Consider the following 113855-nt stretch of genomic DNA (forward strand, 5'->3'; position numbering starts at 1 on the left):
GAGACTCCGGCCAGCTCGGCGAGCTGGGCGATGGTGAGAGGGGACGACTCCGTGGTCATGGCGGCAGTCTAGTCACGGGGTGCGGGAAGGCGGGCGGTACCGCCTTCCCACGATCAAGGCTGCCGCGCTGCCGAGGTCCGGCGCGGCGGCGCCGCGGGTGAGGAGGCTCTGCGTCAGCCCCGTCCGAGGACGCAGAACTCGTTGCCCTCCGGGTCGGCCAGCACCTTCCACGAGACGTCGCCCTGGCCCACGTCGGCGGGTTTCGCGCCGAGGGCCCGCAGCCGGGCCACCTCCGCCCCCTGGTCCTCGATGGGGTCCGGCAGCAGGTCGAGATGGATGCGGTTCCACCAGGTCCGCGTGGCGGGCGCGCGAAGGAACTCCAGATACGGGCCGACGCCCTTGGCCGAACGCAGCAGCGCATGATCGTCGGTGACCTCGTGCAGGGTCCAGTCCAGCGCCTCGTCCCAGAACCGGGCCATGGCCCGCGGATCGGCGCAGTCGACCACCACCACGGCGATCGGCCCGGTGTCCCGGAAGCTCGCCCGGGGCTCCAGCACGCAGAACACGTTGCCCTCCGGATCGGCCAGGACCGTCCACGGGACGTCGCCCTGGCCCACGTCGGCGGGCGTCGCACCGAGCTCCTTCAGGCGCGCGACCAACTCCGCCTGATGGGCGGCAGAGGTGGTGGCCAGGTCGAGGTGCACGCGGTACTTCACCGTCTCCGGGTCAGGGACGGTGACGAGATCGACGTAGAAGGCGTCGGGGTCGGGCCAGGCGAAGCCTTCGGGCTCGAGGTTGGTCACGCCGGGCCCCTCGCTCGACATGCCCCAGCCGAGCGCCTCCGCCCAGAACCGGCCGAGCGCCGAGTCGTCCCGAGCCTTGAAATTCACCTGAACCGGTCGCAGCGCCATCCGCCGATGATATGCCCGGGTAGATCGGAGTCATGAATCAGCCAGCGGGCCGTACGCCACTCCCGTCGTTGCGCTGGTGTGATCAGCCGGCGTGTGCGCCACCGGCGCGTTCCGGCCCGGCCTGGCCCTGCCGGGTGGTGCTCAGCGTGAGCCGGCATCGCCCGGCGCGGCAGTCATGCAAGCTCTCCACGGCGGCCTGCCGGGCTCTGGCCAGTTCGGCGATCCTGGCGTCGAGCCGGTCCACCACCGCCTCCAGCCGCCACCGCTCGCCCTCGCAGGTGGCGCCGCCCTCGTCGTGCGCGGCCAGGGCGTCGATGACCTCGTCAAGGGTGAAGCCCAGCTCCTGCAGGGCCTTGGCCATCCGGATGCGTTCCACCGACGCGGGGCTGAAGATGCGATACCCGGAGGGTCTGCGCTCGGCGACGGGCAGGACGCCGCGCCGCTCGTAGAAGCGGACGGTGTCCACACTGACCCCGGCCTCCTGCGCCACCTGGCCGATCTTCATGTGGCTTCACCTCTTGACTCTGGACTCAAGTCAAGACTTTACGGTGTGGGTGACGGCGCCACAAGAACGCCGGCAGGCCAGCGACAAGGAGACCCGCCATGGACGTCCCGCCCGCCTCGACCCCCGTCGTCTGCGACATGACCACCGCCCACGGCACCGCCCAGCAGCGCCTGGACGAATACCGCCGCCTGTTCGCCCGGCACCTCGTCGGCCGCGAGAGGACCGGCCAGGGCATCCGCTTCCGGCTGCGCGCCGAGCCCGGCGTGGAGCCCTGGGTGCGGGACCTCGCCGCACGGGAGAAGGCGTGCTGCGCGTTCTTCGCCTTCGACATCACGCTCGGCGGCGGCCAGGTGCTGTGGGACTGCGCGGTGAGCGACGACGACACCGCCCGCGCCATCCTGGAGGAGTACTACCTGCTGCCCGACACCGCCCCGCAGGGCCCGGACGAGCTCACCGGCCGCCTGGCGGGCAAGGGCCTGCGCTTCGTCGCCGGCCCGGCCGTCGAGGGATGACCGTGGCCGCGCTGCTGATCGCCGCCGCCACGGGCATCGCCCGGGATGCGCTGTACTACCTGTCATGACGATCGCCCGTTCCCTGCTGTTGTTCGCCCTGGCCGCGCTCGCCGAGATCGGCGGGGCGTGGCTGGTCTGGCAAGGGGTGCGCGAGCAGCGCGGGCTGCTGTGGGTCGGCGCCGGGGTCGTCGCCCTGGGTCTGTACGGGTTCGTCGCCACCCTGCAGCCGGACGCGAACTTCGGCCGCATCCTGGCCGCCTACGGCGGCGTCTTCGTCGCCGGTTCCCTGGCCTGGGGCATGGTCGTGGACGGCTTCCGGCCCGATCGCTGGGATGTGATCGGCGCGCTGGTCTGCCTGCTCGGCGTACTGGTGATCATGTACGCGCCACGCGGCTGAGTGGAGATGACCGCCTCCCGGGAGCTTCCACCTTCCCCTTTCATCGACTATCGTCGATTGACGATGAACGAGGAGAGAGAACTTCTGCCGCGTGCGGAGGCCGAGGAGTACGCGAGCTGGTTCAAGGCGCTGGCCGACGCCACGCGCATTCAGATCGTGTCCTTGCTGGCACGGCGCCGGGCGCCGATGAGCGTGGGCGAGATCGTGGCCGCGTCCGGGGTGGGCCAGTCCACCGTCTCGCACCACCTGAAGATCCTGGCCGAGGTGCGGTTCGTGCTGGTCGAGAAGCAGGGCACCTCCAGCCTGTACCGGATCAACGAGAACTGCGTGAGCTGCTTCCCCACCGCCGCCGACGTGGTCATGGGCAACCCCGCGCCCGCGGCGCCCACCTGCGGATGAAGGAGTTGAGCCATGGCGCACGATGAGATCATCGACCACTACTCCGCCCTGGCGCGCGCCGCGGGCGCCGGTCGGGCCGTCACCGGCTGCGGGCGGCACGCGTTCGAGCAGGGCGGCTTCGGTGCCGCCGGTCACGGCGAGCTCGGCGCGCTGCCCGGGGGAGCGGTCCGGGCCGCCCTGGGCTGCGGCGACCCGGTGGACGTCGCAGCGCTGCGCCGCGGCGAGGTCGTGCTCGACCTCGGCTCGGGCGGCGGCATCGACGTGCTGCTGTCGGCACGCCGCGTCGGCCCGGAGGGCAAGGTCTACGGGCTGGACGCCGGCGCGGGCACGCTGATGCCGGCCCGGCGCGACGCCGAGCAGGCGGGTGCGCGCAACGTGGAGTTCCTGCACGGCACGATCGAGCGCGTGCCGCTGCCGGACCGGTCGGTGGACGTGGTCGTCTCCAACTGCTTGATCAACCTGTCCGGCGACAAGGCCGCGGTGCCGGCCGAGGCGTTCCGGGTGCTGCGGCCGGGAGGCCGGTTCGGCGTCAGCGACGTGGTGGTGGACGGCGAGCCGGACGCGGCGCGGCGGGCCGCGGCCGAGCGGCGCATCGGCTGCGCGGCCGGGGCGCTCCCGGTGGGCGAGTACCGTGAGCTGCTGGCCGCGGCGGGCTTCACCGGCGTGCGCATCACGCTGACCGCCGACCACGGCGACGGCGTGCACTCGGCGATCCTCCGGGCCGCCAAGCCCGAGGCGCCGCCGGAGGTGGAGATCCGGCCAATGCGCGACAGCGACGCCGATCAGGTGCTGGCCATCTACCAGGCCGGGCTGGACACCGGCCACGCCAGTTTCGAGACCATCGCCCCGAGCTGGGAGGGGTTCACCGCCGCCAGGCTGCCCCGGCTGCGCTACGTGGCCTGCGACACCGGCACCGGCCAGGTGCTCGGCTGGGTGGCCGCCTCGGCGGTGTCGTCCCGGTGCGTGTACGCGGGGGTGGTCGAGCACAGCGTCTACGTCCACCCGGGCTGCCAGGCCCAGGGGATCGGCCGGGCGCTGCTGGCGGTGCTGATCGCCGCGAGCGAGGACGCCGGCGTCTGGACGATCCAGTCCGGCGTCTTCGGTGAGAACACCGCCAGCCTGGCCCTGCACCAGGCGCTCGGGTTCCGGGTGGTCGGCACCCGGGAACGCATCGGGTGCCACCGTGGCGTCTGGCGGGACGTGCTGCTGATCGAGCGCCGCAGCTCGCGGTCACCGTCGAAGGGCAGGCTGCCGTAGCGGGCGCCTCGCCGGCATCAGCGCCGACTACTATCTGCGGCTGGAACAGGGGCGCGACCGGCATCCGTCACCGCAGGTCCTGGACGCCCTGGCCGGCGCGCTGGCGCGGGCGCTGTCGCCCGCGTACGCGCCGGGGCACCAACGTGGTGCGCGCCATGTTCCCGGAGCCCGGACTGGCGCGGATGCACGGCGTCGCCGACCACGAGCCGGCGTGACTGGTCGCCCGCCTGCGCCGCCAGGTGGGCCCTGACGTGGACGACCCCCGGCTGATGGAGCTCGTCGGCGAGCTGTCGGTCCGCAGCGAGCCGTTCCGGCGGCTGTGGGCCCGCCAGGACGTCCGCCACCCCGCCCGCGGCCCGCTGCGCGTGCGCCATCCCCAGGTGGGGCCGCTGGAACTGCACTACGAGAAGCTGCTCGTACCCGACGCCAGGGGCCAGCACCTCGTCATGCTCAGCGCCGACCCCGGCAGCTCGAGCGCCGAAGCGCTCACCCTCCTGGCCTCCTTGCAGCCGGGGGCGGCGGGGCCGGTCCAAGACGCTGCGGCTCTGTGAACCCCCGATCGGCGACGGGGCCGGCAAGCGAGAGGAGGCCGTTGGTCGTGAGCGATGCCGGGCGCATCGATGGTGAGGTGATCGCGTGCTTGCTGTCCCAACGCGTGACAGGGTACGAGCTGCTGGCCGGGTTCGCGGCCAACACGGTCGCCGCGGTGACCCTGGCGTCCGGGGCGCGCGTTGTCTTCAAGGCCGCCGCCGCGCGTGAGGTCGAGGTGGAGTTGTGGGCCCTGCGGTCCATGGCCGAGAGAGGCGTTCCGGTGCCCGAGGTCGTCGCAGGGGCGCCGGACGCGGAGATCCCGTACCTGGTGACGCGACTCCTCGCAGGCGAGCCGGGAGTCGCGACGCGCAAGGCGGCGTCCGACGTGGGACGGCTGCTGCGTGCCGTGCACTCTCTCCCCGTGCGGGGAGCGGCCTTTTTCAAGGAGGCGCCCGGCCCGCCACCATGCGCCGGTGCGGGAACCTGGGCTGATCAGGTCGCCGGGCTGGCGGACCGGCTCCGCCCTGTCGCCGATGCCGGCATCCTTCCCCCGGCGCTCCACGCGCGATGCCGGGAACTGCTCCTGGACGGTGCCCGGTGGGATCAGCCCTGCGTGTACGTGCACGGTGATCTCCACCCTCGGCACGTCCTGTCGGCCGGGTCTCGGATCCAGGGGATCATCGACTGGGCGGACTGCGGTGCGGCCGGTCCCTGGCTGGACCTGGCCAGGATGGACTTCCCCGAGCCCGGCTTGCGGCGTGCGATGCTCGGCGCGTACTTCCCTGCGGGCATCCCGGCCGACGCGCCACTGCACCTGGCGAACCACCGGCTGCTCTACCTGCTGCTGGCCCTCATGTGGGAGCACGAGTGCGGCGGGGACTGGCTGCACGAGCGCGTACCCGGCATCGAAGCGGCACTCGCCGCGACCCGGACGCGCTGAATGACGGTCGGCCGGGACCGCGTGAGACAGACGATGGCGGGGATCGGGAAGAGCATGAGGTAGAGGTTCGGCAGCCACCACACCAGCGAGAAGTCGCCCCGCAGCGTCCAGAACGCGATCGCCATCAAGCCGGACGCCATGGTCAGCACGAGCGAGACCAGCATCAGCCCCGGCCCCGACGGCGAGCCTCGGCGCAGGAGGTAGAGGCTGACCAGCCCGGTGGCGCTGGCCGGCAGGTCGATCCAGAGGAACGACCAGTTCCAGTCGGCCATCACCGGGTCGGAGTAGCCGTTGAACGCCCATTCGGGCGGGATCAGCCCCAGCCCCGTGACGGTGAAGTAGACGACGAACGCCACATCCGTGACCAGCATCAACGCCTTAGTGACGGGTAGCACGGTCGATCTCCTCCATCAGGTAGCGCCTGGTCCGCTCGTGCAGTGCCGGGTCCGGTTCGCCGAGCCCGAGGAGCCTGGCCGCCCACCAGCCGTCGATGGCCAGCCGTACCGCCGTCGCCACGGCCGGGTCGATGCCGTCGTCGGTCAGCCTGGCCTGCCAGGCGGCGAACCTTTCTCTCAGCGGCGCCAGCCCCGCCGGGTCCACGAGCACCGCGGCCAGCAGGGCGGCGGTCGCCCGGTCGGCCGGAGTCCTGGCCGTGGTGTGGTGTTCGGGGATCGTCGCGTTCAGGTAGGCGCGCAGGAAGCCGCCCGGCTCGCTGCCCGTCTCGGCCAGTGCCTGGTCGAAGGCTCCGGTCAGCCGCTCGACCATGGCGGCGACCAGGGCTTGTTTGGTGGGGAAGTGGTAGAACAAGCCGCCTTTCGATACGCCCGCCCGCCGGGCCACCGCTTCCAGGGTCAGGGCTTCGGCCCCCTCGGACAGCAGGACCTCGGCCGCGGCGTCGAGCAGTCGTTCTTTCGAGCTGGGTCGTGGCATGGGGAAACTATACCGGCTGACCGGTACAGTTTGCCCCATGTGCCTGCGGGTCACTGTGCTGTCAAGGGCACCCAGGTGCCTGTCAGAGCTTGACCAGCATCTTCCCGACGTTGCCGCCCCGCATCATGTCCAGGAACGCGGCGGGCGCCCGCTCGATCCCCTCGGCCACGGTCAGCTCGGTGTGCAGGGAGCCGTCCGCCAGCCAGCCGGCCGCCTTGGCGATCCATTCAGGGAAGAGGTGGAAGTAGGAGTTGATCAGCATGCCGCGCAGGGTGGCGTCCTTGGCGGCCAGGGCGAACAGGTTGCTCGGGCCGGGCACCGGCTCGGTGGCGTTGTAGGAGCTGATCGCGCCGACCATCGCGATCCTGCCGCCGTGACGCAGCGCGTCGATGGCCGCCACCAGGTGGTCGCCGCCGACGTGGTCGACGTAGACGTCGATGCCGTCAGGGGCGACCTCGGCCAGCTGCCCGGCGACCGAACCGGCACGGTAGTCGATCGCGGCGTCGTAGCCGAAGTCCCGCACGAGCCTCTTGGCCTTCAGCGTCCCGCCCGCGGAGCCGATCACGCGGGAGGCGCCGAGCTTGCGGGCGAGCTGCCCGGCGATGGTGCCGACCGCCCCGGCAGCCGCCGAGACGAGGACCACGTCGCCCTCCCGTACGGGCGCCACGTGCGTCAGAGCCGCGTAGGCGGTCAGCCCCGTGGTGCCCAGCACGCCCAGCCACGCCTGCGCGGGAGCCAGCGTGAGATCGGCGAGGGTGGCGGCCGCGGCGTCCACCACGGCGTACTCGCGCCAGCCCAGGAAGTGCACGACGGTCGCGCCCACCGGGATCCCGGCCGCCCGGGAGGCCACGACCTCGCCGATCGCCGAGCCGTCCAGGGGCCGGCCGAGCTGGAACGGCGGCAGGTAGGACTCGGCGTCGTGCATCCGCTCGCGCATGTAGGGGTCGACCGACATCCAGGTGTTGCGCACCAGGACCTGGCCCTCGGCCAGGTCGGGCAGCGCGGTGGTGACCAGCGTGAAGTTCTCCGCGCCGGGCTCGCCGACGGGGCGGGCGGCCAGGTGGATCTCACGGTTCACGGTCATGGTGGTGCTCCTTGCTCGTGGTGCTCTCTGCTTGGGCTCCACTGTGGACCGGGGCGCGCACGATCCGCTGGGGGTCCGCTGCGGGTACGGTGACCTGGTGCGATTCGGTGTACTTGGCCCCCTTTCCGTGTGGACCGGCGACGGGCGGCTCGTGCGGGTCCCCGAGGTGAAGGTCCGGGCGCTGCTCGCCGACCTGCTGGCCCACGAGGGGCGTCCGGTGTCGGCCGACCGCCTGGCCGAGGACCTGTGGGGGGACGACCCGCCGGGCAACCCCGTCAACACGCTGCAGACCAAGGTGTCCCAGCTGCGCCGCGCCCTGGAGCAGGCCGAGCCGGGAGGCCGCGAGCTGGTGACCTACCAGGCGGCGGGCTACGTGCTGCGCGCCGCCGACGTGGACGCCGCCCGTTTCGCCGCCCTGCTCGACCAGGCCCGCGCCGCCACCGATCCGCGGGCCAGGGCCGGGCTGCTGTCGGACGCCCTGGCACTGTGGCGCGGCCCGGCCTACGCCGACTTCGCCGACGAGGAGTTCGCCCGCATCGCGGCCACCCGTCTGGAGGAGCAGCGCCTGACCGCGCTGGAGGAACAGGCGGAGGTGCGGCTGGAACTGGGCGAGCACAGCCTGATGGCCGACGAGCTGGGCGAGCTGGTGGCCGCGCACCCGCTGCGCGAACGCCTGCGCGCCGCCCACCTGCGCGCGCTCTACCGGTCCGGACGGCAGGCGGAGGCGCTGGCCGGGTACGACGACCTGCGGCGCCGGCTGGCCGGCGAGCTGGGCCTCGACCCCGGGCCCGAGCTGGCCGCCCTCCACCAGGCGATGCTGCGCCAGGACCCCTCGCTCGCACCCCCGCGCCCGCGCACGAACCTGCCCGCCCCCCTCACCGAACTGATCGGCCGCGAGCAGGCCGTGGCCGAGGTCGGCGCCCTGCTCGGCGCGGCCCGGCTGGTCACGCTGACCGGTCCGGGCGGCGTCGGCAAGACCAGGCTCGCCCTGGCGGTCGCCGGCCTGGCCGCCGACGCCTTTCCCGATGGGGTGTGGCTGGTCGAGCTGGCGGGAGCCTCGGGTGGGACGGCGACCGTGGCCGAGGTGGTGGCCGCCGGGCTGGACGTGCGTGACGACACGGCGACCGGTTCGCGTCCCGGCGTGCGCCCGGCCGGCCTGGCCCACCGGCTCGCCGACGCCCTGCGCGACCGGCGGCTGCTGCTCGTGCTGGACAACTGCGAGCACGTCGTCGAACCGGTGGCCGAGCTGGTGGACCTGCTCCTGCGGGCCGCCCCGGACCTGCGCGTGCTGGCCACCAGCCAGGAGTCGCTGGCGATCCCCGGGGAGACGCTGTACGCAGTGCCGCCGCTCGCGCTTCCGATACCCGGGACGGACCCGGCGCGGGCCGCCTCCGTGCAGCTCTTCGTGGCCCGTGCCGCGGCCACCGCGCCCGGTTTCGCGCTGGACGAGGCCAGCGCGCCCTCGGTGGCGGCGATCTGCCGGAGGCTGGACGGGCTGCCGCTGGCGCTGGAGCTGGCCGCCGCCCGGGTACGCACGCTGGGCGTCCGCGGCGTGGCCGACCGGCTGGACGACCGCTTCCACCTGCTCACCGTCTCGGGCCGGGGACGGCCCGCCCGCCAGCAGACCCTGCGCGCGGTGATCGACTGGAGCTGGGAGCAGCTCACCGAGCAGCAGCGGCTGATCCTGCTCCGGCTGGCCGTCCACCCGGGAGGCTGCACGCTGGAGGCGGCCGAGGCGGTGTGCGCGGGCCCGGGACTGGACCCCGGAGCGGACGTCGCCGGCCTGCTGGACCAGCTGGTGGCCAGGTCGATGGTGGAGTCATCCGGCGGGGTCCGCTACCGGCTGCTGGAGTCGATCGCCGCGTACTGTCTCGACCGGCTCGCCGGCGACGACCCGGTCTTCCAGCGCCGCGACCTCTACTACACCGAGCTGGCCGAACGGGCCGGACCCCACCTCCACGGCCCCGCCCAGCGCCAGTGGCTGGACCGCCTGGACACCGAGGCGCCCAACCTGCGGGCCACACTGGAGCACACCACCGACCCCGTGCTGGCCCTGCGCCTGGTCGACGCCCTGGCGTGGTACTGGTACCTGCGGGGCAGGCACCGCGAGGGCCGCGCTTCCCTCGCCGCGGCCCTGGCGCTGCCCGGCGCGCAGTGCTCCAGGACGGCGGCGTGGGAGACCGGGTTCGCCATGCTGACCGGCGACGGCACCGACCTGCTGCGGCGCAGCCGTACCGCGGCGCGGGCGCTGGACACCCGCGACGCACGATCACGCTGGTTCCTCGCGCTCGCTCACCTGAGCTTCGGGGACGCCGCCACCGCCGAGGGCCTGCTGACGGAGGCGCTGGCCGGGTTCCGCGCCGCCGGCGACCGCTGGGGCGAGGCGGCGGCGCTGGCGAGCCGCGCCAAGCAGGCGATGTTCCAGGGCGACCACGCCCTCGCCGAGCGGTCCGGCAGCCGGAGCCTGGCGAGCTTCGCAGAGCTGGGCGACGGCTGGGGACGGCTGCAGGCCTCCGACATGCTCGGCTACCTCGCCGAGATCACCGGCGACTACGAGCGGGCCGCCCGCCTGCACCGCGAGGGCCTGCGCATCGCCGAGGACCTGAGGTTGTGGACCGACGCGTCCTACCGGCTGTCCAGCCTCGGCCGGCTCGCCCTGCTGACCGGGGATCTGGACGGCTCCCGGGAACTGCACGAGCGGGGCAGGCGCCTGGCGGCCGAGCAGTCCAACAGCTTCGCCGAGGAGTTCGCCCGCGTCGGCCTCGGCCTCGTGGCCCGCCGCGCCGGCGACCTCGACACGGCTGAGCAGCTCTTTCAGCAGTCGCTGGCCTGGAACCGCCGCCTGGAGGCCGACTACGGCCTGCCCTTCTACGGGGTGACGCTGCTGCTGGCCGAGCTCGGCTTCATCGCCGAACAGCGCGGCGACCTCGCCACGGCCAGGTCACTGCACGAGGAGGGGCTGGCCGCGGCCCGCGAGGTCGGTGATCCGCGCGCCGTCGCGCTGGCCAGGGAGGGCCTGGCCGGGGTCGCGGCGGCCGAGGGGGCCTACGAGGAGGCGGCGGCGCTGCTGGGCGAGGCCGCCGCGCTCAGGGAGTCGGTCGGCGCGCCCCTGCCGCCCGCCGAACGCGGCGACGTCGACCGGATCGCCGCCGCCGTCCGTGCGGCGCTGGGCGAGGAGGCGCCCCTGCGCTGACGCCCAGCGGAACGCGGCGACGTCGACCGGATCGCCGCCGCCGTCCGCGCGGTGCCGGGCGAGGTGGGGGCCCTGCGCCGACCCCCAGCCGATCGTGCGTGCGTTGCGTCAGGGTCGTCCCCGTCACCCACCGACGGAGGAGCAACGATGCGAGCCCTGACCTTCAACCCGGACCTCTCCTTCGAGGTCGTGCCCGACCCGGTGCCCACGCCCTCCCAGGCGCTGGTACGGGTCGCGGCCTTCTCGCTCAACTTCGGGGAGATCGCCTTCAGGAGCCCGGACGCCCGGCCAGGCCACGTCCCCGGATGGGACGCCGCCGGGGTGGTCGTCCGGCCCGCCGCTGACGGCTCCGGCCCCGCCGCCGGCGCCCGCGTGGTCACCTTCGGCTGGTCGGGAGCCTGGGCGGAGCTGCGCGCCGTGGACACCGCCGAGCTGGCCGTCGTGCCCGGGACCGTCGACCTGGGGCAGGCCGGCGCACTGCCGGTCGCCGGGGTCACGGCGCTGCAGGCGGTCCGCCGGCTCGGCCCGGTGGCGGGCCGCCGCGTCCTGGTCACCGGCGCGTCCGGGGGCGTGGGCCGGTTCGCCGTACAGCTCGCCGCCCGCGCGGGAGCGCGGGTCGTCGCCTCCGCCGGCAGCCCCGCCCGCGCGGCCGGACTGCGCGAGCTGGGCGCCGCCGAGATCGTCATCGGCCCGGAGGACTTGGCGGGCCGGGTGTACGGCGTGCTGGACAACGTGGGCGGGCGGCAGCTCGCGCAGGCGTTCTACCGGCTGGAGGACGACGGCGTGGTGCTGGCCATCGGACGGGCGGCCCGCGAGTCCACGGTCATCGACTTCGAGCTGGCGGGCACCCGATCGGCGCGGGGCCGGATCGAGAACTTCAACGTGACCGCGCCGTTCGGCGACGACCTCGCTCACCTCGTCGGGCTGCTGGCGGCCGGCGAGCTGGACGTGCGGGTCGGCTGGCGCGGGCCGTGGGACAGGGCGATGGAGGCCGCCGAGGCCCTGCTCGCCCGCCGCGTCGCCGGAAAGGCGGTCCTGGACGTACGCGGGGGTGATGCGGGCGAGGACGCCTGAGCGACTGCCGCGAGCGCCCGGCAACAGGGCGCCGTGCCGTCGTCGTGACGGGGCCGGCCGGCACCGGATGGAGACGCCTTCGGGCAGGCCGGACACCGCCTGGCCGCATCCCGGGTCACGCCCGCGCCACCCTCCGGGAGCGGGTCGGGCATGCCGAGTTCATGGCCTGCCGTCCATGGGTAGGGCTCAGGGTGCTTGTGACCCTCGGGGGAGGTCACGATGGAGGTCACAGATCGCGGGGGCAGCAACCTCTCGTTCGAGGTGCTGGACCCGGCGCCGGTGGGGATGGCGGTGACGCGGGGGCCGGATCACCGGCTGGTCTACAGCAATGCCATGTACCGGTCGCAGGTCAGTGATCCCCGGGGCGGGATGCCCGTCGAGGAGGCGTTCGCCGCCTTCGTGCTGCCGCACTACCGATCCTGGTTCGACCAGGTGTACGCCACGGGCGAGCCGGTCATCAGGACCGCCGAGGAGGCGGTGCCGATCCCCGGCGCCCGGGAGCCGGGGGAGCGGTTCTTCACCTTCAGCCTGTCGCGGGTCGCCTTCGGCCCCGGCGAGCACGGCGTGCTCGTGATGTTGATGGACGTGACCGAGCAGGCCACCGCCGCGCACCAGGTGACGGCCGTCGCCGAGGAACGCCGCCGCATCCTGCGGCGCTACGAGAGCCTGATGCGCCTCAGCGCGGACATCTTCTGGGTGACCAGCGGGGACGGGTACGTGTCCGAGCCGAGCCCGAGCTGGGAACGGGTGACCGGGCAGCAGTGGGCGGACTACCGCGGGCAGCGCTGGCTGCGGACCGTCCACCCCGACGACCGCCCCGCCACGATCACCTCCTGGTCGCACGCGGTCGGCGGCGCCACCGCGATGTGGGAGCACATCTACCGGCTGCGCACCCGCGACGGCTACCGGCACTTCCAGCTCCGCGCGGTGCCGATCTGCGAGAACGGCCAGGTCGTGGAGTGGGTGGGCAGCTCCGTCGACATCGAGCAGCAGTGGCAGGAGCAGCGGCGCCAGCGCCTGCTCGACCGCGCCGCCATCGCCACGGCGCAGCTGCGGAGCCTGGAGGAGATGCTCGGCGCGCTGGCCGACGTGATCGTGCCGGAGCTGGCCGACGGCTGCGGCGTCTATCTCGTCACCGACCTGACCGGCGACCGGCACGGCGGCGCCCCCTTCATCATCGAGCGGCTGGCCACCGCCGCACGCCCGGGCTCGAGGCGGCTGCCGCCCTACAGCGAGGAGCAGCTCCCCGCAAGCAACGCCTTCGTACAGGCCGTGCGAGGCAGGCGGCCCCTGCTGATGACGTTCCCCGTCGGCTCGCCCCCGCCGCAGGCCGTCCCCAGGGGCACACTGCCGTGGCTGAAGGCGAACGACGCCAACGGCGTCCTGATCCTCCCGGTCGTGGTCGACGGCGCGGTTCCCGCGGTGGTCTGCGCGGTGACGTGCGGCGACCGCCCGGCGATCAGCCGGGACACGATCACCCTGCTGAACCGCATGTTCGATCACGCCCACGACGCCCTGAGCAGGGCCATCCGCTTCCAGCGCGCGCAACAGATCGCGCTCGCCCTGCAGTACAGCCTGCTCGCCGACCCGCCGAGCCTGCCCGATCTGCGGATCGTCGCCCGCTACCGGGCCAGCCCGTCCGCGGCGGACGTGGGCGGCGACTGGTACGACTCCTTCGTCCTGCCCGACGGTGTCCCTGCGCTGGTGATCGGGGACGTGTCCGGCCACGATCTGAGCGCCGCCGTCGCGATGAGCCAGCTGCGCAACATGTTGCGCGCGCTGGCGATGGATCGCCGCGAACCGCCGGGCGAGATCCTCACCAGGCTGAACGTCGCGATGGAGTCGCTGTCGGGCGACGTCACCGCCACGTGCGTGTACGCCCGCGTGGAGAAGTTCGACGGCGCTTACCGGCTGTGGTACGCCTCGGCCGGGCATCCGCCGCCGCTGCTGGTCTCCCCCGACGGCCGGGGCCGGTTCCTCGAGGGCGGCCTCAGCCCGTTGCTCGGCTTCCCCCATACCGAGCCGCGCGTCTCGGAGGTGGAGCCGCTGCCGCCGGGCAGCACGCTCCTGCTGTACACCGACGGTCTCGTCGAGCGGCCGGGCGAACATCTCGACGACGGCCTGGAGCGGCTGCGCCGCCTGGTCGAGTCGGTCGCCGACGATCCGGTGGACAGGTTCTGCGACTCGGTGCTGGCCGGGCTTCCGGCCAGCGGGCTGGACGACATCGCCGTGATGGCGCTCCGCCTGCCCGCGTGAGCTTCGCCGACGACCTTGTGCCGCCTTGGCCGAACACATAACGTGTCTTCGTCCACACTGTACGTAGTTGAGAATCGCGGTGGAGAGATGCGGCACCATGGCGGCGGAACGCGGGCGGCGGACGGACCGGAGCGGCGAGCGCTGCTCGCGGGAGCGGTGTCCCTGGCAGCGGCCTGCCTGGCCGGCTGCTCATCGGCCGATACGAACCAGTCACGCCAGGCGGGGCCCGCACCCGCCGCGGCACCGCAGCCCCGCACGCCGGAGGCCGCCTACGAACGGCTGATGGCGGGCAACGGGCGCTGGGTGACCAACGCGCTGCGGCACCCGGATCGCGACCCCACCCGCCGGCAACTGCTGGCCGCCAGTCAGCAACCCTACGGGGCGGTGCTGTCCTGCATCGATTCCCGCGTGCCGCCCGAGCTCGTGTTCGACACCGGCCTGGGCGACCTGTTCGTCATGCGCAGCGGCGGGGCGGCGCTCGGGCCCGTGATCACCGGGTCCGTCGAGTACGGGCCGATGACCAGCGGGACCCCGTTGATCGTGGTCCTCGGCCACCAGCGGTGCGGCGCGGTCTCCGCCGCCTACCAGGCCCTGCGGGACGGCAGGCCGCTGCCGGGCAACCTTCAGGCGATCACGGAGGCTCTGCGCCCGGCGTACGAGCAGGTGTCGGAGGAGCGCCATGCCGACCCCGCCGACTCGATGGCCAGAGCGCAGGTGAAGCTGACGGCGAACGCGCTGCGCGACAACCAGGACCTCGCGCCGCTGGTGGCCAAGGGGGCCCTGGCCGTGGTCGGCGCGTACTACTCCCTGGACACGGGCGAGGTCGAGACCCTGAACGGCGCACCGGCCCGAACCGGCCCGCAATGAGGCGGTCTCATCCGTAGAGCCCGGCGATCTCGCCGAGCAGCTGGTCACGCGCCACCTGGGGGGCGGCGACGCCGGTGAGGACGTAGGCGGCCAGTCCCTCGGCCAGGGCCACCAGGGCCAGGGCGGTGCCGTCCGGCCGCACGTCGCCGCGGATGCGGCCGGCCTCCTGATCCTTGCGGATGAGCTGCGCCATCTGGCGGTGGAAGCCGGCGTACAGGACGCGCAGCCGGGCCGCGATGCTCTCCTCGGCGAAGCCGAGCGCGTGAAAGGACTGGCGTACGCGCATGTGGGCTTCGGTGGCGGCGTCGTACGGGATGAGTTCGGCCAGCACGGTGGTGAGCACCAGCCGGGGGTCGGCGGCGTCGAGGTCGGCGCCGGTCTTCTGCCTGATGCGCCCGCTGGACAGCTCGTTGCCGCGCTCGAAGGCGGCCTCGATGAGCTGGTGCTTGGCGGGGAAGTAGTGCTGCACCCGGCCCGGTGAGATGCCAGCCTGCTCGGCGACGGTGGTCAGCGACACGGCGGCCAGGCCGCGTTCGGCGACGATGGCGAGCACGGCGTCGGCGATCTCGTTGCGCCGCTGCTCATGGTGCACCCCTGGCCCGCGAGTACGCCTGCCTGCCACGTAGCCGCCTTCCCGATGCGCTCACACTGGATTGGTTCGTCCAGTGTAGCGACGTCGGCCGGGGGAGTGTCCGCGTCTGTTCTTGCCCAGCGGCTGGCGTGTCCCCGGCCGGGCAGGCGCCGGACGCGGCGATCATGCTGTGGTGTTGAGCAGGAGGTCATTCCTGGCGGCGGGGCTCTCCTCGGGCCTGCCGTCCCTGGTGCCGGCGGCGCCGTTCGGTGAGCCGTTCACCCTGGGCGTCGCCAGCGGCGACCCGGACCCGGGCGGGTTCGTGTTGTGGACCCGCCTGGCGCCGGCGCCGCTGGCGGAAGACGGGCTCGGCGGCATGCCGGAGGCTCCCGTGCCGGTGCACTGGCAGGTTTCCACCGATCCCGAGGGCAGGAAGGTCGTCCGCCGCGGCACGCAGGAAGCGGTACGGGAGTGGGCGCACACCGTTCACGTCGAGGTCACGGGGCTGCGGCCGGGCAGGCCGTACTGGTACCGCTTCAAGGCGGGTGCGCACCTGTCGCCGACCGGGCGCGCGCTGACCGCGCCCGCGCCGGGCACGACGGCGCGCCCGTTGCGCCTGGCCGTCTGCTCCTGCGCCAACTACCAGCACGGCTACTTCACCGCCTACGCCGCGATCGCGTCCGAGCAGCCCGATCTCGTCCTCAACCTGGGTGACTACATCTACGAGCAGGGCAGCGACCAGCAGCTCGAACCGGGCGGCAACGTCCGCGACCACCAGGGGGCGGAAGCGGTGACCCTGGCGGACTACCGGCGCAGGCACGCCCTGTACAAGACCGACCCCGACCTGCGGGCCGCCCACGCCGCCGCACCGTGGGTGGCCGTCCTGGACGACCACGAGGTGCTCAACAACTGGACGAGCCTCATCCCCGCCGAGCGCCGCCGCGTCGCCTTCCGCGCCTACTACGAGCACATGCCGCTGCGGCAGGGCGCCCGCCCCGGCGGCACGGCCGTCCAGCTCTACCGGCGCCTGCGCTGGGGCGACCTCGCCGCCCTGCACGTGCTCGACACCCGGCAGTACCGCGACCCGCACCTGTGCGGCGCCGGCTACAGCAACTGCCCGCTGCCGGCGGGGCCGAGCCGCACGATGCTCGGCCTGGACCAGGAACAGTGGCTCCTGGACGGCCTGCGCCGGTCCCGGGCGCGCTGGGACCTCATCGGCCAGCAGGTCTTCTTCGGGCAGCGCGACCGCGACCCGGGCCCCGACCGGCTGGTCCGGCAGGACGCCTGGGACGGCTACACCGCCGCCCGCCTGCGCGTCACCGAGGGCTGGATCCAGGCCGGAGCCCGCAACGTCGCCGTCCTCACCGGCGACGTGCACGCCCACTGGGCGGGGAACCTCGTCCTCGACTACGACGATCCGGCCTCCCGCCCGATCGGCGCCGAGTTCGCCGTCACCTCCATCACCAGCGGCGGCGACGGCCACGACATCGACCAGGCCGCGGACCCGCTCCTGGCGGCCAACCCGCACCTGAAGCTGCACCTTCGCCATCGCGGCTACCTCATGCTCCGGGTCACCCCGAGCGACCTGACCGCCGACTTCAAGATCCTCCGTTACGTCAGCAGGCCGGGCGCGCCGGCGGAGAAGGCGGCCACGCTCACCCTGCGCGATCGCGGCCAGGGCCTGTCCGGCCCCGCCTGACAGGCCCGAGGCGCCGGGGACCGCCCAGGTGCTGTCAGCGATCAGCAGGTGTTCATGGTCGCATCACATGTTCGTTGCAGTGTGCAAGGTTTTCTTGGCATGCCGGGCGTATCTGGATGAAATGGGACGCCGACGCGGGACGTGGGGGAAGCAGGTGGCGTCCCGGGCGGGGGACGTGGTGGGCTGCGAGCGATCGGGGGAGTGCGGCATGGGACTTTCGCGTGAGGAGCGCCGGGCGCTGGCGGAGCTGGAAAGCCGCCTCGTCCGGGAGGAGCCCGAACTCGACGCCATGCTCTCCGGCGCGCTGGACCCCGGGACGGAGCCGCTCCCGGCCACGGCAGGGAGCCGCTCGCTGCTGCACGTCTGGTGCATGCTCGTGATGCTGACCTGCGCGGTGCTCATGATCGGCATCGTGCTGCTCATCGCGGGGGAGCGGAGCTGCACGGGTTTACAGTCCAGTACGTGCCAGCGGCCTGCCGGCACGCACGAAGGGTAGAGCGCGCCAGGCCGGGTGACCCGGCCCCGACGCTCGCCGGCAGCCGAGCGCGTTGCCGCACGCTGGTGTAACCCCTGAACTTCGGGACGGTGAGCGCGTCGCCGCCGGGCACCGGGGGGCGCCGCGCCGGGCGCCGGGACTTGGCCGCACCGCCACACCTTGCTTACCCCGGCAACCCGGAGGAGGAACGGCGCCGGGCGAAGGGTAGCGCGGGAATGTTGTCGGATATCGCCGCCCGCGCCGGCAGACGTGGGCAGGGCGGCGCGAGCTTGGGGATGGCCGGCGCCATGACGGACCTCTTCATCGACGTCCAGCTCCTGCCGGACTGTCATGTGGTGCATCTGGACGGAGAGCTCGACCGCACGACCCAGCAGCCGCTGGCCCAGACGTTCGACCAGTTGCTGCAGGCGGACACCCCGAAGATCGTGGTGGACGTGTCGGGCCTGGCGTTCTGCGATTCCGGCGGCTTGTGGACGCTCATCAGCAGCCAGCGCCAGGCCGAGGAACGCGGCGGGGGACTGCGGCTGATCGGCGTGCACGGGGCCCTGGCGCGGCTGCTGACCATCACCCAGCTGGTACATCTGTTCCCGCCCTACCGCAGCCTGGCCGAGGCCACGAGCTGGGCCGGCTCGGGTGGTGGCCCCAGGTGAGCACGAGGTCAGCGGGGTGGAGCCGGAGCCGGATCGGGCCCCTGCGGATCGGCCGCGCCCCCCTGCGGACGCAGCCGCTGCTCCGGGTCGAGCTGCCAGCTGAGCAGGGTCAGCAGCTCGCGAACGGTGGCCGGCGCGTTCACCAGGGCCAGCGCGCGTGGCGGCGGCAGACCGGCAGCCGTTCGGACGATGAGCTGCAGGCCGGCGGCGTCGATGAAGGTAAGCTCGGACAGATCAAGGTGGATGTCGGCCTTGCTGATGCGCACAGCCCAGGCCAGCGAGCGGGCCAGCACAGGCCGGCTGGCACGGTCGATGTCGCCGCGCACGCGCAGGCCGAAGGGGTGCACCATGGGCAGCACGTCAGCAGCGCCGTCGGTTCGGTCGGTCATCGCACTCCACGCCACGAGGGGCTGTCTCAGGGCAGAGCCGAGCCACGCCCCACGCCCCGGCACGGCAGGGCACGGGCGCACGCAACGTACGAAGGCGCCGCGAGAAGATCGCCGAAAGCAGGAGCGCCCGGCGCGCCGCGCGAGCGCTCAGCGGCGGCACATCGGGCAGGGAGGAGAGCAGATGTCGGGCGATCAACCTTTCTCGCCAGGCGCCGGTCAGCACACCGCGTCGGTCGCGGCTGATCTGCCCGGGGGCACCATGGGTGTGCCCGGCTCGGTTCGCTTACTCGGTCACCTCACCCTCTGCCCTCACTCGTACGCTTTACGCCATCCCCCTTCCGCTCCAGGGGTGAGGTAGCCCATGCACGCACCCATCCGCCTGCACTGCCCCATCACCTACGACCTGGCGCTCATCCGGGACCTCATCCGGGTCTACGCCCGCCATGCGAAACTGCCCGGCCCCCGGGTGGACCATCTGGTGCTCGCGGTCAACGAGGCCGTCACCAACGTCCTCGACCACGGCGGGGGCGGCGGCACCGTGACCGCCTACACCAGCCCCACCAGCATCACCGTGGAGATCTGCGACAGCGCCGGCCGGCTGCGCCCCGAGCACCTCGCCACCGTCGAGCGCCTGCCCTCGCCCCCCGCCGACGCCGAGCAGCTGAGCCTGTGGCTGATCCACCGCCTGTGCGACGAGGTCAGCCTCGACCACCCGCACGGCCACAGCCGGCTACGGCTGCGCCTGGACCTGCCCCTGAGCACCTACCTGCGGCCATGGCGGGGCGACGGCTCCTCCGCGGCGGCCAGCTGACCCGCGAGGCCCCACCACCCGACCGCGAGAGGCCGCCGATCCGGAAAGAGATCGCGGCGGCCCTGGCCGTCGTGCTCCCGTCATACCTACACTTGCCTTGCTCTGTAGTAGCACAGATGGGGCCACAGTGGTGAGAAGCAGGCTTCTGATCGTTTGCGCGCTGGTCGTGACGGTGTTACTGGCCGGGTGCGGGAGCGCCCCCTCCTCCGGCGGGCCTGCGGCGAACCCGCCGGAGGACAAGTCACTGATCCTGGCCACCACGACCAGCACCCAGGACAGCGGCCTGCTCGACGAGCTGTTACCGGCCTTCACCCGCGACAGCGGCTGGCAGGTCAAGACCCTGGCGGTCGGCAGCGGGCAGGCCATCGAGCTGGGCCGGCGCGGGGAGGCAGACGTGCTGCTCGTGCATTCCCCCGCGGCGGAGGAGAAGTTCGTGGCCGAGGGCGGTGCCGGCCGGCGGCGGCTGGTGATGCACAACGACTTCGTGCTGCTCGGTCCGCGGGCCGATCCGGCCGGGATCCGGGGCGCGAAGAGCGCGGAGGCGATGAAGAAGATCGAGGCGGCGCGGGCGATGTTCATCTCCCGGGGAGACGAGTCGGGGACCCACGCCAGGGAGAAGGACCTGTGGTCCAAGGCCGCGGTGGATCCGGGCGGATCGTGGTACCAGTCCACGGGGCAGGGCATGGGGGAGACGTTGCGGGTCGCCAGCGAGAAGGCCGCCTACACGTTGTCGGATCGGGCCACCTTTCTCACCCAGCGCGGCAGCCTGGAGCTGGACGTGCTGAGCGAGGGCGATCCCGGGCTGCTCAACGTCTACCACGTCATCGAGATGACCAGGAAGGCAGGCGATCGGGTACGGCCCGACGGGGCGAAGGCGTTCGCCGACTGGATCGTCGCCCCGCCCGCGCAGCGGCTCATCGGCGAGTTCGGGCGAGCGAAGTACGGCCGGCCGCTGTTCACCCCGGACGCGGGCGCGGACGAGGCGACACTGGGCCAGTGAGCCCGGCCCGGGGAGTGACGTAGATGGACGTGCTGTTCGACGGGCTGGCGGAAGCGATCGGCCTGCTGCTTTCCGGGGACCAGGACAGCTGGTCGATCATGATGCTGACGTTACGGGTGTCGTTGACCGCGACCGCGATCGCGCTGCTGGTCGGCTTGCCGCTGGGTGCGGCCCTGGCGCTGGCGCGCTTTCCCGGCCGGCGGATCGTCCTGGCGGCGGCCAACACCGGGATGGGCATGCCGCCGGTCGTGGTCGGCCTGTTCGTCACCGTGCTGTTGTGGCGCAGCGGGCCGCTGGGCGGGCTCGGGCTGCTCTACACGCCGGCCGCGATGGTCGTCGCCCAGGCCGCGATCGCCACCCCGATCGTGGTCGCCCTGGTCACGGCCGCGCTGCAACAGGTCGATCCCGACTTCCGGGTGCAGATGCAGGCGCTGGGGGCGACGGCGATCCGCGCCTTCGCGGCGCTGCTGAACGAGGCCAGGCTGCCGCTGCTGGCCGCGGCGATGGCGGCGTTCGGCGCGGTGGTGAGCGAGGTCGGGGCCGCGCAGATGGTGGGCGGCAACCTGGCCGGGCAGACCCGGGTGCTGACCACCGCCGCGGTCCTGGCCACCAGCCGGGGCCAGTTCTCGCTCGCCATCGCGTTCGGCCTGATCCTGCTGCTGATCGCGTTCGCCGTGAACCTGTCGCTGACGCTGATGCAACAGCGACGGGCGGTGCCGCGGTGACCGGCCCCGGCACCGGGATCGGGACGGACCGGGCCGTGGTGACCGGCCCCGGGATCGGCTGCCGCGACCTGCGCGTGCACGCCGGCGGCCGGGAACTGCTCAGCGTGCCGGAGCTGCACGTCGCCTCGGGGCGCACGCTGGCCGTGCTCGGCCCCAACGGCGCCGGCAAGTCCACCCTGCTGCGCGCGCTGGGCCTGCTCAGCAGCCATCGGGTCAGCGGGCAGATCGTGCTCGACGGCCGCCCCGCGACGCCGTCGCTGATGCGCGAGGCGATCGCGGCCGTGCTGCAACGGCCGATCCTGCGCCGCGGCACGGTGGCCGCCAACGTGATCAGCGGACTGCGCTTCCGCGGCGTGAGCCGCCGCGAGGCCCGGGTCAGGGCCTGGCCGTGGATCGAGGCGCTCGGCCTGGCGCCCCTCGCCGGCCGGGACGCCCGCAGCCTGTCCATCGGCGAGGCCCAGCGGGTCAGCATCACCCGCGCGCTCGCCGCCGGACCCTGCGTGCTGCTGCTCGACGAGCCGTTCAGCGGGCTGGACAGCACGACCCGCGCCGACCTGCTCGCCGACCTGCGTGCCGCGCTGAGCGGGCAGCCCACCGCGACGATCCTGGTCACCCACGACCGGCAGGAGGCCCTCGCCCTGGCCGAGGACACCGCGCTGCTGATCGGCGGCCGGATCCGCCAGCACGGCCGGACCGCCGAGGTGCTGGACCACCCGAGCGACGCCGACACGGCCCGGCTGCTCGGCTACACCAACCTCCTGCCGCCGGCTCTCACCGGCCGGCCGCACACCCTCGCCGCCCGGCCCGAGCACACCGAACTCGTCCTCGACCCGTCCGGCGGCCCCGCCGGCCGGACGGGCGACGTCCCGGTGGTGACCGGAACGTTGCGCCGGACCGTCGCGCTCGGCATCGCCACCCGCGTCGACGTCGACACCTCCACCGGCCGGTTGACCTGCCTGCACCCCGGCGACGTGCTCGCCACCGAGCTGCCCCCGACCGGCAGCGACGTCCGCGTCAGGATCCGGCACGCACGATCGCTGACCGCCGCTGGCTGAGGCGGAGCGGTCCCGCAGGGACGGCACCTGCGGGCCACCGCCGAGCACCGGATCGCGCTGATCGAGACCGGCACCGGCCCGGCCAGGCTCCGGCCCCGGACGAAGATCGCCGCCGCCGGCGTCGCCCGTGCCACGGCAGCGCACCGACCAGCCGGCGCTCAAGGCTCCGCGGGGGCGCGAGGTGACGAACCCGGTGCCGCGCACGTCTCCAGCCGCTCGCGGAAGAACCGCAGCGTGGACCGGTGCAGCCGGGTGCGGTGGGGCACGGTGGACCAGGCGTGGCCGGCGCCCTCGATGACTTCCAGCTCCGCGTTGCCGGTGTAGTGGTCGAGGTAGCGGCGGGCGTAGGAGAGCGGCGCGATGTCGTCGCGGTCGCCGTGGATGATGCGCACGGGCCCGGTGTACGGGCGGGATCGGCCGTAGACGTCGAGGCCGGCGATGTCGTCGACCAGGGCCGGGCTCATCCGGTGGCTGTCGGCGTCGAAATAGCCCTTCTCCTTGAGTTCGGCGCCGATGTCGCGGCCCTTGAGGAAGCCCGCGCCGACCTCGAAGGGGGCGACGGCGGCCGGCGACCACAGGCACGCGGCCCGGATGCCCGGCTCCTCGGCGGCCACGATGCCGGCGACGACGCCCCCCATGCTCATCCCGATCAGGCCGATCCGCTCGGGGCCGGCGAAGCCGAGGTCCCGTACGGGTTGCCGCCGTCGACGGCGACGGCTTGGTAGTACTCGGTGGGGATGGACATGATGCCGGCGATGTAGATGACGGTGGCCAGGCCGACGCCTTTCCAGACGTCTACCAGGGCTACTGACAGCAGGGCGGTGGTGGCGTCGCCGAGCCAGTCGCGGCCGTCGATGCCGATCAGTGCGAGGGTCTGGTTGATCAGGCCGGTTTGTGGTTTGAGGAGCATGGCGAAGGTGATGCCGACGGCGACGGTGGAGACGAGGGTGGGGAAGAAGACGACGGAGCGTAGGAAGCCGGACAGTCGTAGTCTGCTGGTGAGCAGGACGCCGAGGAGCAGGCCGAGGATGACTTTGAGGCCGCTGGTGAGGACGGCGTAGATGATGGTGTTCTGGAAGCCGATGCGCAGGTTTTGTTCGGCGAGGAAGTCGCGGAAGTTGTCGAGGCCGACGTAGGTGCTGTCGAAGAGTGTCCAGCGGGTGAGGGCGAAGTAGAACGCCATCGCCGTGGGTATCAGGAAGATGACGACGAACACCGCGGCGGCGGGCAGGTACAGCCAGTACGGGTAGGCCGACTTGCGGCGGGCCGCGGGGCGGGCGTGCTGTTGCCCCGGAGTCGGGCCGGGCCCGGTGTGGGGTCCGGTGTGCTGCTTGGTCACCACCCTGCGAGGCCCAGCTGCTTGGCCTGCTTCTCGACGTCCTTGTCGTATTGGGCGGCGCCCTCGGCGGGTGGGGTCAGCCCGGAGCCGACCGCGACGGTGATCTGCTCCAGCGACGGCCCCTTGATGGGCGACAGGAACTCCAACGCGGGCGTGGTGGCGCCCTTGTCGAGGTAGCCCTGCAGGTCCTTGGCCACCTGGATGGCGTTGTCGGGCAGCTCGGCGCCCTTGATGCGGTACGGCCCGGCCGGCTGCACGGCGGCGGTGACCGCCTCGGTGCCGGCGGGCGAGGCGACGAAGGCGAGGAACTTCTTGGCCGCGTCGAGCTGCTCGGTGGTCCTGGCGATGTAGATGGCCGGCGGCTCCCAGACGGTGGCGCCGCTCTTGGCCGCATCGTCACCCGGGATGCCGAACAGGCCGACGTCGGTGGCGGTCTGCGGGTAGGTCGCCAGCAGCGGCGGCAGCAGCCCGCTGAGCATCGGGTAGTGCGCGCCCTTGCCCTCGACCAGCAGTTTCATGCCCTGGTCGTTGGTGGCCGAGCCGAAGCCCTCCTGCATGTAGCCCTTGGCGTGCACGTCGGCCAGGTGCTGGAAGCCCGCCTGGGCGGCCGGCGTGGTGGCGAACTTGGCCTGGTTGGCCGTGTAGTCCTGCGCGAAGCTCGGCACCGCGGCCTGCACGTTGTGGAAGTCGGCCAGCACGAACAGCTGCGAGGTCCAGGTGTCCTTGAACGTGCCGATCACCGGCGTGATCCCGGCCGCCTTGATCTTGTCGTTGTTGGCCATGAAGTCGGCCCAGGTCTTCGGCACCTCCAGCTTGAGCTGCTCGTAGACCTTGCGGTTGTAGAGGATGCCGCCGCCGGTGAGGGTGGTGGCGGGGACGCCGTACACCTTGTTCTCCTGCGTCACGACGGGCAGGTACTCGGGCTGCACGTTGGCCAGCACGGGGTCGCCGGTGAGGTCTACCAGGGTCTGGGCCGGGTTGAGCGCCTGGAGCAGAGAGCCGGAGTTGTACCAGAACACGTCCGTCATCTCGCCGGTGGACAGCCGGGTCTTGACGACGTTGTCGCCCTCGCTGCCGCCCGGCTGGTGCTCCATCTCGATCTTGATCGTGGGGTTGGCCTTCATGAAGGCGTTCGCCAGTGCCTTGGAGGTGTCCACCGTGGACTGGTCGCTGCCGGTCATGAAGGTCAGGGTCACGGTGCCGTCGGCGCTGGTCTCAGAGCCGGATCCGCATGAGGTAAGGGCCGCCGTCGCGAGCAGGGCCAGGGCCGTGGCAAGCGCGCGGTGGGAGGTCTTCACAACGCTCCTCCAGGGTTATCGAATCGTTTTAAGCGACTCCCCGATGCGGTTAACGTAGGCGTCACTTTGCAAGGGTGTCAAGAGGCCATTTGTGTAACGGTTCCCGATATTTACGCAGATAGAGTCGCCAGTACTGCGGTTCCATGCGTAACGGTTCTCGCTCCGGCCGACGTCGGTGAAGGGCGCGTGTTCCCTGGTCACACGGCCGATGAGACCGTCGACGGACGACGGACTGCCCACCGTGCCTTTCGCGACGGCCTCATCGACGGCGGCGGCTCCCGCTGACCGCCTAGGAAGCCGGCGGCGCGGCGGTGGAGGCGCGGACGACGAGGCTCGGCGTGACGGTGAAGCGCACGGGTGTCATGCGGCCTTCGATGCGTTCGAGCAGGAGTTTGCCGGCCGCGCGGCCCATCTCGTGGCCGTCCTGGTCGATGCTGGTCAGGGCGATGTTCGGGAGCGCGGCCAGGTGGGTGTTGTCGTAGCCGGCGACGGAGATGTCGGCGGGGACGGTCAGGCCGGCTTGGTGGATGGCGGCCAGCGCGCCGAGTGCGGCTTGGTCGGCTCCGGCGAAGATGGCGGTGGGGCGGGGGGTGCGGGCGAGGAGCTCGCGGGTGCCGTCGTAGCCGCCCTGCTCGTTGTAGTAGCTGGTGGCGATGGCGATCTCGTCGGCCAGGCCGTGTTCGCGCATGACGCGCTCGTAGGTCGTGGATCGGATGGTGTGCAGCAGGTCCGCGGGGCGGGCGAGGCTGTCGTCCTGGTGGGTGATGTGGGCGATGCGGCGGTGGCCGAGCTGGATGAGGTGGGTGACCACGAGCTCGGCGCCGGCTTCGTCGTCGTCGTAGACGGAGTCGTAGTGGGGTGAGCGCTCGTGGCGGGCGAGCACGACGAGTGGTTTGTCCTGGGCGACGTCTTCCAGCCGGGCCTTCGAGGCCAGCGGGGCGACCATGATGATGCCGTCCACCTGGCGGGAGAGCAGGGCGTCGACCGCTCGTTGCTCGACCTTGCGGGTGGCGCCGCCCTGGATCATGAACGCCTGGTAGTCGGTGGTGTGCAGGTGTGCGGTCAGGCCGTCCAGGATGTCGGCGAAGAACGGGTTCCTGATGTGCGGCAGCACCAGGCCGATGGTGAAGGTGCGGCCGCGCATGCCCCTGGCCACCGCCTGCGGCCGGTAGCCGAGCTCCTGGATGGCCGTTTTGACCTTGTCCTTCATGGCCGGGCTGACGCCGTAGGCGTTGTTGATCACCTTGGACACCGCCGTGACGGAGACCTGCGCGTGGCTCGCCACGTCGGCGATCGTCACTCGTCGTCGTCGGCCGGACGTGACCATGGAACTCCATTTCCGAGGCGTCGTCCGATTGTATGAGCTGGGCGCGCGGGCTCGATCTGCACGGCGACGGCCCCGCCCGGCGCCGGTGCTCGTGCGCGTCCTATCCGCAGCATCCGGCCGACCATCCGCCCCGCCCTGGACTTTCCGCGATCCGGCTGGGTAGGCGTGCAAGCCCAGAGCAGGAAGGAAAGGAGCGTTGTCGTGCATCCCTCCCACGAGCCGGTCATCAGCCAGGTGCACGCCGGCATGAAGGTCGTCGACCGTGACGGCAAGGAGCTCGGGACGGTGGAGTTCGTCAGGATGGGTGACCCGCAGGCCGCGACCACCGAGGGGCAGGACTCCGGGGACCGCCCCGGCCTGGTGCCGGCCCTGGCAGCGGTGTTCCACGACGCCGAGCCCGACCTGCCGCCCGCGCTGGCGGCGCGGCTGGTGCGTACCGGCTTCGTCAAGGTGGACGCCAAGGGGCTGTTCTCCCGCGACCTGTACGTGGCCGCTGATCAGGTGGCGGGGATCGAGGGGGACGTGGCGCGGCTGAGCGTCGACGCCGGCTCGCTGGCCAAGGAGAGCTGAGGCGCCGACGCCGGTTCGCCGGCCGAGGAGGGCTGCGCCGATGGCGGGTCGCGGGCCCGGGAGGCTGAGCCGGAGGCCGTGCGCCCGGCGGGCTCAGACGTAGCCCCAGGCGGTGGCGTACTTGGCGAGCCTGGGTGGCAGGCCGGCGATGCCGTCGAAGGTGCGGGCGGCCTGCACCTGGCCGGACTTGATGTTGTCGCTGCGGTCACCCAGGTTCGGCACGAACCGGCCCTGGTAGTGCCTGCCGTGGTCGAGCATCCCCGGCTCCCGCCCCACGCCCGGGAACGCGCAGACCTCGGGAGTGGGCTTCTCCCGCCGCGCAGCAGTTCCAGGTGCGGGATGCGGTCCCACACGACGTGCTCCAGCTCCACCCGGTCCAGCCCGAGCTCCTCCATGGACGTCCCGGAGTAGCCAGGACTGAGTTCCACCCCGATGGAGCGCAGGTGCAGCTCGTGCGGTGCGGAGGTAGACGCATCACCGCTTCATGTCCGGGGTCCGCGTCCGCGTGCAGATCGCCGGAGGCGCGTTGACACCCTGGGCGGGCGATGTTTCACTCGGCCGGGTGCGGTCCTATTGGGGAAACCCGCGCGACCGCCCGCATCTGGTGGCCCGGCGCAACGCCGAGCTCGCGGCAGCGCTCGCCCGGGCCTGACCGGAGGCGCGCCCTCACCGCCGGAGGCGTGCCTGCCTGATCACTTGCGCCCCTTGCCGCCCTTGACGGGTGAGCGGAGCTTGTGCACGTGTTTGGCGTTGCCGTTCTGTCCGGTGACCTTCTTCGCCTGGCCCGGCGGCAGGGAGTCCGCCGTGGTGGCGGGGGCGGGCCGTCCGCCCCGGTGCCGGGTGGACGGAGCGCTGCGCTTGATGGTCACGGGCTGCGCCTGCAGGATCGCGGTAGGCGGCACCGAGGCCGGCGTGACCGGCGTGGCAGGCGTGTCGGCGGGAGGCGGTTCGGCGGCGGGCCCGCCTGCCCAGGACGTGGCCGTCAGCACGCCGGCGATCAGAACGCTCACCGCGGCGGCGGGCCGCGCGAACGAGCTCCAGGACCGGCTGCCGGCCGCCCCGGCCCCGCCGCCGGGCTCGGCTCCGTCGGAGGGCTCGGACGATCGATCCGGCGTGTGGCCTTCCGGGAGACAGGGGCCGGAGGGCGGGGACAGTGACGGCGCCAGAGTCGTCACGGATGCGGGCAGGAGCACGGCGCCGGTGGATGGCGGCCGCCCGGCGGGTGGGAGCTCGGCGCTGGTGGCTGGTGATTGCTCGGCGGGCGGGAGCACGGAGCCGGTAGCCGGCGGTTGCCCGGTGAGCGGGAGCACGGGGCCTGTGGTCGGCGGTTGCCCGGTGGCCGGAGGCGCGGCGCCGGGCGATGGCGGCTGCCCGGCGGGCAGGACGGTGATGCGGCGCAGGTGCCGGCGGGCGTCGTCGATGCCGGTGCGGTGGGCGGGATCCTTGGCCAGCAGACCGGTGAGGAGGGGCGCCAGCGGGCCGGCGTGCTCGAAGGGGGCCGGGTCGGCGGTGAGGACGGCGCTGATGGTGGCCAGCGCGCCGCCCTGCTCGAACGGGCATCGGCCCTCGACCGCCGTGTACAGCGTGACGCCCAGCGACCACAGATCGCTCTCCGGGCTCGCCGACGCGCCACGGGCACGTTCCGGGGCGATGTAGGCGGGCGTGCCGACCACGATGCCCGTCTGCGTGAGACCCACCTGGACCGGCCGCTCCAGGTCGGTGGCCAGGCCGAAGTCGGTCAGCACGGCGTGCCGGCCGCCGGTGTCCATGAGGATGTTGGCGGGCTTGACGTCGCGGTGCACGATGCCGGCGGAGTGCGCCGCCTGCAGCGCGTCCAGCACCTGAAGGCCGATCCTGGCGACGTCGGCGGCCGGCAGGGGTCCTCGTTCGGCCAGTACGTCGGCCAGGGTCGGGGCGCGTACGAGCTGCAGCACGATCCAGGGGCGCCCGTCGGCGACCACCACGTCGTAGACGGCGGCGATGTGCGGATGGGACAGCCGGGCGGCCAGGCGGGCCTCGCTCATCGTGCGGCCCAGCAAGGTCTCACGTTCGGGCTGCGGCCGCTCGTCCAGGGTCACCTCCTTGATGGCGACCGGACGGTCGAGCAGCTCGTCGTGGCCGCGCCAGACCCTGCCCATGCCGCCCCGGCCGAGCTCGGACTGCAACCGGTAGCGGCCGGCCAGCACCCAGCCCTGAAATCCCTCCGAAACGGACATGCGCGCGGCCTACCCGATCTACGCCCTTCCATGCGTCCCGTCCTGGGCCGCGTCGCGCCGTCTTCGGAAACGGGACGGCGAGGCAGCCCTCGATGTCGGCGCCCGCCAGGAGACTGCCGGCGGTGGGCGAGAGGACGCGGAGCCGGCCGGGGGAGTTCCTGGGCGCCGCCTGCGACGAGTCATCACCCCGTGCGGGGGGAGGCGAGCGGACGTCCATGGGTCCCCGGCGGAGAGTGTGGCTCGTCACCATGTCCCGAGCGGTTTCCGGCATCTAACGTGCGCTGGAACACCCCCAGCAGAGTCGTGCCAGAAGCAAGGAGCTGCCATGGCAACCACTCTCCTCAGCCGCACCCTCACCATCCTCCTGCTGGCCGTCCTGACCTGGACGGCGGTGCCGGCCGCGCAGCCGGCGCGGGCGGCATCGCTGTCCCCGGTCGCCTCGTTCGGCGCGAACCCCGGCAATCTCACCATGTACGCCTACCGGCCTGACGGGCTGGGGAGCGGCCGTCCGCTGGTCGTCCTCCTGCACGGCTGCACCCAGAACGCCGACGGCTACTTCGCCGCCTCCGGCTGGCGCAAGTACGCCGACCAGTGGGGCTTCGCCCTGGTCCTGGCGCAGACCGGCAGCGCGAACAACTCCGCCAGCTGCTTCAACTGGTTCCAGACCGGCGACACCACGCGCGGCCAGGGCGAGGCGGCCTCGATCCGCAACATGGTCGCCCACGCCGTGTCCGCCTACGGCTCCGACCCCGCGCGGGTCTACGTCAGCGGGCTCTCGGCGGGCGGGGCCATGGCGGCGGTCATGCTGGCCACGTACCCGGACGTGTTCGCTGCCGGGTCGATCGGCGCGGGCCTGGCCTACCGATGCGCCACCAGCCTCGTACAGGCGTCGAGCTGCCAGTACGGCCCCACCAGCCGAACCCCGCAGCAGTGGGGCGACCTGGTGCGCGGCGCCCACCCCGGGCACGCGGGCCCGTACCCGCGGGTGGCGATCTGGCAGGGCCAGTCCGACTACACCGTCGTTCCCGCGAACGGCAAGCAGCTGCGCGACCAGTGGACCAACGTGCGCGGCGTGTCCCAGACCCCGTCGGCCACGCGCTCCCTCACCGGCGGCACCACTCTGACGGTGTACGGCGACGACGACGTGCGGCTGTACGAGATCGCCGGCATGGGCCACGGCCTGCCGGTGGACCCGGGCAGCGGGGCCGACCAGTGCGGCGCCACGGCGGCCTACTTCCTGGACACGATCTGCTCGGCCTACCACGACGCCCGCTTCTTCGCCCTGGACGGCGACGCCCCGCCCACCCCGACCCCGACGGTGCCGGGAACCTGCGTGCGGGCCAGCAACTACGCCCACACCACGGCCGGCCGCGCCTACCAGTCGAGCGGCTACACCTACGCCAACGGCTCCAACGAGCCGATGGGGCTGTGGAACACCCACATCGTCCACAGCCTGCGGCAGACCGGCCCGGATCACTGGGTGCTCGCGGACGGCGAGTGCTGAGCCCGGCACCGGCCCGCGCGTACGTGGCGTGACGGGCCACCGGCTCCTCCGGTGAAGAGCCACGCCGAGCGGGCCGCCACGTCCCCGCGTGCCGCCTGCCGGTTGCACGCGCTCGAACAGCGGCCCGCCCGCTACGCCGGTGGATGACACCGTGCGCCGGGCCGAGGCGGGCGCGCACGGCCTGTTCGGGGTGGGCGCGCCATGACGTGATGTCCGGTCAAGGCCACCAGGGAATGGCGGCCGGTGCGGTACGAGGCCCGGTCAGGATTGGTGGCTCACGCCGGCGGCCCCAGGTCGATGCCCGCCAGCTCGGCCCGCGAGGAGATGCCGAGCTTGGGATAGGCCTTGTACAGGTGGAACCCCACGGTCCGGGGGCTGAGGAAGAGCTGGGCGCCGATCTGCCGGTTCGTGGCCCCCGTGGAGGCCAGCCGGACCACCTGGAGCTCCTGGGAGGTCAGCGTGCTGAGCGCCGCACTCGCAGCGGGCGGGCCGGGCTCGGCGGCGTGGATCCCGGTCGCGGCCAGTTCGGAACGGGCACGTTCCGCCCAGGGCTCGGCGCCCAGCTCGACGAAGCCGTGCAACGCGGCGCGCAGCTGCGTCCCCGCGTCGGCGCGACGGCGGGCTCGCCGCAGCCATTCGCCGTAGAGGAGGCGGGTGCGCGCCTGCTCGAAGGGGCGGCCGGCCGAGGGGGCCGGCGCGAGGGCGGCCTCGTAGTGCTGCTCGGCCTGCTGGCGTGGGGCGAGCAGCGCCCGGCAGCGGTGGGCGACCGCCGCCGCCCAGGGGCGGCCGCTGGCCTGGGCCCACGCGTCGTACCTGGCGAACGCGGCGGCGGCTCGGGCAGGCTGGTCGAGGCGGGCGCAGGCCTCGACGTAGTCGGCGATGGCGAAGGTGACGATCACCGTGTGGCCGAGGGGGCCGTCGAGGATGCCCGCCATCCGGTCGGCCGCGGCGTCGTAGCGGGCTCGTACCAGGTCGAGGAGGGTCAGCGCGCAGCCGCCCCAGCCGGATCCGTTGCGTTCGCGGGCTGAGCCCTCGGCCTGGTGGGCGAGACGCCGGCATTCGTCGTCCTCACCGCGGATGGCGGCCAGGCGGGCGAGGATGCCGTGCAGGTGGCGCAGCCGTCCCTCCTGGCCGGTGTCGCGGGCGATCTGCCAGGCCTCCGCCCCCGACGCGGCCGCCTCGGCGTGCAGGCCGCGCAGGATCTGCGCCTGGGTGAGCAGTTGCAGGGCGTGCGGTAGCGCGCCGACGAGACCGTGGCTGCGGCAGGCGGCCACCCGGGCGGCGGCCAGCTCGCAGGCGGCGTCGTCGTCGCCGGTCATGAGCGCGCCGAACACGGCGTAGGTGCCCGCGACCCGATCGCTCCCGCCGCCACCCCCCACCAGAGCAGCGCCGCCGACGCTCGCCACCGGAGCAGCGCCGCCGCTGACGGCTGAATCAGCGCCGCCGCCGCTCGCCGCCAGAACAGCGCCGCCGCTGCTTGCCGCTGAAGCAGCGCTGCCGCCTGCGGGCCGGCCAGCGTCTGCCGCCGTGATGGCGGCCTCTCCTGCGAGGAGGGCCGTGTCTCCCGGGGGGAGGGCCGTGTCTCCCGGGGGGAGGGCGATGTCTCCCGGGGGAAGGGTGGTGTCCCCCTGGGGAAGGGCGGCGCGCAGCAGGGCCAGCCCGGTGGCCGGGTCGCCGGCGGCGACGCGCTCCATGCCGCGCACGGCCGCGATCACGCCGGCCAGGCGCGCTTCCACCTCGGCGGCGAGCGACTCCAGGAGGTCGGCGGTCCGCCGGAGCGCGCCCCGGTCGCCCGCGAACCAGGCCTCGCCCGCGGCCGTGGCGAGCAGGGACGCGGCCTCCGCGGGCGCGGCCCGTACGATGCCCTCGGCGGCGGCGATCAGCAGGTGCGCGGCCGGCGCAGGATCGCCCTGCTCGGCCTCGACCGCGGCCCGCACGCTGGCCAGCCGTGCCAGCAGCAGCGGATCGGAGGCCAGGCGGCGGCCCCGGTCGGCGGCGGCCGCGGCGCGGGGAAGCTGCCCGGCGCCGAGCGCCGACTCCGCGGCGGCGGCCAGCCATCCGGCGCGCCGCTCCCGGTCGAGGGTGAGCTGCGCCGCCCGCTCGTACGCGGTGGCGGCCGAGGCGTTGCTGCCGCGCCCTGCCGCGCGCTCGCCGGCCGCCGCGAGGATCGCCGAGGTCTCCTCGTCGGGTTCGAGCGTGGCCGCCGACAGCTGCCAGGCCCGCCGGTCGGCGTGCTCCTCGCCGTCGAGGACGCCGGCCAGCGCCCGGTGGGCGGCCGTACGCCGGGCGAGCGGCGCCTCGTGGTAGGCGGCGGCCTTGACCAGCGGGTGGCGGAAGCGCAGCCGGTCGCCGGAGACGTCGATGAGCGCGGCGTGCTCGGCCGGCTCCAGGTCCTCCGGCCCCGCGCCGAACGCCTGCGCGGCCCGCAGCACGAGCCGCAGGCTGCCGGAACCGTCGGCGGCGGCGACCAGGAGCAGCAGCCGGGCTGGCTCGGGCAGCCGCCGGATCGTGGCGCGCAGCGATTGCTCGAGCCGCCCGGCCATGGACGGCTCCGGCGGTTGCAGGGGAAGCGGCGCCAGGTGCCCGGCCCGCTGCTCGGGCGTCAGGATCTCGGCGAAGTGCAGCAGCGCCAGCGGATTGCCTTCCGCCTCCTCGATCACCCGGTCACGGGCCTCGGGGGTGAGCCCGCCGGCGCGCCCCGCGAGCAGTCGCTCGCAGTCGCTCCTGGCCAGCCCGGAGATCCGCATGTCCGGAACGCCGTTGATCGCCGGCTCGGCCCCGTCGCGGCCGGCGAAGATCATGGTGATCCGCTCGGCCCCGAGGCGGCGGGCGGCGAACGTCAGCGCGTCCAGCGACGCGCGGTCCAGCCAGTGCACGTCGTCGATCAGGCACAGCAGCGGACGCTCGTCGGCGAGGTCGGCGAGCAGGGTCAGCACCGCGAGCCCGACGAGGAACCGGTCAGGAACGCCCTCGTGCCCTTCGCCGAACGCGCCGCGCAGCGCCGCCCGCTGCCCTGCGGGCAGCCGGTCGATCAGGTGGCGTGCCGGGCGCAGCAGGAGATGCAGCGCGGCGTAGGGCAGCTCGGACTCGGCCTCGACGCCGGTGGCACGCAGGACGAGCGAGTGCTCACCGGCCCTGTTCGCGGCCTCCTCCAGCAGCGCCGACTTGCCGATCCCGCCACGCCGTACATCGCGACGGCGTTGCCCTGCCCAGCCCGTGACTCGGCGATCATCCGGCTGAGCACGGCGATCTCCGCATTTCGCCCGATCATGATGGGCGACCTTACCTAAGCCGCCCGCCGGACCCCCACGAGACTCAGGTCATCGTGACTGATCCGGCCGGAACCGGCACGCCCTACTGTCAGAAACCGCAGCCCAGGACACACGGGAGGATCATCATGGAGCCGATCATCGTCGAGGCCGTGGGAACGGTCGTCGGCGGGCGGACCGAAGCGTTCGACGACGACTGGAACACCGAGGAGGCGCTGATCCGCCTCGACGGCGCCCGTTTCGGGCCCGGCAGCGTCGCCGGGCTGGACGCGTTCTCGCATCTGGAGGTGGTGTTCCAGTTCCATCGCGTGGATCCGTCAGAGGTGCACACCTCCGCCCGCCGCCCGAGGGGGAACCCGGACTGGCCGGAGGTCGGCATCTTCGCCCAACGGGGCAAGAACCGCCCGAACCGGCTGGGCATCTCGCGCTGCCGGCTGCTCGCCGTGGACGGGCTCGACCTCCACGTACGCGGGCTGGACGCCATCGACGGCAGCCCGGTCCTGGACGTCAAGCCCTACATGGCCGAGTTCGGCCCGCAGGGCGAGACCGTGCAGCCGGCCTGGGCGACCGAGCTCATGCGTGCCTACTACTGAGGAGCACAGGACATGTCCGAAGTGATTGTCGTGGGGGCGGGGCCGACCGGGTTGCTGCTGGCGGGGGATCTGGCGGAGGCGGGGGTGGCGGTCACGGTGCTGGAGCGTCGTGATGGCACGGTGTCGAATCTGTCGCGGGCGTTCGGGGTGCATGCGCGCACGCTGGAGCAACTGGATGCGCGGGGGCTGGCCGATCGGCTGGTGGCGATGGGGGCGGTGCTGCGCAGGGTGCGGTTGTTCGAGCGGGTGGAGGTGGATCTGGGGGAGTTGCCGAGCCGGTTCCCGTTTCTGTTGATCACGCCGCAGTACAACGTGGAGCGGTTGTTGCTGGAGCGGGCGCTGGCGGCGGGGGTGGAGATCGTGTACGGGGCCGAGGTGCACGGCCTGGTGCAGGACGGGGCGGGGGTGAGGGTGTCGGCCGGGGCGGGGGAGTATCGGGCGTCGTACGTGGTGGGCTGTGATGGGTATCACAGCGTGGTGCGGCAGGCGCTCGGTCTGCCGTTTCCGGGCAAGTCGGTGCTGAAGTCGATCATGCTGGGTGATGTGCGGGTGGCCGAGCCGCCGGGTGGGCTGCTGACGGTGAACGGGGTGGGGGACGCGTTCGCGTTCATCGCGCCGTTCGGGGATGGCTACTATCGGGTGTTCGCCTGGGATCGCCGGCATGTGGTGGCCGATGATGCGCCGCTTGCGCTGGAGGAGTTGCGGGAGGTGACCCGGCGGGCGCTGGGCAGCGATTTAGGGATGGGGGAGCCGCGTTGGTTGTCGCGGTTTCACAGTGATGAGCGGCAGGTGCCGCGGTATCGGGTGGGGCGGGTGTTCGTGGCCGGGGATGCCGCGCATGTGCATTCCCCGGCCGGTGGGCAGGGTATGAACACCGGTCTGCAGGATGCGGCGAACCTGGGCTGGAAGCTGGCCGCGGTGCTGCGGGGTGCGCCGCAGGAGCTGCTGGACACCTATCACGGTGAGCGGTATCCGGTCGGGCGTTCGGTGCTGCGCAGCAGCGGCGCGCTGATCCGCGCCGCGATGATCGAGTCGGCCGCCGGGCGGGCGGTGCGCGGGTTCGCCGCGCGGGGAGCGTTGTCCATCCCGAGGCTGCGGGAGAAGGTGGCCGGGCAGCTCAGCGGCATCGGCTACCACTACCCGGCCGGGCACGGCGCGCCGGAGGGGGCCGGCACCCGCGCCGCGGACATCGCGCTGGCCGGCGGCAGCCGCCTGTATGAGGCGCTACGCGAGCGCCGCTTCGTCCTGCTCGCCGACCCCGCCCACATCAGGAAGTCCGGCTCGATCAGCGACACCGATCTGATCAGCGACGCCGGCCTGGCCGGCTGGCGCGACCAGGTCAAGGTGGCCGCGCCCGCCGGCCCCGGCGGCCCGCTGACGCTCATCCGCCCCGACGGGTACATCGCCTGGACCGGCACCGACACCACCGGCCTGCACCAGGTCCTCACCACGCTGGTGGGTTCCGCGGGCTCGCACGCGATGTGAGGGCGGCAGGGCGCTTGCCTCGAAAGCGCCCTGCCGGCCCCGAACATTCAGATGCTGACCTCGAACGTGTGACGCCCGGCCCCCACCTCCTGCGCGGCGGCACCTGGCAGGTCCACCTCCGCGGTCGTGCCCGGGGGGACGTCGGCGGTGACGGTCAGGAGACCGTCCTCGCTGCTCCAGGAGACCGAGGCCGGCCCGTAGGGGGTGTCGAGTGAGGCGGAGGCGCGGGTGAGGCCGCCGCCGGGGCGGGGGGCGATGCGCAGGCGGCGGTAGCCGGGAGCGGCGGGGGCGAGGCCGGCGACCGTGCGGTGCATCCAGTCGGCGATGGCGCCGAGGGCGTAGTGGTTGAAGGAGGTCATCTCGCCGGGGTTGACCGTGCTGTCGGGGAGCATGCTGTCCCAGCGTTCCCAGATGGTGGTGGCGCCCATGGTGACCGGGTACAGCCAGGACGGGCAGTTGCGCTGCAGCAGCAGCGTGTAGGCGGTGTCGTAGGCGCCGACGGAGCAGAGGGCGTCGCAGATGAGCGGGGTGCCGACGAAGCCGGTGCCGATGCGGTGGTCGTCGGCGGCGACGAGCTGCACGAGCCGCCGTCCGGCGCGTTCGCGCTGTTCAGGGCCGTCGAGCAGGTCGAGGGTGAGGGCGAGGGCGTAGGCGGTCTGGGTGTCGCAGGCCAGCCGGCCCGACGGGGTGACGAACTCGCGGCGGAACGCCGCGCGCACCTGCGAGGCCAGCTCCGCGTAGCGCGCGGCGTCGGCGGAGTGGCCGAGCAGGGCCGCTGTGTCGGCCACGACCTGCGCGGTCCACGCGTGGTAGGCGGTGGCGACGAGCGCGTGGTCGGTACGGGCCTTGCCGGGCTGGTCCGGGGGAGCGGCCGGGTCGAGCCAGTCACCGAACTGGAAGCCTTCGTCCCACAGGTGGTTCCTGGTGAGAGAGGCGATCTGGTCCACCCAGGAGGTCATGCTGGGGTACTGGCGCTGCAGCAGGCCGACGTCGCCGGTGTGCTGGTAGAGCGTCCAGGGGACGAGCACGGCGGCGTCGCCCCACGCGGCCGTGGGGGAGACGCCGAACGCCAGCGGCACCCAGGGCACGTAGTGCGGCACGGTGCCGTGCTCGGCCTGCTCGGCGGCGAGGTCGGCGAGCCACGAGGTCAGCGGTCCCGCGCAGTTGTAGAGGAACGCGGCGGTGGGGGCGAAGACCTGGATGTCGCCGGTCCAGCCGAGGCGTTCGTCGCGTTGCGGGCAGTCGGTGGGCAGGTCGACGTAGTTGCCGCGCATGCTCCAGCGGACGTTGTCGTGCAGGCGGTTGAGCAGCGGGTCGGAGCACTCGAAGGAGCCGATGGGCCGCATGTCGGTGTGGCAGACGACCGCCACGACGTCCTGCGGCCGCAACTGTCCAGGCCAGCCGTCGATCTGCGCGTAGCGGAAGCCGTGGGTGGTGAAGCGCGGCTCGAAGGTCTCCGGCTCGGCGTCGCCGCGCAGCGTGTACTGGTCGAGCGCGGCGGCGTCGCGCAGCGGGCGCAGCGCGAGGGCGCCGTTCTCCAGGACCTCGGCGTGCCGCAGGGTGATCGTGTGTCCGGCCGGGCCTTGCACGCGGATGCGCAGCCGGCCGGCGATGTTCTGGCCGAAGTCGAGGATGGTCTCGCCCGAGGGGCCGGTCAGGACCTCGGCCGGGGCCAGCGTCTGGGTGCGGCGGACAGGCGGGCCGGTGGGCGCGACCAGGAGCGAGGCGTCGTGGGGGAGGGCGTCGGCGGGCTGCCAGGCGGTGTCGTCGAAGCCGGGTTCGGACCAGCCGGCCGGCTCCAGGCGGGCGTCGTGCTTCTCGCCGTCGTAGAGGCCGGCGGCGGTGACCGGGCCGGGGGCGCAGCGCCAGGAGTTGTCGGTGACCACGACGTCCGTGGTGCCGTCGGCGTAGGTGACCTCGAGCTGGGCGATGAGCGCGGTGCGGTCGCCGTAGAGGTTCGTCTTGCCGCCGAGGAAGCCGATGCGGCCGCGCCACCAGCCGTCGGCGAGGGTGGCGCCGATGGCGTTCGGGCCTTCCCGGAGCAGGGCGGTGACATCGTGGGTGCGGTAGCGCAGGCGGTGGTGGTAGCTGGTCCAGCCGGGGGCCAGCACGTCGTCGCCGACCACGCGGCCGTTGAGCTCGGCCTCGAAGATGCCCTGCGCCGTGATGTAGAGGCGGGCGCGCTCGACCGGTCCGCGCAGGGTGAAGTCGTGGCGCAGCAGCAGCGCGGGCCCGTCGGGGACGCCCAGCAGCTCCAGCGGTGGTGCGGCGGCCGAGGCCTGCCAGTCGGCGGGGTCCAGCAGCCCGGTCTCCACGTACGACCAGGGGCTCCAGTCGCTGGTCGAGCCGTCGGCTCCGTGCACGCGTACCCGGGCGCCGCGCCGCTCGCGCGAGTCCAGGGGCGTGCCCGGCCACGGCACCAGCACCGACTCGGCGGACTCGATCCGGCCGGTGGTGGTGCCGTCGCTGAATTCGATCTCGTAGGCGGCCTGCGTCCAGCCGGGGGCGTCGGTGGTGACGGTCCAGGACAGCCGGGGCTCGGGTTCGCCGATGCCGAGCGGCTCGGAGTGGTGTTCGAAGGCAGGCGCGGTGATGGTGAGCAAGGCGCTCCTTAGCCCTTGATGGCGCCGGCGGTCATGCCGGCGACGATCTTGCGGTTGAAGAAGATGAACAGCAGCAGGGGTGGGATGGTGATCAGGACGATGTCCATGAACAGCAGGTTCCATTGGGTGTTGTACTGGCTCTGGAAGTTGTAGAGGGTGACCTGGACGGTGGCGTTGTCGTCTCCGGGTAGCAGGTAGAGCGGGTTGACGAAGTCGTTGAAGATGTTGACCGAGCTGACCAGGATGACGGTGATGGTGACCGGGCGGAGCAGCGGGAAGATCACGCGGAAGAACAGCCGGAGGCCGCTGCAGCCGTCGATCTGGGCGGCCTCGTCGAGCTCGCGCGGGATGGCCGCGATGAAGGCGCGGAACAGCAGCATGGCGAAGGACAGGTGGAAGGCCACCTCGGCCAGGATCATGCCGGGCAGGGTCTTGAACAGGCCGATGGCCTGCAGCAGCCAGATGGTCGGCACGACGGCGGGTGGGATGATCAGTCCGGACAGCACCAGGAAGTCGGCCAGCTTGGCGACCTTGCCGGGCCGGCGTTGCAGGGCGAACGCGGCCATGGCGCCGAAGATGACGAGCAGGGTGACCGAGGCGACGGTGATGATGGTGCTGTTGACGTAGGCGCGCAGCAGCACATAGTCGCGCGCCTCGATGACGGCCATGAAGTTCTCGACGATCGGCCAGCTGGTGGGCCAGGCGAAGTCGAGGTCGGTGGCCTGGGTCTGGTCCTTGACGGCGGTGAGCAGCATGAGCGCGAACGGGACCAGGAAGATCGCGGTGGCCAGGACCAGCACGACGGCTTCGGCGCTGAGCCTGCGAAGTGTCTTCATGCGGTCACCTGCCTCTTGCCCAGGTAGTGGTTGAGCGGCACGGCGATGGCCGTGACGACGAGGAAGAGGATGACGTTGCCGGCGGTGGACAGGCCGAAGAAGCCGGCTTGGTATTGCTTGTAGATGATGGAGGCGATGGTGTCGCTGGTGAAGCCGGGGCCGCCGCGGGTCATGGTCCAGATGAGGTCGAAGGAGCGTAGGCCGCCGATGAGGGACAGGATGATGACGGAGTAGGTGGCGGGCCAGGACAGGGGGAGGGTGATGTGCCGGAAGCGGTGCCAGGCGTTGCCGCCGTCGACGGCGACGGCTTGGTAGTACTCGGTGGGGATGGACATGATGCCGGCGATGTAGATGACGGTGGCCAGGCCGACGCCTTTCCAGACGTCTACCAGGGCTACTGACAGCAGGGCGGTGGTGGCGTCGCCGAGCCAGTCGCGGCCGTCGATGCCGACCAGCGCGAGGGTCTGGTTGACCAGGCCGGTCTGGGGCTTGAGGAGCATGGCGAAGGTGATGCCGACCGCGACGGTGGAGACCAGGGTGGGGAAGAACACCACCGAGCGCAGGAAGCCGGACAGTCGTAGTCTGCTGGTGAGCAGGACGCCGAGGAGCAGGCCGAGGATGACTTTGAGGCCGCTGGTGAGGACGGCGTAGATGATGGTGTTCTGGAAGCCGATGCGCAGGTTCTGTTCGGCGAGGAAGTCGCGGAAGTTGTCGAGGCCGACGTAGGTGCTGTCGAAGAGTGTCCAGCGGGTGAGGGCGAAGTAGAACGCCATCGCCGTGGGTATCAGGAAGATGACGACGAACACCGCGGCGGCGGGCAGGTACAGCCAGTACGGGTAGGCCGACTTGCGGCGGGCTGCGGGGCGGGTGTGTCGTTGTCCTGGGGTGGGGCCGGGCTCGGTGTGGGGTCCGGTGTGCTGCTTGGTCACCACCCTGCGAGGCCCAGCTGCTTGGCCTGCTTCTCGACGTCCTTGTCGTATTGGGCGGCGCCCTCGGCGGGTGGGGTCAGCCCGGAGCCGACCGCGACGGTGATCTGCTCCAGCGACGGGCCCTTGACCGGGGAGACGAACTCCAGCGCGGGCGCGGTACGGCCCTCGTCCACGTACACCTGCAGGTCCCTGGCCACCTGGATGGCGTCGTCGGGCAGCTCGGCGCCCTGGATCCGGTACGGCCCGGCCGGCTGGACGACCTTGTTGACCGCGTCGGCCGCGGCCGGCGAGGCGACGAAGCCGAGGAACTTCTTGGCCGCCTCCAGGTTCTCGGTGCTCTTGGCGATGTAGATGCCGGCAGGCTCCCAGATCGTGGCGCCGTTCTTGGCAGCATCCGTACCGGGGATGCCGAAGAAGCCGATGTCGGTGGCTGCCTGCGGCATGGTGGCAACCAGCGGCGGGAGCTGGGCGCTCAGCATCGGGTAGTGCGCGCCCTTGCCCTCGACCAGCAGTTTCATGCCCTGGTCGTTGGTGGCCGAGCCGAAGCCCTCCTGCATGTAGCCCTTGGCGTGCACGTCGGCCAGGTGCTGGAAGCCCGCCTGGGCGGCCGGCGTGGTGGCGAACTTGGCCTGGTTGGCCGTGTAGTCCTGCGCGAAGCTCGGCACCGCGGCCTGCACGTTGTAGTAGTCGCCCAGCACGAACAGCTGCGAGGTCCAGGTGTCCTTGAACGTGCCGATCACCGGCGTGATCCCGGCCGCCTTGATCTTGTCGTTGTTGGCCATGAAGTCGGCCCAGGTCTTCGGCACCTCCAGCTTGAGCTGCTCGTAGACCTTGCGGTTGTAGAGGATGCCGCCGCCCATCGCGGTGCCGGCGGGCACGCCGTACACCTTGCCGCCCTGGCTCACCACGGGCAGGAAGTCCTTCTGGACGTGCTGCAGCACCGGGTCGCCGGTCAGATCCACCATGGTCTGGGCCGGGTTGAGCGCCTGCAGCAGCGAGCCCGAGTTGTACCAGAACACATCCGACATGTCGCCCGTCGAGAGCCGGGTCTTGATGATGTTGTCGCCCTCGCTGCCGCCGGGCCGGGTCTCCGTCTCGATCTTGATCGTGGGGTTGGCCTTCATGAAGGCGTCCGCGAGCGCCTTGGCCGTGTCCACGGTTGCTTGGCTGTTGTCGACGAGGAACTTCAAGGTGACGGCGCCGCCACCGCCGCCCGGCTCGGTGCCCGAGTCTGAGCCGCACGAGGTCAGAGCCGCCATCGCAAGGACGGCCAGGGCCGCTCCCATCGTGCGGTGCGAGGTCTTCACAACGCCCCTCCAGGTCGTTGAAACGTTTTAAGAGGCCCCCGATGGCAGTTAACGTAAGCGTTACTTTGAGAGAGCGTCAAGAGGCAAATTGGATAACGGTCCTCGATCGTGACCCTGGTGGGTCAGGCATCGGCAATAGCCGCCTCTCGCTGGTTGGATAACGTTGCCCATCGCGTGGCATCCCCACGACCTCATCAAGGACGGGCGTCGAATCTGGAAGGCGGGGCATGGTCACACGAGGTCGGCAGCGCAGAGCGACGATCACCGATGTGGCCCAGCACGCCCAGGTGTCCACGACGGCGGTGTCGAAGGTGCTGCGCACCGCCTACGGCGTCAGCGAGGCGATGCGCACGAAGGTGCAGGCCCCGGCGCTGTACGACTGCGTGCTCGACGACGACGAGCTGGGCGCCCAACTGGTCGTCGAGCACCTCATCGGGCTCGGACACCGCCGCGTCGCGCACATCACCCAGAAGGACACCGCCTCCGGCCGCTCCGCCGTCCTGCTGCGCACCATCCGGGCCAGGGCCCACGAGCGGCTCATGACCGAGCACGGCCTGGCCGGACACATGGCGCTCGCGGCCACCTCCTGCACCGAGGAAGGCGGCTACGAGGGTGCGCGCGAGCTGCTGGGTCTCGACCCCCGCCCCACCGTCGACCAGGACGGCGCCATCATGGGCAGGACCGCCGGCCGGCTGCTGCTCGAACGCATCGCCGGCCGCGCCGCCGCGGTGCGCTTCGCCGTCACGCCCACCCTGGTGGTCCGCCGCTCCACCGCCTCCCCGCGGCCCGCGCCATGCGAGGGGACGGCGCCGGCCGGACCCGGGTCGCCGGGAAGCCCGAACGGCACGCCCGCCCGGCCCCACCCCGAACCCTGATGAGAGCGTGGCCGCGCACGCCGTCGCCGTCCACGGCGGGGCGGGTCCTCCCGAAGCCGGCGCAGCTCTCGTCGGCTCCTCGGGTGTCGTGCATCAGGGCCAGGATCGTGGCGATGCCGCCGTCCTCGTCGAAGCGGGTGTCGGTCAGGGCACGCGCAGGTTGGGGCTCCGCTCCAGCCCGAGGATGCCGAGCAGATGGTCCATCATGTGCTCGAACAGCGGCATCGGGTCGTCGAAGGCGAACTCCTGGTGCCCGTACACGGCCATGCAGAGCAGCCCGTAGATCTGCCGCCAGCAGATGACCATGAGCAGGACCACGCCGATCGGGAAGTCCAGGCCCACGTGCGTCCGGTACGTGCGCAACTGCTCCGCCAGGACGGGATCGATGTCCTCGTCCGCGTCGATGACCAGCCGCCCTTCGCGCCACAGCCGGGCGAAGGGCACCCCGAAGAAACCGCCCAGCTCGCGTGCGATGACCTTCGGAATGCCCTCCTCCGAGTCGGCGATCTTGACGTACGCGGCGCCCATGAGCAGGTCGAACTCGACCTTGTTGGCCATCGACCAGTCGAGCACGGCCCGGGTGGCGGCGTGGAGCTGGGCGCTGACGTCGTCGGGGTCCTGGCGGTGCAGGGCCTTGGCGACGTTGTCCATGAACTCGGAGGTGAGGTCGTCGTAGACGGCGCGCACGAGCCCTGCCCGGCCGTTGAAGTAGCGGTACAGGGCGGGCGGCGTCACCCCGACGGCGCGAGCCACGGCGGCGAGGGTCAGGCCCTCGACGCCCTCCTCCGCCGCGATTCTCCGGGCGGCGGCCTTGGCGTCGCGTTCGAGCTCGGCCCGCAGTCGCTCCCGTCTCGTCAGCGCTGTCACAGGGCCATCTTCGCGCGTTTCGCCTGGCGCCGCGACTTGCGGTGAAGCGGTGTCACATGGTTAATGGTATTCACTCTTTTAAGGATCATCATTGAATGGAGTTCTCCGATGGGCACTGCCAGAGGCGGCTGGGCGGCCGCGGCCGTCGCGATCCTCCTTGCCACCACCGGTTGTTCGACCCCGTTCGGCCCGGTCGCCGTCCCCGCGCCGCCACCCACGAGCCCCACTCCCACGCCGGACCCCCGGAAGGCGGCGCTGGCCGAGGCGGCCAGGAGCCTGCCCGCCCTGCTCGCCGCGCGGGGACCGGTGGTCTGCTCACGGGCCGACGAGCACTGGCAGGTCACGGCGTACGACGACGCCTTCCGCACGCCTGCCGTGAGCTTCTCCAGCGCCACGCTCCACCCCCTCCTGACCGAGATCGCCGCGAAGGCGGGCGGCGAGGAAGCGGAGGTCCGCAGCCTCTGCGGTGACACGGGCGACCCCGGCGTCAGCCCGGTCTCGCCGGACGGTCGCCGGATCGCCGTCCAGGTGAACGGCGCCTCCGAGCACGACTCGAAGCACGTCGGCTGGCTCGACCTCGGCACGGGTGCGTTCACGGACCTCACCGAGCGATCGAACAAGAAGGGGTACGTGACGGAGACGTTCTCCGACGACCGTCCCGGCTTCGCGCCGGACGGCTCACTCTGGTTCCGCCGCGGCCTGCGGTACTACTCGGCCGACTCCAAAGGCTTGCTCACGCCACGCCGGCTCAGCATCGCGTGCATCAAGAACGAGAGCGACGAGATCTACTACCGCGTCATCCGGTCGATCGCCGTCGTGTGCCCCGGCGTCGTCCACCCCTCCGGCAGGTTCGCCGCCGACCCCACCACGGTGGCCAAGGGCCTGTCGTCGGTGCGAGGCGCCGAACTCGACCTCATCGACCGGACCATCGACGGGCACGACGACGAGCCGACGCACAAGCCGTTCGGCATGGAGGTCGTCGTGCGCGACGACGGCGGGCTGCGCGGCTGCCTGCCCCTGGCCTGGCTCGACACCACCGAACTGCTCTGCCAAGGAGGGGACAACGACTTCTACACCGCCCGGGTCGCCCCCCGGCTCGCCCGCGACGACGTCGAGTATGTGCAGAACGTAGAGGTCAAGGTGCTCAGGGAAGTCGCTCCGGCGACCCAGTCGCCGGTCATCGCAGCGGCCCTGTCCAAGGATCGCCGCTCCCTGATCATCGCCTCCGGCGCGGGCAACGACATCGACACGGCCAAGCTCTACCGCGTCGGCCTGGAGCCCGTTTCGGCCCCGGTGGAGCTCGGCCCGATCCCGCAGGAGGCGAGGCTGGGCTTCACGCTGCTGAACAACTTCCAGCACCCGATGGACGCGCGGTGACAACGCGCCCGCCGTCGGCTCGTCCGGGCCCGGCCGGGGCGCTGGGACGGCGACCGGGTGGCCGATGCGCCAGCCGGGGCGGCGGGCCGGGAGCCGCCTGTCACCGGTGGCCGCGCTCAGCCGCCGGCCAGGGTCCCGCCCAGAGGGGTGCGCTCGTAGCGCACGGATCGGCCGGTCCGCGTCCGCGTGACCAGGCCGGATTCGCGCAGCACGGCCAGGTGGCCGCCGACCGCGCCCAGGCTGAGACCCAGCTGGCGGACCAACTGCGTGGTCGTCGCCGGCACCGCGAGCGCCCGCAGCACCTGCGCGCGGTGCGGGCCGACCAGCCGCGCCAGCGCCGCCGTGCCGGCCTGCGGGGGCGGCGGCCCGAGCAGGTTCGCGACGCCACGCGCCGGATACACCAGGGCGTACGGCCAGGGCGGCTCGACGTAGCTGATGAGGGTGCCGAAGACGGTCGGCATCAGCAGCAGCCCCTTGCCGCCCAGCCGGTGCCGCTCCCACTCGTTGCGGGGGCCGGTGCGCACCTCGATCACACCGTCGGCTCCCTCCGAGCGCCAGCCCACCCGCGGATCCAGGTCGGACAGCGCCGCGGCCCAGCCGTACATGGCGAGGTGCCCGGCGCGGTGCACCAGGTCGCGCTCCAGCACCGTACGCAGCCGCGGCCAGTCGGGTTCGACCAGCGCGTGCCAGGTCGCCTCGATCGCGTCCGAGAGCCGGGTGAGCACGTCCGGGGCGGCCAGGATCTGCTGGACGTGGCGCGGCGGCGTACGCAGCCCGGCCAGGTTGCGGGCGATCTCCGCGCGTACCTGGGGCAGCGGGGTCGCCCGCACCGCGGCGAGTTCGACGGCGAAGTCGTCGCCGGAGCCCGAAGGCGGAGGATGGATGAAGTCGGCGTTGTAGCCGCCACGGCGGAACAGCGTTGTCAGCGCCCCGACCGCGGGCGTCTCGCGCAGCAGCCGCGCGTACCGCGGCGCGATGCGCTCCGCCCAGGGCCGCAGCGGCCCGGCCGGCTGCTTGCCCGCCGCGACCCGCAGCGCGTTCATCGCCTCACCCAGCGGCGAGATCGCGTAGCGGGTGTGCGCCACGTCGACCGGCCCGACTTCGATGGCAAGCATCTTTCGCCTCCACGCGAAAGCCTAACGCCTCCGTCCGCACCGCCCCGAGACTGGCCCGCATGACGACACCCCAGCCCGCACCGGCGCGGGCCACCTACCGCGAGGTGTTCGCGGTAGGCCAGTTCCGCGTGCTGTTCACCGGCTACACGCTCTTCCTCGGCGGCGAGACGGTGAAGATGCTCGCGCTGTCGGTGACCGTCTACGCCGGCACCGGCTCGCCCCTGCTGGCCGCGCTGGCCTACGTCGCCGGCTTCCTGCCCTACGCCCTCGGCGGCACGCTGCTGCTGGCGTACGCCGACCGGTGGCCGCCGCGGGCCGTGATGGTCGGCTACGACCTGGTCCGCGCCGCGGTCGCCGCAGTGCTCGCCGCCGGGCTGCTCTCCTCCACCGCGATGCTGGCGCTGGTGTTCGTCACCGGCATCCCCGGCGCGGTCGCCTCAGCGGCGCGCAGCGCGCTGCTGCCCGAACTGCTCGACGGCGACCGGTACGTGCTCGGCCGGGCCGTGTTCTCCATGGCCGCCGGCGGCACGCAGGTGCTCGGCTTCGCCGTGGGCGGGATGCTGATCGCGGCGCTCGGCCCGCACGGCGCGCTGTGGATCACGGTGGCGGGCTGCCTGCTGTCCGCCGCGCTGCTGCGCCTGCGGCTGGCCGAGCAGCCGCGCCGCGGCCCGGCCGCCGGGTACGCGGTACGCGAGACCTGGCGCGTCAATCGCGAACTGCTGCGCCGGCCGGCGATCCGTTCGCTGCTGCTGGCCCAGTGGCTGCCGCCCGCGCTCGTGGTCGGTGCCGAGGGGGTGCTCGTCCCGTACGCCGTCCAGATCGGCATGCCGGACGCGGCCGGGCTGCTGTTCACCGCCGTGGCGCTCGGCATGCTCACCGGTGACCTCGCGATCGGCCGGCTGGTCACCCCGGAACGGCGGGAACGGCTGGCCGGGCCGCTGGCGCTGCTGCTCGGCGCGCCGCTGCTCGGGTTCGTGCTCTCGCCAGGACCGGTCATCGCGGCGCTGCTGCTCGCCGTGTCCGGGTTCGGGGTCGCCTACCAGCTGGGGCTGGCCCGGCGCTTCCTGGCGGCGGTGCCGGAGGCGAACCGAGGCCAGGCCTTCGGGCTGGCGCTGACCGGGACCATGACGTCGCAGGGGCTGTTCGCGGCCGGCGGCGGGGCCTTGGGCGAGGTGGTGGCGCCCGGCCTGGTCGTCGGCGCGGCGGGCGCGGCGTCCCTGCTGGCCGTACGGGTTCTCTGGCGCGTGCTCGCGCCGCCGCGTGCCTGAACCCGCGGCTGCCCCTTCTCGGCGAGCCGGCCTGGACGCGTCCCCGGCGAGGGCGCCCAGGGCGTACCGCGTCAGGTGGAGTTCCGCTACGCCTACCGCGGCGGATTGACGGTCATCGTCAAATCCTGGGTGGACGACCGGAAACACGCCGGTCGATATCGTGATGCCGAATGTCGGACGCGGTCACGGGTGCGGGTAAACGACCGCCGATATTCATCTGCTCACCTTTGTGAAACCCCCTGATGACGTCTTCCGTCTGCCGAAAAACCGTCCTAGGAGGAAAATTCATGGGTTTACGGGGTGCGGCTGTCATCGTCTCGTTGACGATGGTCGCCGCGAGTCTGCTGACTTTATCGGGCCCCGGGGGAAAACCGGCCGCCGCCGCGACGTCGGCGCCGGCCGCGGAGGTGACTTCCCCGTTGTCCATCATTCCGACGTCGTATCCCGTACCGGCTGACGCGATTTTCGTGGCCCCCGGCGGAAACGACGCCGGCGCCGGCACCATGGAGGCTCCGCTGCGGACCGCGGGGGCGGCGGTGGCCAGGGCCGCGGCGGGCAGGATGACCACGATCGTGTTGCGCGCCGGAGAGTACCGTGAACGGCTGGGCAACGTCGCCGCGCCGGTGACGCTGCAGCCGTACCCGGGGGAGAAGGTCTGGTTCAAGGGCAGTTCGGAGATCCAGCAGGGCCAGCTGACGGCCGACGGCAACGCCTGGCGGCTGGACGGCTGGAACCCGGCCAGCGTGTGCCGGGCCACCGCGCCGGCCTACGACGAGTGCATGAACCCGCTGCACTTCAACGACGACAACCCGGTCGGCGGGGATCCGCAGATGGTGTTCCTCGACGGGGAGCCGCTGCGCCAGGTGGCCACCAGGGAGGAGGTCAGGGCGGGGACCTTCTTCCACGACGGGCCGGGCGACCGGACCTACATCGGCAGCGACCCGACAGGGCGCAGGGTCGAGATCACGGCCAGGAAGAGCGGCATGCACTTCTTCGCCGGCGCCGACGGGTCGGTCGTGCGGGGGCTCGGGTTCGCCCACTTCGGCAGCAGCCAGAACCAGACCAAGGAACCGGCCGCGCTCATCGCGCAGGCCAGGGGCATGGTGTTCGAGAAGAACACGATCATCCACAACGCGGCGTCGGGCCTGCTGGTCAACGCCGACGACGTGCGCGTGAGCGGGAACGCGATCGCCGAGAACGGCTATCTGGGCATCGGGGCGCACCGGTCGGCGAATCTGACGGTCGAGAACAACCGGGTCGTGCGCAACAACACCGAGCAGCTCGGCTTCTCGAAGGGCTACCACCTGGCAGGCGCCGGGATGAACGCCACCCGGGTCACCGGCGCGACCGTTCGTGACAACGTGTTCGAGGCCAACCAGGGCGTCGGCCTGTGGTGCGATCTGTCGTGCCACGACATGACGATCATCCGTAACCTGATCCGCGGCAACTCCCGGCACGGCCTGCACTACAAGGTCTCGGGCCAGGCGCTGATCGCCTCCAACGTGCTGGCCGGCAACGGCATGACCGGGCTGAGCCTGCTGGGCTCGAACCACGTCCGGGTGATCAACAACACCTCCGTCGGCAACGCGCAGGCGATCGCGGTGCAGGAGGACGCGCGGCCGACCTGCCCCGGCGCGGACGACGTCTGCCCGACCGACGCGGAGAAGGCGCTGGGCATCACGTGGGACACCGCCGACATCACGCTGATGAACAACGTGATCGCCGGCGGCACGAGCACCGCGCCGCTGGTCAACACCACCGACAACAACACCGGCGAGTCCGGGCGCCGGGTCGGCGCCGACGGCATGATCCCGGCCGCCCAGATGCACCACAACGGGTACTCGCGTACCGGTGCGGACACGCCGGCCACGCTCGTGCAGTGGTCGCGGGTGACCGGTTCGAGCATCCACCACCCGTCGCTGGCGCAGTTCCAGGCCGCGACCGGCCGCGACGCGAACTCCCGCTACCAGGAGACGAGCTACGTGGTCAACGCCGACGCCGGGGACTACCGGCTGGTGCCGGGCAGCCCGGCCGAGTCGGCGGGCGCGGCGCTTCCCGCCGATGTCGCCGCGGCCCTCGGCGTGCCGTCCGGGCAGCCGGTCAGGCTCGGCGCGCTGGCCTGGCCGGACGAGCCGGCCAGGACCGAGCTGGTCCGCAACGGGACGCTGGACGGGCCGTCGATCGTGCCGTGGTGGTCGGCGGGCAACCCGGCGCTCACCGTGGACAACGGCGAGCTGCGGGCCGCCGTCGCCGACGGCGCGGCCGAGCCCGGCGACGCCGTCGTCACGCAGCTCACCGGCAGCCTGATCAGCGGGCGCACCTACACAGTGTCGTTCGACGCCCGCGCCTCGGCCGACGTGGCCGTCGAGGTGGCCGTGCAGGAGGGCGAGGCGCCCTACAGCGCCGCGCTCGCGCAGAGCGTCGAGCTGGAGACGGGCCGCCAGCGCTACTCCTTCCCGTTCACCTCCACGCTCGACACCACCGCGGCCGAGGTGGTCTTCCAGCTCGGCGGCAAGGGCGCGATCACCGTCCATCTGGACAACGTCTCCCTGGTGGAGAACACCTGGGGCCTGTCGAAGGAGCCGAAGCAGACCGAGGTGGAGGCGCTGGCCGCCGCGGCCGCGAGCGGGCAGCTCGTCGAGGTGCTGTCGGAGCGCGGCGAGACCCGCGAGGTGTATGCCACACCCGACGGCAGCTTCACCTCCAAGGAGCATTTCCAGCCGGTTCGCGTGGTCAAGGACGGCGTCTGGACGCCCGTCGACACCAAGCTGCGCAAGCTGGCCGACGGGTCGATCGTGCCGAACGCGGTGCCGACGGAGATCAAGCTGTCCGGCGGTGGCACCGGCCCGCTGGTGACGATCAACCGGGCAGGCCGGCCGATGTCGCTGACGTGGCCCACGGCGCTGCCCAAGCCGTGGCTGGACGGCGACTCCGCCGTCTACCCCGGCGTCCTCGGCGCGGACGTGGACCTGCGGGTGCGGGTGGAGCCGGAGGGGTTCTCGCACGTGCTGGTCGTCAAGACCGCCGCGGCGGCCGCGGACCCGCGCCTGGCCACCATCAAGCTGGGCCTGTCGGCCCCCGGCCTCAGCGTGCGGACGGCGGACGACGGCACCCAGCAGGCGGTCGACGAGACCACCGGCGGCGTGGTCTACGAGGCCCCGGTGCCGATCATGTGGGACTCCACCGCGCCGGCCACCGCGTCTGCCCTGCGGGCGGCGACGGCCGACGACGGCGGGGAGAACCCCGGCGAGGACCTGACCGACAACGGCGTCGTGGAGGCCTCCGCCAGCCAGCCCGGCGACACCTCCAAGATCGCCACCGTGACCACCAGCGTGAGCGGCGGCGAGATGACGCTCAAGCCGGACCCGGCCCTGCTCACCGGCGCGGACACCACCTACCCCCTCTACATCGACCCGATGTGGGACACCCCCCGCGCCTCGGCCCGCCTGATGGTCTCCAGCGCCGGATGGTCGAAGTACAACTTCACCAAGAACGAGGGCATGGGCCGCTGCCCCCGCGACTACCCGCCCGCCGGCCGCTACTGCAACGGCTGGTACGAGAAGCGGCTGTTCTACCGCGTCCCCACCGCCAGGTTCGCGCACAAGCAGATCATCTCGGCCGAGTTCCACGCCCAGGAGACCTTCGCGACCTCGTGCAGGAAGCGCGTCGTGGACATCTACCTGGCCAAGAGCTTCGGGACGGGCTCCACCTGGAACTCGACCTCCGACAACTGGGTGCGCAGGCTGGACAGCAGGAACGTGGCCAAGGGCTGGAGCTCCGGCTGTCCCGCCGGTGACGTGCTGTTCAACGTGACCAGCGCCGTCCAGGAGGCGGCCAGGAAGGGCTGGTCGAACACCACCTTCGGCCTGCGTGCCCGCGACGGCGGCGACCAGCTCGCCTGGAAGCGCTTCGACCGCAACGCCTTCGTCCGGGTGCACTACAACAGCCCGCCCGCACAGCCGAAGATGAGCCAGCTCTCCTCCAGCCCCGGCGGCACCTGCCGCGGCCCGGCCACTCCGGCCACGTTCAACCGGCTGCCGACCCTGTTCGCCAAGAACCTCACCGACCCGGACAACAAGGGCGTGGAAGGGGAGAAGCTCAAGGCGCAGTTCCAGGTGATCTGGACGGAGAACGGCGTCCAGAAGGTCAAGAACCTCGGCACCGTCAAGAAGATGTCGGCCAACGGCCCGCGCAAGTCCTCCTTCAGCGTGGTGATCCCCAAGAACCTCATCCCGCAGGGCGTCGTCGCCCACTGGGGCGTGCGCGCCTCCGACGGGCGGGCGTGGAGCCCGTGGAGCTGGGACGGCAACGCCACGGCCTGCTACTTCGTCTACGACGCCAGGGCCCTGCCCGAGCCGAAGGTCACCTCCACCGGCGCCGACGGCTACCCCGCGCTCGACCCGGCCGACCCCGACCAGGTCCCCACCGACGGCGTGGGCCGGTACGGCACGTTCACCATCGCCCTCGACACCCGGGTCAGCAAGTACGCGTGGGCGATGAACACCGACCCCGCCGAGGGAGCGGCCAAGACCAGGACCACCGCCACCGAGTCGATCAAGGCGATGCCCACGCACGCCGGCCTGAACACCCTGTACGTGACGGCGTGGGACGCGGCCAACAACTGGTCGACCGGCACCTACGAGTTCTGGGTCGCCGACGGCAAGGCCCCGAAGGCGCACTGGAAGCTCGACGAGGCGGCGGGGGCGCCCCGGCTGGCCGACGCCCAGGGCGCCTACCCGGCCACGCCGCAGGGCGGCGCCACCCTCGGCGCGCCCGGAGCGCTGAGCACCGCGATGCGGCTGAACGGCACCACCTCCTACGCCGCCACCGGCGGCCCGGTGGTGGACACCACCCAGAACCTCGCGGTGTCGGCGTGGGTGAAGATGCCGGCCACGCTGCCCACCACCCACTTCGTCGTGGCCAGCCAGGCCGCGACCAAGAACTCGCCCTTCTACCTGAAGTACGACCCGGCCGACAAGAAGTGGAAGCTGTGGCGGGTCCAGGCCGACGCGAGCACCACCGGAGCCGGCACCGCGTACTCCAGGGAGCCGGCCAGACCCGGCGGGTGGACCCACCTGGTCGGCGTGCAGGACGTGGTGACCAAGAAGCTGCGGCTCTACGTCAACGGCGTGGAAGGCGTGCCGGGGGACATGAGCTCGGCGGCCTGGGCGGCGGGCAACGCCTTCCAGATCGGCCGGGGCCTGTACAACGGGCAGTTCGCCAACTACACGCCGGGAGTCGTGGACGACGTCCGGGTCTTCGACCGGGTGGTGACCGCCGACGAGGTGCGGGACCTGTACACGATCAAGCCCGTGGTGGAGAGCAAGTGGCACCTCAACACCGCCACCGGCACCCCGCCCGGCAGCCCCGACACGGGGCAGGGCGTCGCCTACCCCCTGACGCTCAACGGCGCCGCCAAGATCACCACCGACTTCGCCGAGGTGCTCGTGAAGTCCCCGGCCGGAACCCCGAGCGGGGCGCTGAAGCTGCCGGGCGGCAACAACGACTACGCCGCGGCGACCGGGCCGGTGATCGACACCCGCGACAGCTTCACCGTCTCGGCGTGGGTGTCCACCCCGGGAGAGCCCAGCAGGCCGATGACCGTGCTCGGCCTGGCGGGATCGCACAACAGCGCGATCACGGTGCGCTACGACCCGGGCAAGCAGCGCTACGTGCTGGACGTACCGGACAAGGACGGCGCCGGCGCGACGACGGCCGGCGTGGAGCACTCCATGTTCCACCAGGGCAACTTCGGCGACTGGGACCATCTCGCCGTCACCTACGACGCGACCGAGGGGACGGTCACGCTGTGGGTCAACGGGGTGAAGGAGGCCGCGAGCGGCGCGGACAACCTGTCCTTCCGCCACCGCACCCGTCCCTTCGGCCCCATCGCCTCGCTCCAGGTCGGCCGGAGCCTGTCCGGCGGCGCCTACCCGGCGGGCAAGGCCTGGTCCGGCGTGATCGATGACGTGTGGGTGCTGCGCGGCGTGGCCTCGCAGCAGCTCATCGACATGCTGGCGGTCCCGACGGAGATCGCCTCGATTCCCGGCTGACCCGGCGGGGGCCGGCGGTCCGACCGCCGCCGGCCCCCGCGTTGCCTGACTCCACGACGCGCTTCGGAGGTGACGCATGACTGTCCGCGGTGTCATGACGCGGGTGGGAAGCGGGCCGGTCCGCCGGCTCCTTCACTTGGCAATGACCACGGCCCTGGTGGCGGGGCTGCTCGCGGCCACGCCGGCGACCGGCACGGCCCGGGCCGCCGGGGAACCGCCCGGACCGGTGGACCACGAGGTCGTGGTGCCCGGCGCATCCTTGAAGGTCACGCCGCGCAAGGGCACCCCGCGCGCTCCCGACCCGGTCGTCCGCTGGCCGGCCGCGGGCGAGGCCGAGGTCACCCTCAGCGCCCAGAACAGCGCCCAGAACAGCGCCCAGAACAGCGCCCGGCAGGCGGGTGCCCAACGGGCGGGCGAGCTGCCCGTCTGGATCTCCGCTCCGGCATCGAAGGCGAAGGCGGCCGCACAGGGGCCGGCCGCCGAGCCAGGCAAGGTGCGGGTGCGGATGCTCGACCGGGCGGCCGCCGCCCGCGCCGGTGTCAGCGGGGTGCTGCTCACCGTCGGGCAGGCGGCCGGCCGGCCGGGCAAGGTGGGCCTGCGGCTGGACTACTCGGGGTTCGCCGAGGCGTTCGGCGGCGCGTTCGGGTCGCGGGTGCGGCTCGTGAGCCTGCCCGCGTGCGCGCTGACCACGCCTGACCTGCCGGGATGCCGGACGGCCGCGCCGCTGCCGTCGGCCAACGACACCCGCGCCAGGACGGTCGCCGCCGACGTCGAGGCCGCCGCGGAACCGGCCGTGCTCGCGGCGGTCGCCGGCGCGGACAGCTCGCGCGGCGACTACAAGGCGACCGAGCTGGCAGCCTCGGCCACCTGGCAGGTCGGCACGCAGACCGGCGACTTCACCTGGTCCTACCCCCTGCGGATGCCCCCGGTGCCCGGCGGGCTCACCCCCGAGCTGGTCGTCGCCTACTCCTCGTCCTCCATCGACGGGCGCACCTCCAGCTCCAACAACCAGGGCTCGCAGGTCGGCGACGGCTTCGATCTGTGGCCCGGCTACATCGAACGCAAGTACCGCTCGTGCAAGGACGACGGCGTGCCCAAGGACGGCACCTACGACGTCCACCCCATGGACCAGTGCTGGGGCTACGACAACGCCGTGCTGACGCTCGGCGGCAAGGGCGGCGAGCTGGTGCAGTCCGGCGAGAACGAGTGGAGGCTCCGCAAGGACGACGGCACCCGGATCAAGAAGGTGTCCGGGTCCGGCACCGACACCGCCAACGGCGACGACAACAACGAGTACTGGGTGCTCACCGCTCCCGACGGCAAGCGCTACCACTTCGGCAAGAACCGGATGAAGGGCTGGACCTCCGGCAAGGCCGAGACGAAGTCCACCTGGACCGTGCCCATCTTCGGCGACGACTCCGGCGAGCCCTGCCACGGCGACACCTTCGCCACGTCGTGGTGCCAGCAGGCCTGGCGGTGGAACCTCGACTACGTCGAGGACCCGCACGGCAACGCGATCGTCTACTACTACGGGCAGGAGGGCAACCGCTACGGCCGCAACCTGCGGGCCGAGGACGACACCCCCTACGTCAGGGGCGGCTACCTGAAGAGCGTCGAGTACGGCCTGAACGCCGCCGACCCCTACCCCGCCGCGGCCCCGGCCCGGGTGGACTTCAAGGTCGCCGAGCGGTGCCTGCGCTCGGCCGACGACTGCGCCGAGTCGAAGATCGACGACCATCCCGCCTACTGGGAGGACGTCCCCTGGGACCTCAACTGCGCGGCCGGCACCAAGTGCGAGAACTACAAGGGCGCGTCGGCGCCCACGTTCTGGACGCGCAAGCGGGTCGTCGAGGCCGCGACGAAGGTGATCCAGAGCGACGGCTCCGGCCACCGCACCGTCGACTCCTGGTCCTTCTCCCACGACTGGGGCACCGCGGACGTGGACCGGCAGCTCCTGCTGAAGTCGATCGTGCACACCGGCCACGCCGGTCCCGCGCCGGTGGTGATGCCGCCGGTGAGCTTCGCCTACACCCAGCTCGCCAACCGGGTCGACGCCCTCGGTGACGACATAGGTCCGTTCATCAAGAACCGCGTCGGCTCCGTCACCAACGAGACCGGCGGCGTCCTGGACGTCAACTACTCCGCGTCGGACTGCCGCCCCGGCGACACGCCCAGCCCGCCCGCCAACCACCGCCGCTGCTTCCCCGTCATGTGGGAGCGCACCAGCGGCGACGCCAGCCCGACGCTGGACTGGTTCCACAAGTACGTGGTGACCCAGCTCGTGCAGACCGACCTCACGGGCGGCTCGCCGGACATGGTCACCGACTACGACTACAGCATCGGCAAGCCCGCCTGGCGCTTCACCGACGACGACGGGCTCACCAAGGAGAAGTACCGCACCTGGTCGCAGTGGCAGGGCTACGACAAGGTGCGGGTGCGCACCGGCGCCACCAGCGCCGCCCCGTCCCAGACCGACCACTGGTTCTTCCAGGGCATGGACGGCGACCGCCTGAACGCCGACGGCGGCACCAAGAAGGTCACCGTCAGCGACGGCGAGGGCGGCTCCTACCCCGACCACGAGTCGCTCCAGGGCCTGACCCTCAAGACGATCACCTACGACAAGGCCGGCGGCCAGCCGGTGAGCAAGATCATGAACAGGCCCTGGCACCACCAGACCGCCTCACGCACCCGCACGATCGACAAGGGCACCATCACCGTCACCGCCAACCTCACCGGCGTCGCCGGCACCCGCGGCCTGAAGAAGCTCGACGACGGCTGGCGTGCGACCAGGTCGAGCGTCACCGCCTTCAACCTCACCACCGGCGCGCCCGCCCAGGTCGACGACGAAGGCGACACCGGCGTCACCGGCGACGAGAAATGCGTCACCACGACGTTCACCGCCGACGGCGCCCGGGTGCTCGCCAAACCCGCCCAGGTCAGGAGCGTGGCACGGCGCTGCGCCGACACCCCCGACCTGGCCAGGGACCTGATCTCCGAGGAGCGCACCTACTACGACAACGGCGCCTTCAAGGCGGCGCCGACCCGGGGGAACGCCACCCTCGTGGAGAAGGCGAAGGAGGCCACGGCGACCGCGGTGACACCCCTCGCCGCGTCCCGCACCGCGTACGACGCCTACGGCCGCCCGGTCACGGTCACCGACGCCGCGGGCCGGACCACGACCACGACGTACACCCAGACCCACGGCCTGACCACGAAGGTCGAGGTGAGCGGCCCGCCCGCGACGCCCGGCGACGCCGCCACGGCGCACACCACCGTCAAGGTGCTCGACCCGGCATGGGGCAGCCCCGTCAGCGACACCGACGCCGGCGGCAGGACCACCACCGTCCACTACAACGCCGCCGGCCACCTGACCAAGGTGTGGCTGGGCGGCCGGCCCGCCTCCGCCGTGCCGGACAAGGAGTACGACTACCTCATCCGGCCCAACGCGGTGGTGGCCGTCTCCACCAAGTCCCTCACCGCCGAAGGCGGCCAGGAACTGTCGTACACGCTGTACGACGGGTGGCTGCGGCAACGGCAGCTCCAGGCGGCGGGCCGCGACGGCACGACCAAGGGGCGGCTCGTCTCCGACACCTTCTACAACGCGGCCGGCCAGGTGGACCGCACCTACGAGAGCTACTACGCCGACGGCGAGCCGAGGCCGGAGGTCTTCGGCGTGGCCGACCCGGGCAAGATCGAGACCCAGCACGTCCACGAGTACGACGGCCAGGGCCGCACGACGGCCGAGCGGCTGCTGGTGGGCAGCAGCGACGCGCAGGAGAAGTGGCGCACCCGCTACGAGTACGGCGGGAACTGGACCAGGGTGACCCCACCGGCGGGCGGCACGCCCGTCACCACCTTCACCGACGCCCACGACCGCAGGACCGAGGTGCGCGAGCACCGGGCCGGCGGCTACGTCGCCACGCAGTTCCGCTACGACCACCGCGGGCTGGAGTCCTCGGTCACCGGGCCCGGCAACCACGTCTGGACCACGACCTACGACCTGCGCGGCCGCAAGATCCAGACGTCCGACCCCGACAAGGGCGTCACCAGGTTCACCTACAACGACGTGGACCAGCTCATCTCCACCGAGGACGCCCGGGGCAAGAAGCTGTCGGTCACCTACGACGGCATCGGCCGCAGAACCGGCCTGTACGACGCCACCACGGCCGGCCCCGGCGTCAAGGTCGCCGAGTGGGTCTACGACACCGTGCGCAAGGGGCAGCTCACCAGCGCCACCCGCATCGTGGGGACGGCCAGGTACACCACCCAGGTCGACATCTACGACAACCTGAACCGGCCCACGCGCAAGCGCATCCTGTTGCCGAGCGGCGAAGGAGCGCTGGCCCCCGACGGCGGCTACGTCTTCGACACCGCCTACAACCTCGACGGCAGCGTCAAGGCCGCGAGCAGCCCGGCCGCCGGCGACCTGCCGGCGGAGAACACCGCCTTCACCTACGACGACCTCGGCCGGCTCGTCGCGACCGGCTCCAACCTGTCGACGTACCTCGTGGGCGTCGACTACACCAAGACCGGCAAGCAGATCGGCCAGCGGCTGTCGATCGGCGCCGCCGGCAAGCAGGTGGACCAGACCTTCACCTACGAGTACGGCACGCAGCGGCTGCAGAAGGCCACCACCGCGCACGCCGGCACGGCCGGGACCGACCGCAGCGTGGAGTACCGCTACACCGACTCCGGCAACCTGCTCCAGGCCGTCGACACCTCCAGGGACGGGGTGGACAACCAGTGCTTCCGCTATGACGACCTGCAGCGGCTGATCGACGCCTGGACGCAGGAGGGCGCCACCTGCGCGGCCGACCCGGGCCAGGCCACGATCGGCGGGCCGGCGCCGTACCGGGTGAACTACACCTACGACGACGCCGGCAACCGGACGGGGGAGACCCACTACGCCGCCGGACCCTCCGGCGGCGCGCAGACCGCCACGCGCGGCTACCGCTACGCCGGCAACGCCGGCGTCGACCCCAAGTACCGGGGACACCAGCTCGCCGACGTGAGCGGCAACCCCGAGAGCTACGGCTACGACCCGGTCGGCAACACCACCGAGCGCAGAACCTCCTCCGGCAACCAGACGCTGCACTGGGACGCCGAAGGCGAGCTGGTGAAGGTCGTCGACGACAAGAAGGGAGAGACCACCTTCCTCTACACCGCCGACGGAGAGCGGCTGCTGCGCCGCGACCCGGCCGGCACCACCCTCTACCTGCCCGACATGGAGGTGCGGCTGGACAAGGGGCAGAGCGCGGCCAAGGCCGTGCGCTACCACCGCAACGCCATGCGCACCGGCCAGGGCGTCACCTTCCTCGTCAACGACCACCACGGCACCGCCGAGCTGGCCATCAACGCGACCGACGGCTCGCTGAGCCGGCGCCGCTACACCCCGTTCGGCCAGCTGAGGGCCGGCAAGGGACAGTGGCCCGCCGGCAACGAGAAGGGCTTCGTCGGCGGCGTGGTCGACTCCACCACCGACCTGACGACGCTCGGCGCACGCGGATACGACCCGAACACCGGCCGCTTCATCTCCGTGGACCCGGAGATCGAGATGGGCCGCTCGCAGCAGATGAACGGCTACAACTACGCCGACAACAACCCCACCACCATGTCCGACCCGGACGGCCGCTTCCCCTACGTCAACGTCTACCTGCTCGGCTACCGCCAGTTCTGGGTGCGGTACGGCAACTACAACTACCTCATGCGGCAGAACCTCTACCTGGTTCACGTGTACCTGAACATCTTCACGCACCGCTTCTACCTGGCGGTCAGCAACTGGTACGTCGCCGCCCGTCAGTGGGCCTACCGCCAGGGGCCGGTCGTGCCGGGGCAGAAACCGCTGCTGCGGCAGCCCGGCATCCCCGACCTGACCCCCAGGCCGCCGGCGGAGCCGGCCAAGCCTCCGGCGCCGGCCAAACCGAAGAAGGGCACCATCGGCCTGTGCGGGGGACTCGGGATCAAGCTGACCGCGGCCTTCAGCGTGGAGGCGTGCCTGGTCGTCGACAGGAAGGGCGTGGGCGTCTCCGGCACCTACAAGACCGGCATGTCCACCTCGGTCGGCGCCGAGGCCACCGGCGGCCTGTTCTACAAGCACGCGACCATCGAGGGCCTGGCCACCAAGCCGGGCACGTGGGACGCCTACTACGGGGCCGAATACGAGTCCAAGAAAGGCTGGGGTGGCGGCGGATACGCGGTCACCGACGGCAAGGGCAACGTCAAGGGCGGCGGCGCCGACGTCACCTTCGGGGTGTCGCAGAGCCTGCACCACGCGACCCACGGCCAGCTCCCCGTGGGCGTCACCGCCGAACGGGGCAGGACGGTGTCCAAGCGGCTGCGTAACCCGGTGAGCTGGTTCCAGGAGAAGATGCGCGGCTTCGTCTGGGAGTCCTACCACCCAGGAGGCTGAGCACGGGCGCCCGGGCGGTCCGCCGCCCGGGCGCTCACCCCCACGGAAGGCGCACCTCGACCCTGAACCCGCCCTCCGGCAGCGGCGCCCCGGACGCCGTCCCACCGAGCGCCTCGGCGCGCTCGTGAATGCCGATCAGGCCGTACCCGCTCGCCCCGGCCCACCCGCGCTCCGCGCCCCCGCCGCCGTCGTCGGTGACCTGGATGTGCAGCCCGTCCGCCGCGTAACGCAGCACCACCTCCGCGGTGGCGTCCTTCTCCGCGTGCTTGAGCGTGTTCGTCAACGCCTCCTGCACGATCCGGTACGCCGCCGGCCCCACCTCGGGGGGCACCTGGCGAGGAGCGCCCTCGACGCGTAATCGCACATCCAGGGGCAGCCACTCGGTCATCTCCCCGATCGCCTCGATGCCCAGTTGCGGCATCGCCGGGCCCTCCCGCAGCACGCCGAGCAGCATCCGCAACTCGGCCAGCGCGGTACGGCCCACGTGCCCGATCGCCTCGACGGCCGCGCCCGCCGCGGCCTTGTCGTCGTTCAGCAGCGCGACGCCCGCGCTCGACGACTGGATCACCATGGCGCTCACGTTGTGCGCCACGATGTCGTGCAGCTCGCGGGCGATGCGCATGCGCTGCTCGGCCAGCGCGGCCTGGGCCTTGCTCTCCTCGGCGCGGGCCGCGGCGCGCGCCACCGCCTCGGCCTCCGAACGCCGCAGCCTGCCCAGCCCCCACGCCGCCGCGCACGTCACGAACGACACCACGTACAGGTCGTCAGGAGGCGCGGCGGCCACAGGCCCCGCCGTCACCGTCACGAGCGCCGGCAGCAGCGTGCCCACCAGGAAGACGGCAGGCCGGCCCGAGGACGTCCACCGGCCCGCGGTGTAGAGCGCGAGCATGAGTGCGGTCGGGGTGCTCAGCTCCGACCACGAGGCGTTCCACTCCGCCCAGATGTCCCACCGGCCGCCGGCGAACCACAGCGCCCACACCACGGCCAGCACCTGCACCGGGAACCTGCGCCGCAGGGCGAGGCTCGCGTAGGCCAGCAGATCGCCCCAGAACGTCACCGGCAGGCGGCCGGGGCTGGCGATGGTGTGCTCACTGTAGGGCACCTCCACCAGCAGGAACGTGCAGGCCGCCGCGGCCAGCAGCGCGTCGGCGAGCTGAGGATGCTCGCTCCACCAGTCCAGGGCTCGCCGGATCATGGTCGAACGCTACGGCCGGGACGTCCCGCCGCGCCAGCCGATGATCGCCTCAGGTGTGCGCCGAGCCTTCCCGGCCGGGGACGATGAGGCCGGCCTCGTACGCCAGCGCCACGATCTGCGCGCGGCTGGAGAGGTTGAGCTTCGTCATCGTACGGTTGAGGTGGGTCTTGACGGTGGCCTCGCTGACCTGCAGCCGGGTGGCGATCTCGGCGTTCGACAGCGCCCGCCCGACCAGTTTCAGCACCTCGACCTCGCGGGCGGTGAGCGGGTGCAGCGCGGGGGAGCGCAGCGCGGCAGGCGGGTCCGCCCGGGTGGTGTAGGCCTCGATCAGGCGCCGGGTGACGCTGGGCGCGAAGAGCATGTCACCCGAGGCGACGGTGTGAACGGCGGCGATGAGCCGCTCCGGCGGGGTGTCCTTGAGCAGGAATCCCGAGGCGCCGATGCGCAGGGCGTCGTAGACGTACTTGTCCAGGTCGAAGGTGGTCAGGATGAGTACGCGTGGCCGATGGTCGCCGTTCGCGGACAGGATGTGCTCGGTCGCGGTCACGCCGTTCATGCCCGGCATCCTGATGTCCATGAGGATGATGTCGGGCCGCGCGGAGGCTGCCTGGTCGATGGCCTCCTCACCGGTCGCCGCCTCTCCGACGACGTCGATGCCGGGAGCCGCGCGCAGCAGCGCCGCCAGACCTGCGCGGACGAGAACCTGGTCGTCGACGACGAGTACCTTGATCATGTTTTCGGCTTACCGTGTGTCCGAGGGGGGCGGTCGTCCGGATGGGCGGACGACAGGGGCAGGGTGACCACGACCTCGAACCCGCCTGACGGCTGCGGCCCGGCCGTGACCGTTCCCTTGTAGAGCTTGACGCGTTCGCGCATGACGATCAAGCCATGGCCGTCCTCCTGCGGGGCGGCGTCCGCCCCGCGCCCGTCATCGGTGACGCGCAGCTCCAGCTCGGAGCCGTAATGGAGGAAGACCCGAGCCGTGGCCGGGCCCGCGTGCCGGAGCGCGTTGGTGAGGCATTCCTGCACGACGCGGTACGCGCACAGGTCGATCCCGGGCGGCAGCGGGCGCACCGAGCCGGTGACCGACACCTCGACCGGCAGGCCCGCCGAACGCAGCCGTTCCACCAACTGGTCGAGCCGCTGCAAGCCGGGCGCGGGGTCGTAGCCGTCCGCGTCGTCGTCCATGTCGATGCGCAGGATGGCCAGCAGGCGTCGCATCTCTCCCATGGCCTCGCTGCCGGTGTCGGCGATGGTGGCGAGCGCGCCGCGCGCGGTGGCCGGATCGGAGCCGAGGACGTACCGGGCGAGGCCGGCCTGGATCACGATCACCGACATGTGGTGGGCGACCACGTCGTGCAGCTCGCGGGCGATGCGCATCCGCTCCTCGGTCACGGCGCGCCGCGCCCTGTCCTCCTGCTGGTGACGCAGCCGCTCGCTGAGGTGGGTGAGCCGCCTGTTGCGCTCGACCAGCATCCTGCGGCTGTTGCCGAACGTCCACGCGACGGCGATCATGACGCTCGTCTGCGCGAGGTTCGGCCAGAGGAACTCCGCCGGGCCGAGCAACGCCGTGTGCCACAGAGAGACGACCGGGGGCAGGACGCACGGGACGGACACGGCGGGCGATCGCCGGCCGGCCACCGTGTAGAGCGCCAGCAGCGGCGCCACCCCGTTGATCCGGGCATCGTAACCGGCGGCGTGGAAGACGATCGAGGCGGCACAGGAGACCATCAGCACGCTGACCGGGGCACGCCGCCGCCAGGCCAGCGCCAGATTGACCACCAGGGTCAACACCACGCCGGCCGTCTCCAGCGGGCGCCGCGCATAGCCCGGATCGGCCGGGCCGTTGCCCAGGACCAGGCCGAACGTCAAGGTGACGCCGGAGACGAGGATGCTGAACAGCAGATCGGTGAGGAAGGGGTTCATCACGGCGAGCCGTCTGAGAGACGACAGCACCTTTGCGCGCATCAGCGCATGGTAGCCGCGACCGGCCGCGTCGCTCATCACTCGTTCGGATGAGCGCTGCTACAACCTGTGCGGTATGCGCGCGGCACCGTACCGCAGCGGGTTGACCCCTCGGGCGTGGCCGCCGGTTGGCTTTGTGTGCGATGCCGGTTTCCGGTGGCGGGACGGGGACTGATCGCGTGATTGTCGGTCGTCCCGTTCGCAAGAAAGGAATGCCGTGGGGTTATCCCGTCCGGCCGGAACGCCGAACATACCACTGACTCGAATTGCCGGCCGGGCTCGGGAGTCGCTAATAGGTCGATCGGTGGTTACGGCGACGGGGGCGCCAGAACCTCGGTGACCTTGGCGATGGCTTCCGCGCCGGGTTTGACGTAGCGCACGGCGGTGCGAGGGTTCTCGTGCCGGGTCTTGCCCATGATGGTCTGCGGCGGGACCACGGCCTCGCCCAGGTTCCAGCAGTTCTTACGGTCGATGCCGGCCGGCAGCCCACGCACGTACGCACCCGCCGCGCGACGGGGTTCGACGCGGCCGAACCGGCCGGTGATCCGGGCCATCAGCTCGTTGAAGATGACCATCCAGCCATCGCGTCCACCAGCGCCGCGATCGCCGCGCGCAGGTCAACGCGGTTGACGAACAGATGCCTCGTGGCGCGCAGCGCAGCCCAGCCGCGACCTCGGTGTGCAACGCCCCGCAGATTCTCCGGAACGTTCAGCTTGCCCCGGTCGGGGATGTGCCAGCACGGCTCTCCGCGGTGCGTCTTCACCTTCGCAGCGCCGGACTCGTGCGCAGGCCCATCGGCAACGGGGATCACACGTGACTCTGCCGGGGGTCCGCGCTTCCCGTACTTGTACGGGGGGACGAAATATCAACATCGGTGATGGCATATACCGCCATTGAGTATCTGCGGTTTAATGGCCTGGAGATTTCACCTAGCACATCGCTCGAATTGTACCGCTAGCCTCGATTGTCGGATTTGTGCCATGTGCAACAAATGTGGCAATCCGTACCGGGGAAGGTGGCCAATGTCAGAAGGCGCCGACGTGCCGGCACCGGTCGATCCCTCGAAGGCTTCGGAAGGATCCTCCCCTTTCCATCGCCGATCAAGCTACGGCCTGCTGGTGCTGGGCGCTCTCGTGTTGATCCTGGGAGGATGCGACCTCTTCTCCGCCGAAGGGTTCGGATCGAAGTCGGCCGGTGCGGCCTTCCTGATTGTCGGGGCCATTGCCGTAGCGGGATCTTTACGGGTCATCCTGCGCGGCAGGCCCGCCATGCGTAGCCATCTGGCCGCCGCTGTCGCGGTCTTTCTGGCGTACCTGTCGCTCGTGTGTCAGACCGCGGTGGGCTTCACTCGGCACCCACGCCTGGCCGTCGTCCTCGGGTTCTCGGTTCTGGCCGCTCTGTTCGCCATGTGGGTCACCTGGGTGGACGGCTCGTGGTTGTGGAAAAACCGGCGCAGCGCCTGGATCAAGTGGCCTAGCCATGAGCTGGGTGCCGCGGCTATCGGGGCGATCGTCACCATCGTGGTGAGCATCATCGCGCTGTCGCAGTTCTGGTACTCGGTGCGATACCTGCCGGCGCAGACTCATCCCGCCCTCAGCGTCAAGAGCGAGGTGAAAGTCGCCGGAGTGCGAAGAGATCACCTGACGGCCATCGCGACCATCAAGGTGGTCAATACAGGAAGTCCCGCGGTGCGAATCCTGGCTTCCATGTACAAAATCGTAGGCGTGAGGATCATCGAGCACGTATATCCGAGAGATGACGCTGTGATCGACATGTGGCGGATGGAGAGAGCCACATCGCGAAACTATGGACCACCCGCCCGCTACAACCAGGCCTTCGAGGAGACTGCTCCAGAGCTGATCCAGGCCGGCCAGGTGGTCGCTGACTTCGTGAACCTGGAAAAGGGCGAGAGCGTGGAGACCGAACTGGCGATCCATGTGCCGAAGGACAAGTACGACGTGATCAGGGTCACCACGGACGTGCATTATTTCCGAGCCGACAGCATCGATGCCGACGAGGACGAGGGTGATTCTCGCGGCCCTCTGGCGGAGTGCACGATGAAGGCCGGCGAGGGAGACGCCAAGGTTCCGCTCACATGGAAGTATCGGATGTCGCGATGGCCGATCACCTATGACAACCTGATGAACAGGCTCACTGAAGACGATCGGGAAGCGGTCGCGGTCTGGATCATGGACGGCGCCTCCCCCTTGCCGCCCAATCCCTGGGAGCCGGATTTTCCGGCGATGAAGACCTCGATCCAGCGGGTGGGCAAATCCTGCGAGCATCCTTTCCGCGAGGGCTCGGACGGCCTGGAGGACGCGTCGATGCTGGGACGTTCGGAGTCCATGGCCGAATCGGTCGCCGCCGTACAGAAGTGAGCCCGCCACGCACGCACAACCGGAAACGTGTCCTGTCAGCAGCACGTGCAGCGAGGTGAGGGGAAGGTATCGGACGACGCTGGAAGACCAGTTCACGCTTGTCCTCCTCGATGCCGCGGCCGTCGTCGAGTACCTCCAGTCTCGCGACGCCCGGCGAGAGAGATGCACACCGTGCGGCCCCGCTCAGGTGACCGTGGTGACGGTGTGCCGCTGAGCGTTGTCCAGCAGGCCGGCGAGCAGCCGGGCGAACCTGTGCCCTGTCACCGCTCACCAGCACCCCGGGCTCCAGCGAGCAGGCGAACTTTTTGCGCGCGTCGTTGCGGCTTCCGATCTGGGCGCTCACCCGCCCTGCCACGTCAATCAGTTCACGCTCCACGGGCTGGTCCCCTCCCACCGGGCCATGGTCAACAGGTCGCCCACGATCGCCTCGACCCGGTCCACGCTGGGCAGCATCCGCACGGGTCGCCGCGATGGGGGTGCGTAGCTCTTGCGGCGCGTCGGAGGCGAAGCGGAAGGGTAACCCACCGGTGGGGACAGGCCTCGCTGATCGAGTCAAGCTCCGCCCGGATGGCGGTCATCGGCCTGAGCGCGGTGGCAACGATCCGATGGCCAAGAACCGTGATTGCCACAGCCATCAAGGTCGCGGTGCCGGGCACGGTCGCGGCCAGCCGGCCAAGGGGCGGCATACGGCGGAACCGACGGCACCCACGGCAGTTCGCGCGTTACCGCTGGAGCCGCGTGCCCGGGGCCGATCCCCGTAGGGTCGACAGGGCCGCACCAGGGGCTTCCAAGAACGGCCAGAACTATGATCACGGAACGGAAGGGGTAGATGGGTGGTCGAATACAACGGTGAAGATCGTTGGACGGCATGAACCCGCGACCGGACAAATCTTCGAAAGGCTAACTCGCAAGGCCCTCCGACCAGCCCGATCAGCCAGCGCCAATGTTGAGCACAAGGGAGTCCCAGTGCACTTCTATCGAGGCTCCGACCTGTCGATCAAGTTCCGCACGGAAGCCCCGGAACTCCCGGAGCTCGCCGATCTCGGCATGTGGCTGACCTTCGACATGGGATTCTCGTTCGACTGCTGTCTCATTGCGCTCTGCGCCGTCGACGACGTGCTGTCGGGTCGCAGCGAGACGGCGGGCTACGGCGGCAACCTCTACGACGTGGACATATCGCATCTCGCCGCCGTCTTCACGCACGTTGACGGCTCCCCGCCCACCTCGTGCCCGATGTCCACGGTCAAAAGTGCGGTCGAGGGGTACTGGCGGTTCCTGCTCACGCTCCCCGAGAACCCCCAAGTGATCCGGTCGTACCGCCCCGAACTGCCAAGTCACTTGGCGGCGCTGCTCTGGTGGGAGGAGCATCGTGAACGCCCGCATCCATACCGGGGAAGGATCGAGGGGATTCCCGCCCAAGGTCCTAAATGACGCTGTCCGGGCCTTTTGCTGCCAGGGCGTCCCGGGGCGTCGCCTGTCAGTGAAGGTCCACGTACGCGCTCCCAGGTTGCGGCGCCAGTGCAAGATCGTTGCTGGGGTGACGTGGAAGACTTCCGCCCACCGATGGCGGGGGATCAGTCACGCCATTCGCCGCAAGCCAGAGCCGGTCGGCATGATCCCACCGTGGCCGGCCACCGAGCTGACGGCGGAGTACCTGGTTCTCGTGCCGGAGCGCCAGCAGCTCAGCGTCTTTATGCGGATCAGCGCGGACCAGCACTGTCAGTTGGCCGAACAAGGCCCTCACCAACCGGTAGACCAGCGATGAGAACACCTTGCGATGGTCGCAGCCGCCGCCCTGATCCCGCAGCGAAACCCCAGCTCACAGTACGAACCGTGCTTCCGAGCGGGACACCGTCGCGCGCTGCAGGAGCACCGGCCCGGCAATAGGTACACCGCCGTCGGCGCCGAACTCGAGGTCTGGCCTGGACGGGCGTGAAGAAACCCCGCTCGAAGCGGTGGCCGGCATGGGGCGAACAAAGCCACGCTGAGCTCACTGAGCTCACTGAGCTCGGTGTGGCCGATGCGCATCCGCGAACTTTCTTCCCAGGGGAGTCGCGATACGTGATCGTTCTGTCGGGTGTTCACCTGACCGAATGGCCCTTCGGCTCACGTAGAGTCGCATGGGAACTGCCACCCAGAGTGCGACCGATCACGCGAAGCAGGAGTTCGACGAACTCAAGGCGTTCGCCGCGAAACTGTCTGAAGAGTCGGACAGCGACAGCTTCACGACAACAGGTCCAAAAGCTACGACCACCACTCGTCTTTCCGGCGCCTCGCCGGCGTCGGGGACCGGGCGTTCGTCGCCGGCGGCCAAGTCCACGTCTTGAGGGAAGACCACCTCCTCGAGCTTGATTACTGGGGCGAGAACATCGGCGTCGGCCGCCCCGACGCTTCCGGCTTCCGTTAGCCGAGCCTCGACGAAGCCACCCTCCGTAAGTCCCCCATCCGGCTTGCCCCGATCTTCGTGTCCGGCATGTCCACTCGCGATTGAGGTGTCGAGAGCCTCCTCGTCCTAGCTGACGGGCGGGGTGGGATGGTTGCGCGCCGCACCCGACGGCTGGCAGGTCCACGACCGTGACGGGCGCCTCGCCACCACGGTTCCAAGCCGACGGCGTGCTGAAACGAGCACAACGCCCGGCCGCTGCACCGATACGTCTGGCACTGCACCGCCCTGACCGCGCGCCACGACCGACCCTCACCGACGCCGCCTGGGCGCGGATCGCCGCCCGCCTCATCTACGCCGCCGGTATCGCCCCGATGGTGATCCTCGGCTGTGCCGAACGTCGGACCGCGCAGCACGGCCCCGGGCTCAGCTGCGCAGCATCGAGGACATCCAGCATCTCTCGACTGCGGCGGCCCAGGGAGTAACCGAGTGAGCGTCAAGCAGCAGCAGGTCGTCACCGATGAGCAGTGGCAGCGGCGGATCCTGCACAGCGGGGCTCAGCCGTGTTTTTCCAGTCGAGTCCAGTTTCGAGCCCTGTAGGCCTTCGCTTCGCTCAGATGCGCTCATTCGTGCTGCATACTGCCGATATACCGCTTCTCGCGAAGATTCCGCGTGCCAGTGGCTCCTCTTCGAAAAGATTGGCACATGATCGATGCGGAGATTTCAAAGAGCGTCCAAGTCGAGGTGGCTGTGGGCGTAGGGAGCTACGAGCAGCTCGTCCAGGCTCTGGAGGAGCAGTGGGAGACCGCTGAGGGCATCGCCGAATTGTTGGACGTCGAGTTCGCCCGGCACCTCGTCGCGCAGGAGGAATGGCCTGAGGTCACCGACTGCGACAGGCTGACTGCTGCCTTCCGCGACCTGGACGTGGCGGGCATCACCGCGCGGGAGCACTTCTCCTGCTGCCAGCGCTGCGGCGTTGCCGAGATCACTGAGCAGGGGGTGGATCGAGGGTACGTCTTCTATCACTTCCAGGACGTCAGAAGCGCGGCGGCGGCGGGTGGAGGGGTATGTCTGTCGTACACCCCCGAGCAGGAGATCGGTGAGGAAGTCGCCGCCACGCTGCGCCGTCACGGTCTTGAGGTCGACTGGGACGGCAGCACAGACGCGCGCATCGAAGTGCGGATGACGTGGCAACGGCGGCGCCACGGACGGCTAGCGGCCCATCCGAGCAGGGCTGACAGGCCGGCTGCTGAGCTAAGGGCCATCTACGACGATGGCCCGATGGAGCCGATGACGCTGCAAGGCTGCTTGGATGAGCTGATGCGTATGCGTCCCATAGACGGAAACTTCATGGTGTTTCAGGCGCCATCGGGTGTGTCGTTCCAGGTCATGTGGAGGAAGGGGCCGACGCTTTGGGGAGAGTGGCCGGATCCGTCGGTCAAAGGTTCGCGGGGACGGAACCTCAGCCTCCCGGAGGCGCGCGAGATGATCATGATTCTGGCTCGTGAAGGGCGCAGCGCCGCGGACGATCTCGGCGGCACCGAGTTCACACCCTGGTGACACATCGTTTCTGATCGCCTTGTCGGAGGCCCGCCGTGAGATCGCGGAGGGCCTCCGCGATACTTCCGTTCCGGCCTGGCCCGTGTGGGAGATCTCTCGCATGACCTCATGACGGGTGCATGAGCGGTCGATGACGCGGTGGCGGGAGGGCGGGACGTCGGCGTTGCTGTCGAAGAGGCCGGTCTCGGCGGAGAAGTTGTCGGCCCGGCCATGGGCCCGGCTGGAGATCGTGGCCACCCGCCAGCAGGTGGGCGCACCGTTGGTGTGGTGCTGGGACACCTTGAACGTGCACCTGGCCGGACAGTGGGCCGACTTCGCCGCCGAGCACGCCGACTGGCTGCGCATCGTCCGACTCCCCGCTTACGCGCCCGAACTGAACCCCGCCGAGGGCGTGTGGTCGCTGCTCCGCCGCTCCCTGGCCAACTTCGCCGTCACCGACCTGCCCGGCCTCACGCGGATCATCAAACGCAAGCTGGTTCCGGGCGCTCAAGGTGTCCGGGTCCGGCCGGTTGACGAGGTAGCGGAAGAAGATCCAGTACCGGCCCCACTTGCTCACCGGCTGCCTGACCCAGACACGCCTCAACCTCGATACCCCGACACAACATCGGGCATGCTCAGCGGGCGACGGCGCCGGCGGAGAGGAGCGTCGCGGCGGCGAGGCTGCCCCAGAGGGCAGCCGGGCCGTGGGCTGCGAGAGCGGTGATGACCGCTGGGGAGGCGGCGAGGCCGAAGCCCGTGGAGAGCTGGAAGCGGGCGAGGGCGCGTCCCAGGACATGCGCCGGGGCGAGGGCGGTGACGAGCGCGGTGGCGCTGCCTGCGTAGATGATCTCGCCGAGGGTGCAGACGACGGACACCGCGGCGACGGCCGGGGCACCCCAGCCGTGTCCCAGGGAGGTGGCCGCGAGGAAGCCGAGGTAGGACGCGGTGAGCACCACGCCGGCGACTGCCAGCACGGACCGGCGCGGGAAGCGGGACATCAGGACGGTGACCGGAACCTGCAGGGTGACCACCAGCACCGTGTTGCCGACAAAGACGGCCGCCGACCACACCGGGGAGGCGTGCAGCTGCGTCACCAGGACCAGAGGGAGCGCGATCTCGGGGACGTTGAGGCAGAAGACGTAGATCACGTTGGCGGCCAGCAGCGCGCGCATCCGGGGAGCGGGCTCGTCGTCCCCGTCCTCGGCGGCGGTCGGGGCAGGGGCCGGATGCGCGCGCACGTGGACCGACCACGCCAAGGCCGCCGCGGCGAGATAGGCGAGCCCGGTGACGGCCGCGAGCACCTGCAAGGCGGTGCTGCCGCCCGCCAGGCACGCGGTGGCGAGGAGTGCACCGGCGCCCAGGCCGGCGTTGCGCAGGGTGCGGCCTCCCGCGAGGGCGGCGTCGCGTTCCCGGCCGTGGGCGAGCGTGGCCACGAGGGCGGCGTGGGCGGCCGGCCATGCCTGGTTGCCTATGCCGAGGAAGAGCGACGCTGTCGCGAACAGCCAGACGTTCCCCGCCGGGGTGGCCAGCAGCAGCGCCACGCCCAGCACCCGCACCAGCATCGACGCCGCCACCACCGTGCTGCGTGCGCCCCGGTCCAGCCATCGGCCCACCGCGGGCATGCACAGGAGACCCGCGGCGACACCGGCCGTCATGGCGGTGCCGGTGACCGGCGCGGACAGCTTGAGCACCGTCATCCCGTAGAGCAGCAGAAAGGGCCGCAGCAGGCCGGTGCCGAGCGCGTCCACGGCCAGGGCGACGGCGTAGCGAGGGCCTCCGGAGGCACGGAGGAGGGCGCGGAAACGGATTCTGGTGGTGGTTGCCATGGCGCCAACGGTCGTGTCGGGCGCCGGATGCGGCACGCCGGTTGACGGACATCGTCAACCGGCGCCGTCGCCGGCCGTCCGACCAGCGATGATGGGGGGATGGCGCTGCGCATCGACATCACCGGGCTCCCGGCCGAGCGGCTGCGGTTCGCCGCCTCCCCTCTGGCCGAGCTGACCGCGATGTTGCACGTCCTGGCCGAACCCGGACATCACCCGCGGCTGGCCGGCTGGGCCGGGGACGTCTGGGCCGGGCTGCCGCCGGAGCCGGCCGAGCGGTTGCGGGAGGCGGAGTTCCTCTGGCGTTCCTCACGAGCCGATTTCCTGGTCCCCGCCCGGCCTCGGCAGACTCTCGCCGAGGAGCTGGACGATGTGGACCGGATCGACGACGAGGCCTATGTGACCGCCGCGCTCATCACCACGTGCGGCAGCAACCGTATCCACTTCGCCGGGCCGTCGCCGCTCGCCGACGCAACCGCCCGCGAGCGGGCCCTGGACCTGGCCCAGGCCCGCGGCGCGCGCCAGGAGGCCTTCGCGGAGCGGCTGCTCGCGGACCCGGCCGCAGTGCGGGCGCGGGTGCGCCACACCCTCGAACAGTGCGCCGAGGCGTTCTTCGACGCCGCGTGGACAGGCGTCGCCGTGCGACTGGCCACCGATCTGCGCCTGAAGAACGACCTGCTGAAGCGCCAGGGCATCGGGGCGGCACTCGCGTCGGTCTCCGGCGCGGTCACCCTGGCACCGGACGGCGACCGCATCGTCGTGGACAAGCTGCAGGACAGGGCGGTCGCCGCCCACGGCACCGGGGTCACCTTCATCCCCAGCGTCTTCGGCCGCCCGCACCTGGTGGTGGTCCACGCGCCCGGGTGGCAGCCGGTGGTGCAGTACCCCGTGGCCGAGCCGAGCCCGTCGGAGCCGGTGTCGCTGGAAACGGTCACCCTCCGGCTGGAGGCACTCGCCCATCCGGTACGACTGCGCCTGCTGCGCACCCTGGCCCGCGGCCCGCACACCACCGGCGAGCTGGCCCACGCCTGGGAACTCTCGCCCCCGGAGGTCTCCCGCCACCTCGCCGTCCTGCGCCGCGCGGGCCTGCTCACGACCCGGCGGCGTGGGCGCTACGTCCACTACACCCTCAATCTGCCCGAGATGACGACGCTGGGCACAGACCTGCTGGCGGCCGTCCTGCGCTGAGCAGAACCCGTCGTCGTCGGTTCCAGCCGGCCGCGTGCACCGGTGTCGCGCCACAGATGGAAGCGGTTGCAGCTGCCGTTGTCGGTTGAAACCTGACATGACGGCGCGTAATAAGTCCTGTGACAAGCGTTACATTTTCTGGCGCGTAAAGCCGAGTGAGGCACATACTCCAGATCATGCAAAATGATCTTAAGATGGATCGGCGGAGGTTGCTGCGCGCGGGGCTTGTCGTGGGAGGCGGCCTGGTCGCCACGACGGTGTCCACCGGCACTGCCGTACCCGCCCAGGCCTCCGACGGGGCCGGGCCCGAGGAACGTCCCGCCACCCCGGACCAGGCGTGGGCGAGGCTGCGCGAGGGCAACCGCCGCTGGGTGGCCGGCTCTCCCACGCATCCGCACCAGGACGCGGCGCGACGTGCGGAGGTCGCGCAGAAGCAGGACCCGTTCGCGGTTGTGTTCTCCTGCATCGACTCGCGGGTGCCCCCCGAGTTCGTTTTCGACGCCGGTTTGGGTGACCTGTTCGTGTTGCGGACCGCTGGTCAGACCATCGACCCGCTCATCACGGGCTCGGCGGAGTACGGCCCGGCCGAGCTGGGTACCCCGCTCTTCGTCGTGCTCGGCCACCAGCGCTGTGGAGCCGTCACGGCCGCCGCGGAGTCGCTGCACGACCACAAGAAGCTGCCGGGCAAGCTCAGCACGATCGCCTCCTCGCTGCGTTCGGCCTACAAGCGCTCAGGCGGCGACATCGACAAAATGATCCGGATCAATACCATCGACGTGGTGAAGCAGCTCAAGAAGGACGAGCTGTTCGCGCCGCGCATCGCCAAGGGGCAGCTCAAAGTGATCGGCGCCTACTACTCGATCGACAGCGGCGAGGTCACCCGCCTGGTCTGACGGCGATGACCGGGACAAGCGCTTCCGCTCAGGGGCTGACCGACCGGCGGGACAGAGTACCGGGCTGCCACGGACCTGCGCGATATCGCTGAGCACTGGCCGGCGACGCCTCAGACACTCCCTCAGCCCCGTGGTTGAGGGAGCGGGCGGGACCGGGGCGTCCCGGGCAGGCTGGGCGTCCGCCGCAGCACAGAGCTCCTCGGTGCGGCGCAGGTAGGCGCGGAAGGCGGCCGGGTCGAACGTGCCGTCGGGGATCTGCTGGGGGAGGGAGACGGCGAAGCGGTCGGTCGTGGTTGCTGTCATGCACCACCGCATGACCCGGCCATGGCAGCATGTCCAGTTTCGCGCGCCCGTCCAAGGTGCACCGCTCGGCGATGCCGGGCCGATACGGCCTCTACGATCGCGGAGCCTTTCATGCCGGACCCTCCCTGATCTGGCGTGGCCGCGAACGGTGAAGCGCGGGACAGCGGGCGCGCGACAGCCGTAGGATTCCGGTCTGGCCCGGAATGGCGGGTGACTGCGACGGAGTGAGGACGACGCCATGCACATGCGGGTCAAGGTGCTGGGGCCGTGGGAGCTGACCGCCGGAGATGCGGCTCTGCCGCTGACCGGCAGCCGGCGCGTGAGCCTCCTGGCCAGGCTGGCGCTCTGGACCTGCCACGCGATCACGTCGACGCGACCGAGTCCACCTCGCTCCTGGCCCGGATCGTGGGCCCTGATCGGGTTCACGGTGAAGCCGAGGCGGCGGAGCGGATCGTGGCGCTCTGCGGGGGCCTGCCCCTGGCCTTGCGCGTCGCGGCGGCCCGCCTGGTGGCGCGTCCCGACTGGACGCTGTCCCATCTCGCGGAGCGGCTCAACGACGCCACCCGCCGGTTGGACCTGCTGGAGCACGCGGATCTGGCGGTACGGGCCAGCCTCTCCGTCAGCATCCGCCACCTGCGGGAGGATCCCAGCGGACAGGACGCCGCCCGCCTGTTCGCCCTGCTCGGCCTCCTCGACCTGCCCACCCACACCGTGGCCGCCACCGCCGCGCTGACCGGCTGGCATGAGCATCGCGTGGAAGAGGCGCTCGACAGCCTGCTGCTCGATCCCGCGGCTGCCCTGGCACTGTCCGGCTACGAGGCCGACCGTCCCGGGATCGCGCTCGGCACCGCCGAGGAGGCCAGCGACTGGACGGAGCAGGAGCGCGACAATCTCGTGGCCGCCTGCCAGCAGGCCATGGCCGTCCAGGACGATCCCCGGACCGCGTTCGGTCTGGTCGCCACCGTCTACTGGCCCCTGGTCAGCAAGGGCCTCAACCACGAGGTGATCGAGCTTCAGACGCGCGCCCTCGAAATCGCCGTCGCGTGCGGTGACCACGCCGCCGAGGCGATGGGGAACCACCTCCTCGGGTGGAGGTACCAGGCGCTGGGACGGTTGCCGGATGCGACGTGGCACCTGGAGCAGGCGCTCGTCTGCTGGGAGCGCGCGAACCTGCCAGAACGGATGATGTCCACCTACAACGGCCTCGGCATCGCCTACGCCCAGATGGGACGCTTCGACGACGCGCTCGACGCCATGGAGAAGGGCCGCACCCTGGCCGTAACCAGTGGGAGACGGGAATTCCAGGCCGCCTTCCTGGGCAACACGGCCATGATCTACGTGAAGCTGGGCCGGCTCACCGAGGCCATCTCGACGGCGCAGGCAGGCGTGGCCCTGTGGGCCGGGCTCGGGCACCCGTTTCGCGAGGGAACCGCCTACGACACGCTGGCGAACGCCTTTCGCCGGGCAGAACGGTTCGACGACGCCGAGTCCGCTTACCGCAAGGCCATCGAGCTCCAGCGCCAGGGCCGCTACCCCTTCGGGGAGGCCGCCTCCGAATGGGGGCTCGGGCAGACGTACCACGATCAGGGGCGCAGGGTGGAGGCGTGGGCATGCTGGCGGCGGGCGCTCGCCATCCTCCGGGACATCGATTTGCTGACCCAGGAAGAGGTGGAACGGCTTCTGTCGCAGGACGTGCCGGAGACCCCTGCGCCGATCAGGAACTCGTTGTGACGGCGCCGGCGCCGTGCCATCCATCCTCGCCGCCGGCGACCTTGCGGAGATGCGAGATGGTGAACTGAACGCCGGTCTCAGCCACCGGCGAGGTGCGAGCAGGGAGGGGAGGGCGTCAGGACGTGAGCGCCGACGACGTCGCCGTGTCCGCCCGCGCGGTGCGTTCTCTCCCGCTGGCTTTCGCCGCCGGCGCCGCGGTGGGCGTGCTGGGCGGCATGATCGGCCTGGGCGGCGCGGAGTTCCGGTTGCCGCTGCTGATCAGCCTGTTCGGGTTCGCCGCTCTGGCGGCGGTCATCGTCAACAAGGCGATGAGCGTGATCGTCGTGCTGGCCGCGCTGCCAGCCCGGCTGTCCGCCGTCCCGCTCGCCGAGCTCGGCGCGCACTGGACGATCGTGGTCAACCTGCTGGCAGGGAGCCTGATCGGCGCCTGGGCGGGCGCCTCATGGACGGTGCGGATGCGTGCCGCCACCCTCCACAAGGTGCTGGCGGTCCTGCTGGTGGGCATGGCGGCGGCGCTGGTGCTCACCCACGCCGCCACCCTCGGCGCCCTGGCCCTGCCCGGTCCCGCCCGGGCGGTCGCCGGGGTCGCGGCCGGGGCCGGCATCGGCGTGGTGGCCGCCATCATGGGCGTGGCCGGCGGCGAACTGCTGATCCCCGCGATCGTGCTGCTGTACGCCGCCGGCATCAGGACCGCCGGCAGCCTGTCCCTGCTGGTGTCCCTGCCCACGATGCTGGTCGCCTTCGCCCGCTACAGTCGCGACGGCAGCTTCGCCGTGCTGAACGCCAACCGGCGCTTCGTCGCGGCCATGGTCGCGGGCTCGATCGCCGGCGCGCTGGCGGGCGGCCTGATGCTCGGCGTCGTCCCCGACGCGATCCTCATCCCCGCCCTGGCGGTCGTCCTGCTCATCTCGGCGATCAAGATGTCGCGTCACGCCTGAGGCCCGCGGTCCGGCCACCGTGCTGCCATGACCGTCACCGCGAGGGCCAGGAGCAGGGACGGGCCGTTCCGTCAGCGAGGGGACGACGGTCCGAACGGGCGGTCGCCGCGCAGGGTGATGCGGTGCATGACGCGGTGGGCGGTGCCGTAGTCGCGGTTGGCGTAGTGGGAGGTGCTGCGGTTGTCCCACATGGCGACGTCGCCGAGGCTCCAGCGGTGGCGGACGACGTGCTCCGGCTTGGTGAGGTGGGCGTAGAGCAGGTCGAGGATGTGGCGGCTCTCGGCCTCCGAGACGCCGACGATGTGCGAGGTGAAGCCGGGGTTGACGAACAGGCCCTTGCGCCCGGTCTCCGGGTGGACGCGTACGACAGGGTGCTCCACCGGGTCCAGCCGGGTGACGACCTCGCCGTCCCAGACGCTGCCCTTGCCGCCGCGCCGCTGGGCCAGGTAGTAGCCGAACTCGCGGTTGCCGTCGTGCACCGCGGTGAGCTGATCGGCCAGCTCCCTGACCGGCGCCGCCAGGGAGTCGTAGGCGAGCTGGCTGTCGGCCCAGCTCGTGTCGCCGCCCGTGGGGGGCAGGACCACAGCGCGCAGGATCGAGCCGAGCGGCGGGCGGGGCATGAAGGTGACGTCGGTGTGCCAGACGTCGGCGAAGCCGTTGTCGGCGCTGTCGAGCGCGTAGATCTCCGGATGCGCCTCGTCCACGCCGCCGACGACGGGATGGGAGGCGGTCAGCTCGCCGAGGCGGCGGCCCAGGGCGACCTGTCCGTCCTCGTCGAGGGTCTGCCCGGAGAAGAAGAGCACCTTCCGCTCGACGAGGGCTGCGCGTACCGCGGCCAGTTCCTCGTCGCCCGCGGTCGCCAGGTCGAGGCCTTCGACCTGGGCGCCGAAGTGCGGTCCGAGCGGGCGCAGGGTGAGCTTGGCGGCCAGAGGTGTGGACATGTGCGGCTCCTGTTCTTGCCGGTCATCCGGCGGCGTCGCGGACGGCGTGGCTGATCGTGGCGCGCAGCGCCGCGTATTCGGGCAGGGCGCGGAGCTCGTCGGGCTCCAGGCCGGTGCGGGGCAGGGGGATGTCGAGGTCGAGGGCGATCCGGCCGGGCCTGCTGGTGAGCACCACGACGCGACTGCCGAGGAAGACCGCCTCCTCGACGCTGTGGGTGACGAACACGGAGGTACGGCCGGTGCGCTCGCTCACCCGGCGCAGGTCCTCCTGCAACCGCTCGCGAGTGAGCGCGTCCAGGGCCGCGAACGGCTCGTCGAGCAGCAGCAGCGGGTCGTCGCCCGCCAGCGCCCTGGCGATGGCGACCCGTTGCTGCTGGCCGCCGGACAACTGCCAGGTCCGGCGGTGGGCGACGTCGTGCAGGCCGACCCGTTCCAGCAGCTCAGGGACGCGGCGGGCACGCCTGTCGCGGGGGACGCCCGCGTAGCGCAGGGCCAGCTCCACGTTGCCGCCCACGCTCTTCCAGGGGAACAGCCGGGGCTGCTGGAACACGATCCCGGCGCCGGTGCCGGGCACCGGCGGCGCGCCGGCGGTCCGTACGACGCCGGCGGTGGGCCGCTCGAACCCGGCGATCAGGCGCAGCAGCGTGCTCTTGCCGCACCCGGAGGCGCCGACGATCACGACGAACGAGCCTCGAGGAACGTCGAGGGAGATCGGGCCGAGCGCGGTCACGGCGTCGGCGCCCGTCCCGTACACGTGCACGACCTCCTCCACGTGGACGGCGGCCTCAAGGGACGAGGACATCGGGCAGGCCCTTGTTGTAGATGGCGCTCCGCACGGTCGCCAGATCGGGTACGGCCTCGATCTTCTGCAGGTCCTTGAGGAACTGCGCGGCGCTGACGAGGTTGCCGGCCAGCGCGCCGGGCCGCTTCGGCGTGCCGAGCCATTCGGCGGAGGCCAGGTCGGCCGGCTTGAGGAAGACGCCCTGGCTGAGCTGGTCCGCGGCGTCCTCCTCGGTGAGGTTGAGTTCGGCGGCGACGGCCGCGGCGGCCTCGGCGCGGTCGTCGGCGATGAGCTGCAGGGCTCTCGCTTCGGCCCTGCGCCAGGCGTCCACCGCCTCCGGGTGCGCCTTGAGGAACGCGGTGGACACCACGCCGAGGTCCAGCGTGGGCTTGCCGGCCGTCGCCAGCTCGCGGCTGGCGATCAGCACCTTGCCGTCCTTCTTCAGCTCCTTCAGCGTGGGCAGCCAGGTGTAGGCGGCGTCGATGTCGCCGCGCGTCCAGGAGGCGAGGATGTCCTGCGGCTCGAGGTCGACGATGGTCAGCTCCGACTCGCGTATCCCCTCCCGGTCGAGCGCGGCCAGCAGGCTGTAGTGTGCGGTCGAGGCGAACGACGTGGCGACCTTCTTGCCGCGCAGGCCCTCGATCGCCGACACGCCGCTGTCGTTCCTGACGACCAGCGCCTCGTTGTCGCCGGCCACGTCGAGCACGAACGCCACCTGGTACGGGATGTTCAGCGGGGCCGACAGCCCGCGGGCGACGGGGCTGGACCCGATGGCGGCGATGTCCACGCTGCCGGCGACGAAGGCGGTGTTGATGCTGGCGCCGGAGTCGAACTTCGTCCACTGGATCCGGTAGCCGGGCAGCGCCTCCTCCAGCCACCTCTTGTTCTTGACGATGAGGTCGCCGCTGGGGAAGGCCTGGTAGGCGAGGCGGATGCGGGGAGCCGCCGCGCCGTCACCGCTCCCCTGGGACGCGGTGCCGTCACCGCAGGCGGCCAGGGCCGTGATCAGCACGAAGGACAGCAGGAATCTCAGACGCATGGGGGCTTCCTCAAGAGGGACGTGCGGCGGGTCACGTGCGGCCCCGCCAGGGGATGAGCCGTTTCTCCGCGACCCGCAGCAGACCGTCGATGAGCAGCCCGGACAGGCCGATGGCCAGCAGCCCCAGCACCACGACGTCGGTCTGCAGGTAACGCTGCGCGTCCCGCACCATGCCGCCGATGCCGGGCACACCGTTGACCGTCTCCGCGGCGACCACGGACGAGTACGCGACGCCGACGGCCAGGCGCACGCCGGTGAAGATCTCCGGTAGCGCGCTGGGCAGCACCACGTCCCGGATGACGTGGCGCCGTGAGGCGCCCAGCGCCCTGGCGGCCTCGACCAGGTCGGCGGGCGCGCCGTGCACGGCGGCGGCGGTGGCCACCGCGACCGGCGGCAGCGCCGCGATCGCCAGCAGCCACAGCTTGGGCGTCTCGTCGATGCCGAACCAGATGATGAGCAGGCTGAAGTACGCCAGCGGGGGCAGCGCCCGCACGAACGTGACCACCGGTTCGGCCACGACGCGGATCCACGGCACGGTGCCGAGCACGACGCCCACGACGAGCCCGCCGGCGACCCCGATCGCGGATCCGATGAGGATGCGCCGCAGGCTGATGCCGAGGTGCTCCAGGAGAAGGCTGCCGCTGTAGCCGCGGATGCCGTCGTGGGTCGTGGACAACCGCAGGAGCTGCTCCCACACGGCGCCGGGGGCGGGGATGAAGGAGGGGTTGCCCGCAGCGGTGGCGCCGAGCTGCCACAGGCCCAGGAGGGCGGCCCCGGCGAGCACGCGCACCATGATCCTGCGGGCCGCCGGTCGCCATCGCCGGGTGGCGGACGCCGGTCCGCCGTCGGGGACGGCGGTCGAAGGGACGGCCGTCGAGGTGGGCGAGGTCACCGCCTCGGCCGCCTGGTCGGGGGGCTCATGACCACGAAGTTACGGCGAAGCCGGACTAAAGTCAACTTTCCCTACTAGGAAAATGGGTTATAGGGCAAGGGGCTGGCGTACGCCTGCCACCAGGGGTGATCTGCGTGTCCAGGACGAACAACCCCCGGGTCACGTGCCGCGCCCCCAGCACGCTGAGCACCGGCCGCAGGAGGGGCTGCCTGAAATCAGGAGCACGCGGGTCATGACGGTGGAATCCCCTTCAGAACAGGCCGTTGAGCGGAGGCTGCGCGCCGGTGAGGTGGTAGGCGCCGACGACGGCGGCCTTCCAGGCGCGGGGGTTGTGGTTGGCGACGGTCCTGGCGTTGCGCCAGTGCCGGTCGAGGTTGTGGCGGCGGGAGACCGCCGAGCCGCCGCCCACGTCGAACAGCAGCTCGGCCGCCTTCAAGGCAGACTCCGCGGCGACGAACTGCGCCTGGGCCACCTCGACGGCCGCGTCTGTGAGCAGGCCGGGCTCCAGGTCGCCGGCCCATGCCCGGTCGATCGCGGCTGCGGCGTGCAGGACCGCGGACCGGGCGGCGTAGGCACGGGCGGAGATCTCGCCGACCGCGTGGCGCACGTACGGGTCGTCCACGGACCGGGCGGCGCTGCTGTGCTCGATCGGGCGGGCACGCTCGCGGGTGAAGCCGACGGCGTCGGTCAGTGCGTTCCTCGCGATGCCTGCCAGCACGGCGGCCAGGTAGAGCTGCAGGAACGCGCTGACGGGGGAGCGCGCGGCGTTCCCGGGGCGTTCGGCGATCTCCTCCCGCGCCACCTTGACCCCGTTGAGCCGGGTCGTGCCGCTGGCCGTGAGCCGCTGCCCGATCCCGTCGAAGTCGTCGAGCAGCTCCAGTCCCTCCCGGTCGCGCGGCAGCGTGAAGAACACCCGCTCGCCGGAGTCGTCCACGGCCGACGCGCCGACCCAGTCGGCGTACAGCGCGCCGGTGCTGTAGTACTTGCTGCCGTTGACGACGCCGTCGCGGTCGATGCGGGTGCGCACCTCGCCGCTGGCCCCGCCGATCTCCCAGCCGGCGTTGCCGAACACGTCCCCGGCCAGGAAGCGCGGGAACCAGCGCTCGCGTTCCGGCTCGGAGGCGGTGAGCAGGTGCTCCACCCGGCCGAAGCTGGGGCGGACCGCCTGGGCGATGTTGGAGTCGGCGGCGGCCAGGTCGATGAGGAAGGCGAACACCTCGGCCACGCTGGAGCCGCCTCCGCCGTAGGAGGCGGGGATGCGGAAGGTGAACAGCCCGGCGGCGGCCAGGGCGCGGATCTCGTCCCGTGGAAGGTCGCGGGCGAGCTCCCGCTGCCCGGCCCCGGCCGCCAGCTCGGCAAGCAGTTCGGCGGCCCGCCGCCGCAGCTCCGCCGGCGTGCGCCGCGTCCGCGTGCTCACTGCGCTCCCGCCGTGGCGAACGGGATCGAGGCCGGCTCGGCGGCGGCCGGCTCCGCGGGGTGCTGCCACAGGCCACGCTCGCGCAGGAGGGGCAGCACGCCCTCGCCGAACCAGTACGCCTCCTCCAGATGCGGGTAGCCCGACAGCACGAACTCGGTGAGCCCGAGCCGGTGGTACTCCTCGATGCGGTCGGCGACCTCGGCGTGGCTGCCGACCAGCGCCGTGCCCGCCCCGCCGCGCACCAGCCCGACGCCCGCCCACAGGTTCGGATAGATCTCCAGGCCGTCGCGCCTGCCGCCGTGCAGGGCGAGCATGCGCTTCTGCCCCTCGGACTCGCTGCGGCCCAGGCCCGCCTGCACCTTCTCCACGGTCGTCGGGTCGATGCCGTCGAGCAGCCTGCGCGCCTGCGCCCACGCCTGCTCGCTGGTGTCGCGGGTGATCACGTGCAATCGGATGCCGTGCCTGAGCGTACGGCCCTCGGCGGCGGCCAGCCCGTCGATCCAGGCGATCTTCTCCGCCACCGCGTCCGGCGGCTCGCCCCAGGTGAGGTAGGCGTCCACGTGCCGGGCCGCCACCCGCCCGGCCGCGGGGGAGGAGCCGCCGAAGTAGACGTCGGGCACGGGATCGGGCAGCCGGTTGAGCCGGGCGCCCTCGACCTGGAGGTGCTCCCCTTCCAGGCTGACCGTCTCACCCCGCCACAGCGCCCGCACCACCTGCAGGAACTCGTCGGTACGCGCGTAGCGGGAGTCCTTGTCCAGGAAGTCACCGTAGGCGCGCTGCTCGTGGCTCTCCCCGCCCGTCACCACGTTCAGCAGCAGCCGCCCGCGCGAGTGCCACTGGAAGGTGGCCGCCATCTGCGCGGCCAGCGTGGGGGAGACCAGCCCGGGACGGAAGGCCACCAGGAACTTCAGCCGTTCGGTGGTGCCGGCCAGCATCGCGGTGGTCAGCCAGGCGTCCTCGCACCACGCCCCGGTGGGGGTCAGCGCGCCGGCGAAGCCGACCTGCTCGGCCGCGTGCACGATCTGGCGCAGGTACGGCAGGGTCGCGGGGCGGGCGCCGGAGGCCGCGCCCGCCGGGAGCCCGTGACCGCCGCCCACGACGTCGCGGCTGTCGCCGTACGTGGGCAGGAACCAGTGGAAGGTCAACGTCATCGCTTCTCCTAGAGCAGGCCGTGCCGGGGCGGCAGCTTGCCGTCGAGTACGTAGCGGCCGATGTGCTGGACCTTCCAGCGGGCCGGGTCGTGCAGGGTGTGGGTACGGGCGTTGCGCCAGTGGCGGTGCAGGTTGAGCCCGTCGAGGCTGGACCGGGTGCCGCCCAGCTCGAAGATCGCGTTGCCCAGCTCCACCGCCACGGGGTCGGCGAACGCCTTGGCGGCGGCCACGGCGATGGAGGCGGCGGCGGCCGTCTCGTCGGTCAGGTCGTCCCGGGCGGTGTCCACGGCCTGCGCGGCCCGGTCGAGCAGCGCCTCGGCGGCGCGTACCTTGACGGCCAGCTCGCCGGCCCGCTGGATGACGAGCGGATCGTCGGCCGCGCGCTCCTGACCGCTCTCGAACCACGGCCTGGCCTTGGTGCGGACGAACTCCAGCGCCTCCTCCAGGGCGCCGCCGGCGATGCCGACGTCGATGGCGGCGTGCAGGAGCTGGGCGTACGCGCCGTGGAGCTGCGGCCCCTGGAACGTCAGGTGGTGCGGCACCACGCGGTACTCGGGAACGAACACGTCCTCCAGCGTCACCGTGCCGCTGGCGGTGGTGCGCTGGCCCATGCCGTCCCAGTCGTCCACCACGGTCAGGCCGGGGGCGTCGCGCGGCACGTACGCCACGTGCAGGGTACGGTCCTCGCGCCGGGCCAGGACGGGGATCCAGTGCGCGAACAGCGCGCCCGTGCTGTAGTGCTTGGTGCCGTTGAGCAGGAAGCCGCCCGCGGGGGCGGCGACCAGCGAGGTCCGGTAGTCCTGGACGTGCTTGGTGCCCGCCTCGGACTGCGCGTTGCCGAAGCGCCTGCCGTCGAGCACCTCGCCGAAGAAGAACTTGCGCTGCACGTCCGTGCCCTGCCGCCGCAGGACGTTGACGTAGACGAAGTGGCTGTGCGGGATCTGCGCGAGGTTCGGGTCGGCCGCTGCCAGCAGCCGGAACACCTCGGCGAGGGTGCGCGCGGTGACGTCGGCGCCGCCGTACGCGCGCGGCACGGTGACGGCGAGCAGCCCGCTGGCCGACAGCCTGTCGAGCTCGGGCTCCGGCAGGCGGCGTTCGGCGTCGCGGGCCGCCGCCCCGACCGCGAACCCGGCGGAGAGCTCGCGCGCCGCCGCGAGCGCCTCGGCGTCGTCGGCGATCACGTGGGTCATGTTGTTTCGTCCGTTCTGCGTGTTACGTTATGGTTCACCGTAATCCCTGCAATGCAGGTAGGCAATACCTGTTTAAGGACCTCCATGCTCACCCGCTCCACCATGCTGCTCGTCACGGCCCTGCTGCTGGCCGGGTGCGGCGCTGACGCCGCGCCACCCCCGGACGCCGGCGACACCGGCCCCAAGCCCGGAGGCGCGCTCGTGCTCGGGGAGAACGCCGACGAGCCCGCCTGCCTCGACCCCCACCAGCTGTCCACCACGAACACCACGGTCGTCGGCCGCCCGATCTTCGACTCGCTGCTGTGGCAGGACGCCGAGGGCAACCTGAAGCCCTGGCTGGCCACCGCGTGGAAGGTCTCCGGCGACGGCCTGACCTACACCTTCACCCTCCGGGGCGGCGTGACGTTCCACGACGGGTCGGCCTGGAACGCCGAGGCGCTGAAGCTCAACCTGGAGCACATGCGCGACCCGGCGACCAAGTCACCGCTGGCCGCCTCGTACATCGCGCCGTACGAGGACGCGAAGGTCGTGGACGAGCACACCTTGCACGTGCGCCTGAGCGCGCCGTACTCGGCGTTCCTGAACGTGCTCGCGCAGTCGTACCTGGCCATGATCTCGCCCAAACAGCTCAAGGAGAACCCGGCGAGCACCTGTGAGCACCCGGTCGGCTCGGGGCCGTTCGTGTTCGACAAGTGGACCAAGGGCCAGAGCATCACGTACAAGAAGAACCCCCGCTACGCCTGGGGGCCGACCGGGCGCACCGGTCCCGCGTACCTGGACGGGCTGGAGATCCGCTTCCTGGCCGAGGACGCCACCCGCTACAACGCGCTGCTGGCCGGCGAGGTCAACGTGATCGACAACACCCCGCCGGCCAGCGTCGAGGACGTCAAGGCCCACCCCGACCTCGCCTTCACCAGCATCGACCGGCCGGGACACCCGTTCTCGGTCTGGCTCAACACCGGCCGCGCCCCGTTCGGCGACCGGAAGGTACGCCAGGCGCTCACCCTGGCCGTGGACCGCAAGGCCGTCATCGACAGCGTCTCCTTCGGCCAGTGGAGCGTGGCCACGGGCTTCGTCACCCCCTCCACCCCCGACCACGCCCGGGGCGGGCAGATCACCTACGACCCGGCCAGGGCGAACACCCTGCTGGAGGAGGCCGGCTGGACACAGAAGGACAAGGACGGCATCCGGCTCAAGGACGGCAAGCGCCTGACCGCCGTCGCCCTCGACACGGGCGTGAACCCGCAGAACACGCAGATCCTGGTCCAGACGCAGGCCGCCGCCGCCAAGGCGGGCATCGAGATCAGGATCGAGAACGTCACGGCACAGGAGTCCCAGGAGCGCACCGGCAAGGGCGACTTCGACGTGTCCGTCGGCATCTGGACCACGAACACCGCCGACGTGCTCCGGATCCAGTACTCCTCCGAGAACATCACCACCCCCGAGCGGCGCGGCCAGAACACCACCAGGCTCTCCGACGACGACCTCGACAAGCTGCTCGAAGAAGCCAGGGCCGGCACGGACGCCGCCGAACGGGCCGCGCTCTACGGCAAGGCGCAGGCCCGGCTGCTCGAACTCGCACCCGCCATCCCGCTCTACGACAGGCCCAGCCTCGTCTCCGCACAGAAGCGGGTCCACGGCCTGACCTGGGACTACGCCTACGGCGCTGTCACCTTCCACGACGCATGGGTGAGCTGACACATGACCAAGACCCCCCTCGCCGTTCTCGCGCTCGCGCTGCTGCTCGCCGGATGCGGCAGCGCGGCCGGGACCTCGGGCGGCACCACGAACACCCCCAGGCCCGGCGGCACCCTGATCCTGGGCGAGAACGGGCAGGAGCCGCCCTGCCTCGACCCGCACGGCAACGCCAGCTCCGACGGCCCGGTGAGCACGGTCCCGGTGGCCGACTCGCTGGTGTGGTTCGACGCGGACGGCACGATCCAGCCATGGCTGGCCGACAGCTGGGAGATCTCCGACGACGGCCTGACCTACACCTTCAAGCTCCGCCAGGGCGTGAAATTTCATGACGGGGCAGTCTGGAACGCCGAGGCGCTCAAGACCAACTTCGAGCACATGCGCGACCCGGCGACCAAGTCACCGCTGGCGGCCTCGTACATCGCGCCGTACAAGGACGCGAAGGTCGTGGACGACCACACGCTCGACGTGCACCTCAGCTCGCCGTACCGGCCCTTCCTCGACATCCTCGCCCAGGGCTACCTCGGCATGATCTCCCCCAAGCAGATCAAGGAGTCCCCGCAGACCATCTGCGAGCACCCGATCGGCTCCGGCCCGTTCGTCCTCGACAAGTGGACCAAGGGCCAGAGCATCACCTACCACCGCAACCCCGACTACAACTGGGGGCCGAAGAGCGCCAAGCACACCGGACCCGCCTACCTGGAGAAGCTGGAGATCCGCTTCCTCGCCGAGGACGCCACCCGCTACAACGCCCTGGCCGCCGGCGAGGTGCACGCCATCGACTTCACCCCGCCGCAGAACGTCGAGGACGTCAAGGCCAACCCCGACCTCGGGTTCCTCACCGCGATCCGGCCCGGCCACCCGATGTCGTTCTGGCTGAACACCTCGCGCCCGCCGTTCGACGACGTCCGCGTCCGCCGGGCACTGCTGGCCGCCGTGGACCGCGACTCGATCATCAAGGGCATCTCCTTCGGCCAGTACCAGGTGGCGCAGGGCTTCGTCACCACCTCCACACCCGGCTACGCGCAAGGGCTGAGCGGCACCATCAAGCACGACGAGACCCTGGCGAACAAGCTGCTCGACGAGGCCGGCTGGACGGCCAGGGACAAGGACGGCATCCGGCTCAAGGACGGCAAGCGGCTGACCGCGTACTTCCCGATCGCCGCGAACTTCCCCGCCCAGCGCATGCAGATCGCCGTGCAGACCCAGGCCGCCGCCAGGAAGATCGGCCTGGACATCCGGATCCAGACGCCGCCCGAGCAGGAGCTCACCGACCGCTCGGTCAAGGGCGACTACGACCTGACCTCCGGCCTGTGGGCCACGAACACGGCCGACGTGCTGTGGATCCAGTACTCCTCCAAGAACATCACCACTCCGGAGCGGCGCGGCCAGAACGTGGCCCGGCTGAAGGACACGAAGCTCGACGACCTCCTCGAAGAGGCCAGAAGCGCCCAGGACCCCACCGAGCTGTACAACCAGGCGCAGGCCAGGCTCCTCGAACTCGTCCCCGCCATCCCCTTCTACGACGACCCACGCCCGGTCGCCCACCACAAGAAGGTCCGCGACCTGGCCTTCACGCCCGCCTACCCGTCGCCGTACTTCTACGACACCTGGCTGGACGAATGAAGACCCTGACGTTCATCGGATGGCGCCTGCTGGCCGGGGTCGGCGTGCTGTGGGGTGCGGCGACCCTGACCTTCCTGGTGGTGCACTTCACCCCCGGCGACCCGGCCGAGGCCGTCGTCGGGGGTGAGGGCGCCGCGCCCACCCCGGAGGTGCTCGCCCAGGTCAGGGCCGAGTACGGGCTCGACCGCCCCTGGTACGAGCAGTACGCCGCCCACCTGTGGCGCATCGCGCACGGCGACTTCGGCACCTCCTACCGCCTGCACACCCCGGTCACCCGGGCCATCGGCGAGCAGGCCGCCGCCACCGTGGAGCTGGCCGTGGCCGCCGCCGTCACCGGGCTGATCCTGGCCATCGCGGTCGCCCTGGCCACCGCAGGCCGCCGCCGGTGGCGCGGCCTGGCCTCGGCGGCCGAGCTGGTGGCCGCCTCGACGCCGACGTTCTGGCTGGGCATCGTGCTGCTGACCGTCTTCTCCTTCGGCCTGCGGCTGCTTCCCTCCACCGGCGGGCAGGGCGTGGCGTCGCTGGTGCTGCCCGCTCTGTGCCTGGCGCTGCCGATCGCGGGCGTGCTCGGCCACGTGCTGCGCGAGGCGCTGGAGGAGGTGCTGGACGAGCCGTTCATCGTCAGCGCCCGCGCCCGCGGCCTGAGCGACACCGCCGTACGGCTGCGCCACGCGCTCCGGCACGCCCTGACCCCGCTGGTCACGATGACCGGCTTCTGGGTGGGCGCGTTGCTCGGCGGCGCCGTCGTCACCGAGACGCTCTTCACCCGCCAGGGCATCGGCCGCCTGCTCGTCTCGGCCGTCAACGCCAAGGACCTGCCGCTCGTGCTCGGCGTGGTGCTGCTGTCCGCGCTGGTCTACGTCCTGGTCAACCTCCTGGTCGACCTGCTCTACCTGGTCATCGACCCCCGGCTGAGGGAGGCGGCGTGAACCGGATCGGCGTGTGGCTCGCCGCGGCCGTCCTGGCCGTGCTGGTCCTGGCCGCGCTGGCGCCGGGCCTGTTCACCGGGCAGGACCCGCTCGCCGTGGACAGCGGCGCCACCCTCCAGGCCCCCAGCGCCGCGCACCTGCTCGGCACCGACGAGAACGGCCGCGACGTGCTGGCCCGCATCGTGCACGGCACGCGCGCCTCGCTGCTGCTCGGCTTCGGCGCGATCGCCGTCGCCCTGGTCCTCGGCGGGTTGCTGGGCCTGGCCGCAGGGCTGGGCAACCGGCTCGTCGAGAACGTCGTCATGCGCCTGTCCGACGTCGGCATGGCCTTCCCCGAGCTGCTGCTGGCCCTGGTCGTCATCACGGTGGCGGGCGGCGGCACCGCCAACGCCGTCCTCGCGATCGGCGTGGCCAACATCCCCTCCTACGCCCGCCTCGTCCGCGCCCAGACGCTGGCGATCCGCCGGGCGAGCTACGTCGAGGCGGCGTACGCGCTGGGACTGCCGGGGCCGCGCGTGATCCTGCGGCACGTGCTGCCGAACGCCGTCAAGCCGGTGCTCATCCTGGCCACCATCGGCGTCGGCACGGCCCTCGTGGCCGGCTCCGCGCTGAGCTTCCTCGGGCTCGGCACGCCGCCGCCGGAGCCCGAATGGGGCTCCATGCTGTCCACCGCCCGCAACTTCATCTCGCGGGCCTGGTGGTACGGCCTCTTCCCCGGCCTGGCCATCACGCTGACGGTGATCAGCGTGACCGTGGTCGGCCGGGCGCTCAGATTGCGATCGGAAGGGAGGACCGGGTGAGCCTGGTCAAGGTGGACGGCCTGCGCGTCGCCTTCGGCGCGACACCCGTCGTGCACGGGGTGTCGTTCGAGATCGGGGCAGGGGAGTGCCTGGCCCTGGTAGGGGAGTCCGGCTCCGGCAAGAGCGTCACCGCCCGCACCCTGGTCGGCCTCACCGGCGGCGGCGCCCGCGTCACCGCCGGCGAGCTGACCTTCGACGGGCAGGACCTGACCCGCCTGCGCGAGCGCGGCCTGCGGCGCCTGCGCGGCGGCCGGATCGGCTTCGTGCTCCAGGACGCCCTGGTCTCGCTGGACCCGCTGCGCAAGGTCGGCAAGGAGATCGAGGAGGTGCTGGCCACCCACACCGACCTGCCGGGCGCGGCCAGGAAGGCCAGGGCGGTGGAGCTGCTCGCGTCCGTGGGGGTGCCCGAGCCGGAGCTGCGGGCCGGCCAGCTCCCGCACGAGCTGTCCGGCGGCCTGCGCCAGCGGGCACTGATCGCCGCCGCGCTGGCCGCCGACCCCGAGCTGATCATCGCCGACGAGCCCACCACCGCCCTGGACGTCACGATCCAGGCGCAGGTGCTGGACCTGCTGGCCGGGATCAAGGCCGAGGGCAGGTCGCTGCTGGTGATCAGCCACGACCTGGCCGTGGTGGCCCGGCTGGCCGACCGGGTGGCCGTCATGAAGGACGGCGTGATCGTCGAGCAGGGGCCGAGCGGCGAGGTGCTCACCCGTCCTGAGCACGAGTACACCCGGCGCCTGCTGCGGGCGATCCCGGCCGAGCACACCAAGGGCACCCGGCTGTCGGACACCGCCCCGCTGACCCGCACCGCCTCGAACGGGGGCACCGGCAGCGCACGGCGGTCCGGGGACGAGATCGTGCTGCGCGCCCGGGGCGTCGGCAAGTCCTTCGGCGGCCGGGCCGCCGTGCGGGACGTGTCGTTCGAGCTGCGCGCCGCCGAGACGCTCGGCATCGTCGGGGAGTCCGGCTCGGGCAAGACCACCACGGCCAGGATCGCGCTCGGCCTCACCCCGCCCGACACCGGCGCCGTCGAGGTCCACGGCCGGCCGTGGACGCGGGGCGACCGCGCACAGCGCCGCGACGTCCAGGTCATCTACCAGGACACCCTGGCCTCCTTCGACCCCCGCCACACCGTGGCCAAGGTGCTCGCCGAGGCCCTGGCCGTGGCGGGCGTGCCGCGCGAACACCGCCGCGCCCGCTCCGTCGAGCTGCTGGAGCTGGTGGGGCTCGGCGAGGAGCACCTGGCGCGCCGGCCGCTGAAGCTGTCCGGCGGGCAGCGGCAGCGCGTGGCCATCGCGCGGGCCCTGGCCCCGTCGCCTTCGGTGATCGTGTGCGACGAGCCAGTCTCGGCGCTCGACGTGTCGGTGCAGGCACAGGTCCTCGACCTGCTGGAGGACGTGCAGCGGGAGACGGGCGTGGCCTACCTGTTCATCTCCCACGACCTGGGCGTGGTCCACCACCTGTGCGACCGGGTGCTGGTCATGAAGGACGGGAGCGTGGTCGAGGAGGGGCCGGTCGGGACGGTCTTCAGCGAGCCCGCGCACCCGTACACGAAGGAACTGGTGGCGGCGATCCCGAGACTGGCGGTGGCGTGACATGGCACATGTGATCAAGACCGACGAGGAGGCGATCGCCGTCGCCCGCGAACTGGCCGCGAGCTTCGCGGCAGGAGCGGCCCGGCGCGACGCCGAGCGCGTCCTGCCCGTGGCCGAGATCGAGACGCTCTCGGACAGCGGCCTGCTCGGCATCACCGTCCCCGCCGAGCACGGCGGCGCCGGCGTGCGCACCGCCACGCTCGGCGCCGTCATCAGGGAGCTGTCGGCCGCCGACGCCGGCATCGGGCAGATCCCGCAGAACCACTTCTGGTACCTCGACTCGCTGCGCGAGCACGGCACCCCCGCCCAGCAGGCGTTCTTCTACGCCGAAGCGCTCGCCGGGCGCCACCTCGGCAACGCCGCGGTGGATGGCCGCGGCCCCGACGGCGAACGCCAGCGCGCCGTTATGCGCCCGCACGACGACGGATACCTCATCTCCGGCCGCAAGATCTACTCGACCGGGGCGTTGTTCGCCCACTGGATCCCCGTGACGGCGCTCGACGAGGACTCGCACAGCGTGGCGTTCGTGCCCCGCGACGCGCCCGGCCTGACCGTCGTGGACGACTGGGACGGCTTCGGCCAGCGCACCACCGCCAGCGGCACCGTCCTGCTGGAGGACGTGTTCGTGCCCGCCGACCGCGTCATGCCGGTGCGGCGCGATGACGTCAGCACCTTCCGCAGCTTCGGCCTGCTCATCCACGCCGCCATCGACACCGGCATCGCCGAGGGGGCGCTCGCCGACGCCGCCGACTTCCTGCGCGGCTACACCAAGGGCGGCTGGCCGGGCACCCAGGCGGAGAAGGTGGTCGAGGACCCGGTCGTCGTGCAGCTCTTCGGTGAGCTGGCCGTGCTGACCAGGGCCGCCCGCGCCCTGCTGGAGAGCGCCGGCGACGCCGTGGACCGGGCCAGATCAGCCCCGCCCGAGGAGTTCCCCGCCCTCGCGGCGGAGGCGGCCGTCGCCATGGCCGCCGCCCGCGCGCAGGCCGACCGCGCCGCCAACCGGGTCAGCGCCGAATGGTTCGAGCTGGCCGGGGCCTCCGCCGTACGCGAACCGCTCGGCCTGGACCGGCACTGGCGCAACGCCCGCACCCACACCGTCCACGACCCGCGGCGCGCCAAGGTGCACGACGTCGGCAACTACCACCTCAACGGCATCGCCCCCAGGAGCTTTCCTAGATGAGCGGCATCATCCACTTCAACCTGTTCGAGATGAACTGCGTCGGTCACATCCAGCACGGCCTGTGGACCCACCCCGCCAACAACCGGCACCGCTACACCGACCTGGAGTACTGGACGGACCTGGCCAGGCTGCTGGAGCGCGGCCTGTTCGACGCCGTCTTCCTGGCCGACGTCGTCGGCGCCTACGACCGCTACCGCGGCGGGCCCGGGACCGCCATCCGCGAGGCCGTGCAGATCCCGGCCAACGACCCGCTGCTCGTGGTGCCCGCGATGGCAGCCGTGACCCGGCACCTGGGGTTCGCGGTGACGTTCTCGACCACCTACGAGCCGCCGTTCGCGCACGCCCGCCGCATGTCCACCCTCGACCATCTCACCAAGGGCCGCGTCGCCTGGAACGTGGTCACCTCCTACCTGCGCAGCGCCGCTCGCAACTTCGGCCTCGACGACGAGATCGAGCACGACCTGCGCTACGAGATCGCCGAGGAGTACCTGGAGGTGCTCTACAAGCTGTGGGAGGGCAGCTGGGAGGACGGCGCCGTGGTCCGCGACCGGGAGCGGCACGTCTACACCGACCCGGCCAAGGTGCACGCCATCGACCACGCCGGCAAGCACTTCCGGGTGGCCGGGCCGCATCTGTCGGAGCCGTCGCCGCAGCGGACCCCCGTCCTGTACCAGGCGGGCAACTCCGACAGGGGCAAGGAGTTCGCGGCCAGGCACGCCGAGGCCGTCTTCACCGGCGCCGCGTCCCTGGAGGCGCTGCGCGAGGACATCGCCGACACCCGCCGCCGCGCCGCCGCCCACGGCCGCGACCCCGCCCACATCACCTTCTTCCCCAGCGCCTCGGTGATCGTGGCGCGCACGCGGCAGGAGGTGGACGCCAAGCTCGCCGACCTGCAGCGGCACATCCGCCCCGAAGGCTTCCTCGCGCAGCGCGGCAGCGGCATCGACCTGGCGGCCTACGACCCGGACGAGCTGATCGACGACATCGTGGCCCGCGGCGGCGACTTCACCGAGCGCGCCGTGCGCCCGCTGGTCGGGCGCGGCCTGCGGGTGCGCGACGTGCTCGAGTCCGTCGGCCGCATCGGGCAGGGCCCGTTCTTCGTGGCCGGCACCCCGGAACGGGTCGCGGACGAGATCGAGCGCTGGGCCGACGAGACGGGGGCGACGGGGTTCAACCTCATGCAGTACCTGTCGCCGGGCACGGCCGAGGACTTCATCGAGCTGGTCGTGCCCGAGCTGCAGCGCCGGGGCCGCTACCGCACCTCCTACGAGGACTCGACGCTGCGCGAGCGGCTGCTCGGCCCGGGCGTCAAACGGCTGCCCGCCACCCATCCGGGGGCCGCCCACCGCCGGGGGTGACGGATCGGGCGGGCTACTGCAGCCCGGCGCGGACGGAGGTGATGCGCCGGGTGTTGAACCCGAGCCAGTGCATCCGGCCCACGTAGCGCGCGTGCTCGACCTTGAGACACCGGTCCATGACCACGCTCACGCCGCCGTCCTCGGCGATCCGCGCGCCCTCCTCGTTGATCACGCCGAACTGGCACCACAGGGCCGCGGCGCCGATCGCCACCGTCTCCCGGGCGATCTCCGGCAGCGCGTCCGGGGCGCGGAAGACGTTCACGAGGTCCACCGGAACGGGCACGTCGCGCAGGCTCGCGTAACTGGTCTCGCCGAGGATCTCCTGCTCACGGGGGTTCACCGGGACGATCCGGTAGCCGTGCCGCTTGAGGTAGTAGCCGACGAAGTGGCTGGCCCGCAGCTCGTTGCCCGACAGGCCGACGATCGCGATCGTCCTGGTCGTGTGCAGCACGCGCTGGATCGTCAGCGCGTCCTGGTAGCGGTCGAGTCCGGTCATGCCGCGGTCACCTCTCCGACGCGGGCGAAAGCCTGCTCCAGGTCCCAGATCAGATCCTCGACGGACTCGGTGCCGACCGACAGGCGCACCGTCCCCGGCCCGACACCGGCCGCCCGCAGCTCGGCGTCGCCCAGCTGGCGGTGCGTCGTGCTGGCGGGGTGGATGACCAGGCTCTTGGCGTCGCCGACGTTCGCCAGGTGGGACCAGAGCGTCAGCCCGCCGATGAACGCCTGCCCGCCCGTTCGGCCGCCGGCGCAGTCGAAGGAGAACACCGCGCCGGCGCCGCGCGGCAGGTACTTGTCCACCAGCGGCCGATACCCGCTCTCCGGCAGGCCGGGGTAGGTCACGCCGGAGGCCAGCTCGTGCGACTGGAGGAAGGCCGCGACCGCCAGCGCGTTGCCGACGTGGCGGTCCATGCGCAGCGACAGCGTCTCCAGGCCCTGCAGGAACAGGAAGGCGTTGAACGGCGACAGCGCCGCGCCGAGGTCGCGCAGGGTCTCGGCACGCAGCTTCATCAGGTAGCCGTACTCGCCGAACGTCTCGTGGAAGCGCAGCCCGTGGTAGGCCGGCGACGGCTCCGCGACCACCGGGAACCGCCCGTTCGACCAGTCGAACGTGCCCGCCTCCACGACGACGCCGCCGATGCTCGTGCCGTGCCCGCCGATGAACTTGGTCGCCGAGTGGATCACGATGTCGGCGCCCCACTCGACGGGGCGGCACAGGTACGGCGTCGCGAACGTGTTGTCCACGACCATCGGCAGCTCGTGCTCGTGCGCGATGGCCGCCACGGTCTCGATGTCGAGCACGTTCCCGGCGGGGTTGCCGATCGTCTCGCCGAAGAACGCCTTCGTGTTCGGCTGGACGGCCTTGCGCCAGGCGTCCGGATCGTCGGGATAGACCCACGTCAGCTCCACGCCCATCTTGCGCAGCAGGTGCTTGAGCTGGTTCACCGTGCCGCCGTACAGCGCCGAGGACGACACGACGTGGTCGCCCGGCTCCAGCAGCGTGAACAGCGCCGCCGCCTGCGCCGCGATGCCGCTGGCGAACGCCACCGCGCCCGCGCCGCCCTCCAGGTTCGCCACCCGCTCCTCGAACACCGCGACGGTCGGGTTCATGATGCGCGAGTACGTGTTGCCGTACTCCTGGAGGTTGAAGTACGCCGCCGCGGACTCCGGGTCCTCGAAGACGTAGCTGGTCGTCTGGAAGATCGGCACCGCGCGGGCGCCCGTGTTCGGGTCCGGCCGTTGCCCGGCATGCAGCTGCCGGGTCTCGAACCCGAACTCGCGGGCCTGTTCCGCGCGGGGGAGCTGGTCGGTCACATGAGCCTCTCTCTCAGACGGGCTGGGCCAGGAACCGGCGGATGATGGGCGTCTGCCGCGCCTCTTCCAGCAGGAAGCAGTCGTGGCCGTACGGCGCCTCGATCACCTGGAGCTCGACCGGCTTGCCGAGCGCGCGCAGCGCCTGCTCGATCTCCTGCGACGCCGACGGCGGATACAGCCAGTCGGAGCTGAAGGCGATCAGCAGCGTGCGCGCCGAGACGCCGTCGAGCGCCCGCGCGAGCGACCCGCCGCCGTGCTGCCGGGCGAGGTCGAAGTACGTCAGCGCGCGCGAGGTGACCAGGTAGGTGTTGGCGTCGAAGCGCTTGACGAACGAGTCGGCCTGGTGGCGCAGGTAGCTCTCCACCTCGAACTCCGGCTCGGTGATCGTGTAGCGGATCTCGTCGGCGTCCTGCAGCCGCCGGCCGAACTTGGCCTCCAGCGCGGGCGCGGACAGGTAGGTGATGTGGCCGACCATCCGCCCGATGCCCATGCCGGCGTCGGGCGCGCGGCCCGTGCCGTGGTAGCGGCCGCCCTGCCAGGCCGGATCGCGCATGATCGCCTCACGCGCGATGGCGTTCCAGGCGACCCCCTGCGGGTGCAGCGCGTGCGTGCTGGCGATCGGGATGACGGCGTCGACCTGGCCGGGGAAGAGCACCGCCCATTCCAGCGCCTGCATGCCGCCGAGCGAGCCCCCGGCCACCGCCGCGAGCCGCTCGATGCCCAGGGCGTCCAGGAACGCGCGCTGCGTGCGTACCATGTCCGCGACCGTGATCACCGGAAAGTCCGGTCCGTACGGCGTGCCCGTCGCCGGGTCGATCGAGGACGGCCCCGTCGTCCCCCGGCAGCCGCCGAGCAGGTTCGTGGAGACGACGAAGAAGCGGTCGGTGTCGAACGCCTTGCCGGGGCCGATCATCCCGTCCCACCAGCCGAGCCCCTTGCCATGCCCTTCGGCCCCGAACCCGTCGCGGGCGCTCCCCCCGGACGGCGCCTTCGACAGGCCCGCCGCGTGGGCGTCGCCGCTGAGCGCGTGGCACACCAGGATGACGTTGTCGCGCCGGGGCGAGAGGGCGCCGTAGGTCTCGTACGCCACGCGCACCGGATGCAGCTCCCGGCCGCAGTCGAGGCGGACCGGCTCCGGCAGGTCGAGGTAGCGGGTTTCGACGATGCCGACGCTGCCGGCCGCGAGCGTGGGGGCTGGCTGCGACATGGGACTTATGGTAGCCGCCACGGGCGGTGTATGGTCAAATACCTACCGGAAATACAGGAGATAGGTGGGGCCATGACCACAGTCGCGAACGGTGTGAACGTCCAGGCGCTGCTCGACGCGCGCGAGGTGCTGAAGGGCGCCCCCGAGGCCGCCCGGTTCGTCTGGCGGGCTTCCTCCACGTGGCGCAACGGCGTGCACAGCACCACGACCGTCAAGGAGTTCTTCGGCCTCGGGCAGGAGCGCAGCCACAAGAGCGAGGCGGTGTTCGACGCCGACCACCCCGAGGTGTTCGCGGCGGAGGACAACGGGATCACGCCGATCGAGTACCTGCTCGTCGGCCTGGCGAGCTGCCTGACGGCCGGCGTGGCGTCCGTCGCGCAGAACCGCGGCATCCAGCTGCGCTCGGTCGAGGCGAGGCTCGAAGGCACGCACGACATCCGCGGGATCCTCGGCGTCGACGCCGACGTGCGCAACGGCTTCGACGACATCAAGGTGACCTTCACCATCGACGCGGACGCCTCGAAGCAGGACATCGAGGCGCTGGTGGCCCAGTCCCAGAAGCGCTCGGCCGTGTTCGACGCCCTGACGAACCCGACCAACGTCACCGTCGACGTCGCCTGAGCCCGGAAGGTCTGGCCATCACCGAGCACGTCACCACCGTCGTCGTCGGCGCCGGCCACGCCGGCCTCGCCGCGAGCCACTTCCTCAGCGAGCGGTCCATCGATCACCTGGTGATCGAGCGCGGCGAGGTGGCGAACTCCTGGCGGCGCGAACGCTGGGACTCCTTCCGGCTGCTCACCCCCAACTGGCAGAGCCGCCTGCCCGGCCTCGCCTACGAGGGCGCCGACCCCGACGGCTACCTGACCGCCAAGGAGGTGACACGGTTCGTCGAGCGCTTCGCCGCGCTCTCGCGGGCTCCCGTCAGGACCGGCACCACCGTCACGTCCGTACGGCCTGCCGGCGACGGCTACCGCGTGACGACGAGCCGCGGCGAGATCGGCTGCCGGACGCTCGTGATCGCGAGCGGCGCCTGCAACCGGCCGGTGGTGCCGCCGTTCGGCGAGGCCGTGCCGCCGTCCGTGGAGCAACTGACGCCGTACGACTACCGCGCGCCCGGCCGGCTGCCCGACGGCGGCGTGCTCGTCGTCGGCGCGTCGGCCACCGGCGTGCAACTGGCCGCCGAACTGCGGCGCTCCGGGCGGCCGGTGATCCTCTCGGTGGGGGAGCACGTGCGGTTGCCCCGCACCTATCGCGGCCGCGACGTGCTGTGGTGGATGGACGCCTCCGGCGTGTGGGACCAGCGGTACGACGAGATCGACGACCTCACGCGGGCCCGGCGGCTGCCCTCGCCCCAGCTCGCCGGGACCCCCGAGCGCGCGACGCTCGACCTCAACGCGCTCACCTCGATGGGCGTCGAACTGGTGGGCCGCTGGGCCGCCGTCCGCGACGGCCACGCGCTGTTCTCCGGCGGGCTGCGCAACGTGTTCTCCCTGGCGGACCTCAAGCTGGAGCGCCTGCTGGACACGTTCGACGCCTGGGCCCGTACGCGCGATCTCGAGATCGGCCCGCCGGAACGCCTCGCGCCGACCGGGGTGCCCGAGTCGGCGCGGCTGCGACTCGACCTGCGCGGCGGCGAGATCCGCACGATCGTGTGGGCGACGGGGTTCCGCCCCGACTACGGCTGGCTCGACGTGCCCGTGCTCGACGGGAAGGGCCGGCTGCGCCACGACGGCGGCGTCGTCGACGGCCCCGGGCTGTACGCGCTGGGGCTGCCCGTGCTGCGTCGGCGCAGGTCCACGTTCATCCACGGCATCGAGGCCGACGCCCGCGAGGTGATCGGCCATCTCGCGGGGTACCTGGCTGTACGGCGGTGAACGGCGCGGAGCCGCGGGATGCCGGCCGAGCCGGACCTCCACCAGCTCATCCTCCGGCACGCCGCGCTCCGGGCGGATCCGCGCAGCGTGGTCACGGGCGGGCGACGCCGGACCGGGACCTGCGTGAAGAGGTGGACGCCTTCCCCGCCGACCGGCCTCAGCAGGCAGAACGTGAACCCGCCGGCCGTGACGGGCGCGAACTGGCGTACCGCCCGGCAGTCCCCCAGAGGTCGCGTGGGCAGTGGCACGGCGCCTCCTCAAAATTACCTATTCAAATGGTAGGTTATATGGGTAAAATGTGGCATGCGCGATCGGTCCTTACGGTGGTTCGTGAATGTCATGGGCGTGCTCGCCCTCCTGCTCGGCGGCGTCGCCTGCGGCGGTGAACCGTCGCAGGCCACCGAGAGCGGCCAGCCGCTACGGGTGGGCTATCAGCGGTTCGGCGCTCTCACGCTGGTCAAGGCCCGAGGTGCGACGCCCGGCGTGACGTGGTCGTTGTTCGAGAGCGGTCCGGCGGTGACCGAGGCGCTCAAGGCCGGATCCATCGACGTCGGCTACACCGGCGAGGCGCCGCCGATCTTCGCCGCGGCGGGCAGGACCGACTTCAGGATCATCAGCACCTCCGCCGAAGTGCCCCAGGGCGAGGCCGTCCTGGTCAAGGAGGACAGCGGCATCACGAGCTTCGAGGACCTCAAAGGCAGGTCGATCGCCCTCAACAAGGGCTCCAACGTCAACTGGCTGCTCGTGCGGCTGCTGGAGAAGCACGGTATGACGATCAAGGACGTGAACGTCAAGTACCTCAAGCCGGCGGAAGGACGGCCCGCGTTCGACAACGGCCAGGTCGACGCGTGGATCATCTGGGATCCGTACTTCGCGCTCGCCGAGCGGCCCGGCGTCAAGGTGCTCGCCGACGCGACCGGGCTCGCGGGCAACCGGGAGTACCTGCTCGCCTCGCCCGAGGCGCTGGAGGCCAAGTCCGCGCAGATCAAGCGGCTGCTCCAGCAGCTCCGCGAGGCCACCGACTGGGGCATCGCCCACCCGGAAGAGCGCGCCCGGCTCCTCGCCCCGGAGCTGAAGATCCCCGAGGACGTCGCCAAGCGCGCCCTGGCCCGCAGCGCCAGACCCGTCGCACCGGTCACACCCGAGATCGGCGCGGAGCTGCAACGCATCGCCGACGGCTTCGCCGCGCTCGCGCTCATCCCCGGCAAGGTGGACATCGCCGGGCGAGTGGACGAGAGGTTCAGCGAGGTGCTGCGGTGACGGCGACGCCCGTGCAGGCCTCGAGGACGGAACGCGACCGGACCCGCCCGCGGCAACGCCCCCGGCCGCCGCGCACCACGCGCCGGCGGCGGATCATCACCCCGCTGCTCGTCGTCGTGCTCTGGGAAGGGGCCTCGCGCGCCGGGATCCTGCCACCGGACAAGCTGTCGGCGCCCAGCGACGTGCTGGCCGCGGGCTGGCGGCTGGCCGCCGACGGAACGCTCGGGCACAACCTGCTCGACTCGCTGATCCGGGCCGTCATCGGCCTGGCCATCGGCGGCGGGCTGGGGCTCGCGCTCGGGTCGGTCGCCGGGTTGCTGCGGATCGGCGACGACCTCGTGGACCCGCCCGTCCAGATGGCCCGCATGCTGCCCCACCTCGGCCTGGTCCCCCTGCTGCTCATCTGGGTCGGCATCGGGGAGCCGCTGAAGATCTCGCTGGTCGCGCTGGGCGCGTTCTTCCCGGTCTACCTCAACACCTACAGCGGCATCCGGGGCATCGACGAGCGGCTGGTGGAGGCGGCGCGCACCTGTGGCCTGTCCGCCGCGGCCCGGCTGCGGCACGTCGTGCTGCCCGGCGCGCTGCCGTCGCTGTTCCTGGGCCTGCGGCTCGCGTTCGGCGCGGGATGGCTCAGCCTGGTGGTCGGCGAGCAGGTCAACGCCGACAGCGGGCTCGGCTTCATGATGATGGAGGCCCGCGAGTTCGCCCAGACCGAGGTCGTCGTGCTGGGGCTGCTCATCTACGCCCTGCTCGGCCTGCTGTCCGATCTGGCTCTGCGTACGGCGGAAGGGAGGGCCCTGGCATGGCGGCGCGGCCTCGAGGCGAGCTGAGCCCCGCCACCCGCGCGGCGGACCTGACGACGGAGACGGTGGTCACCGCGCGGAAAGTCACGCGCGCGTTCGGCGGCACGACTGTCCTCGACGGGGTCGACCTGCGGATCCGGAGAGGCGAGGTGGTCGCGCTGCTCGGCGCCAGCGGCTCCGGCAAGAGCACCCTGTTGCGCGTCCTGGCGGGTCTCGACTCCGGAGCGGACGGCGAGGTCAGCACCAGCGGGCGCACCGCGGTGGTGTTCCAGGAGCACCGGCTGCTGCCGTGGAAACGCGTCGCCGGCAACATCGCGCTCGGCCTGCGCGGACCAGACCTGGCCCGGCGTACGGCGGCGGCACTGGCCGAGGTCGGGCTCGCCGACCGCGGGCGGGCCTGGCCCGCGGAGCTATCCGGCGGCCAGGCCCAGCGGGTCGCCCTGGCCCGCGCGCTCGTCCGCGAGCCCGACATCCTGCTGCTCGACGAGCCCTTCGCCGCCCTGGACGCGCTCAACCGGCTCAGGATGCAGGCGCTGTTCTTCCGCCTGCGCGGCGAGCACGACTTCGCCGCTCTCCTGGTCACGCACGACGTGAACGAGGCGCTGCTGCTCGCCGATCGTCTCCTCGTCCTGGAGGACGGGCGCATCGCCGAGGACATCCCCGTCACGCTCACGCACCCGCGCGCGCAGGACGATCCGGCCTTCGGCGCCCTGCGCCGCCACCTGCTCACCCGCCTGCGCGTGCCCTTACGCCCCGACCAGTCCTGATGCAGGCCGGGACGGCTCCGGCGGTGGTGACGTTCACCCGGGTCGTGCTGATCCCGGTCTGCCCTCGCGGAAGCCGTCCCTCAGGCTCGACCTGCTCACCTGCGGACAGCCGGTGGCGCTGCGCCGACGGGTCGGCCCAGGTCGGGCCGGGTGGCCGGCGTGGACGATTCCGGCACGATGCGGCTATTCCGCAGGTCGAGTGGCCAATGTGCCCAGCAGGGCCAGGGCCTGGGCCGAGCGGGAGTCCGGCTCGGCCGGATGGGCGACGAGCCGCAGGCCCGGCGCGCTGGCGATGGGGAAGATCTCGGTGCGCAGGTGCAGGTCTCCGACGTCGGGGTGGTGGAAGTGGCTGCCCGGCGTGAGCGCGCCGCGCGGTTCGGGGGCCGCCCACAACCGGCGGAAATCGGAGCTGGTGATCGCCAGTTCGCCGACGAGTTCGCGCAGGTGGTGCTCGTCCGGGGCCTGGCGGGCCGCTCGGCGCAGGTCGTGCACGGCCGCTCGGGCGGTGGCGGACCAGTCGCCGAAGAACTTCCGTCCTGCCGGGTCGAGGAAGATCATGCGCAGCAGGTTGTCGCCGAAGACGAAGCGGTTGTGCAGCACGGTCGCCAGCGGGTTGCGGACCAGCACGTCACAGGACCAGCCCAGGATGAAGGCCGGAGCCACCGTCCAGCCGTGGAGCAGGGCCAGCACCTCGGGCGCGACCCGCTCGACGCGGCCGGGCCGGCGGCGCCCGGCGGTGGGCCGGGCCAGCCGATACAACTCCACCCGGGCCTGCTCGTCCAGGTGCAGCGCCCGGGCCAGGCTCTCCACGGTCTGGCGGGTGGGATGCTCGCGGCCCTGTTCGAGCCGGGCGTAGTAGCCGGCGCTGAGGCCGGCCAGGTGGGCGACCTCGTCGCGGCGCAGCCCGGGAACCCGCCGGCGGCCGTTCGAGGGCAGCCCGGCCTGCTCGGGCCGCGCGAGCGCGCGGCGCTCTCGCAGGAACCTCCCCAGCAGGTCGTTGCGCTCACTGTCCATGACATCCGAGGTTAGGCAGCCGCGGGACCGGCTGCCTGGGTGCGTCACTCCCAGGCTGAAGGGTCGCAGCCGTCGCGCAGCGCAGCCTCGCCGAGCACCTTCTCGACACCGGTCCGGCGATGCGCCGCTACCGGCAGAACTGATCGCACTCGTCCTCAGGAGATCTTTGTCATGACCTCGACCCTGCTCACCGGAACCCCGCTGGCCGGCCGCGTGGCCGTCGTCTCGGGCGCCTCCAGCGGCATCGGCGCCGCCACCGCGCTGCGCCTGGCCGAACTCGGCGCGAGCGTCGCCGTACTGGCCCGGCGCAAGGACAAGCTGGACGGCCTGACCGCCGCCATCGGCGCCCCGACGCCAGCGCCCTCATGGAGGGGCTGCTCACCGAGATCGACCCGCTGCGGCCGGCGGACGTGGCCGAGACCATCGCCTTCATCGCCGCCTCACCCCGCCACGTCAACCTCACCGAGATCACCATCCTGCCCACCGCGCAGGCCGTCTGACCCGGCCTCCCGCCCGTCTCCCACCGGCCGCCGCTCGTCGGTCTCATCGTCGGCCCGGGGGACCACAGTCACACCGCCCTGCGCGAAAGCGGCAGTGCGTGCCGGCGATCCCGTCCATCGACCTGGCCGAGCAGATGGCCGACGCCGGCAACACCTCCGGCCGCGACACCGGCAAGGGGAGCCGCTTCGGCTGCACGCCCGTACCCGCCACCACTGTGGACCTGCGCCACCGCATGACCAAGTGGCGGTACCTCACCCACGATCGAGAAGGGACGCATCATGAACGCCACCCTGGACCAGCTGCGCCGCCCAGCCTCCGGCCGCCGCATCCTGCTCACCGGAGCCGCCGTCGTCACCATGGACCCGGAGCTGGGCGGCCTGCCCCGCGCCGACCTGCTCATCGAAGGGGACCGGATCGCCGCCGTCGGTGTGGACCTGCCCGCCGGCGACGCGCCGGTCATCGACGTCGCCGGCGCGGTCCTGGATGTCGACCTGGTGACGCTGTGCGAAGAGGTGCGCCGGACAACGAGAGCCCCACCGACCGTGCGTGGAGCCGCCCGGGTGGGCCGCCGACACAGCCCGCATCCTCAGCATTGACCAAGCGGATTTACTGCAAGATCAACGCCGCTTGGGCGTCATGCCGGGTTCCTTGTCGCCACGCCGCCGCAGGGCGCTCGAATGGGAATTTATTGGAATGAGTGTCGTGCTATGTCTCGCGACACGCAAACGAAGCCAAAATCGTTGTTGAATGAGCGCCCCTTTGAAGGTGCTGGATTTGGAGCGCTGTTTAGCTTCATAGGCGTAAATACAATGATCCTAGTGGGTATGTCTGCTTCGTCCGGGCGTCTAACAAGATGTAGGCACCGGATTTCGCGCCGATTTATCCATGAATGGAAACAAACACGTGAACACCGAAATCCAGCGATCGCGGACGTTCCGCCACGGGCGTATCGCGACGCTAGCTCTGGCCGCTGTGGCCGCCGGTCTCATGTCCGCTCCGCTGGCCCAGGGAGTGGCGAGCGCGAGCTCTGTCGCGACCCCGGCCGACGCCGGCTACGTATCAACGGGGAACCTCGCCATGGGCTGCCCGGGCTACGTCTCGACCGCGTGCGGTTCCTACTGGCAGGACGACGAAAGCGCGTCCGACCACGAAGAGTGGGCCTACAACGAATCCGACCAGGACCACGAGAAGTGGGACGACGACGAGTCCGGCCGGGACCACGAGAAGTGGGACGACGACGAGTCCGACCAGCACCACGGCAAGTGGGACGACGACGAGTCCGACCAGCACCACGGCAAGTGGGACCGCAAGAAGGTCGTCTTCGGTAAGTTCGTCTACGGCAACTTCGACAGGTACAGCCACGGCAAGCCCGAGAAGTGGGCTTACGACGAGTCCGACCGCCACCACGACAAGTGGGGTCACGACAAGTCCGACCACCGCTACGACAAGTGGGGCGAGGACGAGTCCGACCAATACCACGGCAAGTGGGACCGCAAGAAGGTCGTCTTCGGTAAGTTCGTCTACGGCAAGTTCGACAGATATAGCCACGACAAGCCCGAGAAGTGGGGTTACGACGAGTCCGACCGCCACCACGACAAGTGGGGTCACGACAAGTCCGACTTCTACCAGCGCGCCTGGAACTAGCGCGCGGGAATTTCGTGGCATGGCGATCGGCGATTGAGTCCGAAATCGTTCTCGCCCGCTTGTAAAGGTGAACGACAAATACCGTGGCGAATGATCTCGCCGCGGTATTTGTTTGGCGTGGGCGTCTATGCGGCCGTCCCGAGGACCGCCGGACCCGCCACGACGCCGGCCGGCACGCATGCATCGACCTGCCGCATGGCGTCGGTGGCGTGGCGCCGAGCCGTCGAGGCGGTTGCCGTTTCCCGCCTTCCGCAGGTTGCTCGGCACGTCGTGGCCGCGCCGGACAGGCGGTCCGTCAGCCGTGCTCGCCGCCGCCCCGCTGCGGTGGCCGGACCCGTGGCTGCTCGTGCCCGTCACCGTGCTCGCGGGTCTCGTGCCGCTGCCGGGCGCCGCGGCGAGGCGACGGGCAGAGCCGGGAGGAGCTGGCGCTGGGCGCCGCGCCGGCCTACTCCTTCGTCCTGCCCGGTCCGGCGCTGCTGCCGTCGATCTGTCAGGACAGTTACGACAACGGTGTGCTGCGCCACATTCAGGAAGCTCGTCACCCGCGGAGGGCGCCGGTCAAGCCGGGCTCGTACGCGACGATCACGACCGCGGCGGCGCCCCGGCCAGGCGATGGGCGAGCCCTGGCCAGGTGCCACCCGGCCGCGCGGGCCCGGGAATCGGCGCTGCTCTGAGCGCCTTCGCCGGTTCAGCCGGTCAGGAGCGCACGTGCCTGCGCGAGGGTCTCCGCCTGCCGCATCCACTCCCCGCCGTCCAGCCCCAGCCCGACCGCGTCGGCCCCCGCCTCCGCGTACGCCGCCAGTCGCTCGGCCGCCCGCTCTGCGCCGCCGGTGACCGGGATGTCCCTGGCCACCTCCTCCGGCATGCCGTGCGGCCCGGTCAGCGAGGCGACGAACGACTCCAGGGCGGCACGGTCGTCGACCAGGATGGCGTGGCCGCCCACCGACACCTGCGGCACCGGGCGGCCGAGCTCCTCCGCCAGCTCGCGCAGCCTTGCCACCTTGGCCGCCAGGCCGGCAGGGGTGATGAGGGAGGGCGCCCAGCCGTCGCCGTACAGGATCGCGCGGCGCATGGCCGCCTCCGAGTTCCCGCCGATCAGGATCGGCGGGACGGCGGCTGCCGGGCCGAGCGTCACCTCGGTCTCGCCCACCAGGGTGGGCCTTCCGGCGATCAGGTCGGGCAGCGCCCGCAGCGCGGCATCGGTCCAGCGGCCCCGGCCGGTCGCCGGCGCGCCGACCGCGCGCCAGAACGGCGAGCCGGGGAAGCCGCCGATCCCCACGCCGAGCACCACCCGGCCGCCCGAGAGCTGCTGCAGCGTCTGCACCTGGGAGGCCACCCACGCCACCGGGCGCAGCGGCAGGCTCAGCACGCCGAACTCCAGCCCGATCCGCTCCGTGACGGCCGCCGCGGCGGCCAGCGTGAGCGCCGGGTCCGCGCCCGGCGTGCCGTCCCCGATGATCACGTCGGCCATGCCGGCGGCGTCGTAGCCGAGCTGCTCCAGGTGGCGCGCCTTGGCGATGTCGGGGACGCCTTCGTCGTCCGTGGGCAGGCTCGTGGACAGGCGCATCGTGATCACCCTTCTTGTGGCATGCGGTCAGGCGTCACGGTAGGACCTCAAGCATGGTTGACATCAAGTCGGCCGGGGGAGTCTTGGTGTGACAAGATAGCGATAATGGTTTTCATTCTGGTTTGAGGGGGTTGCGTGACCACTCCTGTCGTCCTGGTCGCCGGTCCGTACGCCGGCGCCCGCGCGGCCGTCGTGCGGCGGCTGCTGGCGGATCACCCGGGGTCGGTGGCGATCCGTCACGAGCTCGGCCCCGGGGCGTTCCCCGGCGCCGCCCTCCTGGTGATGGAGCTGGCGGACACCGCGGAGCCGCGCGCGTTCGCCGAGGCCGTCGCCGTCCGGGCGGGCCTGCGCCTCGCCGCCGTGCTCACGGTCCTCGACGCCCGCCTCATGCCGGTCGACATCCTGCGCGGTGACCGCCTGCCCGGCCGCGACGAGCGGTACGTCGCCGAGGTGCTGGCCAGACAGCTCGAGTACGCCACCCACCTCGTCCTCGACGGCGGCGACTCCGAGGACGGCGAGCTGGCACGGGCGGTGCTCGCCCACCTGGCGCCCGCCACCCCCGTCCACCACCTGCGCGACGGCCTGCCCCGGCTGGCCGGCCGGACGGTGTGCCCGGAGGAACTGGCCGACCGCGTCGATCCCGCCACCGCGCTGCTGCCCTGCGAGGCCAGGACCGGCGCGGTCACCACGGTCGTCTGGCACCGGCTGCGACCCCTGCACCCCGGCCGCCTGTTCCAGGTCACCGAGGAGCTGGCCGCCTGCTCGGTACGCGGTCGCGGCCGCTTCTGGCTGGCCAGCAGGCACGACCGCCTGCTGGCCTGGGACTCGGTGGCGGGCCGGCTCACCGTGCACGACGCCGGCCCCTGGCTGGCCGCCCGGCCTCCGTCGGCGTGGGACGCCTGCCGCCCGGCCCGCCGCGCCGTGGCCGCCCTCGACTGGAACCCCCTGACCGGCGACCGCGTGCAGCACCTCGTCTTCACCGGCCCCGACCTCGACCACCGGCGCATCTGCGACCTGCTCGACGGCTGCCTGCTCGACCAGGCGGAGATGCTGGCCGGCTCGGACGCCTGGAGCGGCTACGACGACCCGTTCTCCCTCGTCCTCGACGTGGACACGATGATGCCGTCCTGACGGACCCGGCGTCCTCCCGGGCCGGGCTCACGTGCCCGGCTCGGGAGTCCGGCTCACGAGTCCGGCCCGCCCTCCCAGCCCGCCCGCGAGGCGCGCGTGCCGGACTCACGTGCCGGACTCACGTGCAGGATTCACGTGCAGGATTCACGTGCCGGGCCGCGACGCGTACGGCAGCAGGGCCATCTCGCGGCCGTTCTTGATGGCGCGGGCGAGCTCCCGCTGCTGCCGCACGCTCACCCCCGTCACCCGCCGGCTGCGGATCTTCCCGCGGTCCGAGACGAACCGGCGCAGCAGGTTCGTGTCCTTGTAGTCGATGCGCTCCACGCCCACCAGCGGGTTCGGCTTCCTGCGCGGCGTGCGGCGGGCCTTCATGCGATCTCCTTCAGGTCGAGCATCGGGGCGAACGGGTCGTCGAGGCAGGCGGCGGGGCCGTCCTCGGGGGTGATCAGGCACGAGTCCAGCAGCGCCCGCAGCCGGCCGGTGTCCAGGTCGGGGCCGGTGAGGACGAGGTGCTGGACGCGGTCCCCGGCCTCGGGGTGCCAGTCCAGGGAGGCGGCCAGGCGGCGGGCCGGCGAGACCAGGTCCCAGGCGGCCTCGGGCAGCGCCGCCAGCCACGGGCCGGCGTCCTCGACCGAGACGATGCCGGCCACCGCGTCCCAGGCCAGCAGCCGGCTGGGCCGGGTGGCCAGCCAGAAGCGGCCGCGCGAGCGTACGGACTCGGTGACCAGCTCGTCCACCGCGTCGAAGAGGCGGCGCGGGTGCAGGGGGCGGCGGCTGTGCCACACCATGGTGGTGATCTTGCCGGTCGTGGTGTCGCCGGGGAGCTGGGCGGTGGCGGGCTCCACCCGCTCGGCCAGCTCCGACGTGCACAGCGCGGGCCCGGTGACCGCGGGCAGGGCCGTGACGGGATGCACCGGCGTGAACGGGGTCAGGTGCGTCAGCACGGCGCGCGTCAGCTCCAGGTCGTCCTCGTCGCCGCCGTGCGGCACCAGGCCGGTGGCGTACTCGAGCTGCCGGGTCAGCACCTCGGCCAGGAAGCGCTGGTCGCCGGCCGCCGCGGGCTTGCCGACCTCGATGAGGCGCTCGCCCCTGGTGAGGTCCTCCGGCATGGCGCCGGCGTCCACGGCGGTCAGGACGGCGGTGAGCCGCAGCAGGTCCCGGGCCTCCGGGCAGTCGACGGCCTCCGCGACCGAGCGGGGCTCGACGGAGTCCCACAGGTCCGCGATCAGCAGCGGGGCGGCGGGCGCGAGGGCGACGAGCCGCGGGAGCAGGTCCTCGCGGACCGTGCAGGTGACGCAGCCGTGCGCGAGCCGCACCTCGGCGCTCTCCCGCACGCCCCGCGCGTCGCGGACGGTGCGCCTGATCACGCCGGTGGTGACCCGCCCGAGGTCGTGGTGTACGGCGAGCGAGCCGGGATGGTCGGCGAGCAGCCGCTCGACGGCGGCCGTGCGGGCCGCGCCGTGCAGGCCCGCGACGAGGACGACGGGGGTGGGCACCGGACCTCCAGTTTTCGAAATGAAAATCGTTGTCGTTATCATGGCACAGCTCCGCAACCCGAAAGGAATCGCGATGGCCAGGAACGAGCTGCGTCCAGTGATCAAGCTCCGCTCGACAGCCGGGACCGGCTACACGTACGTGACCAGGAAGAACCGCCGCAACGACCCCGACAGGCTGACGCTGCGCAAGTACGACCCGATCGTGCGCAGGCACGTGACGTTCCGCGAGGAACGATGAGGCCGGGCGGTCTCCACGGCGGGAGATGACCTCCGCCCGGCCTCGTGCCGATCGTCATGAACGGGCGGAGCCGCTCGTGCTCCGCCCGCTCGTCAAGGCGTGCCGGCGAGGGCTGGTCGCCCGCCGCTGACCGCCCCCTCGGCCGGCGCCGCCCACCCGGCGGCGCCGCGCCAGGACGCCCTGCTCACTGGCCGGCGGCCGCCCGCAGCGCGTTGACGTCGATCTTCTGCATGCCCAGCATGGCCTTCGTCACCTGCTGCGCCGTGGCCGGATCGGGGTGCTGGAGCAGTTCGTGAAGCTGCTTGGGGATGATCTGCCAGGACAGGCCCCACCGGTCCTTCAGCCAGCCGCACTGCGACTCCTCGCCGCCCTCGGTGAGCTTGGCCCACAGCTCGTCCACCTCCTCCTGCGACTCGCAGTTCACGTAGAGGGAGATCGCCTCCGTGAACGTGAACTGCGGGCCCCCGTTCAACGCCAGGAACCGCTGGCCGCCCAGCTCGAACTCGACCATCATCACCTTCTGGGCCTCGCCCGCCCCGGCCTCGCCGTAGCGCTGCACGCTGACGATGCGGGAGCCGGGGAACAGCGAGGTGTAGAAGGTGGCGGCCTCCTCGGCCTGGTGGTCGAACCACAGGTACGTGGTGATCTTCTGCATGGCGGGTCCCTCCTCAGGGGTTCGTCGTCATCTGTCACCAACGCGTCGTACGGCCGGAGCGCGGATCGACACGATCCAGGAGAATTTTTTCCCGCGATTCCGTCAGCCGAGCACGGCGCCGATCGCCGTCATGATCGGGATGGACAATCCCGTGGTCAGCAGCACGGCGCCGCGGGCCAGGCGCCTGCCGGTGTCGTAGGTGACGGCGTAGACGTAGATGTTCTGGGCGGTGGGCAGCGCCGCGAACAGCGTCGCCGCGAGTAGCTGCGTGCCCTCCAGGCCCAGCGCGAAGCGGGCGGTCACGTACGCGAGCGCGGGCTGGGCGAACGCCTTGAGCGTCACGGCCAGGGCGATGTCCTTGCCGACGCCGTCCTCCTCCGGGGCGCTCGCCGCGCGGCGCGAGCCGTACAGGCTCAGCCCGTACGCCAGCAGCGCCACCGGCACGGCCGCGCCGCCGAGCAGGTCGATCGGGCGCATGACCGTGACCGGCAGCGAGAACCCGCTGAGCGCGAGCGCCAGGCCGAGCAGAGAGGCGACCGTGAGCGGGTTGCGGAACGGCAGCAGCAGCGCCGCGCGCGGCGAGCGGGAGCCCTTGTCGAGGATCAGGAACGAGACCGGGGTCAGGACGAGGAGCTGGAAGAGCAGGATGGGCGCGACGAGGGCGGCGTCGCCGAGCACGTACAGCGAGATCGGCACGCCCAGGTTGCCGGCGTTGACGTACGACGAGGCCAGCGCGCCGATCGTGGCCTGCCCCGTCGTCCGCCGCCAGAGCAGCTTGGCCACCAGCACGAACACGAGCTGCGTGACCGCCACCGCGATGATCTCGGTCAGCAGCACCGGCGAGAGCAGCGCGCCCAGATCGGCCCGCGACACGGTGGCGAACATCAGCGCCGGGGTCGCCACGAAGAACGCCAGCCGCGACAGCACCAGCTCGTCACTGGCCCGCAGCAGGCCGATGACACCGATGACGTAGCCGAGCACAGCAACTGACACCAAGGCGGCGAACGCCGCAACAACCCCCGACAACCCATTCCCTCCCAAACTGGACGTTCAGGAGGGTATCCGAGGTCTCCCGGCCGGTCCGAGCCGGTCCGGTCCGGGCTCGCCGCGCGGTACCGGCATAGGTCCCCAAGGAGGGGGTAAGCCCGTCGTACGGCGCTGACCTGCGTAAACACCGTCATGTGAGGGCGCCGAGAGCACCACGGGGCAAATGGGGGGTCTCCGGTGACCATTGACGAACCGCGTACTGACGAGCCGTTGACGTCCGCCGTGGCGCCGGTCGAGTCGACGGGCAAGGGCCGCGTCATCGTGCGCTGGATGTCGAGCACGGACCACAAGGTCATCGGCTACATGTACCTGATCGCCTCCTTCGTGTTCTTCTCGCTGGCCGGCATCATGGCGCTGATCATCCGGGCCGAGCTCGTCCACCCGGACCTGCAGCTGGTGAGCAACGAGCAGTACAACCAGCTCTTCACCATGCACGGCACGATCATGATGCTGCTGTTCGCCACCCCGCTGTTCGCCGGGTTCGCCAACGTGGTCATGCCGCTGCAGATCGGCTCGCCGGACGTGGCCTTCCCGCGGCTGAACGCGGTGAGCTTCTGGCTGTTCCTGTTCGGCGGTCTCATCGCGGTCAGCGGCTTCTTCAGCCCGTCGGGGGCGGCCAGCTTCGGCTGGTTCGCCTACACGCCGCTGTCGGACGCGGTCTTCACACCCGGGATCGGGGGCGACCTGTGGGTCATGGGGCTGAGCCTGGCCGGCGTGGGGACGATCCTCGGCGCGGTCAACTTCATCACCACGATCATCTGCATGCGCGCCCCCGGCATGACCATGTTCCGCATGTCGATCTTCACCTGGAACGTGCTGCTGACCAGCATGCTCGTGCTGATGGCGTTCCCCGTGCTGGCCGCCGCGCTGCTCGCGCTGGAGGGAGACCGCAAGCTCGGCACGCAGTACTTCAGCCCGGGCAACGGCGGCCCGATGCTCTGGCAGCACCTGTTCTGGTTCTTCGGCCACCCCGAGGTCTACATCATCGCGCTGCCGTTCTTTGGCATCATCACCGAGGTCATCCCGGTCTTCAGCCGTAAGCCCATCTTCGGCTACATCGGCCTGGTCGGGGCGACCATCGCCATCGCCGGGCTGTCGATGACCGTCTGGGCGCACCACATGTTCCCCACCGGGCAGGTGCTGCTGCCGTTCTTCTCCTTCTTCACCTTCCTCATTGCGGTCCCGACCGGCGTGAAGTTCTTCAACTGGATCGGCACGATGTGGCGCGGGCACCTGAGCTTCGAGACGCCGATGCTGTTCGCGATCGGGTTCCTCATCACGTTCCTGCTCGGCGGCCTGACCGGTGTCATCCTCGGCTCGCCGCCGCTGGACTTCCACGTCACCGACACCTACTTCGTCGTCGCGCACTTCCACTACGTGGTGTTCGGCACCGTGGTGTTCGCCATGTTCGCCGGGTTCTACTTCTGGTGGCCGAAGATGACGGGGCGCATGCTGCACGAAGGGCTCGGCAAGCTGCACTTCTGGCTGCTGTTCATCGGATTCCACATGACGTTCCTGGTCCAGCACTGGCTCGGCGTGGCCGGCATGCCGCGCCGCTACGCCGACTACGGCCCCGACGACGGCTTCACCGACCTGCACCTCTTCTCCTCCATCGGAGCGCTCGTCCTGGGCATCTCGACGCTGCCGTTCCTGTTCAACGTCTGGTACACCGCGCGGAAGGGGAAGAAGGTGGTCGTGGACGACCCCTGGGGGTTCGGCAACTCCCTGGAGTGGGCCACGTCCTGCCCGCCGCCCCGGCACAACTTCACCAACATGCCCCGCATCCGCTCCGAACGACCCGCCTTCGACCTGCACTATCCGCATGCCGGCGGCCGAGCGGCGGAGTGACGGCGTGGACGGCCTGTCACCGCGGGAGCGGCACGTCCTGGCGGCGATCGAGCTCGAACTGCGGCGCAGCGGGGAACGCCTGGCCAGCCGGCTCACCGAGTTCAACGAACGCGCCGCGCAGGACGGCCCGCGCCGTTTCGGCGACCACGTCAGCCGCACCGAGGTGGCCGTGGTGGCGGCCATGGCGCTGATCCTGAGCGGGATCCTCACACTGGTGATCGTCACCTGCGGCAAGTGACCGCTCCGGGCGGGCTGCGCCCTGCGGGAACCGCCGGTCGGGCATCGTGCTCAGTTCTGACAGCGGGCGTCGTACTCCCGCCGCGCCGCCACCAGGGCCGGGATGGCACCGCGGGCCCACTGGGCGAGCAGCTCCAGGGGTTCGCGGATGTCCTCGGCCAGCGGCGTGATGGCGTACTCGACGCTCGGCGGCGAGTCCGGGTGCACGGTGCGGGTGACCAGGCCGTTGCGTTCGAGGTTGCGCAGGTTGAGCGTCAGCATGCGGCGGCTGACGCCCTCGATCGCGCGCTCCAGCTGGGTGAACCTGCGCGGCCCCGCGCCCAGCTCGACCAGGATCTGGATGCACCACTTGTCGCCGATCAGCCGCAGCACCTCGGGCAGCGGACAGTCGGTGACCTGGTCCGTTACGGCGGTGTTCCGTTGCGACAAGAAAGTGCCTCCTTTTCGAACCCGCCGATCATCCCTCAGGATGACTCCCGTTACAAGAGGTAACGTTCCTGCTCAGGGGGTTCTGACCGTGCACTACGCGCGCAGCAACGGACATCGCATCGCCTACCAGGTCGCCGGGAACGGCGGCCCGCCCGTGGTCCTGCACCCCGGCATGTTCGAGGACGGCGGCCACTGGGCGCACCTCGGCTACACCGGCGTCCTGGCCGCCTCCCACACCGTCATCGCCATCGACCCGCTCGGGCTGGGCGCCAGCGACGCGCCGCACGAGCCGGAGGCGTACTCGGCGCGGCGCCGCGCCGAGTACGTCACCGCCGTCCTGGACGACCTGGGCCTCGACCGGGCCGCGTTCTGGGGATACTCGCTGGGCGCCATGACCGGGTACGCCGTGGCCGCGTACGCGCCCGAACGGCTGACCCGGCTGGTGGCGGGCGGCTTCGACCCGGACGGCTTCCGGTCCCGGGTGCCGGCGGTGCTGGCCGCGCTCGGGCTGCCGGGTGACCACGACGTGTACGAGATCGTCAAGGGGGGCGCACTGGGGCATCCGTACCAGGTGGCGGTCATCGAGGCAGGCGACCCGGCGGCGTACCGGGCGAACTACGACATGTTCTCCCGCGAGCCCGGCCTGGGCTCGCGGCTGGCCGCCTCCGGGGTGCCCGTCCTGATGTACGCGGGCACCGCCGACCCCTGGCACGACCCGATGCGCGACCACGCGCTCGCCCACGGCGCCCGGTTCTTCTCCGTTCCGGACGCCGACCACGGCGAGGCGCTGCGGCGCACCGATCACGTGCTGGGCCAGGTGCTGCCGTTCCTGGAGGAGCGCCGGGCCGCTTGAGGCGCACCCGGCCGCGGCGGCGGCCGGATCACCACGGCGCCTGGCCCGCTACTGTCCCGGCCGCAGCAGGGTCTTCCACGGCGAGCACTCGCCCGTGGGCCGCTTGGCCGTGCCGCGGCAGACCTGGACCCTGACCTGCCGCGTGTCGCGGTAGTCCTTCCTGAAGGTGCCGACGCCCGGCACGCAGTTGTAGAAGCCGTGGTCGCGCCAGCGGCCGTTGCGCGAGTCCTGCGAGCGCAGCACCGCCCACGCGCAGCCCTTGCCGCGCGTGTCCTCCAGCTTGCCGTCCACGACGTGGCCGAACTGGTGGACGGCCACCTCGCCCCAGGCGGCGGCCATGCCGTCGGCGGAGTGCACGGCACGCCACTTCCACATCGCCGGGGTGGCGGCGGCCGGGGTGCTGACCGCCAGCGAGACAGCGGCGGCGGTGGCGGCGGTGGCGAGGACGGCGAGCGAACGCATGAGGGAACTCCACGGTGCGGTGACGATCGAACCCTCCAAGAGATAGGCCGCCGCTCTTGTGATCGGCTTGCAGCTGAGTTCGGCGAGCTGCCGCAGCGGCTCGGCGAGGTGCCGGCGGTCGTCTCCCTGCTGTTCAACGAGGGGTACCTGGGCAGCACGTGGCGCCCTCACCGGTCACCCGGCTGCGCCGGGGACTGAACACCCGCGTCGGTGCGGGCCGGGCGGCACGGCGTACGGTGGCGGGACGGAGGTGATGGGCATGAGCGCCGGCAAGCTGCGCCGCAAGCCGTACGAGAAGCGATTGTTCCGGTTGCAGGCCGAGCTGGTGAAGCTGCAGGAGTGGGTCCGGGCCGAGGGCCGCCGCCTGGTGGTGATCTTCGAGGGGCGGGACGCCGCCGGCAAGGGAGGCACGATCCAGCGGGTCGCCGAGTATCTCAACCCCCGGGTGACCAGGATCGTCGCGCTGCCCGCGCCCACCGAGCGCGAGCGTACGCAGTGGTACTTCCAGCGTTACATCGAGCACCTGCCGGCCGCGGGGGAGATCGCGCTGTTCGACCGGAGCTGGTACAACCGGGCCGGGGTCGA

General features: G+C 71.7%; 101 protein-coding genes (1 of these 101 running past the window's edge). 55 read left to right on the forward strand and 46 right to left on the reverse strand.

All coding sequences use genetic code 11. The features are described 5' to 3' along the window. Positions 1-173: 173 nt before the first annotated feature. Both ACBJ32_RS38995 and ACBJ32_RS39000 read right to left on the reverse strand, forming a co-directional pair. Positions 174-911, reverse strand: coding sequence for a VOC family protein (locus ACBJ32_RS38995; protein WP_375131017.1), 738 nt, complete (start codon positions 909-911; stop codon positions 174-176). An 82-nt stretch (positions 912-993) separates the two neighbouring features. Next, entirely contained in the window at positions 994-1416 is a 423-nt protein-coding gene (locus ACBJ32_RS39000) for a MerR family transcriptional regulator (RefSeq protein WP_375131018.1), read from the reverse strand. 98 nt (positions 1417-1514) lie between these two features. Between ACBJ32_RS39000 and ACBJ32_RS39005 the strand changes: the two genes are divergently transcribed. The 6 genes from ACBJ32_RS39005 to ACBJ32_RS39030 all read left to right on the forward strand — a co-directional run bounded on the left by ACBJ32_RS39005 (position 1515) and on the right by ACBJ32_RS39030 (position 5452). Further along, a complete protein-coding gene (locus ACBJ32_RS39005; protein ID WP_375131019.1) occupies positions 1515-1928 on the forward strand; it encodes a hypothetical protein in 414 nt (137 codons plus the stop codon). Positions 1929-1992: 64 nt separating this feature from the next. Then, complete coding sequence (locus ACBJ32_RS39010) at positions 1993-2325, forward strand: YnfA family protein (RefSeq protein ID WP_357896265.1); 333 nt, start codon at positions 1993-1995, stop codon at positions 2323-2325. A 63-nt stretch (positions 2326-2388) separates the two neighbouring features. After that, complete coding sequence (locus ACBJ32_RS39015; RefSeq protein WP_375131020.1) at positions 2389-2724, forward strand: ArsR/SmtB family transcription factor; 336 nt, start codon at positions 2389-2391, stop codon at positions 2722-2724. A gap of 12 nt (positions 2725-2736) precedes the next feature. Further along, entirely contained in the window at positions 2737-3981 is a 1245-nt protein-coding gene (locus tag ACBJ32_RS39020) for a GNAT family N-acetyltransferase (protein WP_375131021.1), read from the forward strand. 227 nt (positions 3982-4208) lie between these two features. Next, positions 4209-4532, forward strand: a complete 324-nt coding sequence (locus ACBJ32_RS39025) for a hypothetical protein (RefSeq protein WP_375131363.1) — start codon at positions 4209-4211, stop codon at positions 4530-4532. Positions 4533-4636: 104 nt separating this feature from the next. Continuing rightward, entirely contained in the window at positions 4637-5452 is an 816-nt protein-coding gene (locus tag ACBJ32_RS39030; RefSeq protein ID WP_375131022.1) for a phosphotransferase family protein, read from the forward strand. On the opposite strand, the gene ACBJ32_RS39035 is transcribed toward ACBJ32_RS39030, so the two are convergent. From ACBJ32_RS39035 to ACBJ32_RS39045, 3 genes are all read right to left on the reverse strand, one after another. Then, entirely contained in the window at positions 5347-5847 is a 501-nt protein-coding gene (locus ACBJ32_RS39035) for a DUF5360 family protein (RefSeq protein ID WP_375131023.1), read from the reverse strand. The genes ACBJ32_RS39030 and ACBJ32_RS39035 overlap by 106 nt on opposite strands. Further along, positions 5831-6382: a TetR/AcrR family transcriptional regulator gene (locus ACBJ32_RS39040; protein WP_375131024.1), complete on the reverse strand. Its 552-nt coding sequence runs from the start codon at positions 6380-6382 to the stop codon at positions 5831-5833. Before ACBJ32_RS39040 ends, ACBJ32_RS39035 begins: the two co-directional genes overlap by 17 nt. A gap of 82 nt (positions 6383-6464) precedes the next feature. Beyond that, entirely contained in the window at positions 6465-7466 is a 1002-nt protein-coding gene (locus ACBJ32_RS39045; RefSeq protein WP_375131025.1) for an NADP-dependent oxidoreductase, read from the reverse strand. A gap of 97 nt (positions 7467-7563) precedes the next feature. Between ACBJ32_RS39045 and ACBJ32_RS39050 the strand changes: the two genes are divergently transcribed. The 4 genes from ACBJ32_RS39050 to ACBJ32_RS39065 all read left to right on the forward strand — a co-directional run bounded on the left by ACBJ32_RS39050 (position 7564) and on the right by ACBJ32_RS39065 (position 14856). Then, positions 7564-10659: a BTAD domain-containing putative transcriptional regulator gene (locus tag ACBJ32_RS39050; protein WP_375131026.1), complete on the forward strand. Its 3096-nt coding sequence runs from the start codon at positions 7564-7566 to the stop codon at positions 10657-10659. 147 nt (positions 10660-10806) lie between these two features. After that, a complete protein-coding gene (locus ACBJ32_RS39055; protein ID WP_375131027.1) occupies positions 10807-11733 on the forward strand; it encodes a zinc-binding dehydrogenase in 927 nt (308 codons plus the stop codon). A 219-nt stretch (positions 11734-11952) separates the two neighbouring features. Beyond that, positions 11953-13989 carry a SpoIIE family protein phosphatase gene (locus ACBJ32_RS39060; RefSeq protein WP_375131028.1) on the forward strand — a complete coding sequence of 679 codons (2037 nt, stop codon included), beginning with the start codon at positions 11953-11955 and terminating at the stop codon, positions 13987-13989. Positions 13990-14076: 87 nt separating this feature from the next. Continuing rightward, positions 14077-14856, forward strand: a complete 780-nt coding sequence (locus ACBJ32_RS39065; RefSeq protein ID WP_375131029.1) for a carbonic anhydrase — start codon at positions 14077-14079, stop codon at positions 14854-14856. A gap of 7 nt (positions 14857-14863) precedes the next feature. On the opposite strand, the gene ACBJ32_RS39070 is transcribed toward ACBJ32_RS39065, so the two are convergent. Beyond that, positions 14864-15448: a TetR/AcrR family transcriptional regulator gene (locus ACBJ32_RS39070; RefSeq protein WP_375131030.1), complete on the reverse strand. Its 585-nt coding sequence runs from the start codon at positions 15446-15448 to the stop codon at positions 14864-14866. A 172-nt stretch (positions 15449-15620) separates the two neighbouring features. Here ACBJ32_RS39070 and ACBJ32_RS39075 point away from each other — a divergent pair, with 172 nt between their 5' ends. The 3 genes from ACBJ32_RS39075 to ACBJ32_RS39085 all read left to right on the forward strand — a co-directional run bounded on the left by ACBJ32_RS39075 (position 15621) and on the right by ACBJ32_RS39085 (position 18272). Continuing rightward, positions 15621-17126 carry an alkaline phosphatase D family protein gene (locus ACBJ32_RS39075; RefSeq protein WP_375131031.1) on the forward strand — a complete coding sequence of 502 codons (1506 nt, stop codon included), beginning with the start codon at positions 15621-15623 and terminating at the stop codon, positions 17124-17126. Between the two features lie 208 nt (positions 17127-17334). Beyond that, the gene (locus ACBJ32_RS39080) at positions 17335-17622 is read left to right on the forward strand and encodes a DUF3040 domain-containing protein (protein ID WP_375131032.1); all 288 of its coding nucleotides are present in this window, start codon (positions 17335-17337) and stop codon (positions 17620-17622) included. Positions 17623-17909: 287 nt separating this feature from the next. After that, positions 17910-18272, forward strand: coding sequence for an STAS domain-containing protein (locus ACBJ32_RS39085; protein ID WP_357890855.1), 363 nt, complete (start codon positions 17910-17912; stop codon positions 18270-18272). Between the two features lie 8 nt (positions 18273-18280). On the opposite strand, the gene ACBJ32_RS39090 is transcribed toward ACBJ32_RS39085, so the two are convergent. Continuing rightward, positions 18281-18661 (reverse strand): STAS domain-containing protein, encoded by a 381-nt coding sequence (locus ACBJ32_RS39090; protein ID WP_375131033.1) that lies wholly within the window; start codon positions 18659-18661, stop codon positions 18281-18283. A 361-nt stretch (positions 18662-19022) separates the two neighbouring features. On the opposite strand from ACBJ32_RS39090, the gene ACBJ32_RS39095 reads away from it, so the two are divergent. The 4 genes from ACBJ32_RS39095 to ACBJ32_RS39110 all read left to right on the forward strand — a co-directional run bounded on the left by ACBJ32_RS39095 (position 19023) and on the right by ACBJ32_RS39110 (position 22252). After that, positions 19023-19472: an ATP-binding protein gene (locus ACBJ32_RS39095; protein ID WP_375131034.1), complete on the forward strand. Its 450-nt coding sequence runs from the start codon at positions 19023-19025 to the stop codon at positions 19470-19472. Between the two features lie 130 nt (positions 19473-19602). Then, entirely contained in the window at positions 19603-20472 is an 870-nt protein-coding gene (locus ACBJ32_RS39100) for a substrate-binding domain-containing protein (protein WP_375131035.1), read from the forward strand. Positions 20473-20495: 23 nt separating this feature from the next. After that, a complete protein-coding gene (locus ACBJ32_RS39105) occupies positions 20496-21197 on the forward strand; it encodes an ABC transporter permease (RefSeq protein ID WP_375131036.1) in 702 nt (233 codons plus the stop codon). Then, positions 21194-22252, forward strand: coding sequence for an ABC transporter ATP-binding protein (locus ACBJ32_RS39110; RefSeq protein WP_375131037.1), 1059 nt, complete (start codon positions 21194-21196; stop codon positions 22250-22252). Before ACBJ32_RS39105 ends, ACBJ32_RS39110 begins: the two co-directional genes overlap by 4 nt. A 158-nt stretch (positions 22253-22410) precedes the next feature. Here the strand turns inward: ACBJ32_RS39110 and ACBJ32_RS39115 are convergent, their stop codons facing one another. The 4 genes from ACBJ32_RS39115 to ACBJ32_RS39130 all read right to left on the reverse strand — a co-directional run bounded on the left by ACBJ32_RS39115 (position 22411) and on the right by ACBJ32_RS39130 (position 26216). Next, positions 22411-22896 carry a hypothetical protein gene (locus ACBJ32_RS39115; protein WP_375131038.1) on the reverse strand — a complete coding sequence of 162 codons (486 nt, stop codon included), beginning with the start codon at positions 22894-22896 and terminating at the stop codon, positions 22411-22413. A 5-nt stretch (positions 22897-22901) separates the two neighbouring features. Continuing rightward, the gene (locus tag ACBJ32_RS39120; protein WP_375131039.1) at positions 22902-23591 is read right to left on the reverse strand and encodes a carbohydrate ABC transporter permease; all 690 of its coding nucleotides are present in this window, start codon (positions 23589-23591) and stop codon (positions 22902-22904) included. After that, entirely contained in the window at positions 23588-24889 is a 1302-nt protein-coding gene (locus ACBJ32_RS39125) for an ABC transporter substrate-binding protein (RefSeq protein WP_375131040.1), read from the reverse strand. Before ACBJ32_RS39125 ends, ACBJ32_RS39120 begins: the two co-directional genes overlap by 4 nt. A 289-nt stretch (positions 24890-25178) precedes the next feature. Beyond that, positions 25179-26216 (reverse strand): LacI family DNA-binding transcriptional regulator, encoded by a 1038-nt coding sequence (locus tag ACBJ32_RS39130; RefSeq protein ID WP_375131041.1) that lies wholly within the window; start codon positions 26214-26216, stop codon positions 25179-25181. A gap of 201 nt (positions 26217-26417) precedes the next feature. On the opposite strand from ACBJ32_RS39130, the gene ACBJ32_RS39135 reads away from it, so the two are divergent. Beyond that, positions 26418-26786 carry a hypothetical protein gene (locus tag ACBJ32_RS39135; RefSeq protein ID WP_375131042.1) on the forward strand — a complete coding sequence of 123 codons (369 nt, stop codon included), beginning with the start codon at positions 26418-26420 and terminating at the stop codon, positions 26784-26786. 93 nt (positions 26787-26879) lie between these two features. Here ACBJ32_RS39135 and ACBJ32_RS39140 read toward each other — a convergent pair whose 3' ends face one another. After that, positions 26880-27137 carry a hypothetical protein gene (locus tag ACBJ32_RS39140; protein WP_375131043.1) on the reverse strand — a complete coding sequence of 86 codons (258 nt, stop codon included), beginning with the start codon at positions 27135-27137 and terminating at the stop codon, positions 26880-26882. Positions 27138-27478: 341 nt separating this feature from the next. Then, the gene (locus ACBJ32_RS39145) at positions 27479-29002 is read right to left on the reverse strand and encodes a protein kinase (RefSeq protein ID WP_375131045.1); all 1524 of its coding nucleotides are present in this window, start codon (positions 29000-29002) and stop codon (positions 27479-27481) included. A 325-nt stretch (positions 29003-29327) separates the two neighbouring features. Here ACBJ32_RS39145 and ACBJ32_RS39150 point away from each other — a divergent pair, with 325 nt between their 5' ends. Continuing rightward, positions 29328-30506 carry an alpha/beta hydrolase family esterase gene (locus ACBJ32_RS39150; RefSeq protein ID WP_375131046.1) on the forward strand — a complete coding sequence of 393 codons (1179 nt, stop codon included), beginning with the start codon at positions 29328-29330 and terminating at the stop codon, positions 30504-30506. Between the two features lie 275 nt (positions 30507-30781). Here ACBJ32_RS39150 and ACBJ32_RS39155 read toward each other — a convergent pair whose 3' ends face one another. Further along, the gene (locus ACBJ32_RS39155) at positions 30782-33679 is read right to left on the reverse strand and encodes a LuxR C-terminal-related transcriptional regulator (protein ID WP_375131364.1); all 2898 of its coding nucleotides are present in this window, start codon (positions 33677-33679) and stop codon (positions 30782-30784) included. 224 nt (positions 33680-33903) lie between these two features. On the opposite strand from ACBJ32_RS39155, the gene ACBJ32_RS39160 reads away from it, so the two are divergent. Continuing rightward, positions 33904-34368, forward strand: coding sequence for an SAM-dependent methyltransferase (locus ACBJ32_RS39160; protein WP_375131047.1), 465 nt, complete (start codon positions 33904-33906; stop codon positions 34366-34368). A gap of 12 nt (positions 34369-34380) precedes the next feature. Continuing rightward, positions 34381-35853 carry an FAD-dependent monooxygenase gene (locus tag ACBJ32_RS39165; protein ID WP_375131048.1) on the forward strand — a complete coding sequence of 491 codons (1473 nt, stop codon included), beginning with the start codon at positions 34381-34383 and terminating at the stop codon, positions 35851-35853. Between the two features lie 47 nt (positions 35854-35900). Here the strand turns inward: ACBJ32_RS39165 and ACBJ32_RS39170 are convergent, their stop codons facing one another. From ACBJ32_RS39170 to ACBJ32_RS39185, 4 genes are read right to left on the reverse strand one after another with little or no spacing between them, the layout of a single operon-like run. Beyond that, the gene (locus ACBJ32_RS39170) at positions 35901-38456 is read right to left on the reverse strand and encodes a glycoside hydrolase family 78 protein (RefSeq protein WP_375131049.1); all 2556 of its coding nucleotides are present in this window, start codon (positions 38454-38456) and stop codon (positions 35901-35903) included. Positions 38457-38464: 8 nt separating this feature from the next. Beyond that, the gene (locus tag ACBJ32_RS39175; RefSeq protein ID WP_375131050.1) at positions 38465-39292 is read right to left on the reverse strand and encodes a carbohydrate ABC transporter permease; all 828 of its coding nucleotides are present in this window, start codon (positions 39290-39292) and stop codon (positions 38465-38467) included. Then, positions 39289-40221, reverse strand: coding sequence for a carbohydrate ABC transporter permease (locus ACBJ32_RS39180; RefSeq protein WP_375131051.1), 933 nt, complete (start codon positions 40219-40221; stop codon positions 39289-39291). Before ACBJ32_RS39180 ends, ACBJ32_RS39175 begins: the two co-directional genes overlap by 4 nt. Beyond that, positions 40218-41528 carry an ABC transporter substrate-binding protein gene (locus ACBJ32_RS39185; protein ID WP_375131052.1) on the reverse strand — a complete coding sequence of 437 codons (1311 nt, stop codon included), beginning with the start codon at positions 41526-41528 and terminating at the stop codon, positions 40218-40220. The genes ACBJ32_RS39180 and ACBJ32_RS39185 overlap by 4 nt, the downstream gene beginning before the upstream one ends. 227 nt (positions 41529-41755) lie before the next feature. Between ACBJ32_RS39185 and ACBJ32_RS39190 the strand changes: the two genes are divergently transcribed. Beyond that, positions 41756-42403: a LacI family DNA-binding transcriptional regulator gene (locus ACBJ32_RS39190; RefSeq protein WP_375131053.1), complete on the forward strand. Its 648-nt coding sequence runs from the start codon at positions 41756-41758 to the stop codon at positions 42401-42403. A gap of 144 nt (positions 42404-42547) precedes the next feature. On the opposite strand, the gene ACBJ32_RS39195 is transcribed toward ACBJ32_RS39190, so the two are convergent. Continuing rightward, the gene (locus tag ACBJ32_RS39195; RefSeq protein WP_357890788.1) at positions 42548-43270 is read right to left on the reverse strand and encodes a TetR/AcrR family transcriptional regulator; all 723 of its coding nucleotides are present in this window, start codon (positions 43268-43270) and stop codon (positions 42548-42550) included. A 108-nt stretch (positions 43271-43378) separates the two neighbouring features. On the opposite strand from ACBJ32_RS39195, the gene ACBJ32_RS39200 reads away from it, so the two are divergent. After that, complete coding sequence (locus tag ACBJ32_RS39200) at positions 43379-44647, forward strand: hypothetical protein (RefSeq protein WP_375131054.1); 1269 nt, start codon at positions 43379-43381, stop codon at positions 44645-44647. A gap of 116 nt (positions 44648-44763) precedes the next feature. Here the strand turns inward: ACBJ32_RS39200 and ACBJ32_RS39205 are convergent, their stop codons facing one another. Next, positions 44764-45762 (reverse strand): helix-turn-helix domain-containing protein, encoded by a 999-nt coding sequence (locus ACBJ32_RS39205; protein WP_375131055.1) that lies wholly within the window; start codon positions 45760-45762, stop codon positions 44764-44766. A 59-nt stretch (positions 45763-45821) separates the two neighbouring features. On the opposite strand from ACBJ32_RS39205, the gene ACBJ32_RS39210 reads away from it, so the two are divergent. Next, the gene (locus ACBJ32_RS39210; protein WP_375131056.1) at positions 45822-47030 is read left to right on the forward strand and encodes an MFS transporter; all 1209 of its coding nucleotides are present in this window, start codon (positions 45822-45824) and stop codon (positions 47028-47030) included. A gap of 118 nt (positions 47031-47148) precedes the next feature. Here ACBJ32_RS39210 and ACBJ32_RS39215 read toward each other — a convergent pair whose 3' ends face one another. After that, positions 47149-47460 carry a hypothetical protein gene (locus tag ACBJ32_RS39215; RefSeq protein WP_375131057.1) on the reverse strand — a complete coding sequence of 104 codons (312 nt, stop codon included), beginning with the start codon at positions 47458-47460 and terminating at the stop codon, positions 47149-47151. On the opposite strand from ACBJ32_RS39215, the gene ACBJ32_RS39220 reads away from it, so the two are divergent. After that, the gene (locus tag ACBJ32_RS39220) at positions 47450-53083 is read left to right on the forward strand and encodes a LamG-like jellyroll fold domain-containing protein (protein ID WP_375131058.1); all 5634 of its coding nucleotides are present in this window, start codon (positions 47450-47452) and stop codon (positions 53081-53083) included. The genes ACBJ32_RS39215 and ACBJ32_RS39220 overlap by 11 nt on opposite strands. Positions 53084-53225: 142 nt before the next feature. Further along, the gene (locus ACBJ32_RS39225; RefSeq protein WP_375131365.1) at positions 53226-59492 is read left to right on the forward strand and encodes an RHS repeat domain-containing protein; all 6267 of its coding nucleotides are present in this window, start codon (positions 53226-53228) and stop codon (positions 59490-59492) included. A 34-nt stretch (positions 59493-59526) separates the two neighbouring features. Here the strand turns inward: ACBJ32_RS39225 and ACBJ32_RS39230 are convergent, their stop codons facing one another. The 4 genes from ACBJ32_RS39230 to ACBJ32_RS39245 form a co-directional block, all read right to left on the reverse strand. Next, on the reverse strand, positions 59527-60687 hold the full coding sequence (locus ACBJ32_RS39230) for a sensor histidine kinase (protein ID WP_375131059.1): 1161 nt from the start codon (positions 60685-60687) through the stop codon (positions 59527-59529). A 49-nt stretch (positions 60688-60736) separates the two neighbouring features. Continuing rightward, positions 60737-61420: a response regulator gene (locus tag ACBJ32_RS39235; RefSeq protein WP_375131060.1), complete on the reverse strand. Its 684-nt coding sequence runs from the start codon at positions 61418-61420 to the stop codon at positions 60737-60739. Next, positions 61417-62655, reverse strand: a complete 1239-nt coding sequence (locus ACBJ32_RS39240) for a sensor histidine kinase (protein ID WP_375131061.1) — start codon at positions 62653-62655, stop codon at positions 61417-61419. Before ACBJ32_RS39240 ends, ACBJ32_RS39235 begins: the two co-directional genes overlap by 4 nt. A 305-nt stretch (positions 62656-62960) precedes the next feature. After that, entirely contained in the window at positions 62961-63227 is a 267-nt protein-coding gene (locus tag ACBJ32_RS39245) for a hypothetical protein (protein WP_375131062.1), read from the reverse strand. Between the two features lie 447 nt (positions 63228-63674). Here ACBJ32_RS39245 and ACBJ32_RS39250 point away from each other — a divergent pair, with 447 nt between their 5' ends. Both ACBJ32_RS39250 and ACBJ32_RS39255 read left to right on the forward strand, forming a co-directional pair. Next, positions 63675-65030, forward strand: coding sequence for a hypothetical protein (locus ACBJ32_RS39250; protein ID WP_375131063.1), 1356 nt, complete (start codon positions 63675-63677; stop codon positions 65028-65030). A gap of 966 nt (positions 65031-65996) precedes the next feature. Next, entirely contained in the window at positions 65997-66461 is a 465-nt protein-coding gene (locus tag ACBJ32_RS39255; RefSeq protein WP_375131064.1) for a hypothetical protein, read from the forward strand. Between the two features lie 718 nt (positions 66462-67179). Here the strand turns inward: ACBJ32_RS39255 and ACBJ32_RS39260 are convergent. After that, positions 67180-67350, reverse strand: a complete 171-nt coding sequence (locus ACBJ32_RS39260; protein ID WP_375131065.1) for a hypothetical protein — start codon at positions 67348-67350, stop codon at positions 67180-67182. Positions 67351-68118: 768 nt separating this feature from the next. Here ACBJ32_RS39260 and ACBJ32_RS39265 point away from each other — a divergent pair. Beyond that, the gene (locus ACBJ32_RS39265; protein ID WP_375131067.1) at positions 68119-68973 is read left to right on the forward strand and encodes a hypothetical protein; all 855 of its coding nucleotides are present in this window, start codon (positions 68119-68121) and stop codon (positions 68971-68973) included. Positions 68974-69103: 130 nt separating this feature from the next. Continuing rightward, positions 69104-69676: a transposase gene (locus ACBJ32_RS39270; RefSeq protein WP_375131068.1), complete on the forward strand. Its 573-nt coding sequence runs from the start codon at positions 69104-69106 to the stop codon at positions 69674-69676. On the opposite strand, the gene ACBJ32_RS39275 is transcribed toward ACBJ32_RS39270, so the two are convergent. After that, the gene (locus ACBJ32_RS39275) at positions 69588-70778 is read right to left on the reverse strand and encodes an MFS transporter (protein WP_375131069.1); all 1191 of its coding nucleotides are present in this window, start codon (positions 70776-70778) and stop codon (positions 69588-69590) included. The genes ACBJ32_RS39270 and ACBJ32_RS39275 overlap by 89 nt on opposite strands. A 99-nt stretch (positions 70779-70877) precedes the next feature. Between ACBJ32_RS39275 and ACBJ32_RS39280 the strand changes: the two genes are divergently transcribed. The 4 genes from ACBJ32_RS39280 to ACBJ32_RS39295 all read left to right on the forward strand — a co-directional run bounded on the left by ACBJ32_RS39280 (position 70878) and on the right by ACBJ32_RS39295 (position 75828). After that, the gene (locus ACBJ32_RS39280; protein ID WP_375131070.1) at positions 70878-71963 is read left to right on the forward strand and encodes a DUF5937 family protein; all 1086 of its coding nucleotides are present in this window, start codon (positions 70878-70880) and stop codon (positions 71961-71963) included. 176 nt (positions 71964-72139) lie between these two features. Then, a complete protein-coding gene (locus ACBJ32_RS39285; protein ID WP_375131071.1) occupies positions 72140-72856 on the forward strand; it encodes a carbonic anhydrase in 717 nt (238 codons plus the stop codon). Between the two features lie 756 nt (positions 72857-73612). Next, complete coding sequence (locus tag ACBJ32_RS39290) at positions 73613-74890, forward strand: tetratricopeptide repeat protein (RefSeq protein WP_375131072.1); 1278 nt, start codon at positions 73613-73615, stop codon at positions 74888-74890. Positions 74891-75012: 122 nt separating this feature from the next. Beyond that, on the forward strand, positions 75013-75828 hold the full coding sequence (locus ACBJ32_RS39295; RefSeq protein ID WP_375131073.1) for a sulfite exporter TauE/SafE family protein: 816 nt from the start codon (positions 75013-75015) through the stop codon (positions 75826-75828). 71 nt (positions 75829-75899) lie between these two features. On the opposite strand, the gene ACBJ32_RS39300 is transcribed toward ACBJ32_RS39295, so the two are convergent. From ACBJ32_RS39300 to ACBJ32_RS39330, 7 genes are all read right to left on the reverse strand, one after another. Next, the gene (locus ACBJ32_RS39300; protein ID WP_375131074.1) at positions 75900-76769 is read right to left on the reverse strand and encodes a TauD/TfdA dioxygenase family protein; all 870 of its coding nucleotides are present in this window, start codon (positions 76767-76769) and stop codon (positions 75900-75902) included. A 22-nt stretch (positions 76770-76791) separates the two neighbouring features. After that, positions 76792-77571 carry an ABC transporter ATP-binding protein gene (locus ACBJ32_RS39305; protein ID WP_375131075.1) on the reverse strand — a complete coding sequence of 260 codons (780 nt, stop codon included), beginning with the start codon at positions 77569-77571 and terminating at the stop codon, positions 76792-76794. Next, positions 77555-78589 carry a glycine betaine ABC transporter substrate-binding protein gene (locus ACBJ32_RS39310; RefSeq protein WP_375131076.1) on the reverse strand — a complete coding sequence of 345 codons (1035 nt, stop codon included), beginning with the start codon at positions 78587-78589 and terminating at the stop codon, positions 77555-77557. Before ACBJ32_RS39310 ends, ACBJ32_RS39305 begins: the two co-directional genes overlap by 17 nt. Positions 78590-78620: 31 nt before the next feature. Then, a complete protein-coding gene (locus ACBJ32_RS39315) occupies positions 78621-79481 on the reverse strand; it encodes an ABC transporter permease (RefSeq protein WP_375131077.1) in 861 nt (286 codons plus the stop codon). Between the two features lie 250 nt (positions 79482-79731). Then, the gene (locus ACBJ32_RS39320) at positions 79732-80898 is read right to left on the reverse strand and encodes an acyl-CoA dehydrogenase family protein (RefSeq protein WP_375131078.1); all 1167 of its coding nucleotides are present in this window, start codon (positions 80896-80898) and stop codon (positions 79732-79734) included. Beyond that, positions 80895-82049: an LLM class flavin-dependent oxidoreductase gene (locus tag ACBJ32_RS39325; RefSeq protein WP_375131079.1), complete on the reverse strand. Its 1155-nt coding sequence runs from the start codon at positions 82047-82049 to the stop codon at positions 80895-80897. Before ACBJ32_RS39325 ends, ACBJ32_RS39320 begins: the two co-directional genes overlap by 4 nt. 8 nt (positions 82050-82057) lie before the next feature. After that, positions 82058-83239, reverse strand: a complete 1182-nt coding sequence (locus ACBJ32_RS39330; protein ID WP_375131080.1) for an SfnB family sulfur acquisition oxidoreductase — start codon at positions 83237-83239, stop codon at positions 82058-82060. Between the two features lie 84 nt (positions 83240-83323). On the opposite strand from ACBJ32_RS39330, the gene ACBJ32_RS39335 reads away from it, so the two are divergent. Genes ACBJ32_RS39335 through ACBJ32_RS39365 form a run of 7 tightly spaced genes read left to right on the forward strand, consistent with a single transcriptional unit; the run spans position 83324 to position 92422 of the window. Then, positions 83324-84937, forward strand: a complete 1614-nt coding sequence (locus tag ACBJ32_RS39335; RefSeq protein ID WP_375131081.1) for an ABC transporter substrate-binding protein — start codon at positions 83324-83326, stop codon at positions 84935-84937. A gap of 3 nt (positions 84938-84940) precedes the next feature. Further along, positions 84941-86560 carry an ABC transporter substrate-binding protein gene (locus ACBJ32_RS39340; RefSeq protein ID WP_375131082.1) on the forward strand — a complete coding sequence of 540 codons (1620 nt, stop codon included), beginning with the start codon at positions 84941-84943 and terminating at the stop codon, positions 86558-86560. After that, positions 86557-87489: an ABC transporter permease gene (locus ACBJ32_RS39345; protein WP_375131083.1), complete on the forward strand. Its 933-nt coding sequence runs from the start codon at positions 86557-86559 to the stop codon at positions 87487-87489. The genes ACBJ32_RS39340 and ACBJ32_RS39345 overlap by 4 nt, the downstream gene beginning before the upstream one ends. Continuing rightward, the gene (locus ACBJ32_RS39350; protein ID WP_375131084.1) at positions 87486-88289 is read left to right on the forward strand and encodes an ABC transporter permease; all 804 of its coding nucleotides are present in this window, start codon (positions 87486-87488) and stop codon (positions 88287-88289) included. The genes ACBJ32_RS39345 and ACBJ32_RS39350 overlap by 4 nt, the downstream gene beginning before the upstream one ends. After that, positions 88286-89884 carry a dipeptide ABC transporter ATP-binding protein gene (locus ACBJ32_RS39355; protein ID WP_375131085.1) on the forward strand — a complete coding sequence of 533 codons (1599 nt, stop codon included), beginning with the start codon at positions 88286-88288 and terminating at the stop codon, positions 89882-89884. The genes ACBJ32_RS39350 and ACBJ32_RS39355 overlap by 4 nt, the downstream gene beginning before the upstream one ends. Position 89885: 1 nt before the next feature. Further along, a complete protein-coding gene (locus tag ACBJ32_RS39360; RefSeq protein WP_375131086.1) occupies positions 89886-91064 on the forward strand; it encodes an SfnB family sulfur acquisition oxidoreductase in 1179 nt (392 codons plus the stop codon). Continuing rightward, positions 91061-92422: an LLM class flavin-dependent oxidoreductase gene (locus ACBJ32_RS39365; RefSeq protein ID WP_375131087.1), complete on the forward strand. Its 1362-nt coding sequence runs from the start codon at positions 91061-91063 to the stop codon at positions 92420-92422. The genes ACBJ32_RS39360 and ACBJ32_RS39365 overlap by 4 nt, the downstream gene beginning before the upstream one ends. 13 nt (positions 92423-92435) lie before the next feature. On the opposite strand, the gene ACBJ32_RS39370 is transcribed toward ACBJ32_RS39365, so the two are convergent. Genes ACBJ32_RS39370 through ACBJ32_RS39380 form a run of 3 tightly spaced genes read right to left on the reverse strand, consistent with a single transcriptional unit; the run spans position 92436 to position 95444 of the window. Continuing rightward, the gene (locus tag ACBJ32_RS39370) at positions 92436-92918 is read right to left on the reverse strand and encodes a CoA-binding protein (RefSeq protein ID WP_375131088.1); all 483 of its coding nucleotides are present in this window, start codon (positions 92916-92918) and stop codon (positions 92436-92438) included. After that, positions 92915-94237, reverse strand: coding sequence for an O-acetylhomoserine aminocarboxypropyltransferase/cysteine synthase family protein (locus ACBJ32_RS39375; protein WP_375131089.1), 1323 nt, complete (start codon positions 94235-94237; stop codon positions 92915-92917). The genes ACBJ32_RS39370 and ACBJ32_RS39375 overlap by 4 nt, the downstream gene beginning before the upstream one ends. Before the next feature lie 13 nt (positions 94238-94250). Continuing rightward, positions 94251-95444 (reverse strand): homoserine O-acetyltransferase, encoded by a 1194-nt coding sequence (locus ACBJ32_RS39380; protein ID WP_375131090.1) that lies wholly within the window; start codon positions 95442-95444, stop codon positions 94251-94253. A 72-nt stretch (positions 95445-95516) separates the two neighbouring features. Here ACBJ32_RS39380 and ACBJ32_RS39385 point away from each other — a divergent pair, with 72 nt between their 5' ends. The 5 genes from ACBJ32_RS39385 (at position 95517) to ACBJ32_RS39405 (ending at position 100148) form a co-directional block, all read left to right on the forward strand. After that, a complete protein-coding gene (locus ACBJ32_RS39385) occupies positions 95517-96065 on the forward strand; it encodes an OsmC family protein (RefSeq protein ID WP_375131091.1) in 549 nt (182 codons plus the stop codon). A gap of 17 nt (positions 96066-96082) precedes the next feature. Beyond that, a complete protein-coding gene (locus tag ACBJ32_RS39390; protein ID WP_375131366.1) occupies positions 96083-97318 on the forward strand; it encodes an NAD(P)-binding domain-containing protein in 1236 nt (411 codons plus the stop codon). Between the two features lie 339 nt (positions 97319-97657). Next, positions 97658-98578, forward strand: coding sequence for an aliphatic sulfonate ABC transporter substrate-binding protein (locus tag ACBJ32_RS39395; RefSeq protein ID WP_375131367.1), 921 nt, complete (start codon positions 97658-97660; stop codon positions 98576-98578). Continuing rightward, positions 98575-99408 (forward strand): ABC transporter permease, encoded by an 834-nt coding sequence (locus ACBJ32_RS39400; protein ID WP_375131092.1) that lies wholly within the window; start codon positions 98575-98577, stop codon positions 99406-99408. Before ACBJ32_RS39395 ends, ACBJ32_RS39400 begins: the two co-directional genes overlap by 4 nt. Beyond that, on the forward strand, positions 99381-100148 hold the full coding sequence (locus tag ACBJ32_RS39405) for an ABC transporter ATP-binding protein (protein ID WP_375131093.1): 768 nt from the start codon (positions 99381-99383) through the stop codon (positions 100146-100148). Before ACBJ32_RS39400 ends, ACBJ32_RS39405 begins: the two co-directional genes overlap by 28 nt. A 183-nt stretch (positions 100149-100331) precedes the next feature. Here ACBJ32_RS39405 and ACBJ32_RS39410 read toward each other — a convergent pair whose 3' ends face one another. Both ACBJ32_RS39410 and ACBJ32_RS39415 read right to left on the reverse strand, forming a co-directional pair. Beyond that, positions 100332-101162 (reverse strand): helix-turn-helix domain-containing protein, encoded by an 831-nt coding sequence (locus ACBJ32_RS39410; protein WP_375131094.1) that lies wholly within the window; start codon positions 101160-101162, stop codon positions 100332-100334. 155 nt (positions 101163-101317) lie between these two features. Continuing rightward, positions 101318-101479 (reverse strand): hypothetical protein, encoded by a 162-nt coding sequence (locus ACBJ32_RS39415; RefSeq protein WP_375131374.1) that lies wholly within the window; start codon positions 101477-101479, stop codon positions 101318-101320. Between ACBJ32_RS39415 and ACBJ32_RS39420 the strand changes: the two genes are divergently transcribed. From ACBJ32_RS39420 to ACBJ32_RS39430, 3 genes are all read left to right on the forward strand, one after another. Beyond that, on the forward strand, positions 101430-101945 hold the full coding sequence (locus tag ACBJ32_RS39420; RefSeq protein ID WP_375131368.1) for a hypothetical protein: 516 nt from the start codon (positions 101430-101432) through the stop codon (positions 101943-101945). The genes ACBJ32_RS39415 and ACBJ32_RS39420 overlap by 50 nt on opposite strands. Next, positions 101942-102259: a hypothetical protein gene (locus ACBJ32_RS39425; protein ID WP_375131095.1), complete on the forward strand. Its 318-nt coding sequence runs from the start codon at positions 101942-101944 to the stop codon at positions 102257-102259. Before ACBJ32_RS39420 ends, ACBJ32_RS39425 begins: the two co-directional genes overlap by 4 nt. Before the next feature lie 307 nt (positions 102260-102566). Further along, the gene (locus ACBJ32_RS39430) at positions 102567-103307 is read left to right on the forward strand and encodes a hypothetical protein (RefSeq protein WP_375131096.1); all 741 of its coding nucleotides are present in this window, start codon (positions 102567-102569) and stop codon (positions 103305-103307) included. Between the two features lie 688 nt (positions 103308-103995). On the opposite strand, the gene ACBJ32_RS39435 is transcribed toward ACBJ32_RS39430, so the two are convergent. Then, complete coding sequence (locus tag ACBJ32_RS39435) at positions 103996-104874, reverse strand: LLM class flavin-dependent oxidoreductase (RefSeq protein WP_375131097.1); 879 nt, start codon at positions 104872-104874, stop codon at positions 103996-103998. Between the two features lie 135 nt (positions 104875-105009). Between ACBJ32_RS39435 and ACBJ32_RS39440 the strand changes: the two genes are divergently transcribed. Continuing rightward, positions 105010-106005, forward strand: coding sequence for a GTP-binding protein (locus ACBJ32_RS39440; RefSeq protein WP_375131098.1), 996 nt, complete (start codon positions 105010-105012; stop codon positions 106003-106005). A gap of 144 nt (positions 106006-106149) precedes the next feature. Here ACBJ32_RS39440 and rpsR read toward each other — a convergent pair whose 3' ends face one another. Beyond that, positions 106150-106377, reverse strand: a complete 228-nt coding sequence (rpsR, locus tag ACBJ32_RS39445) for a 30S ribosomal protein S18 (RefSeq protein ID WP_375131099.1) — start codon at positions 106375-106377, stop codon at positions 106150-106152. Continuing rightward, positions 106374-107501, reverse strand: coding sequence for a CobW family GTP-binding protein (locus ACBJ32_RS39450; RefSeq protein WP_375131100.1), 1128 nt, complete (start codon positions 107499-107501; stop codon positions 106374-106376). The genes rpsR and ACBJ32_RS39450 overlap by 4 nt, the downstream gene beginning before the upstream one ends. 73 nt (positions 107502-107574) lie before the next feature. Between ACBJ32_RS39450 and rpmG the strand changes: the two genes are divergently transcribed. Continuing rightward, positions 107575-107739, forward strand: coding sequence for a 50S ribosomal protein L33 (gene rpmG / locus ACBJ32_RS39455; RefSeq protein ID WP_357890708.1), 165 nt, complete (start codon positions 107575-107577; stop codon positions 107737-107739). 184 nt (positions 107740-107923) lie between these two features. Here rpmG and ACBJ32_RS39460 read toward each other — a convergent pair whose 3' ends face one another. Together ACBJ32_RS39460 and ACBJ32_RS39465 are read right to left on the reverse strand one after the other, a co-directional pair. After that, complete coding sequence (locus ACBJ32_RS39460) at positions 107924-108394, reverse strand: VOC family protein (RefSeq protein ID WP_375131101.1); 471 nt, start codon at positions 108392-108394, stop codon at positions 107924-107926. 102 nt (positions 108395-108496) lie between these two features. After that, complete coding sequence (locus tag ACBJ32_RS39465) at positions 108497-109435, reverse strand: AEC family transporter (RefSeq protein WP_375131102.1); 939 nt, start codon at positions 109433-109435, stop codon at positions 108497-108499. A gap of 228 nt (positions 109436-109663) precedes the next feature. Between ACBJ32_RS39465 and ctaD the strand changes: the two genes are divergently transcribed. Next, entirely contained in the window at positions 109664-111289 is a 1626-nt protein-coding gene (ctaD, locus tag ACBJ32_RS39470) for a cytochrome c oxidase subunit I (protein WP_375131369.1), read from the forward strand. Beyond that, positions 111264-111527 carry a DUF3040 domain-containing protein gene (locus tag ACBJ32_RS39475; protein WP_375131103.1) on the forward strand — a complete coding sequence of 88 codons (264 nt, stop codon included), beginning with the start codon at positions 111264-111266 and terminating at the stop codon, positions 111525-111527. Before ctaD ends, ACBJ32_RS39475 begins: the two co-directional genes overlap by 26 nt. Positions 111528-111577: 50 nt before the next feature. Here ACBJ32_RS39475 and ACBJ32_RS39480 read toward each other — a convergent pair whose 3' ends face one another. Then, a complete protein-coding gene (locus ACBJ32_RS39480; RefSeq protein ID WP_357890696.1) occupies positions 111578-111955 on the reverse strand; it encodes a helix-turn-helix domain-containing protein in 378 nt (125 codons plus the stop codon). A gap of 88 nt (positions 111956-112043) precedes the next feature. Between ACBJ32_RS39480 and ACBJ32_RS39485 the strand changes: the two genes are divergently transcribed. Next, positions 112044-112808, forward strand: coding sequence for an alpha/beta fold hydrolase (locus ACBJ32_RS39485; protein WP_375131104.1), 765 nt, complete (start codon positions 112044-112046; stop codon positions 112806-112808). A 48-nt stretch (positions 112809-112856) separates the two neighbouring features. On the opposite strand, the gene ACBJ32_RS39490 is transcribed toward ACBJ32_RS39485, so the two are convergent. Then, a complete protein-coding gene (locus ACBJ32_RS39490) occupies positions 112857-113270 on the reverse strand; it encodes a hypothetical protein (RefSeq protein WP_375131105.1) in 414 nt (137 codons plus the stop codon). Between the two features lie 259 nt (positions 113271-113529). On the opposite strand from ACBJ32_RS39490, the gene ppk2 reads away from it, so the two are divergent. Continuing rightward, a protein-coding gene (gene ppk2, locus ACBJ32_RS39495; RefSeq protein WP_375131106.1) for a polyphosphate kinase 2 crosses the window boundary here: on the forward strand, positions 113530-113855 show its 5' end (the start). It continues 469 nt past the right edge of the window; only the first 326 of its 795 coding nucleotides appear in the window; the start codon lies at positions 113530-113532; its stop codon lies beyond the right edge, outside the window.

The sequence above is a fragment of the Nonomuraea sp. GTA35 genome (genome assembly GCF_041950525.1).
GTDB lineage: Bacteria > Actinomycetota > Actinomycetes > Streptosporangiales > Streptosporangiaceae > Nonomuraea.

What these genes read in the sequence shown, in the direction of transcription:
- ACBJ32_RS38995 (WP_375131017.1), bottom strand. Translation starts at nt 911, where the DNA reads ATGGCGCTGCGACCGGTTCAGGTGAATTTCAAGGCTCGGGACGACTCG.
- ACBJ32_RS39000 (WP_375131018.1), bottom strand. Translation starts at nt 1,416, where the DNA reads ATGAAGATCGGCCAGGTGGCGCAGGAGGCCGGGGTCAGTGTGGACACC.
- ACBJ32_RS39005 (WP_375131019.1), top strand. Translation starts at nt 1,515, where the DNA reads ATGGACGTCCCGCCCGCCTCGACCCCCGTCGTCTGCGACATGACCACC.
- ACBJ32_RS39010 (WP_357896265.1), top strand. Translation starts at nt 1,993, where the DNA reads ATGACGATCGCCCGTTCCCTGCTGTTGTTCGCCCTGGCCGCGCTCGCC.
- ACBJ32_RS39015 (WP_375131020.1), top strand. Translation starts at nt 2,389, where the DNA reads ATGAACGAGGAGAGAGAACTTCTGCCGCGTGCGGAGGCCGAGGAGTAC.
- ACBJ32_RS39020 (WP_375131021.1), top strand. Translation starts at nt 2,737, where the DNA reads ATGGCGCACGATGAGATCATCGACCACTACTCCGCCCTGGCGCGCGCC.
- ACBJ32_RS39040 (WP_375131024.1), bottom strand. Translation starts at nt 6,382, where the DNA reads ATGCCACGACCCAGCTCGAAAGAACGACTGCTCGACGCCGCGGCCGAG.
- ACBJ32_RS39045 (WP_375131025.1), bottom strand. Translation starts at nt 7,466, where the DNA reads ATGACCGTGAACCGTGAGATCCACCTGGCCGCCCGCCCCGTCGGCGAG.
- ACBJ32_RS39055 (WP_375131027.1), top strand. Translation starts at nt 10,807, where the DNA reads ATGCGAGCCCTGACCTTCAACCCGGACCTCTCCTTCGAGGTCGTGCCC.
- ACBJ32_RS39060 (WP_375131028.1), top strand. Translation starts at nt 11,953, where the DNA reads ATGGAGGTCACAGATCGCGGGGGCAGCAACCTCTCGTTCGAGGTGCTG.
- ACBJ32_RS39065 (WP_375131029.1), top strand. Translation starts at nt 14,077, where the DNA reads ATGCGGCACCATGGCGGCGGAACGCGGGCGGCGGACGGACCGGAGCGG.
- ACBJ32_RS39080 (WP_375131032.1), top strand. Translation starts at nt 17,335, where the DNA reads ATGGGACTTTCGCGTGAGGAGCGCCGGGCGCTGGCGGAGCTGGAAAGC.
- ACBJ32_RS39085 (WP_357890855.1), top strand. Translation starts at nt 17,910, where the DNA reads ATGACGGACCTCTTCATCGACGTCCAGCTCCTGCCGGACTGTCATGTG.
- ACBJ32_RS39090 (WP_375131033.1), bottom strand. Translation starts at nt 18,661, where the DNA reads ATGACCGACCGAACCGACGGCGCTGCTGACGTGCTGCCCATGGTGCAC.
- ACBJ32_RS39095 (WP_375131034.1), top strand. Translation starts at nt 19,023, where the DNA reads ATGCACGCACCCATCCGCCTGCACTGCCCCATCACCTACGACCTGGCG.
- ACBJ32_RS39105 (WP_375131036.1), top strand. Translation starts at nt 20,496, where the DNA reads ATGGACGTGCTGTTCGACGGGCTGGCGGAAGCGATCGGCCTGCTGCTT.
- ACBJ32_RS39115 (WP_375131038.1), bottom strand. Translation starts at nt 22,896, where the DNA reads ATGAGCATGGGGGGCGTCGTCGCCGGCATCGTGGCCGCCGAGGAGCCG.
- ACBJ32_RS39130 (WP_375131041.1), bottom strand. Translation starts at nt 26,216, where the DNA reads ATGGTCACGTCCGGCCGACGACGACGAGTGACGATCGCCGACGTGGCG.
- ACBJ32_RS39145 (WP_375131045.1), bottom strand. Translation starts at nt 29,002, where the DNA reads ATGTCCGTTTCGGAGGGATTTCAGGGCTGGGTGCTGGCCGGCCGCTAC.
- ACBJ32_RS39150 (WP_375131046.1), top strand. Translation starts at nt 29,328, where the DNA reads ATGGCAACCACTCTCCTCAGCCGCACCCTCACCATCCTCCTGCTGGCC.
- ACBJ32_RS39160 (WP_375131047.1), top strand. Translation starts at nt 33,904, where the DNA reads ATGGAGCCGATCATCGTCGAGGCCGTGGGAACGGTCGTCGGCGGGCGG.
- ACBJ32_RS39165 (WP_375131048.1), top strand. Translation starts at nt 34,381, where the DNA reads ATGTCCGAAGTGATTGTCGTGGGGGCGGGGCCGACCGGGTTGCTGCTG.
- ACBJ32_RS39175 (WP_375131050.1), bottom strand. Translation starts at nt 39,292, where the DNA reads ATGAAGACACTTCGCAGGCTCAGCGCCGAAGCCGTCGTGCTGGTCCTG.
- ACBJ32_RS39190 (WP_375131053.1), top strand. Translation starts at nt 41,756, where the DNA reads ATGGTCACACGAGGTCGGCAGCGCAGAGCGACGATCACCGATGTGGCC.
- ACBJ32_RS39200 (WP_375131054.1), top strand. Translation starts at nt 43,379, where the DNA reads ATGGGCACTGCCAGAGGCGGCTGGGCGGCCGCGGCCGTCGCGATCCTC.
- ACBJ32_RS39205 (WP_375131055.1), bottom strand. Translation starts at nt 45,762, where the DNA reads ATGCTTGCCATCGAAGTCGGGCCGGTCGACGTGGCGCACACCCGCTAC.
- ACBJ32_RS39210 (WP_375131056.1), top strand. Translation starts at nt 45,822, where the DNA reads ATGACGACACCCCAGCCCGCACCGGCGCGGGCCACCTACCGCGAGGTG.
- ACBJ32_RS39215 (WP_375131057.1), bottom strand. Translation starts at nt 47,460, where the DNA reads ATGATGGACAACGGGGAAGTCACCTCCGCGGCCGGCGCCGACGTCGCG.
- ACBJ32_RS39225 (WP_375131365.1), top strand. Translation starts at nt 53,226, where the DNA reads ATGACCACGGCCCTGGTGGCGGGGCTGCTCGCGGCCACGCCGGCGACC.
- ACBJ32_RS39230 (WP_375131059.1), bottom strand. Translation starts at nt 60,687, where the DNA reads ATGATCCGGCGAGCCCTGGACTGGTGGAGCGAGCATCCTCAGCTCGCC.
- ACBJ32_RS39235 (WP_375131060.1), bottom strand. Translation starts at nt 61,420, where the DNA reads ATGATCAAGGTACTCGTCGTCGACGACCAGGTTCTCGTCCGCGCAGGT.
- ACBJ32_RS39240 (WP_375131061.1), bottom strand. Translation starts at nt 62,655, where the DNA reads ATGCGCGCAAAGGTGCTGTCGTCTCTCAGACGGCTCGCCGTGATGAAC.
- ACBJ32_RS39245 (WP_375131062.1), bottom strand. Translation starts at nt 63,227, where the DNA reads ATGGTCATCTTCAACGAGCTGATGGCCCGGATCACCGGCCGGTTCGGC.
- ACBJ32_RS39250 (WP_375131063.1), top strand. Translation starts at nt 63,675, where the DNA reads ATGTCAGAAGGCGCCGACGTGCCGGCACCGGTCGATCCCTCGAAGGCT.
- ACBJ32_RS39265 (WP_375131067.1), top strand. Translation starts at nt 68,119, where the DNA reads ATGATCGATGCGGAGATTTCAAAGAGCGTCCAAGTCGAGGTGGCTGTG.
- ACBJ32_RS39270 (WP_375131068.1), top strand. Translation starts at nt 69,104, where the DNA reads ATGACGCGGTGGCGGGAGGGCGGGACGTCGGCGTTGCTGTCGAAGAGG.
- ACBJ32_RS39275 (WP_375131069.1), bottom strand. Translation starts at nt 70,778, where the DNA reads ATGGCAACCACCACCAGAATCCGTTTCCGCGCCCTCCTCCGTGCCTCC.
- ACBJ32_RS39280 (WP_375131070.1), top strand. Translation starts at nt 70,878, where the DNA reads ATGGCGCTGCGCATCGACATCACCGGGCTCCCGGCCGAGCGGCTGCGG.
- ACBJ32_RS39285 (WP_375131071.1), top strand. Translation starts at nt 72,140, where the DNA reads ATGCAAAATGATCTTAAGATGGATCGGCGGAGGTTGCTGCGCGCGGGG.
- ACBJ32_RS39300 (WP_375131074.1), bottom strand. Translation starts at nt 76,769, where the DNA reads ATGTCCACACCTCTGGCCGCCAAGCTCACCCTGCGCCCGCTCGGACCG.
- ACBJ32_RS39305 (WP_375131075.1), bottom strand. Translation starts at nt 77,571, where the DNA reads ATGTCCTCGTCCCTTGAGGCCGCCGTCCACGTGGAGGAGGTCGTGCAC.
- ACBJ32_RS39310 (WP_375131076.1), bottom strand. Translation starts at nt 78,589, where the DNA reads ATGCGTCTGAGATTCCTGCTGTCCTTCGTGCTGATCACGGCCCTGGCC.
- ACBJ32_RS39325 (WP_375131079.1), bottom strand. Translation starts at nt 82,049, where the DNA reads ATGACGTTGACCTTCCACTGGTTCCTGCCCACGTACGGCGACAGCCGC.
- ACBJ32_RS39330 (WP_375131080.1), bottom strand. Translation starts at nt 83,239, where the DNA reads ATGACCCACGTGATCGCCGACGACGCCGAGGCGCTCGCGGCGGCGCGC.
- ACBJ32_RS39335 (WP_375131081.1), top strand. Translation starts at nt 83,324, where the DNA reads ATGCTCACCCGCTCCACCATGCTGCTCGTCACGGCCCTGCTGCTGGCC.
- ACBJ32_RS39340 (WP_375131082.1), top strand. Translation starts at nt 84,941, where the DNA reads ATGACCAAGACCCCCCTCGCCGTTCTCGCGCTCGCGCTGCTGCTCGCC.
- ACBJ32_RS39345 (WP_375131083.1), top strand. Translation starts at nt 86,557, where the DNA reads ATGAAGACCCTGACGTTCATCGGATGGCGCCTGCTGGCCGGGGTCGGC.
- ACBJ32_RS39360 (WP_375131086.1), top strand. Translation starts at nt 89,886, where the DNA reads ATGGCACATGTGATCAAGACCGACGAGGAGGCGATCGCCGTCGCCCGC.
- ACBJ32_RS39365 (WP_375131087.1), top strand. Translation starts at nt 91,061, where the DNA reads ATGAGCGGCATCATCCACTTCAACCTGTTCGAGATGAACTGCGTCGGT.
- ACBJ32_RS39370 (WP_375131088.1), bottom strand. Translation starts at nt 92,918, where the DNA reads ATGACCGGACTCGACCGCTACCAGGACGCGCTGACGATCCAGCGCGTG.
- ACBJ32_RS39380 (WP_375131090.1), bottom strand. Translation starts at nt 95,444, where the DNA reads ATGTCGCAGCCAGCCCCCACGCTCGCGGCCGGCAGCGTCGGCATCGTC.
- ACBJ32_RS39385 (WP_375131091.1), top strand. Translation starts at nt 95,517, where the DNA reads ATGACCACAGTCGCGAACGGTGTGAACGTCCAGGCGCTGCTCGACGCG.
- ACBJ32_RS39395 (WP_375131367.1), top strand. Translation starts at nt 97,658, where the DNA reads ATGGGCGTGCTCGCCCTCCTGCTCGGCGGCGTCGCCTGCGGCGGTGAA.
- ACBJ32_RS39405 (WP_375131093.1), top strand. Translation starts at nt 99,381, where the DNA reads ATGGCGGCGCGGCCTCGAGGCGAGCTGAGCCCCGCCACCCGCGCGGCG.
- ACBJ32_RS39410 (WP_375131094.1), bottom strand. Translation starts at nt 101,162, where the DNA reads ATGGACAGTGAGCGCAACGACCTGCTGGGGAGGTTCCTGCGAGAGCGC.
- ACBJ32_RS39425 (WP_375131095.1), top strand. Translation starts at nt 101,942, where the DNA reads ATGAACGCCACCCTGGACCAGCTGCGCCGCCCAGCCTCCGGCCGCCGC.
- ACBJ32_RS39435 (WP_375131097.1), bottom strand. Translation starts at nt 104,874, where the DNA reads ATGCGCCTGTCCACGAGCCTGCCCACGGACGACGAAGGCGTCCCCGAC.
- rpsR (WP_375131099.1), bottom strand. Translation starts at nt 106,377, where the DNA reads ATGAAGGCCCGCCGCACGCCGCGCAGGAAGCCGAACCCGCTGGTGGGC.
- rpmG (WP_357890708.1), top strand. Translation starts at nt 107,575, where the DNA reads ATGGCCAGGAACGAGCTGCGTCCAGTGATCAAGCTCCGCTCGACAGCC.
- ACBJ32_RS39460 (WP_375131101.1), bottom strand. Translation starts at nt 108,394, where the DNA reads ATGCAGAAGATCACCACGTACCTGTGGTTCGACCACCAGGCCGAGGAG.
- ACBJ32_RS39475 (WP_375131103.1), top strand. Translation starts at nt 111,264, where the DNA reads ATGCCGGCGGCCGAGCGGCGGAGTGACGGCGTGGACGGCCTGTCACCG.
- ACBJ32_RS39490 (WP_375131105.1), bottom strand. Translation starts at nt 113,270, where the DNA reads ATGCGTTCGCTCGCCGTCCTCGCCACCGCCGCCACCGCCGCCGCTGTC.